This window comes from Streptomyces sp. TP-A0874 (assembly GCF_001748085.1).
Taxonomy (GTDB): Bacteria; Actinomycetota; Actinomycetes; order Streptomycetales; family Streptomycetaceae; genus Streptomyces.
On record NZ_BBZK01000006.1, the window covers coordinates 236,343 to 348,969 of the forward strand.

At 71.9% G+C, this 112,627-nt stretch carries 102 protein-coding genes and 1 tRNA gene (2 of these 103 only partly in view); 50 read left to right on the top strand and 53 right to left on the bottom strand.

From position 1 onward, the window contains the following. Together BGP73_RS11530 and BGP73_RS11535 are read right to left on the bottom strand one after the other, a co-directional pair. On the bottom strand, positions 1-733 hold the 5' portion of the coding sequence (locus BGP73_RS11530) for a tRNA (adenine-N1)-methyltransferase (RefSeq protein WP_069814199.1). Its footprint begins 194 nt before the window's first position; only the first 733 of its 927 coding nucleotides appear in the window; the start codon lies at positions 731-733; the stop codon falls past the left edge of the window. 119 nt (positions 734-852) lie between these two features. Further along, positions 853-2,091: a site-2 protease family protein gene (locus BGP73_RS11535; protein ID WP_069814200.1), complete on the bottom strand. Its 1,239-nt coding sequence runs from the start codon at positions 2,089-2,091 to the stop codon at positions 853-855. A gap of 122 nt (positions 2,092-2,213) precedes the next feature. On the opposite strand from BGP73_RS11535, the gene BGP73_RS11540 reads away from it, so the two are divergent. Then, positions 2,214-3,281: a RecB family exonuclease gene (locus BGP73_RS11540; RefSeq protein ID WP_079127441.1), complete on the top strand. Its 1,068-nt coding sequence runs from the start codon at positions 2,214-2,216 to the stop codon at positions 3,279-3,281. Between the two features lie 14 nt (positions 3,282-3,295). Then, on the top strand, positions 3,296-3,967 hold the full coding sequence (locus BGP73_RS11545; RefSeq protein ID WP_069814201.1) for a response regulator: 672 nt from the start codon (positions 3,296-3,298) through the stop codon (positions 3,965-3,967). A gap of 31 nt (positions 3,968-3,998) precedes the next feature. On the opposite strand, the gene BGP73_RS11550 is transcribed toward BGP73_RS11545, so the two are convergent. The 4 genes from BGP73_RS11550 to metH form a co-directional block, all read right to left on the bottom strand. After that, positions 3,999-5,597: an ABC transporter substrate-binding protein gene (locus BGP73_RS11550; RefSeq protein WP_069814332.1), complete on the bottom strand. Its 1,599-nt coding sequence runs from the start codon at positions 5,595-5,597 to the stop codon at positions 3,999-4,001. Between the two features lie 65 nt (positions 5,598-5,662). Continuing rightward, positions 5,663-7,255: an ABC transporter substrate-binding protein gene (locus BGP73_RS11555; protein ID WP_069814202.1), complete on the bottom strand. Its 1,593-nt coding sequence runs from the start codon at positions 7,253-7,255 to the stop codon at positions 5,663-5,665. A 340-nt stretch (positions 7,256-7,595) separates the two neighbouring features. Next, positions 7,596-8,297 (bottom strand): HAD family hydrolase, encoded by a 702-nt coding sequence (locus tag BGP73_RS11560; RefSeq protein WP_069814203.1) that lies wholly within the window; start codon positions 8,295-8,297, stop codon positions 7,596-7,598. 159 nt (positions 8,298-8,456) lie between these two features. After that, a complete protein-coding gene (gene metH / locus BGP73_RS11565; protein ID WP_069814204.1) occupies positions 8,457-11,963 on the bottom strand; it encodes a methionine synthase in 3,507 nt (1,168 codons plus the stop codon). Positions 11,964-12,189: 226 nt separating this feature from the next. Between metH and BGP73_RS11570 the strand changes: the two genes are divergently transcribed. From BGP73_RS11570 to BGP73_RS11595, 7 genes are all read left to right on the top strand, one after another. Next, positions 12,190-12,954, top strand: coding sequence for an IclR family transcriptional regulator (locus BGP73_RS11570; RefSeq protein ID WP_069814205.1), 765 nt, complete (start codon positions 12,190-12,192; stop codon positions 12,952-12,954). Between the two features lie 308 nt (positions 12,955-13,262). Continuing rightward, entirely contained in the window at positions 13,263-14,045 is a 783-nt protein-coding gene (locus BGP73_RS11575) for an MIP/aquaporin family protein (RefSeq protein ID WP_069814206.1), read from the top strand. Between the two features lie 51 nt (positions 14,046-14,096). Continuing rightward, positions 14,097-15,638 (top strand): glycerol kinase GlpK, encoded by a 1,542-nt coding sequence (gene glpK / locus BGP73_RS11580; RefSeq protein WP_069814207.1) that lies wholly within the window; start codon positions 14,097-14,099, stop codon positions 15,636-15,638. A 228-nt stretch (positions 15,639-15,866) separates the two neighbouring features. Then, the gene (locus BGP73_RS23085) at positions 15,867-16,007 is read left to right on the top strand and encodes a putative leader peptide (protein WP_170837814.1); all 141 of its coding nucleotides are present in this window, start codon (positions 15,867-15,869) and stop codon (positions 16,005-16,007) included. Between the two features lie 329 nt (positions 16,008-16,336). Next, entirely contained in the window at positions 16,337-17,692 is a 1,356-nt protein-coding gene (locus tag BGP73_RS11585) for a bifunctional o-acetylhomoserine/o-acetylserine sulfhydrylase (protein ID WP_069814208.1), read from the top strand. A 17-nt stretch (positions 17,693-17,709) separates the two neighbouring features. Next, positions 17,710-18,915, top strand: coding sequence for a homoserine O-acetyltransferase MetX (metX, locus tag BGP73_RS11590; RefSeq protein WP_212732807.1), 1,206 nt, complete (start codon positions 17,710-17,712; stop codon positions 18,913-18,915). A gap of 160 nt (positions 18,916-19,075) precedes the next feature. Further along, the gene (locus tag BGP73_RS11595) at positions 19,076-20,170 is read left to right on the top strand and encodes a PAC2 family protein (protein ID WP_069814209.1); all 1,095 of its coding nucleotides are present in this window, start codon (positions 19,076-19,078) and stop codon (positions 20,168-20,170) included. Between the two features lie 253 nt (positions 20,171-20,423). On the opposite strand, the gene mshC is transcribed toward BGP73_RS11595, so the two are convergent. From mshC to BGP73_RS11615, 4 genes are all read right to left on the bottom strand, one after another. Further along, positions 20,424-21,653 carry a cysteine--1-D-myo-inosityl 2-amino-2-deoxy-alpha-D-glucopyranoside ligase gene (mshC, locus tag BGP73_RS11600; RefSeq protein WP_069814210.1) on the bottom strand — a complete coding sequence of 410 codons (1,230 nt, stop codon included), beginning with the start codon at positions 21,651-21,653 and terminating at the stop codon, positions 20,424-20,426. A gap of 54 nt (positions 21,654-21,707) precedes the next feature. Next, positions 21,708-22,580, bottom strand: a complete 873-nt coding sequence (locus BGP73_RS11605; protein WP_079127443.1) for an SCO1664 family protein — start codon at positions 22,578-22,580, stop codon at positions 21,708-21,710. Then, positions 22,544-23,134, bottom strand: a complete 591-nt coding sequence (locus BGP73_RS11610) for a DUF3090 domain-containing protein (protein WP_069814212.1) — start codon at positions 23,132-23,134, stop codon at positions 22,544-22,546. Before BGP73_RS11610 ends, BGP73_RS11605 begins: the two co-directional genes overlap by 37 nt. A gap of 125 nt (positions 23,135-23,259) precedes the next feature. Next, the gene (locus BGP73_RS11615) at positions 23,260-23,961 is read right to left on the bottom strand and encodes a histidine phosphatase family protein (protein ID WP_069814213.1); all 702 of its coding nucleotides are present in this window, start codon (positions 23,959-23,961) and stop codon (positions 23,260-23,262) included. 190 nt (positions 23,962-24,151) lie between these two features. On the opposite strand from BGP73_RS11615, the gene corA reads away from it, so the two are divergent. Continuing rightward, positions 24,152-25,141: a magnesium/cobalt transporter CorA gene (gene corA, locus BGP73_RS11620; protein WP_170837824.1), complete on the top strand. Its 990-nt coding sequence runs from the start codon at positions 24,152-24,154 to the stop codon at positions 25,139-25,141. 170 nt (positions 25,142-25,311) lie between these two features. After that, positions 25,312-25,926, top strand: coding sequence for a hypothetical protein (locus BGP73_RS11625; RefSeq protein ID WP_069814334.1), 615 nt, complete (start codon positions 25,312-25,314; stop codon positions 25,924-25,926). A 118-nt stretch (positions 25,927-26,044) separates the two neighbouring features. On the opposite strand, the gene BGP73_RS11630 is transcribed toward BGP73_RS11625, so the two are convergent. Further along, on the bottom strand, positions 26,045-27,094 hold the full coding sequence (locus tag BGP73_RS11630) for an LLM class F420-dependent oxidoreductase (protein ID WP_069814215.1): 1,050 nt from the start codon (positions 27,092-27,094) through the stop codon (positions 26,045-26,047). A 153-nt stretch (positions 27,095-27,247) separates the two neighbouring features. Here BGP73_RS11630 and BGP73_RS11635 point away from each other — a divergent pair, with 153 nt between their 5' ends. Both BGP73_RS11635 and BGP73_RS11640 read left to right on the top strand, forming a co-directional pair. Continuing rightward, positions 27,248-28,231, top strand: coding sequence for an aldo/keto reductase (locus BGP73_RS11635; protein WP_069814216.1), 984 nt, complete (start codon positions 27,248-27,250; stop codon positions 28,229-28,231). A gap of 2 nt (positions 28,232-28,233) precedes the next feature. Continuing rightward, complete coding sequence (locus tag BGP73_RS11640) at positions 28,234-30,417, top strand: helix-hairpin-helix domain-containing protein (protein ID WP_069814217.1); 2,184 nt, start codon at positions 28,234-28,236, stop codon at positions 30,415-30,417. Between the two features lie 170 nt (positions 30,418-30,587). Here the strand turns inward: BGP73_RS11640 and BGP73_RS11645 are convergent, their stop codons facing one another. Further along, a complete protein-coding gene (locus BGP73_RS11645) occupies positions 30,588-31,271 on the bottom strand; it encodes a hypothetical protein (RefSeq protein ID WP_069814218.1) in 684 nt (227 codons plus the stop codon). Positions 31,272-31,318: 47 nt separating this feature from the next. Here BGP73_RS11645 and BGP73_RS11650 point away from each other — a divergent pair, with 47 nt between their 5' ends. After that, on the top strand, positions 31,319-31,507 hold the full coding sequence (locus BGP73_RS11650; protein WP_069814335.1) for a DUF5703 family protein: 189 nt from the start codon (positions 31,319-31,321) through the stop codon (positions 31,505-31,507). A gap of 132 nt (positions 31,508-31,639) precedes the next feature. Here BGP73_RS11650 and BGP73_RS11655 read toward each other — a convergent pair whose 3' ends face one another. From BGP73_RS11655 to BGP73_RS11665, 3 genes are all read right to left on the bottom strand, one after another. After that, complete coding sequence (locus tag BGP73_RS11655; protein ID WP_069814219.1) at positions 31,640-32,338, bottom strand: chaplin; 699 nt, start codon at positions 32,336-32,338, stop codon at positions 31,640-31,642. 139 nt (positions 32,339-32,477) lie between these two features. Continuing rightward, positions 32,478-32,711: a chaplin gene (locus tag BGP73_RS11660; protein ID WP_069814220.1), complete on the bottom strand. Its 234-nt coding sequence runs from the start codon at positions 32,709-32,711 to the stop codon at positions 32,478-32,480. A gap of 165 nt (positions 32,712-32,876) precedes the next feature. Continuing rightward, entirely contained in the window at positions 32,877-34,211 is a 1,335-nt protein-coding gene (locus BGP73_RS11665; protein ID WP_069814221.1) for a M20/M25/M40 family metallo-hydrolase, read from the bottom strand. Positions 34,212-34,460: 249 nt separating this feature from the next. Here BGP73_RS11665 and BGP73_RS11670 point away from each other — a divergent pair. Both BGP73_RS11670 and BGP73_RS11675 read left to right on the top strand, forming a co-directional pair. Next, positions 34,461-34,546 (top strand) — tRNA-Leu (locus BGP73_RS11670). A gap of 315 nt (positions 34,547-34,861) precedes the next feature. Next, positions 34,862-36,280, top strand: coding sequence for an MFS transporter (locus BGP73_RS11675; protein ID WP_069814222.1), 1,419 nt, complete (start codon positions 34,862-34,864; stop codon positions 36,278-36,280). A 95-nt stretch (positions 36,281-36,375) separates the two neighbouring features. On the opposite strand, the gene BGP73_RS11680 is transcribed toward BGP73_RS11675, so the two are convergent. The 3 genes from BGP73_RS11680 to BGP73_RS11690 all read right to left on the bottom strand — a co-directional run bounded on the left by BGP73_RS11680 (position 36,376) and on the right by BGP73_RS11690 (position 40,283). Beyond that, positions 36,376-37,287, bottom strand: a complete 912-nt coding sequence (locus BGP73_RS11680) for an NADP-dependent oxidoreductase (protein WP_069814223.1) — start codon at positions 37,285-37,287, stop codon at positions 36,376-36,378. Between the two features lie 263 nt (positions 37,288-37,550). After that, entirely contained in the window at positions 37,551-38,708 is a 1,158-nt protein-coding gene (locus tag BGP73_RS11685; protein WP_069814224.1) for a nucleotide disphospho-sugar-binding domain-containing protein, read from the bottom strand. Between the two features lie 93 nt (positions 38,709-38,801). Beyond that, positions 38,802-40,283 (bottom strand): MDR family MFS transporter, encoded by a 1,482-nt coding sequence (locus BGP73_RS11690; RefSeq protein ID WP_079127444.1) that lies wholly within the window; start codon positions 40,281-40,283, stop codon positions 38,802-38,804. A 155-nt stretch (positions 40,284-40,438) separates the two neighbouring features. Here BGP73_RS11690 and BGP73_RS11695 point away from each other — a divergent pair, with 155 nt between their 5' ends. Further along, the gene (locus BGP73_RS11695; protein ID WP_170837815.1) at positions 40,439-40,849 is read left to right on the top strand and encodes a MarR family winged helix-turn-helix transcriptional regulator; all 411 of its coding nucleotides are present in this window, start codon (positions 40,439-40,441) and stop codon (positions 40,847-40,849) included. Between the two features lie 134 nt (positions 40,850-40,983). On the opposite strand, the gene BGP73_RS11700 is transcribed toward BGP73_RS11695, so the two are convergent. Next, positions 40,984-42,045 (bottom strand): hypothetical protein, encoded by a 1,062-nt coding sequence (locus BGP73_RS11700; RefSeq protein WP_079127446.1) that lies wholly within the window; start codon positions 42,043-42,045, stop codon positions 40,984-40,986. A gap of 56 nt (positions 42,046-42,101) precedes the next feature. Further along, positions 42,102-42,827 carry a class I SAM-dependent DNA methyltransferase gene (locus tag BGP73_RS11705; RefSeq protein ID WP_069814228.1) on the bottom strand — a complete coding sequence of 242 codons (726 nt, stop codon included), beginning with the start codon at positions 42,825-42,827 and terminating at the stop codon, positions 42,102-42,104. Positions 42,828-43,296: 469 nt separating this feature from the next. Here BGP73_RS11705 and rfbA point away from each other — a divergent pair, with 469 nt between their 5' ends. After that, positions 43,297-44,250, top strand: a complete 954-nt coding sequence (gene rfbA, locus BGP73_RS11710; RefSeq protein ID WP_069814229.1) for a glucose-1-phosphate thymidylyltransferase RfbA — start codon at positions 43,297-43,299, stop codon at positions 44,248-44,250. 53 nt (positions 44,251-44,303) lie between these two features. On the opposite strand, the gene BGP73_RS11715 is transcribed toward rfbA, so the two are convergent. The 5 genes from BGP73_RS11715 to BGP73_RS11735 form a co-directional block, all read right to left on the bottom strand. Further along, entirely contained in the window at positions 44,304-45,251 is a 948-nt protein-coding gene (locus BGP73_RS11715; RefSeq protein ID WP_069814336.1) for an aromatase/cyclase, read from the bottom strand. 115 nt (positions 45,252-45,366) lie between these two features. Further along, a complete protein-coding gene (locus tag BGP73_RS11720) occupies positions 45,367-45,636 on the bottom strand; it encodes an acyl carrier protein (protein WP_069814230.1) in 270 nt (89 codons plus the stop codon). A gap of 60 nt (positions 45,637-45,696) precedes the next feature. Beyond that, on the bottom strand, positions 45,697-46,992 hold the full coding sequence (locus tag BGP73_RS11725) for a ketosynthase chain-length factor (protein ID WP_069814231.1): 1,296 nt from the start codon (positions 46,990-46,992) through the stop codon (positions 45,697-45,699). Further along, positions 46,989-48,257: a beta-ketoacyl-[acyl-carrier-protein] synthase family protein gene (locus BGP73_RS11730; protein WP_069814232.1), complete on the bottom strand. Its 1,269-nt coding sequence runs from the start codon at positions 48,255-48,257 to the stop codon at positions 46,989-46,991. Before BGP73_RS11730 ends, BGP73_RS11725 begins: the two co-directional genes overlap by 4 nt. Further along, a complete protein-coding gene (locus BGP73_RS11735; RefSeq protein ID WP_079127448.1) occupies positions 48,254-49,033 on the bottom strand; it encodes a thioesterase II family protein in 780 nt (259 codons plus the stop codon). The genes BGP73_RS11730 and BGP73_RS11735 overlap by 4 nt, the downstream gene beginning before the upstream one ends. A gap of 408 nt (positions 49,034-49,441) precedes the next feature. Between BGP73_RS11735 and BGP73_RS11740 the strand changes: the two genes are divergently transcribed. Then, entirely contained in the window at positions 49,442-50,032 is a 591-nt protein-coding gene (locus tag BGP73_RS11740; RefSeq protein ID WP_069814337.1) for an NADPH-dependent FMN reductase, read from the top strand. 29 nt (positions 50,033-50,061) lie between these two features. Then, positions 50,062-50,727 (top strand): 4'-phosphopantetheinyl transferase superfamily protein, encoded by a 666-nt coding sequence (locus BGP73_RS11745; RefSeq protein ID WP_069814234.1) that lies wholly within the window; start codon positions 50,062-50,064, stop codon positions 50,725-50,727. 36 nt (positions 50,728-50,763) lie between these two features. Here the strand turns inward: BGP73_RS11745 and rfbB are convergent, their stop codons facing one another. Genes rfbB through BGP73_RS11760 form a run of 3 tightly spaced genes read right to left on the bottom strand, consistent with a single transcriptional unit; the run spans position 50,764 to position 53,825 of the window. Beyond that, a complete protein-coding gene (rfbB, locus tag BGP73_RS11750; protein WP_079127449.1) occupies positions 50,764-51,801 on the bottom strand; it encodes a dTDP-glucose 4,6-dehydratase in 1,038 nt (345 codons plus the stop codon). Then, the gene (locus BGP73_RS11755; RefSeq protein WP_069814235.1) at positions 51,798-52,625 is read right to left on the bottom strand and encodes an AfsR/SARP family transcriptional regulator; all 828 of its coding nucleotides are present in this window, start codon (positions 52,623-52,625) and stop codon (positions 51,798-51,800) included. The genes rfbB and BGP73_RS11755 overlap by 4 nt, the downstream gene beginning before the upstream one ends. Before the next feature lie 45 nt (positions 52,626-52,670). Further along, positions 52,671-53,825 carry a DegT/DnrJ/EryC1/StrS family aminotransferase gene (locus tag BGP73_RS11760; RefSeq protein WP_079127450.1) on the bottom strand — a complete coding sequence of 385 codons (1,155 nt, stop codon included), beginning with the start codon at positions 53,823-53,825 and terminating at the stop codon, positions 52,671-52,673. Positions 53,826-54,057: 232 nt separating this feature from the next. On the opposite strand from BGP73_RS11760, the gene fabG reads away from it, so the two are divergent. The 3 genes from fabG to BGP73_RS11775 all read left to right on the top strand — a co-directional run bounded on the left by fabG (position 54,058) and on the right by BGP73_RS11775 (position 56,718). Next, entirely contained in the window at positions 54,058-54,843 is a 786-nt protein-coding gene (gene fabG, locus BGP73_RS11765) for a 3-oxoacyl-ACP reductase FabG (protein WP_069814236.1), read from the top strand. 85 nt (positions 54,844-54,928) lie between these two features. Further along, on the top strand, positions 54,929-55,876 hold the full coding sequence (locus tag BGP73_RS11770; RefSeq protein ID WP_069814237.1) for an aromatase/cyclase: 948 nt from the start codon (positions 54,929-54,931) through the stop codon (positions 55,874-55,876). After that, positions 55,873-56,718 carry an oxidoreductase gene (locus BGP73_RS11775; RefSeq protein ID WP_069814238.1) on the top strand — a complete coding sequence of 282 codons (846 nt, stop codon included), beginning with the start codon at positions 55,873-55,875 and terminating at the stop codon, positions 56,716-56,718. The genes BGP73_RS11770 and BGP73_RS11775 overlap by 4 nt, the downstream gene beginning before the upstream one ends. 225 nt (positions 56,719-56,943) lie before the next feature. Here the strand turns inward: BGP73_RS11775 and BGP73_RS11780 are convergent, their stop codons facing one another. The 10 genes from BGP73_RS11780 to BGP73_RS11825 form a co-directional block, all read right to left on the bottom strand. After that, complete coding sequence (locus tag BGP73_RS11780; protein WP_069814239.1) at positions 56,944-57,906, bottom strand: 3-hydroxyacyl-CoA dehydrogenase NAD-binding domain-containing protein; 963 nt, start codon at positions 57,904-57,906, stop codon at positions 56,944-56,946. Between the two features lie 17 nt (positions 57,907-57,923). Further along, entirely contained in the window at positions 57,924-58,991 is a 1,068-nt protein-coding gene (locus BGP73_RS11785; protein ID WP_069814240.1) for an LLM class flavin-dependent oxidoreductase, read from the bottom strand. A 2-nt stretch (positions 58,992-58,993) separates the two neighbouring features. Then, entirely contained in the window at positions 58,994-59,452 is a 459-nt protein-coding gene (locus BGP73_RS11790; RefSeq protein ID WP_069814241.1) for a nuclear transport factor 2 family protein, read from the bottom strand. A gap of 45 nt (positions 59,453-59,497) precedes the next feature. Further along, positions 59,498-60,631, bottom strand: coding sequence for an acyl-CoA dehydrogenase family protein (locus BGP73_RS11795; RefSeq protein WP_069814242.1), 1,134 nt, complete (start codon positions 60,629-60,631; stop codon positions 59,498-59,500). A 149-nt stretch (positions 60,632-60,780) separates the two neighbouring features. Beyond that, entirely contained in the window at positions 60,781-61,701 is a 921-nt protein-coding gene (locus BGP73_RS11800) for an MBL fold metallo-hydrolase (protein ID WP_212732803.1), read from the bottom strand. Continuing rightward, a complete protein-coding gene (locus BGP73_RS11805; RefSeq protein WP_069814243.1) occupies positions 61,698-62,156 on the bottom strand; it encodes a nuclear transport factor 2 family protein in 459 nt (152 codons plus the stop codon). Before BGP73_RS11805 ends, BGP73_RS11800 begins: the two co-directional genes overlap by 4 nt. Then, positions 62,153-63,466 carry a lipopolysaccharide biosynthesis protein RfbH gene (rfbH, locus tag BGP73_RS11810; RefSeq protein WP_069814244.1) on the bottom strand — a complete coding sequence of 438 codons (1,314 nt, stop codon included), beginning with the start codon at positions 63,464-63,466 and terminating at the stop codon, positions 62,153-62,155. Before rfbH ends, BGP73_RS11805 begins: the two co-directional genes overlap by 4 nt. Before the next feature lie 2 nt (positions 63,467-63,468). Continuing rightward, positions 63,469-64,431: a Gfo/Idh/MocA family protein gene (locus BGP73_RS11815; RefSeq protein WP_306303453.1), complete on the bottom strand. Its 963-nt coding sequence runs from the start codon at positions 64,429-64,431 to the stop codon at positions 63,469-63,471. Then, positions 64,428-65,777, bottom strand: coding sequence for an NDP-hexose 2,3-dehydratase family protein (locus tag BGP73_RS11820; RefSeq protein WP_069814245.1), 1,350 nt, complete (start codon positions 65,775-65,777; stop codon positions 64,428-64,430). Before BGP73_RS11820 ends, BGP73_RS11815 begins: the two co-directional genes overlap by 4 nt. A 272-nt stretch (positions 65,778-66,049) precedes the next feature. After that, positions 66,050-66,715 carry a GntR family transcriptional regulator gene (locus BGP73_RS11825; RefSeq protein WP_079127451.1) on the bottom strand — a complete coding sequence of 222 codons (666 nt, stop codon included), beginning with the start codon at positions 66,713-66,715 and terminating at the stop codon, positions 66,050-66,052. Positions 66,716-66,787: 72 nt separating this feature from the next. On the opposite strand from BGP73_RS11825, the gene BGP73_RS11830 reads away from it, so the two are divergent. From BGP73_RS11830 to BGP73_RS11860, 7 genes are all read left to right on the top strand, one after another. Continuing rightward, positions 66,788-68,164 (top strand): FAD-dependent oxidoreductase, encoded by a 1,377-nt coding sequence (locus BGP73_RS11830; protein WP_079127452.1) that lies wholly within the window; start codon positions 66,788-66,790, stop codon positions 68,162-68,164. Positions 68,165-68,225: 61 nt separating this feature from the next. After that, entirely contained in the window at positions 68,226-69,962 is a 1,737-nt protein-coding gene (locus BGP73_RS11835; RefSeq protein ID WP_069814246.1) for a dihydroxy-acid dehydratase, read from the top strand. Further along, positions 69,962-71,308, top strand: coding sequence for an MFS transporter (locus BGP73_RS11840; protein WP_069814247.1), 1,347 nt, complete (start codon positions 69,962-69,964; stop codon positions 71,306-71,308). Before BGP73_RS11835 ends, BGP73_RS11840 begins: the two co-directional genes overlap by 1 nt. Before the next feature lie 830 nt (positions 71,309-72,138). Then, on the top strand, positions 72,139-72,936 hold the full coding sequence (locus BGP73_RS11845) for an AfsR/SARP family transcriptional regulator (RefSeq protein ID WP_244501168.1): 798 nt from the start codon (positions 72,139-72,141) through the stop codon (positions 72,934-72,936). Positions 72,937-73,230: 294 nt separating this feature from the next. After that, a complete protein-coding gene (mgrA, locus tag BGP73_RS11850) occupies positions 73,231-74,226 on the top strand; it encodes an L-glyceraldehyde 3-phosphate reductase (RefSeq protein WP_079127469.1) in 996 nt (331 codons plus the stop codon). Positions 74,227-74,393: 167 nt separating this feature from the next. Next, positions 74,394-74,810 carry a CBS domain-containing protein gene (locus BGP73_RS11855; protein ID WP_069814248.1) on the top strand — a complete coding sequence of 139 codons (417 nt, stop codon included), beginning with the start codon at positions 74,394-74,396 and terminating at the stop codon, positions 74,808-74,810. Between the two features lie 189 nt (positions 74,811-74,999). Then, the gene (locus BGP73_RS11860; protein ID WP_069814249.1) at positions 75,000-75,332 is read left to right on the top strand and encodes a plasmid stabilization protein; all 333 of its coding nucleotides are present in this window, start codon (positions 75,000-75,002) and stop codon (positions 75,330-75,332) included. Between the two features lie 19 nt (positions 75,333-75,351). Here the strand turns inward: BGP73_RS11860 and BGP73_RS11865 are convergent, their stop codons facing one another. The 3 genes from BGP73_RS11865 to BGP73_RS11875 form a co-directional block, all read right to left on the bottom strand. Continuing rightward, the gene (locus tag BGP73_RS11865; protein ID WP_069814250.1) at positions 75,352-77,757 is read right to left on the bottom strand and encodes a glycoside hydrolase family 65 protein; all 2,406 of its coding nucleotides are present in this window, start codon (positions 77,755-77,757) and stop codon (positions 75,352-75,354) included. Next, the gene (locus BGP73_RS11870; RefSeq protein ID WP_069814251.1) at positions 77,757-78,566 is read right to left on the bottom strand and encodes an HAD family hydrolase; all 810 of its coding nucleotides are present in this window, start codon (positions 78,564-78,566) and stop codon (positions 77,757-77,759) included. The genes BGP73_RS11865 and BGP73_RS11870 overlap by 1 nt, the downstream gene beginning before the upstream one ends. A gap of 126 nt (positions 78,567-78,692) precedes the next feature. Beyond that, positions 78,693-79,487: an NAD(P)-dependent oxidoreductase gene (locus tag BGP73_RS11875; RefSeq protein WP_069814252.1), complete on the bottom strand. Its 795-nt coding sequence runs from the start codon at positions 79,485-79,487 to the stop codon at positions 78,693-78,695. A 111-nt stretch (positions 79,488-79,598) separates the two neighbouring features. On the opposite strand from BGP73_RS11875, the gene BGP73_RS11880 reads away from it, so the two are divergent. From BGP73_RS11880 to BGP73_RS11915, 8 genes are all read left to right on the top strand, one after another. Then, entirely contained in the window at positions 79,599-80,282 is a 684-nt protein-coding gene (locus BGP73_RS11880) for a GntR family transcriptional regulator (RefSeq protein ID WP_069814253.1), read from the top strand. Further along, positions 80,279-81,352 (top strand): 4-oxalomesaconate tautomerase, encoded by a 1,074-nt coding sequence (locus BGP73_RS11885; protein WP_069814254.1) that lies wholly within the window; start codon positions 80,279-80,281, stop codon positions 81,350-81,352. The genes BGP73_RS11880 and BGP73_RS11885 overlap by 4 nt, the downstream gene beginning before the upstream one ends. Before the next feature lie 103 nt (positions 81,353-81,455). Then, a complete protein-coding gene (locus BGP73_RS11890) occupies positions 81,456-82,421 on the top strand; it encodes a DUF6282 family protein (protein ID WP_069814255.1) in 966 nt (321 codons plus the stop codon). Further along, positions 82,418-83,134 carry a PIG-L deacetylase family protein gene (locus tag BGP73_RS11895; protein WP_069814256.1) on the top strand — a complete coding sequence of 239 codons (717 nt, stop codon included), beginning with the start codon at positions 82,418-82,420 and terminating at the stop codon, positions 83,132-83,134. Before BGP73_RS11890 ends, BGP73_RS11895 begins: the two co-directional genes overlap by 4 nt. Continuing rightward, positions 83,131-83,781 carry an RraA family protein gene (locus BGP73_RS11900; protein ID WP_212732804.1) on the top strand — a complete coding sequence of 217 codons (651 nt, stop codon included), beginning with the start codon at positions 83,131-83,133 and terminating at the stop codon, positions 83,779-83,781. Before BGP73_RS11895 ends, BGP73_RS11900 begins: the two co-directional genes overlap by 4 nt. After that, the gene (locus BGP73_RS11905) at positions 83,778-84,539 is read left to right on the top strand and encodes an ABC transporter ATP-binding protein (RefSeq protein WP_069814257.1); all 762 of its coding nucleotides are present in this window, start codon (positions 83,778-83,780) and stop codon (positions 84,537-84,539) included. Before BGP73_RS11900 ends, BGP73_RS11905 begins: the two co-directional genes overlap by 4 nt. Then, entirely contained in the window at positions 84,539-85,402 is an 864-nt protein-coding gene (locus BGP73_RS11910; RefSeq protein WP_079127453.1) for an ABC transporter permease, read from the top strand. Before BGP73_RS11905 ends, BGP73_RS11910 begins: the two co-directional genes overlap by 1 nt. Before the next feature lie 22 nt (positions 85,403-85,424). Then, positions 85,425-86,450 carry an ABC transporter substrate-binding protein gene (locus BGP73_RS11915; RefSeq protein ID WP_069814258.1) on the top strand — a complete coding sequence of 342 codons (1,026 nt, stop codon included), beginning with the start codon at positions 85,425-85,427 and terminating at the stop codon, positions 86,448-86,450. A 130-nt stretch (positions 86,451-86,580) separates the two neighbouring features. Here the strand turns inward: BGP73_RS11915 and BGP73_RS11920 are convergent, their stop codons facing one another. After that, positions 86,581-88,050, bottom strand: coding sequence for an aldehyde dehydrogenase family protein (locus tag BGP73_RS11920; protein ID WP_069814259.1), 1,470 nt, complete (start codon positions 88,048-88,050; stop codon positions 86,581-86,583). 556 nt (positions 88,051-88,606) lie between these two features. On the opposite strand from BGP73_RS11920, the gene BGP73_RS11925 reads away from it, so the two are divergent. The 6 genes from BGP73_RS11925 to BGP73_RS11950 all read left to right on the top strand — a co-directional run bounded on the left by BGP73_RS11925 (position 88,607) and on the right by BGP73_RS11950 (position 92,933). Further along, positions 88,607-88,873, top strand: coding sequence for a chaplin (locus BGP73_RS11925; RefSeq protein ID WP_069814260.1), 267 nt, complete (start codon positions 88,607-88,609; stop codon positions 88,871-88,873). 268 nt (positions 88,874-89,141) lie between these two features. Then, positions 89,142-89,570: a YidH family protein gene (locus BGP73_RS11930; protein ID WP_170837816.1), complete on the top strand. Its 429-nt coding sequence runs from the start codon at positions 89,142-89,144 to the stop codon at positions 89,568-89,570. Then, complete coding sequence (locus tag BGP73_RS11935; RefSeq protein WP_069814261.1) at positions 89,567-89,878, top strand: DUF202 domain-containing protein; 312 nt, start codon at positions 89,567-89,569, stop codon at positions 89,876-89,878. Before BGP73_RS11930 ends, BGP73_RS11935 begins: the two co-directional genes overlap by 4 nt. A gap of 176 nt (positions 89,879-90,054) precedes the next feature. Then, positions 90,055-90,597 (top strand): gluconokinase, encoded by a 543-nt coding sequence (locus BGP73_RS11940; protein ID WP_069814262.1) that lies wholly within the window; start codon positions 90,055-90,057, stop codon positions 90,595-90,597. A 297-nt stretch (positions 90,598-90,894) separates the two neighbouring features. Then, the gene (locus BGP73_RS11945; protein ID WP_069814263.1) at positions 90,895-92,187 is read left to right on the top strand and encodes an exo-beta-N-acetylmuramidase NamZ family protein; all 1,293 of its coding nucleotides are present in this window, start codon (positions 90,895-90,897) and stop codon (positions 92,185-92,187) included. 137 nt (positions 92,188-92,324) lie between these two features. Beyond that, positions 92,325-92,933, top strand: coding sequence for a hypothetical protein (locus BGP73_RS11950; protein ID WP_069814264.1), 609 nt, complete (start codon positions 92,325-92,327; stop codon positions 92,931-92,933). A gap of 587 nt (positions 92,934-93,520) precedes the next feature. Here BGP73_RS11950 and BGP73_RS11955 read toward each other — a convergent pair. Beyond that, positions 93,521-93,862 carry a PadR family transcriptional regulator gene (locus tag BGP73_RS11955; protein ID WP_069814349.1) on the bottom strand — a complete coding sequence of 114 codons (342 nt, stop codon included), beginning with the start codon at positions 93,860-93,862 and terminating at the stop codon, positions 93,521-93,523. Positions 93,863-94,189: 327 nt separating this feature from the next. On the opposite strand from BGP73_RS11955, the gene BGP73_RS11960 reads away from it, so the two are divergent. The 3 genes from BGP73_RS11960 (at position 94,190) to BGP73_RS11965 (ending at position 96,400) form a co-directional block, all read left to right on the top strand. After that, positions 94,190-95,575 carry an L-lactate MFS transporter gene (locus BGP73_RS11960; RefSeq protein WP_069814265.1) on the top strand — a complete coding sequence of 462 codons (1,386 nt, stop codon included), beginning with the start codon at positions 94,190-94,192 and terminating at the stop codon, positions 95,573-95,575. Beyond that, positions 95,572-95,718: an MFS transporter small subunit gene (locus BGP73_RS23090; protein WP_170837817.1), complete on the top strand. Its 147-nt coding sequence runs from the start codon at positions 95,572-95,574 to the stop codon at positions 95,716-95,718. Before BGP73_RS11960 ends, BGP73_RS23090 begins: the two co-directional genes overlap by 4 nt. Positions 95,719-95,938: 220 nt before the next feature. Then, a complete protein-coding gene (locus BGP73_RS11965; RefSeq protein ID WP_069814266.1) occupies positions 95,939-96,400 on the top strand; it encodes a MaoC family dehydratase in 462 nt (153 codons plus the stop codon). A gap of 63 nt (positions 96,401-96,463) precedes the next feature. On the opposite strand, the gene BGP73_RS11970 is transcribed toward BGP73_RS11965, so the two are convergent. Together BGP73_RS11970 and BGP73_RS11975 are read right to left on the bottom strand one after the other, a co-directional pair. Next, the gene (locus tag BGP73_RS11970; RefSeq protein WP_244501169.1) at positions 96,464-97,153 is read right to left on the bottom strand and encodes a TetR/AcrR family transcriptional regulator; all 690 of its coding nucleotides are present in this window, start codon (positions 97,151-97,153) and stop codon (positions 96,464-96,466) included. A gap of 180 nt (positions 97,154-97,333) precedes the next feature. Further along, entirely contained in the window at positions 97,334-98,626 is a 1,293-nt protein-coding gene (locus BGP73_RS11975; RefSeq protein WP_069814267.1) for an MFS transporter, read from the bottom strand. A 329-nt stretch (positions 98,627-98,955) separates the two neighbouring features. Here BGP73_RS11975 and hmgA point away from each other — a divergent pair, with 329 nt between their 5' ends. Continuing rightward, on the top strand, positions 98,956-100,311 hold the full coding sequence (gene hmgA / locus BGP73_RS11980; RefSeq protein ID WP_069814268.1) for a homogentisate 1,2-dioxygenase: 1,356 nt from the start codon (positions 98,956-98,958) through the stop codon (positions 100,309-100,311). An 83-nt stretch (positions 100,312-100,394) separates the two neighbouring features. After that, positions 100,395-101,141, top strand: coding sequence for a GntR family transcriptional regulator (locus tag BGP73_RS11985; protein ID WP_069814269.1), 747 nt, complete (start codon positions 100,395-100,397; stop codon positions 101,139-101,141). Between the two features lie 266 nt (positions 101,142-101,407). Here the strand turns inward: BGP73_RS11985 and BGP73_RS11990 are convergent, their stop codons facing one another. From BGP73_RS11990 to BGP73_RS12015, 6 genes are all read right to left on the bottom strand, one after another. Next, positions 101,408-101,665: a hypothetical protein gene (locus BGP73_RS11990; protein WP_069814270.1), complete on the bottom strand. Its 258-nt coding sequence runs from the start codon at positions 101,663-101,665 to the stop codon at positions 101,408-101,410. A gap of 618 nt (positions 101,666-102,283) precedes the next feature. Next, positions 102,284-103,090: an SGNH/GDSL hydrolase family protein gene (locus tag BGP73_RS11995; RefSeq protein ID WP_069814271.1), complete on the bottom strand. Its 807-nt coding sequence runs from the start codon at positions 103,088-103,090 to the stop codon at positions 102,284-102,286. Positions 103,091-103,428: 338 nt separating this feature from the next. Continuing rightward, complete coding sequence (locus BGP73_RS12000; protein WP_069814272.1) at positions 103,429-103,803, bottom strand: GntR family transcriptional regulator; 375 nt, start codon at positions 103,801-103,803, stop codon at positions 103,429-103,431. A gap of 195 nt (positions 103,804-103,998) precedes the next feature. Next, entirely contained in the window at positions 103,999-105,618 is a 1,620-nt protein-coding gene (locus tag BGP73_RS12005) for a tripartite tricarboxylate transporter permease (RefSeq protein WP_079127454.1), read from the bottom strand. A gap of 1 nt (position 105,619) precedes the next feature. Continuing rightward, positions 105,620-106,237, bottom strand: coding sequence for a tripartite tricarboxylate transporter TctB family protein (locus tag BGP73_RS12010; RefSeq protein ID WP_069814273.1), 618 nt, complete (start codon positions 106,235-106,237; stop codon positions 105,620-105,622). Then, entirely contained in the window at positions 106,234-107,217 is a 984-nt protein-coding gene (locus BGP73_RS12015; RefSeq protein WP_069814274.1) for a Bug family tripartite tricarboxylate transporter substrate binding protein, read from the bottom strand. The genes BGP73_RS12010 and BGP73_RS12015 overlap by 4 nt, the downstream gene beginning before the upstream one ends. 156 nt (positions 107,218-107,373) lie before the next feature. On the opposite strand from BGP73_RS12015, the gene BGP73_RS12020 reads away from it, so the two are divergent. Beyond that, positions 107,374-108,072, top strand: coding sequence for a response regulator (locus BGP73_RS12020; protein WP_069814275.1), 699 nt, complete (start codon positions 107,374-107,376; stop codon positions 108,070-108,072). Positions 108,073-108,581: 509 nt separating this feature from the next. Here BGP73_RS12020 and BGP73_RS12025 read toward each other — a convergent pair. After that, entirely contained in the window at positions 108,582-109,769 is a 1,188-nt protein-coding gene (locus BGP73_RS12025) for a DNA polymerase Y family protein (RefSeq protein ID WP_079127471.1), read from the bottom strand. Further along, positions 109,766-112,627 carry the 3' portion of a DNA polymerase III subunit alpha gene (locus BGP73_RS12030; protein ID WP_069814276.1) on the bottom strand. It continues 669 nt past the right edge of the window, so the window shows 2,862 of its 3,531 coding nt (coding positions 670-3,531); its start codon lies beyond the right edge, outside the window; the stop codon is at positions 109,766-109,768. The genes BGP73_RS12025 and BGP73_RS12030 overlap by 4 nt, the downstream gene beginning before the upstream one ends.

Sequence of the window (112,627 nt, forward strand, 5' to 3'; positions counted from 1 at the left end):
CCTCGACGTGCCAGGTGCGGAGCATCGTCTCCCAGGCGGTCGGCTCGTTGAAGGTGCCGTGCTCGCGGATCGCCTCGACGGTACGCGCCAGTTGGGTGGTCGTCGCGACGTAGGCGCAGAGGATGCCGCCGGGCACGAGGGCCTTCGAGACCGCCTCCAGGCACTCCCAGGGGGCGAGCATGTCGAGGATCACCCGGTCGACGTCGGTGTCGGAGAGGTTGTCCTGCAGATCCCCGACGGTGAGCTGCCAGGCGGGGTGCTCGGCCCCGAAGTACCTCTGGACGTTCTGGGCGGCGATCTCCGCGAAGTCCGCGCGCCGCTCGTAGGAGTGCAGCATGCCCTGGTCGCCGATGGCCCGCAGCAGGAAGGCGCTGAGCGAGCCGGAGCCGACCCCGGCCTCCACCACCCGGGCCCCGGGGAAGATATCGGCCATGGCCAGGATCTGCCCCGCGTCCTTGGGGTAGACCACGGCGGCCCCGCGGGGCATGGACAGTACGTAGTCGGGGAGCAGGGGGCGCAGCGCGAGGTACGCGACGTTTCCCGTGGTACGGACAACACTTCCCTCGGGAGCGCCGATCAGCTCGTCGTGCGGGAAGGCACCCTTGTGGGTGTGGAAGCTCTTCCCGGCTTCGAGCGTGAACGTGTAGTGGCGTCCCTTGGGGTCGGTGAGCTGGACCTGGTCCCCGACCTGGAAGGGCCCGCGACGGCGGGCGGCACCGGTCGGTTCGGACATGCGCCCCAGCCTACCCGCGCTCGGGGCCGCCGTTGGCCCGGGGAGCGGCCCCCGGGGAAACCGGCCGCTGGGGCCCGCGCCGCCCCTCCGACGGGCAGCCGTCTCCCGTCGGCCGGGCCTCAGGAGCGTGGTCGGGACATCGCGGCGACGAACGCGCGTTCGACATCCGCGGTGGAGAGCACTCCGTAGATCTCCCCGGTCTCCTCCACCACGAGGTACTCGGTCGCGGGGGTGGTTCGGAGCCTCTCCAGCAGTTCCTCACCGGCGAGCTCGGCGGAGACCCGCATCCCCGGCTTGAGCTCCTGGGCCAGGGTGCTCACCGCCACCCAGGGCCGGCGGTGCTGCGGGATGCCGACGATGGCGGCCTCCCGGACCAGGGCGGTGGGCACACCCTCGCCGTCGACGACGACCAGCGCCCGGGCGCCCACTTCGTTGGCCCTCCGCAGCGCTTCGGAGAGCGGGGTGTCGGGTGGCACGGGAACCGCGCGCCGGGTGAGGGCGCGGGCCCGCAGCTCGGGGAGGTGCTCGCGGAGCCGGGCCATCCGCAGGCTGTTGCCCGCGCCGGTCCAGATGATCGCGGCCAGGATGGCGGCGAGCAGCGCGTCGAAGACGGTGTCGAAGCCGGTCGCCCGGGTGCCGCTGCGGGTGAACAGCGGGATGCCGATGAGCACGGCGACGGCGAGCGCGCGGCCGGCCCAGGCCGCGGCCACGGTGCCGGCCATCGGCTTGCCGGTGAGCTTCCAGACCACGGCGCGGAGCATCCGGCCGCCGTCGAGCGGCAGTCCGGGCAGCAGGTTGAAGACGGCGACGATGAGGTTGGAGGCCATCAGGCCGGTGAGCAGCACCCCGGGTACCGTCCCCGGTTTGACCGCCTGCATACCGAGGTAGAACAGGCCGGCCAGCACCAGGGAGAGCAGCGGCCCGACGAAGGCCAGGAGGAACTCCCGGCCGGGGCGCTCGGTCTCCTTCTCGATCTCCGAGACCCCGCCGAAGAACTGGAGCTGGATGCGGCGCACCGGCAGCCGGTAGTGGAGCGCCACGACGGTGTGGGCCAGCTCGTGCACGAGCACCGAGGCGTAGAACGCCACCGCGAAGAAGAGGGAGACGAGGTAGCGGAGGTTGCCGAGTTGCGGAAGCACTCGCTCCAGCTGGGCGCCGAAGACCCAGGTGATGAGGGCGGCCACCAGGAACCAACTGGGGGCGACGTATACCGGCACGCCGAAGGGACGACCCATCAGGATGCCGCCGCCCCTCGGCCGCTGGTCCTCCGGCCGGCGCTCTCCGGGGGGCTCCTGCTGGGAACCGCCCTCTCCCCCGTCGCCGGAGTGCGGCTTTCCGCCGTCGCCGCTGTCGTCCACGGTTTCCTCTCGTCGCGATCGGTCCTCGCACCCGGTGACCACGGTCCTGGATCGGGCGGAGCGAGCGTTCGGTTCGATGGTATGCGGACGAATGTCATTCCAGGGCCGTAGGGTCGTGCGCCATGGGAACCAGCACCGGAAACCGCCCGTCCCGTGGCGCCGCCGAGAGCCGCGGCGGCCATGCCCCAGCGCCGCCGCGGTCGCTGTCGCCGTCTCGTGCGGCCGATTTCATGACCTGCCCGCTCCTCTACCGCTTCCGGGTGATCGACCGGCTGCCGGAGAAACCGAGTGAGGCGGCGATCCGGGGCACTCTGGTGCACGCCGTGCTGGAGCGGCTCTTCGACGCCCCGGCCGCTGAGCGGACCGCCCCCAGGGCCCGGTCGCTGGTCGGCTCCGAGTGGGAGCGGCTGCTGTCGGCCAAGCCCGAGCTCGCGGAGCTCTTCGCCGAGGAGACCGGCGACGGAACCACCGGAACGGCCGACGCCCAGCGGCTGGCGCGTTGGCTCGGCGAGGCGGAACGGCTGGTCGAGCGGTGGTTCTCGCTGGAGGATCCGGCCCGGCTCGAGCCGGCCGAGCGGGAGCTGTTCGTGGAGACCACACTCGAGTCGGGCCTGAAGCTGCGCGGGATCATCGACCGCGTGGACATCGCTCCCGGTGGTGAGGTGCGGATCGTCGACTACAAGACGGGGAAGGCTCCACGCCCGGAGTACGCCCAGCAGGCGCTCTTCCAGATGAAGTTCTACGCACTGGTGCTGTGGCGGTTGCGCGGCGCCGTCCCGCGGCGCCTGCAGCTGGTGTACCTGGGCAGTGGCGATGTCCTCACCTACGACCCGGAGGAGTCCGAGCTGCGCTCGGTGGAGCGGAAGCTGCTCGCCCTGTGGGAGGCGATCCGAAGGGCCACCGAGAGCGGGGACTGGCGGCCGCGGCCCGGGAAGCTGTGCCAGTGGTGCGATCACCAGGCGGTCTGCCCCGAGTTCGGCGGGACCCCTCCGCCCTACCCGCTGGCCACGCTCGCCGCCCCGCGGTCGGCCGGCGTCCCGGCCCCCGCCGACGGAGGCGGTCAGAGCGGTCCGGACGGCCGGGGCGAGCAGCCGGCGGACGCACCGCTCCCGGCTCCGGCGAAGCTCTCGCCAGCCGCGGTCCCCGGGGCCGAGGCCGTCGAAACTCCAGGCAGAATGGGGCCGGTCTAACAAAGGAGTGCCCCGTGGCCATCCGCGTTCTTCTGGTCGACGACCAGCCGCTGCTGCGCACTGGTTTCCGGATGATCCTGGAGGCCGAGGTGGATCTCGCCGTGGTGGGCGAGGCGGGCGACGGCCTGCAGGCGCTCGACCAGGTTCGCGCGCTGCAGCCCGACGTGGTGCTGATGGACATCCGCATGCCCCGGATGGACGGTGTCGAGGCGACCCGGCAGATCACCGGCCCGGGCCGGGACGGGCCAGCGAAGGTGCTGGTGCTGACCACCTTCGACCTGGACGAGTACGTGGTGGAGGCGCTGCGCGCCGGAGCCAGCGGCTTCCTGCTGAAGGACGCGCCCGCCACCGAGCTGGTGCAGGCGATCCGGGTCGTCGCCGCCGGCGAGGCGATGCTCGCGCCGAGCATCACCCGTCGGCTGCTGGACAAGTACGCCGGTCAGCTGCCGTCCGGCGCGGAACCGCTGCCGGACTCCCTCCACACCCTCACGGAACGTGAGGTGGAGGTGTTGAAGCTGGTGGCACGCGGTCTGTCCAACGCCGAGATCGCCGCGGATCTGTTCGTCAGCGAGACGACCGTCAAGACCCACGTCGGCCATGTGCTGACCAAGCTGGGGCTGCGCGACCGGGTGCAGGCCGCGGTCTACGCCTACGAGAGCGGACTGGTGCGGCCCGGGGCGCGGTGATCGCGCCCCGGGCCGCCCCGGGTTCGACGGGTCAGCCCGCCGATCCCCTGCTGAGCTCCCAGGCACGGAACACCGTCGAGGCGTCGAGGGTCCACTCCAGCCCCTTGACGTCGCTGCGGGCCACCGCGTACTGCTTGCCCTGCCAGAGCGGGAGGATCGGCAGGTCCTCGGCGACGACGTTCTGAAGCTTGGCGAAGGTCTGCGCGGTGGCCGACCGGTTGCTCTCCGCCGCGGTCTCGGGGATCAGCTTCCGGGTGATGTCCGCGGACTCGTAGTTGTTGGAGAGCACGTTCTCTTCGCCGAAGAACGGGGCGGTGAAGTTGTCCGGGTCCGGGTAGTCGGGGACCCAGCCCTTGACGTAGACGCCGTACTCTCCGGCGGCTATGCCCTTCTCGTACTCGTCCAGCGGCACGCTCTCCACCTTGGCGTCGAACAGGCCGCTGGCGTTGAGCTGCTGCGCCAGTTCCTCCAGTCCGGGGATGGTCCCCGAGCCGTAGCGGACCGGGGTCCCCCAGAGGGTGAGCTTGAGCTTGCCGTCGATACCGGCCTCACGGAGGGCCGCCTCGGCCTTGTCTCGCTGCGGCCGGTCGCCGTAGAGGTCGAAGAAGGCGGTGTTGTGCCCGACGATGCCGGCGGGGATGATCGAGTAGAGCGGCTCGGTGGTGCGCTTGTACACGTCCCGTACCAGGGCGCTGCGGTCCACCAGGTGGGCGATGGCCTTGCGCACGCCCTTCTTTCCGATGATCGGGTCCTTCATGTTGAAGACCAGGTGCTGGACCTCGGCGCTGCTGCCCACGTAGAGCTCCAGCCCGTTCTCCCCCGCGGCCCTTCCGCTGTCGAGCTCGGCGATGTCCTCCATCGCCAGGCCCCGGTAGGCGAAGTCGACGTCGCCCTCCTGCACGGCCTTCTTGAGGGCCTGCTGGTCCCCCTTGAAGAACCGCATCGTCAGCCCCGTGTTCTTGACCCGGGCCGGTCCCTTGTATCCGGAGTTGACGGAGAACCGGGCCTCTTTCCGGGGGTCGTAGTGGTCCAGTGTGTAGACCCCGGATCCCACGACCTTGCCGTCGTCGCGCAGCTTGTCCATCCGGTACTCCCGGTGGTCGACGATCGAGCCGGCACCGGAGGCTATCTTCTTCGGGAAGGTGGCGTCGGAGTGTTTGAGCTCGAAGATCACCGTCCGCGGGTCCGGGGTCTCGATCCTGTCGATCGAGGTCAGCATCACCGCCGGGCCGTTGTCGTCGTCGATCTTCGTAGTCCGGCGGAACGAGAAGGCGACGTCCTCGGAGGTCAGCTTGTTGCCGTTGCTGAACTTCAGCCCGCTCTTGAGCGTGCAGCGGTAGACCTTGCTGCTGCTGTCCTGGAAGCCGCAGCGCTCCGCCGCGTCGGGCTCGGGCGTCGTACCGCCGCGCGGGAAACTCAGCAGCGACTGGAAGACGTTGTCGAACACCAGCCACGAGCCCGGGTCGTAGCCGGCGGCCGGGTCCAGGGAGATGATCTCGTCGCTCACCCCCATGACCAACGACTCTCCGCTGCCCGCCTCGTCCGAGTCACCGTCGCCGCATCCGGCGAGCAGCCCAGCCGCGAGGCCGATCCCGAGCGGGACGGCCAGTAGCTGGTGACGTTTCCTCACGCGCACGTTCCCTCACACTTTTCTCGTAACGCGCCGGCCTCCTCCGGAGGCGGCGTCGGCCCGGCTTACCTGACGCGACCGAGTTCCCACAACTGGAGCACCGACGAGGAGTTGAGCGCCCATTCCACGCCCGTGACGTCGTCGCGCGCGGCGACGTACTGCTTGCCCTGCCACACCGGAAGCACCGGGACGTCGTCGGCGACGATGTTCTGGATCCGCTCGAAGTACTCGACCGCCGCGGTGCGCTGGGTGGCCTGACGGGTCTGCGGGATCAGAGTGTCGCTGATCAGCGTGTTGTGGTAAGGCGAGCCGAGGACGTTCTCCTTGACGAGGAACGGTGCGATGAAGTTGTCGGCGTCCGGGAAGTCGGGGAACCAGCCCATACCGTAGACCTCGTACTTGCCCTGGCTCTGGGCAGGGCGGAACTTCTCCCAGTCGGCCCCCTGCACGTCCACGTCGAAGAGGCCGGTGTCGTTCAACTGCTCCTTGATCCCCTCGAACTCCTCGGCGGTGGCCGGGCCGTAGTGGTCGAGGGTGTAGTTCAGCTTGATCTTCACCGGGGTGGTGACACCGGCGTCGCGCAGGGTCCGGCGGGCGCTCGCCGGGTCCGGCTCCCCGTACTTGTTGAAGAACGAGTTCAGATGGGCGCTGACGCTGGAGGGGACGAGCGAGTAGAGCGGTTCGACGGTGCGCTTGTACACGTCGCGGACGATGGCCTGCCGGTCGATGGTCTGGGCTATCGCCTGGCGGACGGCCTTGCTGCCCACCGAGGGGCCCTCCGTGTCGAAGACGAGGTAGCGGATCTCCTGGCTGGGCATCTCGGTCAGCTCGATGTTGTCGTCACCCTTCTCGAGCCTGGCTATCTGCTCGGGCGACAGTCGTGTCATCAGGTCGATGCCGCCTGTGCGCAGCGCCTTCTCCAGCGCGTTGCCGTCCGCCATGAACCGCATCTCGACCTGGTCGTTCTTAACTCTCAAGTGGCCCTTGTAATGCGGGTTCCTGGTGAAGACAGCGGACTGCACCCGCCCGTTCTGCTCCTTGATGTCCACCTGGTAGGGACCCGAGCCGTCGATCTCGAAGCCCTCGCGGAGCGACTTCCCGTCGTAGACCTCGCTGTCGACGATCGCGGCGGCGGGCGTCGCCAGCTTGTGCGGGAAGGTGGCGTCCGGCTTCTTGAGGTGGAAGACGACCACGGTGTCGCTCGGCGTCTCGACGGTGTCGATGCCGGACAGCAGCGAGGAGGGGCCGTTGGGGTTCTTGATCCGGAGGGTCCGGTCGATGGAGAACTTCACGTCCTCGGACGTGAGGCTGTGGCCGTTGGCGAACTTCATCCCCTTGCGCAGCGTGCAACGGAACTGCTCGCTCCGGCTGTCGGTGAAGCGGCACTGACTCGCCGCGTCCGGTACCGGCTCGCCGCCCGAACGCGGCAGCGCCATAAGGCTCTGGAAGGTGTTGCGGAGGATGTTCCAGGCACTGGTCTCGTAGGCAAGCGCCGGGTCGAAGGGCGCCGGGGTGTCATCGGTCATCACGAACTGGTCAGTGGCTCCGACGACGACGGGTGCACCGGAGTGGCCGGTTCCCCCCGTACCCCCACAGGCGGCCAGCAGCGGGGCGAGCAAGCCTGCCACAGCCGGCAACACCATGATCTTGCGATTCATCGTCAGGTCTCCTGGCAGTGCGATCTTTCCCGGGACCATACCGACGTCGGTGCGGTGGTCACAGGTTTGCGGCGAAGGTTGCGTGAAGAGATTAGTAGTCGCACTTCCGCCGCGCCGGGAGAGCGCGGAAGCCGATCCCGCGAGGGCCGGCGCCCCTGCGGGATCGGCGTTTCCGCAGCACCGGAAGCATTCGTACGCCGTCCGACACTTCAGGACAGAAGACTGCTCCCGGCGCCCTGCGGACCTGGTTTGAACAACCGGCCCCGGCTCTGTCGACCGGGCGGTGCGTGAGAAAGGTCACTCCCCGGGCAGTGCCCGGGGAGCCTCCGCCGGCGACCGTTCAGAGACCGGATCCGACGCGGGAGCGGAGGAACTCCAGATCGACCTCTTCGAGGGAGCGGACGACGGTCCGGCCCTCCGCCGACTCGATCGGGACGACGGAGGGCACGGCCACCACCGGGCACCCCGCCGCCTCGGCGGACGCCACCCCGGTGGCGGTGTCCTCCACCACCACACAGCGGGCGGGATCGGCGCCGAGCTTCGCGGCAGCGATGAGATAGGGGTCCGGGTGGGGCTTGGTCCGCTCGAGTTCGTCACCGGCGAGGGTGAGTGCGAAGTGGTCGGCCCCCAGCGAGCCGACCACCCGGTCGATGATGCGCCGGTGCGAGGCCGAGACCAGTGCGGTCGGCACCGAGTGTGCCGCCAGTTCCGCGAGGAGCCGGCCGGCCCCGGGCATCGGCGGCACGCCGTCCTCCAGCAGCTGTTCGAAGCGCTCGTTGAGGCGCCGGGTCAGCTCCTCGAGACCGATGTCCGCCCCGGTGGCCTGGATGAGGTAGGCGGCGCTGCGGGTCATCGGCCCGCCGACCACCACCTCCCGGTGCCGCACGTCGAGCACGTGCCCGAGTTCGGCGAAGACCTGCGTCTCGGCCTCCCACCAGAACCCCTCGGTGTCCACGAGAGTGCCGTCCATGTCGAGCAGCACCGCCTGGAGCGTCGCGCCATCAGCCGTCCGGGTGCCGGAGGCGGGGATGCCACTGGTCATGCTGACCCCTCTCGTCAGGGAGCGTCCCGGGGGACAAAGGGCCGGTCGCCCCTCCCCGACGGGAGGGGCGACCGGCCACTACCGGACCGTACAGTCTACTTCTCCGTGGCGGATGCGCGCGTCGAACCGCTTCGCCCACCTGGGGTGACGTGACGGTCGTCACCGAGCGTTGAAGTACTTCGCCTCCGGGTGATGGATGACGATCGCGTCGGTGGACTGCTCGGGATGCAGCTGGAACTCCTCGGAGAGCTCCACCCCGATGCGCTCCGGACGCAGCAGAGTGGCGATCTTCGCCCGGTCCTCCAGGTTCGGGCAGGCCCCGTAGCCGAGCGAGAACCGGGCCCCGCGGTACTTGAGCGCGAACATGTCCTCGACTTCTGCCGGGTCTTCGCCGGCGAAGCCCAGTTCGGAGCGGACCCGGGCGTGCCAGTACTCCGCGAGCGCCTCGGCCAGCTGCACCGAGAGGCCGTGCAGCTCGAGGTAGTCGCGGTAGGCGTTGGCCGCGAAGAGCTCGGCGGTCACCTCACCGATCTTCGAGCCCACCGTGACCACCTGGAGCGCCACCACGTCGGTCTCTCCGGACTCCTCGGGCCGGAAGAAGTCGGCGAGGCACAGCCGGCGGCCACGGCGCTGCCGGGGGAAGGTGAAGCGGGTGCGCTCCGATCCGTCATCGTCGAGCAGCACCAGGTCATCGCCCTTGGAGACGCACGGGAAGTAGCCGTAGGCGACGGCCGCCTCGAGCATGTTCTCGGTGTGCAGCCGGTCGAGCCAGCCGCGCAGCCGCGGTCGGCCGTCGGACTCGACGAGCTCCTCGTAGGAGGGCCCGCTGCCACCGCGCGACTGCTTGAGGCCCCACTGCCCCTTGAAGAGGGCGCCCTCGTCGAGCCAGGAGGCGTACTCCCTGAGCGGGATGCCCTTGACGATCCGGGTGCCCCAGAACGGCGGCTCGGGGAGCGGGTTGTCCACCGCCACGTCCGAGCGCACCGCGCCCTCGTCCGGCTCGGGCTCGGTCAGCCGTGCGGCACGGGCCGGCACCCGTCGCTGCTTCAGCTCGGGGAGTTCGGCGCCGGGCACCCCCCGTTTGACCGCGATGAGGGCGTCCATGAGCCGCAGGCCCTCGAAGGCGTCCCGGGCGTACCGGACCTCCCCTTCGTATAGTTCGTACAGGTCCTGCTCGACATAGGCCCGGGTGAGCGCGGCGCCGCCCAGGATCACCGGATAGTCGGCCGCCATCCGGCGCTGGTTGAGCTCTTCAAGGTTCTCCTTCATCACCACCGTCGACTTGACCAGCAGCCCGGACATGCCGATCACATCGGCCCGGTGCTCCTGGACGGCGTCCAGGATCGCCGAGACGGGCTGCTTGATGCCGAGGTTCACCACGTTGTAGCCGTTGTTGGACAGGATGATGTCGACGAGGTTCTTGCCGATGTCGTGTACGTCGCCGCGGACCGTCGCCAGCACGATGGTGCCCTTGCCCTCGTCCCCGCTCTTCTCCATGTGCGGCTCCAGGTGGGCCACGGCGGCCTTCATCACCTCGGCGGACTGGAGGACGAACGGCAGCTGCATCTGCCCCGATCCGAACAGTTCGCCGACGACCTTCATGCCCTCCAGGAGCGTGTCGTTGACGATGTCGAGTGCCGGCCGCTCGGTGAGCGCCTCGTCCAGGTCGGCCTCCAGGCCGTTGCGCTCACCGTCGATGATGCGCCGGCGGAGCCTCTCCTCCAGCGGCAGCCCGGCCAGTTCCTCGGCCTTGCCGGCCTTCATCGCAGCCGCCTCGACCCCCTCGAAGAGGTCGAGGAAGCGCTGCAGCGGGTCGTATCCCTCGCGCCGCCGGTCGTAGATCAGGTCGAAGGCGACCTGCCGCTGCTCCTCGTCGAGGCGGGCCATCGGGAGGATCTTCGAGGCGTGCACGATGGCCGAGTCCAGGCCGGCCGCGACGCATTCGTTGAGGAAGACGGAGTTGAGCACCATCCGGGCGGCCGGGCTGAGTCCGAAGGAGATGTTGGACAGGCCGAGGGTGGTCTGCACCTCGGGGTGGCGGCGCTTCAGTTCGCGGATCGCCTCGATCGTGGCCAGGCCGTCCTTGCGGGACTCCTCCTGCCCGGTGCAGATGGTGAAGGTCAGGCAGTCGATGAGGATGTCCGACTCCTGCAGTCCCCAGTTGCCCGTCAGGTCCTCGATCAGCCGCTCGGCCACCGCGACCTTTCGTTCCGGCGTCCGGGCCTGGCCCTCCTCGTCGATGGTCAGCGCGATCAGCGCCGCCCCGTGCTCGGCCGCCAGTCCGGCGATCCGCGCGAAGCGGGACTCCGGCCCGTCACCGTCCTCGTAGTTGACGGAGTTGAGGACGGCCCGGCCGCCGAGCTTCTCCAGGCCGGCGCGGAGCACATCCGGTTCGGTGGAGTCCAGGACCAGCGGCAGGGTCGATGCCGTGGCGAAGCGGCCGGCGATCTCCCGCATGTCGGCGACACCGTCCCGGCCGACGTAGTCGACGCAGACGTCCAGCAGGTGCGCACCCTCCCGGATCTGTTCCCGGGCCAGCTCCACGCAGTCGTCCCAGCGGCCCGCCAGCAGCGCCTCGCGGAACTTCTTCGAGCCGTTGGCGTTGGTCCGCTCGCCGATGGCGAGATAGGCGGTGTCCTGACGGAAGGGGACGGCCTGGTAGAGCGAGGAGGCACCGGCCTCGGGGCTCGGCTCGCGGACCGTCGGGCGGATGTCCCGGACCCGCTCGACCAGCTGGCGCAGGTGCTCCGGGGTCGTACCGCAGCAACCGCCTACCAGCGACAGCCCGTAGTCGCGGACGAAGGTCTCCTGGGCGTCGGCCAGCTCCTCCGGGGTCAGCGGGTAGTGGGCGCCGTCCTTGCCGAGGATCGGCAGTCCTGCGTTGGGCATGCAGGACAGCGGCACCCGGGAGTGGCGGGCCAGGTGGCGCAGGTGCTCGCTCATCTCCGCGGGACCGGTGGCGCAGTTCAGGCCGATCATGTCGATGCCCAGCGGCTCCAGCGCGGTGAGGGCCGCGCCGATCTCCGAGCCCAGCAGCATGGTTCCGGTGGTCTCGACCGTGACCGAGCAGATCAGCGGCAGACGGCGGCCGGTCGCCTCGAAGGCCCGGCGGACCCCGAGCACGGAGGCCTTGGTCTGCAGCAGGTCCTGACTGGTCTCCACGAGCACGGCGTCGGCGCCGCCGGCGATCAGGCCCTCGGCGTTCTGCTGGAAGGCGTCGCGGAGCTTGTCGTAGGGGGCGTGGCCGAGAGTCGGCAGCTTGGTGCCCGGGCCGATGGAGCCGAGTACCCAGCGGGTCCGTCCGTCGGCGGAGAACTCGTCGGCGACGTCCCGGGCGATCCGGGCGCCGGCCTCGGAGAGCTCGAAGATCCGGTCGGCGATGTCGTACTCGCCCAGCGCGGAGAGGTTGGCTCCGAAGGTGTTGGTCTCCACGCAGTCCACACCGGCGGCGAAGTACTCCCGGTGCACGGAGCGGACGATGTCCGGGCGGGTGACGTTGAGGATCTCGTTGCAGCCCTCGAGTTGCTGGAAGTCGTCGAGGTCGGGGGCTTGTGCCTGGAGCATCGTCCCCATCGCCCCGTCGGCCACCACCACCCGGGTGGCGAGTGCCTCACGGAGTTCCGCGGGGCGGTCGATGCTGACGGACGATGGCTCATGCGGGGCCATGAAAATACTCCCTGGGTGCGACGGCTGTCGGCTTTGCGCCCTTTCGTTGTGGACGCACCCGGCCAGCGTAGCCCTCCGGAGCGTTTCGGCTAGGAGGCCTCTCGCGTGGCGGACACCCGCAAGACGCGGAACCAGCCGATTCGGCCAACCCGCACCGTCGGTAAGGTCAAGTCGACATGGGCCGATAGTGTTCAGCATTGTCGAACCGCCTCGAGGAGGTTGACCGATGGCTCGGACGATTCAGTCGCTGGAGCGGGCGGCCGCGATACTCCGGCTGCTCGCCGGCGGTGAACGCCGCCTCGGGCTGTCCGACGTGGCGACCGCCCTGGGACTGGCCAAGGGAACCGCCCACGGGATCCTCCGCACCCTCCAGCAGGAGGGCTTCGTGGAACAGGACCCGGCCTCCGGGCGCTACCAGCTCGGTGCGGAGCTGCTCCGACTGGGCAACAGCTACCTGGACGTCAACGAGCTGCGGTCACGGGCCCTGGTCTGGACCGACGACCTGGCGCGCTCCAGCGGCGAGAGCGTCTATCTGGGCGTCCTCCACCAGCGGGGGGTGCTGGTGGTGCACCACGTCTTCCGGCCGGACGACAGCCGGCAGGTGCTCGAGGTCGGGGCGATGCAGCCGCTGCACAGCTCGGCGCTCGGAAAGGTGCTCTCGGCCTACGACCCGGTGGCCCGCAGCGAGGCGGTCGACAGCCGGCGGACGGCCTTCACCACCCGCACCGTGACCGATCTGCGGGGCTTCCAGGCGCTGCTGGCAGCGGTACGGGAACAGGGGTGGGCGGCGGACGTGGAGGAGACCTGGGAGGGCGTCGCCTCGGTCGCCGCGCCCATCCTCGACCGGCATCGGATGCCGGTGGGCGCGGTGGGCGTCACCGGCGCGGTGGAGCGGCTGTGCGAGGCGGGCGAGGTGCGCCCGAAGGTGGTCGCCGCGGTACGGGACTGCGCCCGGGCCGTCTCCCGGGACCTGGGCGTCCGCCGCGTCTGACCGCCGCGGGCCCGCCGGAGCCGGCACCCCGGCCGGAGCGCCGCCGACCGGCCGCCGACTTCCCATGTCGGGCTGCTCGCTTGGCAGTTGGCTTTCGTGTCGACCGGTTTTTCGACCCCGGAACCCTTGACGCCATGTACCCCGTGAAGAAAACTGCCGTGCACCGGTCGACATTATCGAACACCTAACGGTAAAGCCACTCGGTGGACGCTTGATGGGCCGGCGCCACCGCCCTCAACCAGAGGGCACGGGCCGACGGGGGGACCCGTGGCCTGCCTTCCCCTGGACGAAGGACAAAGGAGTCGCGGGTGTCCAGCTCCGACATATTCCTCGGCGAGACCATCGGTACCGCCGCGCTCATCCTGCTCGGTGGCGGCGTCTGCGCCGCCGTCACCTTCAAACGCTCCAAGGCGTTCAACGCCGGCTGGGTCGCCATCGCCCTGGGCTGGGGCTTCGCGGTGCTGACCGGCGCCTACATAGCCGCTGGCGTCTCCGGCGCGCACCTCAACCCGGCCGTCACCATCGGCCTGGCCATCGAGGGCACCACCGCCTGGAGCGACGTCCCGCTCTACTTCTTCTCGGAGATGCTCGGCGCCATGATCGGCGCGGCACTTGTCTGGATCTCGTACTACGGGCAGTTCCACGCGCACCTCACCGACCCGGAGCTCGCCGCGGCGGCCGAGCTGTCGGCGGACGGGGAGCGCGCCACCCCGCCCGCGGGTCCGGTGCTCGGCATCTTCTCCACCGGCCCGGAGATCCGGCACACGGCGCAGAACCTCGCCACCGAGACCATCGCCACCACGGTGCTCGTACTGGCGATCCTGACCCAGGGACTCACCAAGGGCCTGGGGGTCTCCGGCACCGGAGTGCTGATCACCGCCCTGGTCGTGGTCGGTATCGGCCTCTCGCTCGGCGGTCCCACCGGCTACGCGATCAACCCGGCCCGCGACCTGGGTCCCCGGATCGTCCACGCCCTGCTGCCGCTGCCCAACAAAGGCCGCTCCGACTGGGGCTACGCCTGGATACCGGTGGTGGGACCGCTGCTCGGCGGCGCCATCGCCGGCGGCATCTACCAGCTGGGCTTCGCCTGAGGCAGCACCGTACGCCCCTCTCCCCACCAGCCCAGACGACAGGAGCACTCCGTGACCGACGCGCACACCGCCTCCTCCCGGGAACACGGTCCGTTCATCGCTGCGATCGACCAGGGCACCACCTCCAGCCGGTGCATCGTCTTCGACACCGACGGCCGGATCGTCTCGGTCGACCAGAAGGAGCACGAGCAGATCCTCCCCAGGCCCGGCTGGGTCGAACACGACGCCGCCGAGATCTGGAGCAACGTACAGGAGGTGGTCGCCGGCGCTCTGGCGAAGGCGGGCATCGGCCGCGAGGACATCCAGGCGATCGGCATCACCAACCAGCGCGAGACGACTCTGCTGTGGGACAGGGCCACCGGGGAACCGGTGCACAACGCCATCGTCTGGCAGGACACCCGCACCGACGCGCTCTGCAAGGAGCTCGGGCGCAACGTCGGCCAGGACCGCTTCCGTCGCGAGACGGGACTGCCGCTCGCCTCCTACTTCGCCGGCCCCAAGATCCGCTGGCTGCTCGACAACGTCGAGGGGCTCCGGGAGCGCGCCGAACGCGGGGAGATCCTGTTCGGCACGATGGACTCCTGGGTGATCTGGAACCTCACGGGCGGCACCGAGGGTGGCGTCCACGTCACCGACGTCACCAACGCCTCCCGCACGATGCTGATGAACCTGCACGAGATGGAGTGGGACGACCGCATCCTCTCCTCGATGGGGATACCCGGCGCGGTGCTGCCGGAGATCCGCTCCTCCGCCGAGGTCTACGGCACCGCGAAGGGCGTCCTGGAGGGGGTTCCGGTCGCCTCCGCCCTGGGCGACCAGCAGGCCGCCCTCTTCGGCCAGACCTGCTTCGCCGAGGGCGAGGCCAAGTCGACCTACGGCACCGGCACCTTCATGCTGATGAACACCGGTGAGAAGGTGATCAACTCCTACAGCGGCCTGCTGACCACCGTGGGCTACCGCATCGGGGACGCCAAGCCGGTCTACGCCCTGGAGGGCTCCATCGCGGTCACCGGTTCGCTGGTGCAGTGGATGCGCGACCAGATGGGCCTGATCAACAGCGCCGCCGAGATCGAGACCCTCGCCAGCTCCGTCGAGGACAACGGCGGGGCCTACTTCGTACCGGCGTTCTCCGGTCTCTTCGCGCCGTACTGGCGCTCCGACGCCCGCGGGGTCATCGCCGGCCTCACCCGCTACGTCACCAAGGCCCATCTCGCCCGGGCGGTGCTGGAGGCCACCGCCTGGCAGACGCGGGAGATCACCGACGCGATGGTCAAGGACTCCGGGGTGGAGCTGAGCGCGCTCAAGGTCGACGGCGGCATGACCTCGAACAACCTGCTGATGCAGACGCTGGCGGACGTCCTCGACGCCCCGGTGGTGCGGCCGCTGGTCGCGGAGACGACCTGTCTGGGCGCCGCCTACGCCGCCGGCCTCGCCGTCGGCTTCTGGCCGGACACCGAGGCCCTGCGGGCCAACTGGCGGCGGGCCGCCGAATGGACGCCCCGGATGGACGCGGCGGTGCGCGACCGCGAGTACCGGAACTGGCTCAAGGCCGTCGAACGCACCATGGGGTGGCAGGAGGAGGAACAGAGCTGAGCCGGGTCTCCACCGAGCCCTCGCGGAGCATCGCCCGCGAGGGCTCTCCCCGTGCACCGACCGACCCGGCGAGTGGTCTCCCGGGGGCCGGCACCCGCTCCGGGGCACATCTGTTCGCCTTCTCAGCACCCCCGGTGAGCTGGTACGTTTCCACAACAGCTACCGTGCTGGGACGAGGCCGCCGCCACCACCGCGGGGCCCGTCTCGTAGGAAGGGACCGCCCCCTTGATGCCGTACCAGCCGATCGCCGCGCGGCCCAGGCCGATGCAGCGGGCCGGTGCTCGTTACGCGCTCTTCCTCGGCGTCCGCTTCGCGGAGCGCCGTCACATCGACCTCCAACGCGTCTCCAGCGCGATCTGTTTCGACTGACGGTTCGAACGGCCTGACGGCTGCCTCGACGACCATCCGTGAGCGCCGCTCACGGCAAGGCGCACAACGCCCCGGCCTCGAGAGCTCACACCCTGGAGCGCAGCAGCTCAGGTCCGGTGCTGCCGAGGGCCCGCCGTTCTCCGGCACCGTGTCCACCCTGCCCCCGTACTTCCCGCCCCGCCCGGGCCCCGGTCGCCACGCCGATGGGCCGGCCCGGAACCGGGTGCGGCACCCGACTTCCGACGTGCCCCCGCGTCCACCGGGACGCGTGGCACGTCCCTGACGTACGCGTCGCACGCGAGTGTTCCGCGTGCGCCTGAAGGAGAGCCATGAGCCAGTCCGCCAGCCCCGCAGCAGAGAGCCCCGAGGGCGCCTCGCCCGGACCCGGGACCCCGGCGTGGTCGTTCGAGACCAGGCAGGTCCACTCCGGTGCCGAGCCGGACCCCGCCACCGGCGCCCGCGCGGTGCCGATCTACCAGACGACGTCGTTCGTCTTCCGCGACACCCAGCACGCGGCCGACGTGTTCTCGCTCGCCGAGCCCGGGAACATCTACACCCGGATCCACAACCCCACCCAGGACGTCTTCGAGCAGCGCGTCGCCTCCCTGGAGGGCGGGGTGGCCGCGGTGGCGCTCTCCTCCGGACAGGCCGCGGAGACCCTCGCGCTGCTCACCCTCGCCAGCGCCGGCGACCACGTCGTCTCCAGCACCTCGCTGTACGGCGGCACCTACAACCTCTTCCGGCACACGCTGCCGAAGTTCGGCATCGAGGTCAGCTTCGTGTCGGACCCGGACGACGTGGAAGCCTGGCGGGCCGCGATCCGCCCGAACACCAAGGCGCTCTTCGCCGAGTCGCTCGGCAACCCGCGCGGCGACGTGCTCGACATCCGGGCGGTGGCCGACGTCGCCCACGCCGCCGGGGTTCCGCTGATCGTGGACAACACGGTCGCGACCCCGTACCTGCTCCGTCCGCTGGAGCACGGCGCCGACGTCGTCGTGCACTCGGCGACGAAGTTCCTCGGCGGCCACGGCAACACCATCGCGGGTGTCGTCGTGGACGGCGGCACCTTCGACTTCGGTGCCCACGCCGAGCGGTTCCCGGACTTCAACAACCCGGACGAGAGCTACCACGGTCTGCGCTACTGGCCGGATCTCGGCCCCAGCGCCTTCGCGATCAAGCTCCGCGTCCAACTGCTCCGCGACCTCGGCCCCGCGCTCTCCCCGCACTCCGCCTTCCTGCTGCTCCAGGGCGTGGAGACGCTCTCGCTGCGGATGGAGCGGCACTGCTCCAACGCCCAGGCCCTGGCCGAGTGGCTGGAGCGGCGTGACGAGGTGGAGGTCGTGCACTACGCCGGGCTGCCGTCCAGCCCCTGGCACGCGACGGCGCGGAAGTACCTGCCGCGCGGGGCCGGCGCGGTCTTCACCTTCGAGCTCCGGGGCGGGATGGAGGCGGGCAAGCGGTTCGTGGACGCCGTGGAGCTGTTCAGCCACCTCGCTAACATCGGTGATGTGCGCAGCCTGATCATCCACCCCGCCTCCACCACCCACAGTCAGCTCAGCGAGGAGCAGCTGACGGCCACCGGCGCCACGCCGGGGCTGGTCCGGCTGTCGGTGGGCATCGAGCACATCGACGACCTCAAGGCGGACCTGGAGGCCGGTTTCCGCGCGGCGAAGGGCGTGTCCTGAGCACTCAGCGTACGGAGCTGTCGGCCGAGCCGCGGCGGGGCGGTAACCCTGCCGCGGCTCGGCCGGCCACTCCCCCACCGGACGCCCTCCCGCCGGCCACCGGGGCCTGGCAGGAGGGGGATCCTCCCGGCCGTCGGCGCTGGGTGGAGCTGCCGGCGCCGCTGCCGCTGGAAGCGGGCGGCGTGCTCCCCGGCGTGAGCATCGCCTACGAGACCTGGGGGACGCTGGCACCGGACGGTTCCAACGCGGTGCTGGTGCTGCACGCCCTGACCGGTGACAGCCACGTCACCGGCCCGGCTGGGGCGGGCCATCCGACCGCCGGCTGGTGGGACGCCCTGGTCGGCCCCGGGCTGGCCATCGACACCGACCGCTGGTTCGTGGTGGCGCCCAACGTGCTGGGCGGCTGCCAGGGCAGCACCGGGCCCGCTTCCCGGCGGCCGGACGGCCGGCGCTGGGGGGCGGCCTTCCCGACGATCGGTCAGCGGGACCAGGTCGCGGCCGAGGTGCAGTTGGCGGACGCGCTGGGCATCGACCGCTGGGCGCTGGTGCTCGGCGGCTCGATGGGGGGCATGCGGGCGCTGGAGTGGGCGGTAGCCGAGCCGGAGCGGACCGGGGCGCTGCTCGTGCTCGCCTCCTGCGCCGCGGCGAGCGCGGAGCAGATCGCCTGGGCGCAGATCCAGGTGCGGGCCATCCGGGCGGACCCCGGCTGGCAGGGGGGCGACTACCACGACGCCGGTCCCGGCGGCGGACCGCACAACGGCCTGGGCATCGCCCGCCGGATCGCACACACGACCTACCGCAGCGAGCCGGAGCTGGAGAGCAGGTTCGGCCGTACGCCGCAGGGATCGGAGGACCCGGCCCGCGGCGGCCGGTACCAGGTGGAGTCGTACCTCGACCACCATGCGGACAAGCTGGTGCGGCGGTTCGACGCGGGGAGCTACGTGGTGCTCAGCCAGGCCATGAACGCGCACGACATCGGCCGCGGCCGGGGCGGTACGGCGGCCGCGCTCCGCAGGGTGACCGCACCCGCCCTGGTGGTCGGTGTCGACTCGGACCGGCTGTATCCCCTGGAGCAGCAGCAGCGACTGGCGGCCGGAATGCCGGCCGCTGACCGGGCCCGGGTCATCGAGTCACCCTGTGGCCACGACGGTTTCCTGGTGGAGACCGAGCAGGTCGGGGCAGTGATCACCGAACTGCTGAGGGGTGCGGGCCACTCACTGTGACCGGTGGTCCGGGGCACGGCGAGCACGCCCGGCCGATTCTCTTCCGGTTCTTCCATCGGGCTGCTGACGGCCGCCCCGGACGCCGTAGGCTGGGCACGGACGGGATGACGGAGCATCCGGGATCGCGGAAGGCGATCTTCCGGTCGGAAGGAGGCGCTGGGTGATCGAGCTCGAGGGAGTGCCCGAGCTGATCGACCCGGTCATGGTGGCCGCGTTCGAGGGCTGGAACGACGCCGGTGACGCCGCCTCCGCGGCGGTCGCGCACCTGAACGAGGAGTGGAAGGGCGAGGTCTTCGCGGCGCTGGACGCCGAGGACTACTACGACTTCCAGGTCAATCGGCCGACCATCTGGCTCGACGGCGGAGTGCGCAGGGTCAACTGGCCGACGACTCGGCTGTCCGTGGCGAGGACCGGGGGCGAGCGCCCCCGCGACGTGGTCCTCGTCCGCGGGATCGAACCGAGCATGCGCTGGCGCACCTTCTGCAACGAGCTGCTGAGCTTCGCCCACGAGCTGGGGGTGGAGATGGTCGTGGTGCTCGGCGCGCTGCTCGGCGACACGCCGCACAGCCGCCCGGTCCCCGTCAGCGGCGTCACCTCCGATCCGGGGCTGGCCCGGACCATGGACCTGGAGGAGACCCGCTACGAGGGCCCCACGGGCATCGTCGGCATCCTGCAGGAGGCCTGCACCCACGCGGGCGTCCCCGCGGTCAGCCTGTGGGCGGCCGTTCCGCACTACGTGTCGCAGCCACCGAACCCCAAGGCCACTCTGGCCCTCCTGAACCGCTTGGAGGACCTGCTCGGCCTACACGTCCCGCTCGGGGAACTGGCCGAGGACGCGCGCGCCTGGCAGCTGGGGGTGGACCAGTTGGCGGCCGAGGACAGCGAGGTCGCCGAGTACGTCCAGTCCCTGGAGGAGGCGCGGGACACGGCCGAGTTGCCGGAGGCCTCCGGCGAGGCGATCGCCCGGGAGTTCGAACGGTATCTGCGCCGCCGGGACGGGCAGGGCCCGGGACGCCGGGACGGATCGGGCCAGACCGGCGCGGGCGGTGTCGCGACGGAGGGCGGGGGCACCGGCCCCGAGGGTCAGACACGCGAGACGCCCTACCTGCGCGACCCGGCCACCGGGCGGTTCCGCTCGGCTCGGAGACCCACCGGTGAGGAGCGCGGCGAGCAGGACGCCTCCGCCGAGGACGCCGACCGGGAGGACGGGAGGCCGCACCACGACAAGGGCCCGGAGGGCGGCGAGGACACCTGAGGAGCGCCCTCTGGCACCCGCGGGCCGACGCACGGCGAGGGCTGCGGCTCCCCGCCGCCTGACCGGCACATCGGCAGCGCGCCGCGGCTTCGCGGGCCCAGCGCCTGCTGAGTACCACTTCCCATCAGCACCTGGGCAGTGTCACTACTCAGTCCCACCAGCCAGTGTCACCGCCGGTGTCGCCGGGGAGGTGCTGCCGCCGGCGGCCGTCAGCGCCCCGATGCCTCCGGCGGCCGCGTCGTGCGGTCTGCGGTCACAGGGCCACGCCGAGCAGGGCGTCCGCCGTCCGGGAGACCAGCCCGGGAGCGCCCTCGTCCGTTCCCCCCGTGGTCCGCTGGGTCTCCACCCAGCGGTCCACCGCCGCGAGGGCGGCCGGTGCGTCCAGGTCGTCGGCGAGCGCCCGGCGCACCTCCTCCAGGAGGCCGTCCGCAGGAGGTCCGTCAGGTCGTGAGACCGCGGAGCGCCACCGCTCCAGGCGGGCGACCGCGGCCTCCAGCACACCGTCGGTCCACTCCCAGTCGGCGCGGTAGTGATGGGCGAGGAGGGCCAGCCGGATGGCCGCGGGGTCGACCCCCGAACGGCGCAGCTGCGAGACGAAGACCAGGTTCCCCTTCGACTTGGACATCTTCTCGCCGTCCAGCCCCACCATGCCGGCGTGCACGTAGGCCCGGGCGAAGGGCCACTGCCCGGTGAGCGCCTGGGCGTGCGAGGCGCCCATCTCGTGGTGGGGGAAGGCCAGGTCCGAGCCACCGCCCTGGACGTCGAAGCCCATGCCCAGCCGACCCAGGGCGATCGCCACGCACTCGATGTGCCAGCCCGGTCGGCCCCGGCCGAGTGAGCCTCCGTCCCAGCTCGGCTCGCCTTCCCGGGCCGCCACCCACAGCATCGGGTCGAGCGGGTTCTTCTTACCGGGGCGTTCCGGGTCGCCGCCGCGCTCGGCGGAGAGCAGGCGCATCGTCTCGGCGTCCAGACCGGACACCCCACCGAAGGCGGGGTCGGCCGCCACGGAGAAGTAGATGTCACCTTCGAGCTCGTAGGCGGCGCCCGCCGCCCGTAGCCGTTCGACGAGCGGCACGATCTCGGGTATGGCCTCGACCGCCCCGATGTAGTGCCGGGGCGGCAGCATCCGTAGGGCCGTCATGTCCTCCCGGAAGAGGGCGGTCTCCCGTTCGGCCAGCACCGTCCAGTCCTCTTCGTTGGCCACGGCCCGTTCCAGCAGCGGGTCGTCGACGTCGGTGACGTTCTGGACGTAGTCCACCTGCCGCCCGGTGTCCAGCCACACCCGCTGGACGAGGTCGAAGGCGTTGTACGTCGCCGCGTGCCCCAGATGGGTGGCGTCGTACGGCGTGATGCCGCAGACGTACATACGGGCGACCGGCCCGGGCTGAAGGGTGATCGGCCCCCCGGTCGCGGTGTCGTGGATCCGGAGGTCCCGACCGCTGCCGGGCAGAGCGGGGACGTCTGAAGCGGGCCAGGCATACATGTCATGAGCGTAACCGGATGCCCGTTCCGGTTACGAACCGCCCCGGCGGGTTGTCTACACCGGGGGCCAGGGGATCGCCGGCCACTGCCCGCTCGGCACAGGGTGGCGTCCGCTGCTCACCAGCCGGTCCACCCGCTCCCGGAGCGCCGCCGTCTCCTCGGCGGTGATCAGTTCACGGAGCCGGTCGGCCAGCGCGCCGGTCCCGGAGAGCCCGAGTGAGAGCCGGCCCAGCACCTCGGTCACGCCCCGGGGAAGGGGCTCACCGGCCCAGCCCCAGAGCAGGGTGCGGAGCTTGTCCTCCGGGTGGAAGGCCACCCCGTGGTCGATGCCGTGGAGCCGGCCGTCGGCGGTCGGCAGCAGGTGACCGCCCTTGCGGTCACCGTTGTTGATCACCGCGTCCAGTACCGCCATCCGTCGTAGTCCGGGGGTGTCGGCGTGTACCAGCAGCGCGGTGCGGCCCTCGGCCACCTCGGCCCGGCCGACGGCCTTCCAGCCGGGCCCGGCCTGCTCGGCGTCGACCAGGGCCAGCAGCTCGGCCTCCGGGTCGGCGTCGATCCACAGCTGGCACATGCCCTCGCCGTAGGGACCGTCACGCAGCACCGTCGGCGGCACCAGTTCCCATCCCATGGCCCGGCAGACCTCGTAGGCGGCCACCTCGCGCTGGGCGAGCGTGCCGTGCGGGAAGTCCCAGAGGGGCCGCTCACCGGCGATCGGCTTGTAGACGCAGTCGATCCTCCGGCCGGCCCCCTCCACCTCACAGCGGAAGACCGCGTTCGAGGCCCCGTGCAGGCTGCCCAGTACCCTCAGCTCGCCCTCCGCGAGGAGCCGGGCGGTCCCGGGTTCCTCCAACGCCCTCGCCCCGGGGAGGCTGCGGGAAGGGCTCACGGTGCTCAGGTCTCGCGGCGGTATCCGTTCTGACGCGGGCATACGTGTCCCTCCGGGTCGAGCGGCAGGCTGCACAGCGGGCACGGCGGGCGTCCTGCGTTGACCACCTCGAGCGCCCGCTTGGCGAACGCCCGCGCCATCGACCCGCTGATCCGCACCCGCAGTATGGGCGGTCCGTTCTGGTCGTCCTGGATCAGTCGTTCCTCGGCCTCGGCGAGCTCCTCCTCCGACTCGGCGTCGAGCTCGACGAGAGCCTGGGCCTCCACGACCATGCACTGTTTCTCGCCGTCCCAGGCCAGCGCCATGGTGCCCACCCGGAACTCCTCCTCGACCGGGGTGTCGAGCGGAGCGGTGTCGGCCACCTCGGCGGGGGCGACGGCCGGTACCGGCGCACTGCCACCGGTCCGGCGCACGACTTCGTCCAGCAGTTCGTCGATCCGCTCGGCGAGGGCGGCCACCTGTGCCTTCTCGAGCGCGACGCTGGTGGAACGGCCCGCCGAACTCGCCTGGAGGAAGAAGGTACGCCGCCCAGGCAGCCCGACCGTGCCGGCGACGAAGCGGTCCGGTGGGTCGTAGAGGAACACCTGACGGGACACGCCTGCTCCCTTGGAATCGTGTTTTCGCGGTCGTGTACGACGTGGCTGTGCGACTCGGGCCGATCATGTGCCGGGGGGCGGGGCACTCGGCCCCCGCGCCCCGTCCAGCCTACTGCGCACGGAGATCACGGTGTGCCCGTGGCGCCCCCGACCGCGGCGTCGCCCTCGGCTGCCCGGGCGGGTTCCCCGGACGGTGCCAGCGAGTCGAGTCGCCCCGTCTCGCTCAGCCGCAGCAGGAAGGGGCGGAGCCTGGTGTAGCGGATCGCCGTGACCGAGCAGGGCTCGACACTGATCCGCTGGAAGAGGTCGAGGTGGAGGCCGAGCGCGTCGGCGACCAGGGCCTTGATGATGTCACCGTGTGAGCACATCAGGTAGACGGAGTGTTCACCGTGCTCCGCCTCGATCCGGCCGTTCCACTCCCGTACCGCGTCGACGGCGCGCGCCTGCATGGCACGGACGGACTCACCGTCCGCCCCGGGAAACGTCGCGGCCGAAGGATGCTGCTGGACGGTGGTCCACAGCGGCTCCTCGGCGAGTTCGGCGAGTTTGCGGCCGGACCAGTCGCCGTAGCGGCACTCGCCGATCCGCTCCTCGGTGTGAGCGGGCAGCTCCGGCCGAGCCGCGAGCAGCGGCTCCAGGGTCTCGCGGCAGCGTTGCAGCGGGCTGTGGACCGCAGCGGCGAGCGGAAGCCCGGCCAGCCGCGCCGGGAGCTCCGCCGCCTGTTCGGCCCCCCTCTCGTCCAGGGCGACGCCGGGGGTCCATCCGGCGAGCACCCCCTCGGTGTTTGCGGTGGACCGCCCGTGCCGTACGAGGATCAGCGTGGCCATGGTGGCCAGCTTACGACCCGGTGCGCGGTGGCGGCCGGTCGCTGCGGACCGGCCTCGGCGCCCCGACGGAGAGGGGCGTGGCGGAGCCCGGTCGGCCGGGTCACCGGCCCTCGGCGCCTGCGGCTCGTTTCCGTCCGGCGCCGCGCCGAAGGGCTTCCTGGCCATGCGCGCCCCCGCGGGGCGGGGCAGAATCCTGAGCGTGATCGTGGACAGCGCCATCTACCGGGACGGGCGCCGTACCCAGACCTCGCCGGACCTCTCGGAGGCCCTCGCCGAGGCCCGGGCGGGAAGCGGCTCGTTCCTCTGGGTGGGGGTCCGGGAGCCGACACCGCAGGAGTTCGACCGCATCAGCCGGGAGTTCGCCCTGCACCCGCTGGCGGTGGAGAACGCTCTGCAGGCACGTCAGCGCCCCAAGCTGGAGGTGTACCAGGACTCGCTCCTGCTGGTACTCAGGCCGATCGCCCACGAGTCCGGTGCGCGGGTGCGCAGCGGCGAGCTGATGCTCTTCGTGGGCGACTCCTTCGTGCTGACGATCCGACACGGCGGCGACGGGCTGCTGTCCCGGGTCCGCCGCGGGCTGGAGAGCGATCCGCTCCGGCTCCGGCACGGACCGACCGCGGTGCTGTACGCGGTGAGCGACGCCGTGGTGGACGAGTACGTCGAGGCGGTGGCGGACCTCCAGGTGGATCTGGAGGAGTTGGAGGAGGAGGTGTTCGCCCCGCCGGGGCGGGACGCCAAGAACGTGGCCTCCCGCATCTACGCCTTCAAGCGGCAGCTGGTGGAGTTCCGGCGGGCCACGGTGCCGCTCGGCGAACCCCTGAGCCGGCTGGCCGCGACAGGTATGCCCTTCGTCCACGACCACTCCCGGCCGTTCTTCCGGGACGTCGCCGACCACCTGAGCCGGGTCGACGAGTCCGTCGAGGGGCTGGACCGACTGCTGTCCGACATCCTCTCCGCCCACCTCGCGCAGATGGGCGTCCAGCAGAACGACGACATGCGGAAGATCTCGGCCTGGGCCGCGATGGCGGCGGTGCCGACCCTGCTGGCGGGGATCTACGGTATGAACTTCCGGAACATGCCCGAGCTGAGGTGGCCCTGGGGCTATCCCGGGGTGCTCGGCCTGATGCTGGTGGTGATCCTCGGCCTGTACCGGCTCTTCAAGCGGCGCAGCTGGCTCTGATCCGCCGGCCCTCTCCCGTCCGGAACGGCCGTGGCCCTCCCCGGGCTTGGGCGGAGCGCCTTCTCCGGTGGGAGCGAAGCGGGTGGGCGGCGCCCCGTGCTCCTCGACTCGTCTGGTTTCCGGTGCGGTGGGTAGGGTTGAGGGCGAGGCCGGAGGGGGTTGTGAAACGGGTGAGCAAGTTCAGCAGGGCAACGCGCAACCGCCCCGCACCGCGGCGACTCGGGCCGGCCGGCTCGGACTGGTCGCCCTACGACCGCCTCGAGGACGCCGCGCACGCGTACTTCCTCCACGCGGACGTGGCGCTGGAGGCGATCGGCGGTGTGCTGGGCCGGCATCGGGTCCGCGGCTTCACCCTGGAGCGGGTGGTGGACCTGACTGAGGCCGGGGCGTCGGTCTGGCAGGAGGCCGCCATCTGTGACGGGCGCCGGCTGCTGCTCTGGCACAGCGAGGAGTTGGCGGACGACGACGCACCGGGCGGAACCGTGCTCGACTCCTCGGTGCAGGTGCTTCCGCTGGACGCCATCCGCCACGTGGGGATGCGGACGGTCGTCGGCCGGGACGGCTCGGGCCGGCGGGTGGACCGGGGGGTCCATCTGGTGCTGGCCACCGCCACACCCCACGAGCTCAACCCGGTGTCCGGCGGTGACCCCGAGACTCCGATCGCCGCCGCCCGCTTCCGGCCTGAGGCCTTCCGCTTCAGCAAGTCGCTGGACGACGGCGGGCCCGGGCAGATAGCCAGGCTGATCTCCTTCGGCCAACTGATCGGGCGGCTCATCCCGCACTGAGGCCTCACCTCCGGCGGCGACCGCGCGGGTCAGCAGCGGAGGTCGGCACTCCGGAGATCCGCCCCGTCCGGCTCTCCGCTGCGTCGCGGGAGAGCGGACGGGATGTCTCCGAGGGCCGTCAGGCCAGGCCGGAGCGTTCCAGCGCCTCGACACCGGCGCGCAGCGAGCCGAACCGTTCTTCCAGGGTGAGGCCGGCCGGGGCGAGCGACAGGGTGGTGACCCCGGCTTCCGCGTACGCCCTCATCCGGTCGGCGATCCGGTCGACCGAGCCGAGCAGCGTGGTGGAGTCGATGAGCTCCCGGGGGACCGCGGCGGCTGCACCCTCCTTGTCACCCGAGAGGTACCTCCGCTGGATCTCCGCGGCCTCCTTCTCGTAGCCCATCCGCTGGGCCAGTTTGTTGTAGAAGTTCTGCTTCGCGCTGCCCATACCGCCGACGTACAGCGCGGTGTACGGCCGGAAGTGGTCGGCAAGGGCCGTCACGTCCTCACCGACCGCCATCGGCACGGTCGCCACCAGGTCGAAACCCTCGACCGTCCGGCCCGCCTTCGCACGGCCGGCGCGGACCGGCCCGAGCGTGGTCGCCTCAGCGTGCTCGGGGGCGAAGAAGAGCACCAGCGCCCCGTCGGCGATCTCGCCGGTCTGCTCCAGGTTCCGCGGGCCGATGGCGGCGATGTAGAGCGGGATCTCCTCCCGCACCGGGTGCACCGTCAGTTTGATGGGCTTCCCCGGCCCGTCGGGGAGCGGCAGGGTCCAGTGCTCGCCCTCGTAGCTGAGCCGCTCGCGGGACATGGCCCGGCGGACGATCTCGACGTACTCGCGGGTGCGCGCCAGCGGTTTGTCGAACTTGACGCCGTACCAGCCCTCGGAGACCTGCGGTCCGGATACCCCGAGGCCGAGGCGGAAGCGGCCCCCGGAGAGCGAGTCGAGGGTGGCGGCGGTCATCGCCGTCATCGCGGGCGCACGCGCGGGGATCTGGAAGATGGCCGATCCCACCTCGATCCGCTCGGTCTGCGCGGCGACCCAGGAGAGCACGGTCGGGGCGTCGGAGCCGTAGGCCTCCGCCACCCAGCAGATGTCGTAGCCGAGCTTGTCGGCCTCGCGGGCGACCGCGAGGTTGTCGGCGTCCATACCGGCGCCCCAGTAGCCGAGGTTGATCCCGAGCCGCATACCGCATCCTCCTACTGACCAGTAACCGTCGCTGCAGTCCGGACTCTAGACCAGTGGACGCGCGGTCGCGATGTCGCGGTGGGCCCCGCACCCGTCGGCGCGTCGTCCACAGCCCCGACACCGCCGGCCGGCCGCCCAGTAGTCTCGACGCCCATGGAGCAGAGGCACCTAGGCCTGACGGGCCTTCGGGTATCGCGGATCGGGCTCGGCACCCTCACCTGGGCGCGGGACATCGACGAACACGACGCCGCCGGCCTGCTGAAGGCGTTCTGGGAGGCCGGCGGGACCCTCGTCGACACCGCCGACGTCTACGCCGACGGCGGGGCCGAGTACCTTCTCGGGCGGCTGCTGGGAGACCTCGTCCCCCGCCGGGACCTGGTCGTGGCCACGAAGGCGGGCAGCGTCCCCGATCCCGACCGGCGCTTCGACGGTTCCCGTGGCCACCTGCTCTCCGCACTCGACGCCTCGCTGCGCAGGCTCGGCACCGACTACGTCGACCTCTGGCAGCTGCACGCCTTCGATCCGACGACTCCGCTGGAGGAGACACTGCAGGCCCTGGACGCGGCCGTGAGCAGCGGACGCGCCCGCTATGCGGGTGTCTCCAACTTCTGCGGGTGGCAACTGGCCAAGGCCGCCACCTGGCAGTTGGCCGGGCCCGGACCGCGTATCCGGCTGGCCAGCACCCAGCTGGAGTACTCCCTGCTCCAGCGCGGTGTGGAGCGGGAGGTACTGCCGGCCGCCCAGGACCTGGGCGTGGGCCTGCTCCCCTCCTCCCCCCTCGGCAGGGGCGTGCTCACCGGCAAGTACCGGAACGCCACACCGCCCGACTCCCGTGGCGCCTCGCCCCACATGTCCCCCTTCGTGGCTCCCTATCTCAACGACCGGGCGAACCGGGTGGTGGACGCGGTCGCCACAGCGGCGGACGGCCTGGCCACCACACCGCTGTCGGTCGCCCTGGCCTGGGTCCGTGACCGTCCCGGGGTGGTGGCCCCGATCGTGGGCGCCCGGAACGAGCAGCAGCTCAGCGCGGTGCTGTCAGCGGAGACCCTTAGGCTCCCGGAGGAGATCGACCGGGCGCTGGACGATGTCTCGGCGCCGGTGCACCACTACCCCGATCACGACTGGAGCACCCTGTGAGCATGGACTGCCCCGCCGGCCCGGCCACCACCGGGCCGGCCCAGCCGGGGAAGGCGCCGTCCGGTCCTCCGGTGGACGGCGCCGAGGCGGCTCCCGCGACCCCGGCCGAGCAGGCCGCGCCGAGCGCCCCTCGGGGGGACGGCGGTGGCGGGACCGCCCGCCCCGGGAGCCGCCCCTCCTCCGTCGAGGAGCTGGCGGCGGCCGTACGGGCGGTGGAGAGCGGAGAGCGGTCTGCGGCGTCCTTCTACCCGGAGCCCGCCCAGCCCGTCCGGCCGCGGCCGGCGCCGTCCCGGACGGGTGCCGCGAGCCCCGGGGACACCACCGCGCCGAGGAACGCCGTGCGGGCGGAAGCCGGTGGCGCGCCCGTCCCCGGGGAAGCGGCCTCCGGACGGCGGCCGTCGGCGGCGGAGCGGAGCGGTGCCGTGGCGGCGGTGCGCGAGGTGCTCGACCTCGGCGGCGCTCCGGAGGGGCTGGCGGAGTCGGCCGCCGAGGCGCTGGGCGAAGCGGCCGCCGAGGAGCTGCGTGCCGACCCCTGGCGGCTGCTCGAGGTGTCCGGGGTGCGTCCGGAGCAGGCGGACGGTTTCGCCCGGGCCCTGCTGGGCGCCGAGTGCGGCCCCGGCGACGAGCGGCGGACCGGGGCGCTGGTGGGTTGGGTACTGGAGCGTGCGGCGCTCGCCGGACACACCGCCGTGGAGCCCTCCGTGCTCAGCGAGGCGCTCGCCCGGCAGTCGGTTCCGGCCCCTGAGGAGGCCGTCAGGACGGCCATCGCCGACGGAGCGGTGCTGGTTTTCCAGGACACGCCGGTCCTGGCCCAGGCCCCGAACACCGCGGCGGCTCCTCCCGTCGGGGAGCAGGCCGGTGCGGCGGAGGAGCAGCCGGTCCGGGTACTGCTCGGGCTCGACCGCTACGCGCTCGCCGAGGAGAGCCTCGCCGACGGTCTGGCCCGGCTGGTCAGCACCTTCGGCGCCGCCACCGGCGGGCCCGGCCCTGAGGCGGGTGCCACGGCGGGCTGGCAGGAGGCCGCCGGGCGCGCGCCGTCGCCGTCCGCGGCGGAGTTGCTCCGTGCCGTCGCCGACAACGGCCTGGTGGTCCACACCGGCGGGGAGGCCGCGCGCGCCGAACCGGCGGCCGTGGTGGCCGCGGCCCGGGCGCAGGGCCTGCGGGCGTACGGCGCGGTGCACAGCGAGGACGGGCGGCGTCGTCTGGCCGCGCTCCTGGGCGACGCGGCCGACGCCGCCGTCACCGTCACCGGGCTGCTCTCCGCGGGTGAGGGGCCCGGGCGCGGCGCCGACGGCGAACTGGCCCTCGACGTACTCGCGGTCCTGGACGCGCCCCAGCTCGACGTGGAGACCGCCGCGGCGCTCGTCGAGTCCCTGCCCGACGGCGTCCGCCTGGTGCTCAGCGGCGACCCCGGGGTGCTCTGGTCGGCCGGTGCCGGCCGGGTGTTCGCCGACGTCCTCGCCGCACGGGTCTGTCCTCAGATCGCCTCGCGCACCCCGGACGCCGGCCCGATCGGTGAGCTGGTCTCGGGAGTCGGCGTGGGCGAACTGAGCCAGGTGGCGGCGCCGGACCGGGAGGTGGTGATCGTGCCGGTGCGGGATCCGGGCGAGGCGGTCCACCGCACGGTGCAACTGGTCACCGACTCCGTCCCGCGTGCCATCGGGGTCCCCGCGGAGCAGCTCCAGGTCATCACACCCGGCCACGGCGGTCCGGTGGGCACCCGGGCGCTGAACGCCGCGCTCAAGGAGCGGTTGAACCCGGGGCCCGGACGCTTCGGTGGCTTCGACCCCGGCGACCGGGTGGTCTTCGTACCTTTCCCCGGCCGGGCCGTCCCCGGCAGGGTGGTCGCCGCGGACGCCGACGGTCTACGGCTGGCGGCTGCGGGCTCGGAGGTGTCCGTCGCCCGCGACCGGGTCGGCGAGACCGTCCGCCACGGTTGGGCCGTCACCGCACACCAGGCCGTCGGCACCCGGTGGCCGGCGGTCGTCGCCGTGCTGCCGGGTGACGCGGCCGACACCCTCAGCCGTGCCTGGGTCTACACCGCCTTCAGCCGCGCGGAGCGGCACCTCTCCGTGGTCCAGGGGGCCGGCGCGGCCCTGGCCCGCGCGGTCGCCGAGGTCCCGGTGAAGGAACGGACCACCCGGCTGCGGACCCTGCTGCGGACGCTGGTGCGCCCCCCGGAGTGAGCTGGTGCGGCCGGGGAGCCCGGACCCGCCGCCGCAGCCCACCGGGACGCTCCGGGAAGGCGGGCGACGGGTGGCCCCTGTTTCTTCCCTGTGGGCGACGCAGTGGTCCTGTCCCACAGGGGCCTCGGGGCCTCGGCCGCCGGCCGAGGCCCCGGAGAGCGCTGCCGCCGTCAGAGTCGTCCGAACGGCCCGGGCACGACGTCCTCCGGCCCCTCCTCGTAGTCGTCGGACTCCTCGTCGAAGACGGTGCTGACGTCGAACCGGCAGATGATCAACTCCGGGTCCGCCTGTTCGAACGGCGCGTCCAGCCACTCACCCGGCTCGCCTGGTTCCTCGGCGGCCGTCACCCAGAGGGTGGAGTCCCCCTCCTCCAGTCCGAACTCCTCGTGTCGAGAGGCGATCTCGTCCGGCTCGTACTCGCCGAACAGCACCCCGAGCGCCGTGTGGATGTCGTCGCCCACCTCGCCCGTCCCCTCTCGCGGGTCACGGTCGTCGACGGCGTCGGGGTCGAGGTCCACCACCCGCTGTGCCTGGGAGAAGAGCCGTTCGGGTTCGGTGACGGTGTAGTCCCGCCGGATGAGCACGCTCAGCACGCTCGGTTCCTCCGGACCGATGTACGGCGGTAGGGAGTCGTCGCCGGGGATCTCGAAGGGCGTTACCTCGTCGTGGGTGTCGTACAGCAGCTCGTCGTACTGCTCGGCTGCGATGGCCAACTCGTTGAAGGCCGCGTAGACGGCGGGGTCGTCCTCTCCGGACCGGCGCTCGACCGCGTCGAGATGCCGGTCCAGCGCGGCTTTGAGCGCCTGGACGGCGGCACGTACCTCAACAGCCGAAGGCTGTGCAGCATCAGACATAGTGCAGACGCTATCCGCAGAAGGGCATTGCCCGCACAATGGTTGTGATGCCGGAATACGAGTTTCGTGACGTGTATGTGCCCCGTGGCGTCTCCCGTAAGGCCGCCACCCGCCTTCTGACCGACCACGCCGAGTACGGACACTGGGAGCTGGATCGACTGCTACTGCGCCCGGATGGCAGCCGCAGAGTGCGGTTGCGCCGCCGGATCATCCGCCAGGTGCGCGCGACCTGGTGACCGACGGAAGAAGCGGGCCCCTCTCCAGGGGCCCGCTTCGCGCCGTATCCTCCGGCTCAGGGTTCCGCGCGGAGTTGCTCGGCGAGTCGTCCGCCGACCACAGCGCCCGGAGCTCTCGGGGTCACCCGTCCGCTACGCGGCGGCCCGGGCGCGGCGGTAGAGCACGGTGCCCGCCAGGACCATCCCCGCGCCGATCGGGAGGGCGATGCCCAGCCCGTCGGCGGCCCCCGTCTGGGCGAGCTCCTGGGTGGCCCGGGGCTCGGTGACGACCTGGGTCTTCGGACCGGCGGGCGTCTCGTCGGAGGGCTCGGGCGCCTCCGGCTTCCCCGGCTGCTCCGGCTTCTCCGGGTTGCCGGGGTGGTGCGGCTTCGCGGGCGCCTCGTTGACGCAGTCGGTGCCCGCGGCGGGGTTGGCGATCCCGATGACGTCGATGCTGTTCCCGCAGACGTTCATCGGGAGGTCGACGGGCACCTGCACCTCGTTGCCGGAGGCGACACCGGGCGAGTGACTGCTGTGGCCCCGGGCCGAGGCGCCGGCGTCGCTCGACCGGGCGTCCTGCTCGTGGGCCTTCCCCGGCTCTCCGCTCTCCGACACGTTGGCGCACTTGCTGCCAGCCGCCGGGTTGAGCACACCGATGACGTCCACGGTGTTGCCGCAGACGTTCAGCGGCACATGCACCGGGATCTGGACCGTGTTGCCCGAGAGCACCCCCGGGGAGCGCTCGGCGGCCCCCTCCGCACTCGAGTCCGCGTGGGCGTATCCACTCACGGCGGCGAGTACGCCCCCGGCGGCCACCACGGTGATCAGGCTTTTCCTCGCGACGTATCGCATAGGTTTCGTTCCCCTGCCTTTTGCCATTAGAAAGCGCACGGGCTCCCTGCCCGTCCGCCAGGATCCCGGTGACCCGGAGTGCATGGCGCGCACTCTCCGGTCCGCCCGGATCACACCTCACTGCCTGACGAACGCGGCGTCAGAGATTGCCGCAGGCGTTGCCCAAGGTGGGGTTCATCAGCCCGATCAGAGAGACCGTGTTGCCGCAGGCGTTCACCGGCACATGCGCGGGCAGCTGGGCGGTGTTGCCCGCCACGGCACCGGGGGAGCCGACCGCGGCCCCCTGAGCACCGGAGTCGGCAACGGCGACACCCGCACCCGCGCACATCAGCCCAGTGGTGACAGCCGCAGCAGCGACGACCTTCTTGAGCATTCTTCCTCCTTGCAGGCAATGCGAACCAAACCTCGGTTCGCATTGCCTGTAACGAGGAGGGAGGAATCAGGGGTACGAATTCAAACGCCTTCTCACCCGTTCCAGCTAACACACCGCACCTCTGATCTGATTTTCAGATCAGAGGTGCGGTGCTCGGTGGTGAGCTCAGCAGCGGTCCAGGAACCGGTCCAGCACCCGCACGCCGAACTTCAGTCCGTCCACCGGCACCCGCTCGTCCACACCGTGGAACATCCCGGCGAAGTCGAGGTCGGCGGGGAGCTTCAGCGGGGTGAAGCCGAAACAACGGATACCGAGATCGTCGAAGGACTTCGCGTCGGTGCCTCCGGAGAGGCAGTAGGGCACCGCGCGGGCGATCGGGTCCTCCGCCCGCAGCGCGTGCTGCATGGCGTCGACCAGCGCGCCGTCGAAACTGGTCTCCAGAGCCTTGTCGGTGTGCACGTCCTCCCGCCTGACCCGCGGGCCGAGGACGCGGTCGAGGTCGGCGAGGAACTCCTCCTCGTATCCGGGGAGGAAACGCCCGTCGACATGGGCGGTCGCCTGACCGGGGATCACGTTGACCTTGTAACCCGAGCCGAGCATGGTCGGCGCCGCGGTGTTCCGCAGGGTAGCCCCGATGATCTTGGCGATGCCGCCCAGCTTGGCGAGGGTCTCGTCCATGTTCTCCGGGTCCAGCGGGGTCCCGAGCGCGTCGGAGAGTTCGTCGAGGAAGGACCGCACGGTCTTGGTGACACGGACCGGGAACTGGTGGCGGCCGAGTCGGCCGACCGCCTCGCACAGCTCGGTGATGGCGTTGTCGTCGTTGGTCATCGAGCCGTGGCCGGCGGTGCCCTCCACGGTGAGCCGCATCCAGTGCATGCCCTTCTGCGCCGTCTCGATCAGGTACAGCCGCAGGTTCTCGTTGACCGAGAAGGAGAAACCGCCCACCTCGCCGATCGCCTCGGTGACCCCCTCGAAGAGCCCCGGGTGTCGGTCGACCAGGTGCCGGGCGCCGTACACCCCGCCCGCCTCCTCGTCGGCGAGGAAGGCGAGGACGATGTCCCGGGGCGGCTTGCGGCCGCTGCGCAGCCGCTCGCGCACCACCGCGAGGGTCATCGCGTCCATGTCCTTCATGTCGACCGCGCCGCGCCCCCAGACGCAGCCGTCCGCGATCTCCCCGGAGAAGGGGTGGTGGGTCCAGTCCTCGGCGTTGGCCGGCACGACGTCGGTGTGGCCGTGGATGAGCAGCGCGGGCCGGGAGGGGTCCTCCCCCTCGATCCTGGCCACCGTCGAGGCCCGCCCCGGGTGCGACTCGAAGATCTCGGGTTCGAGCCCCACCTCGGCGAGCTTCTCGGCGACGTACTCGGCTGCGGCGCGCTCTCCCGGACCGGAGTGGTCGCCGTAGTTGCTCGTGTCGATCCGGATCAGATCCCGGCAGAGGTCGACGACCTCGTCCTCACCCGCGCTGCCGGAAGTCGTCGCGGCCTGGTGCGACTCGCTCACGCTGCCTCCTGAAGTGTTGCCGCCCCCGATGCCGTGCGCGGAGGGTGCGGCACGGCGGTGCACGGGGGTCGGGACCCAATCCTCCCCCGCTCCGCTCCGCGCCCCAAGACCCCCACGGTGCTCGGCGGCGATCCCGACGGCGGAAGCCGGAACGCGGCTCCGGAGGCGCTCGGCCGAGTGATCGAGGACCCTCGGATGTTTGCTATGGTTTTCCACGTCGCTGAGGCCCGGAGGCCGGCGGCACACCTCGTCCGGGTGGCGGAAATGGCAGACGCGCTAGCTTGAGGTGCTAGTGCCCTTTATCGGGCGTGGGGGTTCAAGTCCCCCCTCGGACACAGGCAGAGACCCCAGGTGATCCTGGGGTCTCTCTGCTTGTCGGGCGCGCAGCTCGTTTCTCCGGCGCGGCGAGGCCGGACGGGACCGACGCGTCCCGGCGGACCAGGGTGGCGGTCGACACCCCGGCCGTGGCCCTCGGCCCGCGGCGGCGGTGTCGCTCCGGCAAAGCCCTGAAGCGCCGGCCGGATAAAATAGCGTGCTCCCATGGACCAGATCACCGAGGGCGGCACGGCGTCGGCGGGTCCCGCACCGAACGGTCTGCCGGCACTCAGGACTCCCGGTCCGCCCCGACGGCCGGGACGACCGATGCGCCCGTGACCGGGCGGCCGGCCCGACGGTGGCCGCCGCGCCGCTCCCCCTTCGGCACCGGCCAGGGGTTCGATCGCGGACTGATCGCACCGCTGGTGCTCGGCTCGCTGCTCAACCCGGTCAACTCGTCGATGATCGCGGTCTCCTTGGTGCCGATCGGGGTGGCCTTCGGCGCCCCGCCCTCGATGACCGTGTGGTTGGTCTCGGCGCTGTACCTGGCCACTGCCGTCGGCCAGCCCGTCGTAGGCCGGCTCGTCGACCGGTTCGGGCCGCGTCCGCTGTACCTGGCCGGAGCGGCTCTCGTGGGGGTCGCCGGGGCCATCGGCACCGCCGCCCCCGACCTGGCCTACCTGATCTTCGCGAGGGTGCTGATCGGGCTGGGCACCTCGGCCGCTTATCCGGCCGCCATGTACCTGATTCGCAGCGAGTCCGCACGCACCGGCTGGGACACACCGGCCGGCGTCCTCACCGCGCTGGTGGTCGCCGCGCAGACCACCGTGGTCATCGGCCCCGCCCTCGGCGGGGTGCTGGTCTGGCTCGGCGGTTGGCGCACCATCTTCGCCGTCAACGTCCCGCTCGCCGTGGTCTGTCTCCTCCTCGGTAGACGGCGGCTGCCGCGCAATCCGACGCAGGCACCGGAGGTGCGGGACGAGCGTTCCACCGAACTGGACGGGGTCGGCATGCTGCTGTTCGCCGCCATGCTCACCTCGTTGCTGCTGTTCCTGATGGCCCCGCGGGCGGCGAACTGGTACCTCCTGCCGGTGGGCGCACTGCTCGGGGCAGGACTGGCGGTTCGGGAGCTCCGCTCCGCCTCCCCGTTCCTCGATCTGCGGCTGGTCCGCGGCAACCGCCCGCTGCTCGCCACCTACCTGCGGCAGACCCTGAGCTACACGGTGGCCTATTCGGTGATCTACGGCTACACGCAGTGGTTGGAGGCGACCCGCCACCTCAGCGAGATCGCCACCGGTCTGGTACTGCTGCCCCTGGCGCTGGTCGGGGTGGTCGTCGCCACCACGACCGGACGGCGGCGGGAGCTGCGCGGCAAACTCGTCGTCGGAAGCCTCTGCATGGCCCTGGCGTCGGTGGTGATCCTGTCCCTCCATCCACGAAGCCCGCTCTGGCTGCTCATCGCCGTCGTGGTGATCAGCGGTGTTCCGCAGGGGCTCAACGGGCTGGCGAACCAGAACGCCCTGTACTGGCAGGCGCCCGACGGGAGGGTCGGCACCTCGGCCGGACTACTGCGCACCGCCCAGTACCTGGGAGCGCTGGTCTCCTCGGCCCTCATCGCCGGTTCCTTCTCCGGTGGCGCGCACACCGGCGGGCTGCACAGTCTGGGGCTGGTCATGCTCGGCTGCGCGCTGCTGCTCCTCGCCGTGACGCTCCTCGACCCCTCGCTGCGCCGGTTGAGCCGGCCGGCCGAGTGACGGCGCGGCGGGCCCCCGCGAGGGCGCCCGGCCGTCCGGCGTGCCGGGGGTGTCCGGCGAGCTTCGCCGGACACCCCCGGCACCGGCCCGGACCGTCAGGAGACGCTGATCACGACCTTGCCCCGGCCGTGCCCGCTGCCGACGTCGCGGTGGGCGTCGGCGGCCCGCTCCAGGGGGTAGCTCTGCCGGATGTGGATCCGGAGCCTGCCCTCGTTGTAGAGCCCGAGGAGTTCGGTGAGCCGCTCGGTGGAGCGGGCACCGCCCCAGTCCCGCAGGCCGAGTTCCTTGGCGGTGTCGAAGGAGATCATGGTGATGACCCGGTCGCGGTCCTTGGCCACCTCCACCGAGGCGCGGAGCGCCTCGGGGCCCGCGGCGTCCAGCGCGGCGTCCACACCGTCCGGCGCCACCGCGCGGATCCGCTCGACCAGTCCTTCCCCGTAGGTGATCGGCACCGCGCCGAGTGACCGCAGGTGCTCGTGGTTGGCCTCGCGGGCGGTGCCGATCACGGTGGTCGCGCCCCAGGCTCTGGCCAGCTGCACGGATAAGGTTCCGAGTCCACCCGCGGCTCCGTTGATCAGGACCGTGTCACCGGGTCCGACGGACAGCTCCCGGAGCGCCATGTGGGCGCCCTGGGCGTTGCCGGAGAAGCCCGCCGCGATCTCCCAGGGCATCTTCTCCGGCTTGGCCACGATCTGGTCGGCGGGGACCACGAGGTACTCGGCGTAGCTGTTCAGCACGGTGAAGCCGAGGACTTCGTCACCCACGGCGAAGTCGGTGACGCCCTCCCCGCACTGGTCGACGACGCCGGCGAACTCGTTCCCCGGGACCAGCGGGAACTCCGGTGTCCCGAACGGGTGCCAGCCGCCGCGCACCCGGCAGTCGAACGGCTGCACACCTGCGGCCTTGACCCGTACCCGGACCTGCCCGGAGCCCGCCTCCGGGGTTTCCACCTCGGTCAACCGCAGGACCTCCGGGGGCCCGAAGGAGGAGAGTGCTGCTGCGCGCATGAGGGGTCCTACCTTTCAGGAACGGGCCGGGCGGCGGGTGGAGGCGACGGGGTCAGTGGCCGTCAGCCGGAGTGGGCGCCGCTCGGGCCCGGCGACGGAACAGATCCGTCCGGCCGCACCGCACGGCTCCTCGGGGGCGGTGGGCACCGCCCTGGTATCGCTGCGGATCAAGTCGTACTCCTGGTGGGTCTCGTCGGGTGCTTTCCGGCAGCAGTCTCCGGCCTCAACCGCCCTTCACGTCAAGACGGCCCCGACCTGGGCTTTCACCCACTCTGACGGGTGAGGTCCAACAGCCGCGGCACCATCTGGTCGGGGCCGGGCTGGGCCGCCAGCTCGTCGGCCACGGAGGCGGCGGACTTGCGGAGGGCCTCGTCCGCCAGGAGGCCCTCGAGGAACCGGGTGCTGACGTCGGCCGGTTCGCGGCTCAGCCCCATGCCGCAGCGTTCGACCATCGCGGCGTTGATCCAGTTGTCGGCTCCGTGTGCCAGGGCGAGCTGCACCACCCCGGCGTGCGCGGAGGCGAGCGTGGTCCCGGCGCCACCGTGGTGGATGATCGCGTCGCAGCCGCTGAGCAGGGCCCCCAACGGGGTCCAGCCCACGACGCGTACGTTCTCCGGCAGCGTGCCCAGCGGGGCGAGCTCGGGATCGTCGCCGAGCGCGAGCACGAACTCGGCGTCCACTCCGCCGGCGGCCGCGAGCACACTCTCCAGACTGCCGACGCCGGCGACGTGCGGCACGGTGGTGCCGAGTGTGACGCAGATCCGCGGCCGGCGCTTGGGCTCCGCCAGCCAGTCCGGCAGGACGCCGCCGCCGTGGAAGGGGACGAACCTCATGGTCCAGCCCTCGCCCTCACCGTGCATCATGTGCTCCGGAGCGAAGTGGATCCGGGTGAGCGGGGGCAGCTCCACGGGTACCCCCAGCCGTTCGTACACGGGGGCGAGGTACGGCAGGAAGCGGCTGGGCATCGCACCCTCGCGCAGGAAGCTGAAGCCGTGCTCGACGGCGGGCACCCCGAGCGCGCGGGCGGTCAGCAGGGCCGCTCCCTGGAGCCGGGAGTAGACGATCAGATCGGGCCGCCAGGCCTCGGCGAACCGGAGCGTCCCGTCGGCCATCAGATCGCTGACGCGGGAGAACTTCTCCAGGATGACGTCCGGTGTCTCCAGGGTCCGGGCGATGGCCAGGCCACGCTCGCGCATGGCGCGGGCCCGCTCCTCGCGGCTTCCCACCCGGGGGAAGATCGCCCCGAAGTCGGCCTCCGGTGAGACGTCCCGGACGGCGAACCCCGCCTGTGCGGCGGCCTGCGTCGAGGCCCCGGAGGTGGCGACGACCACCTCGTGGCCCGCGGTCCGCAGCGCCCACGCGAGGCCCACTGCCGGGTAGAGGTGGTCGAGCCCGGGAGAGACGGCGAACATCACACGCATCGCGGAACCTCAATCCAGTGGGTGACGGTGACGGTTGTTCACTCGAAGGTGCTGGTCACCGCTCAACGCGGACTCGAGCGCCGCATGACCTGGTCAGCCGGTCCGGCTGTCGGAGTGGTCGCTCTCCCCGCTGCCGTCGGTGTCCGTGTCCGGCGTGGGGACTGCTTCGTCCCGGCCGCGCATCCGCGGCAGCATCGCCGCCGGGACGAAGCCGACGAGTGTCAGCCCCACCGCCCACCAGAAGGTGTTGCCGTAGGCGCCTGCCGTGGCGGCGGGTCCGGAGCCGTCCGGGAGATCGGCGAGTTGCACCGCGAGGATCAACGCGATCACGGCGGTGCCGCAGGAGGCGCCCAGGCGCTGGACCAGACTGATGGCGCTGGTCGCCCCCGGGATCCGCTCCGGCGGGATGTCGCGGTAGGCGGCGGTGGCGATGGCGACGCCCAGCAGTCCGACGCCGAAGCCCCGGACCAGCAGCGACACGCTGAGCACCAGATCGCTCGGCTCGGCGGCGAGCTGGGTGAAGGCGAGGGTGCCGGCGAGCGTCAGCAGGGTGCTGCCGAGGACCAGGGGGCGGGCGCCGTAGCGGTCGGCCAGCCATCCCGCCACGGTGATCCCGAGCAGGGTGCCGAGCCCCTGGGGCACCAGCAGCAGCCCGATGGCGTCGGCCCCGTGGCCGCGGACCCGCGCGTAGAACAGCGGTAGGAGCAGCAGCGGGCCGTAGACCGCGACGCCCTGGAGGAAGGTCATCACCGTGGAGGCGGTGAAGACCCTGTAGGAGAAGAGCCGCAGGTCGATGAGGGGGTCGCTGGCGCGCAGCGCGTGGAAGACGAAAGCGACGAGCAGGGTCCCCCCTGCCGCCAGGCAGAGCACGGTGAACGAGTCGCCGAAGCCTCCCGCCTCGGCGGTGCGGGAGAAGCCGTAGACCAGGGCGACCAGGCCGGGGGGCAACAGCAGCATGCCGAGCTTGTCCAACGGCGCCTCCCGGAGTTCTCCGCCCGCGGGCAGCACCCGGCCGGAGAGGACCAGCGCGGCGAGGCAGATCGGTATGTTGATGAAGAAGATCCACCGCCATCCCCAGGCGTCGATGACCGCTCCGCCGAGCACCGGGCCGAGGATGGGTGCGAGTTGGCCGGGGATTCCGACCAGGCTCATAATGCGGCCGAAGCGTTCGGGTCCGGCGGCGCGCGCGAGGATCGCCATGTTGAGCGGGAGGATGAGTCCGCCGCCGACGCCCTGGAGGACCCGGGAGGCGACCAGGCTCTCGATGGACCAGGCGAGTCCGCAGAACACCGATCCGGCCAGGAAGGTGGTGAGCGCGAACATCCACATCGGTTTGGCGCCGAACCGTTCGATGCCCCAGCCCACCAGTGGCGTCACCAGGGCCATGGTGAGCAGGTAGGCGGTGCTCACCCAGGCGATCGTTCCCTCGGGGACGTCGAACTCCAGGGACATGGAGTCCAGGGCGACGCTGACGATGGTCGCGTCCAGGAGGGCGGTGAAGGCCCCGACCATCTGGACGGCGGCGAGGACGAGTAACCCGCGGTCCAAAGGGGGCGCCGAGCTTTTGATTGGCATGCCAACAGCATAGTTGGCATGCCATCGAACCTTGGTAGCGTCTTGCTATGCCTGCTTCTGCTTCTCGGCCGCCGGCTGACCGGTCCGAGCCGCCCGCCGCCCGCCGCGTCGGGGTCCAGGTGGCTACGGCTCCGGTCAGCTCGGCTCTGCTCCGGATGTTGCGCACTCATGTCGTCTCGGGCGACAGGCTGTTCTCCGAGATCGACCTGGCACCACCCCAGGACCTGATCCTTCTTCACCTTCAGGAGTACGGGCCGCTCCGCCAGAGCGACATCGTCGGTTTCCTCCAGCGCGACCGCTCGACCGTGAGTTCGACGCTCAAGGCCATGGAGCGCGCGGGGCTGGTGCGCCGCACTCCGGTGCCCGCGGACCGGCGGGTGCGGGAGGTGAGCCTCACCGAAGCCGGACGGTCGTTGTGCCCGGCGATCCGGCGGTTGTGGGCGGAGCTTGAGGAGATGGCCTTCTCCCACCTGACGCCCGACGGGAGGGCCTTGCTGGTCGACACCCTGGACGCCTCTCGGGAGGCGCTGGTCACGGCCATGGGGAAGCGCGCCCAGGCAGACTGACAGCGGACCGGGGGAGGGGCTCGCTCCCCCGGCAGCCGGTGGGGCGGTGCGGCGATCGCCGCACCGCCCCACCGGCTGTCCGTCGTCCCACGGGGGCCGCGTCCCCGCCGGAACTCCGACCCCGCCGGCGGTTCTCAGTCCCGCCAGAGGGCGGCGTGCGACTGACCGCCGTCCGTGGCGAAGCCCGCGACCGCGCCCAGGTCGTTGACCCCGAAGGCCTCGGCGGCGGAGGCGGTGGCGGTCTTCAACTCGGTGATCCGCCCGTCCGGGCTCCACCGCACGGCCCGGTGGAGCCCGCCGGCGGTGGAGGAGAAGCCGATGACCGTTCCATCGGCGTTCACCCCGTAGGCCGCGGCACCGGTGTCTCCGGGGAGCGCCGGCAACTCCTCGATGTCGCCCTCCGGGTCCCACCGGACGGCGTGGGAGTCGTCGCCGGTGTAGGAGTTGCCGACGATGATGCCGGTGTCGCTGATGGAGCTGGCCTGGCTGCCGTCGTGGCCCGGCAGCGAACTGAGTTCGGTGACGGCGCCGTCCGGCTTCCACACCACGGCGTGCGAGGTCCCGTCCGGTGCCTGGGAGTAACCGACGGTCCGGCCTTCGGCGTTGATCCAGCCGGCCGAGCTCGCGTTGTCCCCGGGCAGTTCCTCCAGCTCGCGCAGCTCGCCCGCCGGGCTCCAGCGCACCGCGTGGTAGAGCCCGTCGGTCCCGCTCCGGAATCCGATCACCACGCCGCTGTCGTTGACCGAATAGGCCCGGCTGACCCTGGTGCCGACCGGGGTGGGGAGTTCGCTGATCGCGCCGTCGGCGTCCCATCGCACCGGCCGCGCCGTTCCGTCGGCGTCGAGTGACCGGCCGACGGTGGTCGCGCCGTTGTCGCTGATGGTGTAGGCGTAGCTCTGGGTGTCGCCGGGGAGCGTGCCGAGATCGGTCGCGATGCCGTCCTGGTCCCACCGGGTGGCGCGGGTCAGTCCCTGGGACTGGTCCGAATAGCCGACGACGGTGCCGCCGTTGTTCACGTCGAACGCCCCGCTGAGGCTGCCCCCGGCCAGTGTCCCGAGGTCCGCGTAGCCGGTGGCGCAGGCGCCCCACGCCGGGCCGGCGAGGGCGAGCGCCGCCGTCAGCGCCACCGCTCCGGCCAGGGTCGAGGGGCCGCGGCGTATTCGCCCGGGCGGGACCGTGCGCTGCTGGGTTGTCATCTCTTTTCTTCCTCTCCCCACGGACACCGGGGACCGGCGTCGTTTCGTTCGGTGGTTCAGGCGCCGGTGCCGACGAAGAATCCGGGGCCGGCGCCGCTCGTCTCGAGGTACTCCGGCTTCAGCTCCGCCCGGCGGTAGGCTGCCTCGTACTGCTCACGCGTGAAGAGCGTGAGCCTGTCGATCTCGCTGCGGTGGAGGACACCCCCCGCGTCGGCGAGCACGTAGTGCAGTTCCATCCGGGTGGCGTCGCCCTCGCGGGTGGAGTGGGAGACCCGGGTGATGGTGCGGCCGTCCCGGGTGAGGGCGTGGCCGGAGACGTGGCCTTCCAGGAAGGTCTCCGGGAAGTACCAGGGCTCGATCACCAGCACTCCACCGGGTTCCAGCCGGCGGCTCATAGCGCCGACCGCCCGGTCCAGGTCGTCCGTGGAGCGCAGGTACCCGATGGAGCTGAACATGCAGACGACGGCGTCGAACCGGCCCTCGATACGCAGCTCCCGCATGTCGCCGAGGTGCAGCGGCACCCCTTTCGGCCCGGCCGTGCGCAGCCGCCCGGCGGCCACGTCGAGCATCGGTCGGGAGAGGTCGACCCCCTCGACCCGCTCGAAGAGCTCGGCGAAGGCCCGCAGGTGGATCCCGGTGCCGCAGGCGACGTCGAGCAGGCTCCGGGCGCCGGGGTTCCGCTCGCGCACCAGCCGTGCCACCCGCTCCGCCTCGGCCGGGTAGTCCTTCCGGTCCTGGTACAGGAGGTCGTACATCTCGGCGGCGCTGTCGTTCTCGTACATGAGATCCCCACATCCTGGCGACTGGCGCCGGGGCACGGCCGGCGCCCCCGCGATGCCAACTTCGTGGGCGCATCCTGCGGACCGCGGCTAGAGGCCCGCTCGACGGCGGATCGACGGGGGGGCGACGGAGGGGCGGGCCGTTGGGCGGCTTTCGCCGAGCAGCGGCGTACTACCGGGGCTTGAGGGGGGCTCGACCGCGCTGCCGCACTCTCGGGCCGTCAACTATTCGCCCCTCGGCCGGACGACCGAGCGCGGAACCCGCCGCACGCTCCTCACGACTTGGTGCGCGACGAACGAGCGGATCAGCGAGCGGCGTCATACGGCTTCGCATCCAAGGCGGAGGAGGGAGGCGACGCGGAGCGTCGTCGACCGATGACGACCACCGGAGGCGGAGTCGCATGACGCCGGGAGCCCGCTCGTGCCGCGCGCCGAGTCGTCGGGTGCCGGGGGCCGGGGAGGAGGTGCCAGCTTGAAGGGGATCATCCTGGCCGGCGGCCACGGGACACGGCTTCACCCGATCACTCTGGGGGGCTCCAAGCAGCTGCTGCCGATCTACGACAAGCCGATGGTCTACTACCCGCTCTCGGTGCTGATGCTGGCCGGGGTACGCGAGGTGCTGATCATCTCCGCCCCCGCGGACCTGCCGCAGTTCCGCAGGCTGCTCGGCGACGGACGCCGGCTCGGGATGCGCTTCAGCTACGCGGAGCAGCCGGAGCCCCGCGGTCTCGCCGAGGCCTTCCTCATCGGGGCGGAGCACATCGGGAGCGATCCGGTGGCTCTGGCCCTCGGGGACAACGTCTTCCACGGCCCGGGCTTCTCCGAACTTCTCCGCAGCCGTCTGCCGCACACCGAGGGCTGCCTACTCTTCGGTTACCCCGTACCGGACCCGCAACGCTACGGCATCGGCGAGGTGGACGACGCCGGGCGACTGCTCTCGATCGAGGAGAAGCCCGACCGGCCGAAGTCCAACCGGGCCATCACCGGGCTGTACTTCTACGACAACGAGGTGGTCGAGATCGCCCGGGGCCTGCGCCCTTCGGAGCGGGGGGAGTTGGAGATCACCGATGTGAACCGGGAGTACCTGGCGCGCGGCCGGGCCTCGCTGGTGGACCTCGGTCGCGGCTTCGCCTGGCTGGACACCGGGACCCATGACTCGCTGCTGGAGGCCGCGCAGTACATCCGCACCATCGAGCACCGGCAGGGCGTACGGATCGCCTGTGTCGAGGAGGTCGCCCTGCGGATGGGCTACATCGACGCCGAGCAGTGCCGGCGGCTGGGGGCCGCCCTCGGGGCCTCCGGCTACGGCCGCTACGTCATGGAGGTCGCCGAGGCGGTGCGGGCGGCGGGACCGGCCGCACCGCCCGGTCTGACGGGCGCGGGCACCGGCACGGGACGGCGCGGCATCGTGCCGGCCCCGGGCTGAGCGGGCGCAGCCGGGCCGGCCCGGGGCGACCCCGGGCGGCCGCCCGCCGGCGGTCAGGCAGCGTTGGCCTCGACGTACCGCCGGGCCCCGTCCAGGATCAACCGCATCTTCGTGCCGAGCTCCCGGCGGATGAACCCCTCGGCCTCGGCCGTCGAGGTGCCGGCTCCCAGCATCCGCTCGACGCCCGCGCCGTCGACGACCACGATCTGCTGGACGGCGAGCGAGGTCCCGCCCGCGGTCTCCCCGATCCGCCAGCGGACGCAGTGGCTCTTGCCGATCGGCGGTAGCAGCAGCTGCTTGTAGACGATCTCCCGGTGCGGGCGGCCGACCCGGGCCGCCTTCGTGGTGAGCAGCCCGCCCCCGCTCTCCCGGGTGGCCATCTCCACCAGTTGCCCATCACCGTCGTCCTGGTGGAGCGTCACCTCCGTCACGTGGGGCAGCCGCTGGTCCCAGTGCCGGGCGGCATGGAGGAAGTCGTAGACGTCCCTGGCCCGTCCGGCGATGTCGAGGTGGTCGTTGAGGACCAGAAGTTCTCCGGGGGAGGCGGCCTGCTGTTCCGCCGCCTCCCGCACCGCCGACAGTTCGGCCGACCCCACGCTCTCCGTCAACCGGCCGGTGTCCGCCCGCGCGGCCGGGTCGTCCTCCGCCATCCGGTAGCGGTGCTCCAGCCGCAGCAGGCAGTCCTCGGCCGACAGCGGTTCCACGACCCACGACCGCTCCATCGAGGCCAGGGACGCGGGCGGCTCCTCCGGGCGGAAGTCGATCCGCAGCGCCCGTTCGTCCAACCGCCGCAGCGCCACCCAGTGTTCGACCTGCTCGCCGTCCGTGGTCCACATGCCGATCCGTTCGAACGCCCCGTCGGTCCCGAGCCGTTCGAGGTGGACGAACGGCCGGAACACCCGCGGCCAGTTGTCCAGGTCGGCGAGGAGCCGGTAGACGGCTGCCGCCGGGGCCCGCACCTTGGTCTCCTGCCGGGCCCGGGTCACCGGTTCCTGTGCCATGTACGCCATCCCTTCTGTCGTGGTCCGCGCCGCGCCGGCCGCGGGTGCCCCTGCCGGGGCGTCCGGGGCCGTGCCGCCGACGTGGCCGGCGGCACGGCCCGGGGGCAAACGAACGTCAGCCGGCGTCCTGGGCGGTGGCGCTGAGCGCCGTGTTGACCAGGTCGAGGTACTTGCGCGGGGTGTCGGCCTCGACGACCGCGTCCTCGTCCAGGGTGAGGTCGTGGTCGCGTTCGATCCGACCGGTGGTCTGCAGTACGGCGAGGGAGTCGTAGCCGAGGTCGGTGAACGACGTGTCCAACACGTCGCCGTCCAGGTCCACCGTCTCGTCGACTCCGGCACACTCCCGCAGCAGCGCGGTCAGTTCACTCAGGTCCATCCGGGGCATGCTCTCCCTCTTTCTCGGGCTCGGTTCGGTCGGCTCGGGTTCGGTCGGCTTCGGTTCCGGTCAGGAGCGGGCGGGTTCGGGTCCGGCCGGGGCGGCTTCAACGCCGCGGAGGACCGCCGCGGCGTTGAAGCCGCCCCGGCCGCGGGCCAGCACCAGCGCCGTGTTCATCCGCATCGGGCGCGGAGCGCCGGTCACCAGATCCAGGCGGTAGTCGGGATCCGGTCGGTCGACGCCCGCGGTCGCCGGGGCGACGCCTTCGCCCATCGCGAGCAGGGCGGCGGCCACATCGAGCGAGGCGCCGCCCGAAGAGAGCCGTCCGGTCATGGTCTTGGGCGCGGTGACCGGTACTCCGTACGGGCCGAAGAGTCCGGCCAGGGCTTCGGCCTCGGCGCGGTCCGCCGCCCGCCGGCCCGCGGCGTCGGCGAAGACGACGTCCACCTCTCCCGGTCGGAGGCCGGCGTCGGCCAGTGCGAGTTCGGCCGCTGCCCGCAGCCGGGGACCGCCCCGCCCGGCGGGCGGGTCGAAGGTCGCCGCGTACCCGGCGACGGACCCGTGGATCCTGGCGCCCCGTGCCCGCGCGGCGCCCTCCTCTTCGAGGATCAGCAGGGCCCCGCCCTCGCCGGCAACGTGGCCGCGGGCGCCCGCGGTGAACGGCAGGTAGGCGCGGGCCGGGTCGTCGCTGGTGCTGAGGGAGCCGCCGGCGATCTGGGCGGCCCACCCCCAGGGGCAGAGCGAGGAGTCGATCCCGCCGCAGACCATCAGCCGCATCCCCCGTCGGAGTTGCCGGCGGGCCTGGGCGATGGCGTCCAGTCCCCCGGCCTGTTCCGCGACCAGGACGCCGCTCGGCCCGCGCAGCCCGTGGCGGATGGAGATCTGTCCGGTGTTGACCGCGTAGAACCAGGCGAACGACTGGTACGCGCTGACGTACTGCCCGCCCCTGCTCCAGAGGGCCTCCAGCTCCCGCTGGCCGAACTCGAAACCGCCGGCGGAGCTGGCGGTGACCACGCCCGCCGCGTACTCGGGGAGGTCTGCCGGGTCGACTCCGGCGTCCTCGAACGCCTCGGCGGCGGCCACCAGCGTCAGTCGGGTCATGTGGTCGGTCTGCGGGATCAGCCGGCTGGGGATGTGCTCCTCGGCGACGAACCCGGGCACCTCCCCGGCCAGCCGCGCCGGGTACCGCTCGCCGTCGAACCGGCTGATGGGGCGGATGCCGCTCTCGCCCCGCAGCAGGGCGTTCCACCAGGCGTGCCGGCCCAGGCCGTTGGGCGCGGCCACGCCGATCCCGGTGACCACCGCCCGGGACGTCGCCACCCGGTCGTCTGCCGGGGCTCGGTCGGTGCTGGGCGTGCCGGTCATGCCCGGGCCTCCAGTCGCGGACGGGTGAGGATCATGGCGCTCTGGAAGCCGCCGAAGCCGCTGCCGACGCTCAGGACGGTGTCCGTCCGCTGCTCGCGGGCGGTCAGCGGCGTGTAGTCGAGGTCGCACTCGGGGTCCGCTTCGTGCAGGTTGGCCGTGGGTGGAACGGTGTCGTGTTCGATGGCCAGGGCGCTGGCGGCGACCTCCAGCGAGCCGATCGCCCCGAGCGAGTGCCCGATCATGGACTTGATCGAGCTGACCGGCACCTCGTAGGCGTGGCTGCCGAGGCTGCGTTTGAAGGCGGCGGTCTCGTGCCGGTCGTTCTGCTTGGTGCCCGAGCCGTGGGCGTTGATGTAGTCGACGGCGGTCGGGTCGAGCCGGGCCTCGTCCAGCGCGACCCGGATGGCCTCGGCCATCTCCTTGCCGTCGGGGCGCAGCCCGGTCATGTGGTAGGCGTTGCAGCGGTTGGCGAAGCCGGAGATCTCGGCGTAGACGTGGGCGCCCCGCCGGCGGGCCCGCTCCAGTTCCTCCAGCACCAGGACGGCCGAGCCCTCACCGAGCACGAAGCCGTTCCGGGTGCGGTCGAAGGGCCGGGAGGCGGTCTCCGGCTCGTCGTTCCGCGGCGAGGTGGCCTTGATGGCGTCGAAGCAGGCGACCGTGATCGGGGAGATCGGGGCCTCCGTCGCGCCGGCCACCATGAGGTCGGCGCTGCCTTCGCGGATCAGCTCGACGCCGTGGCCGACGGCGTCCAGACCCGAGGTGCAGCCGGTGGAGATCACGGTCACCGGTCCCTGCGCGCCGGTACTCCAGGCGACCTCCGCCGCCATGGAGCTCGGTACGAAGTAGTCGAAGAGGTGCGGCACGGCCAGCCGGTGGTCGACGTTCCAGCGGCTGCCGCCCTCGCTGACGACCGAGTACTCCGAGTCCAGGCCCATGGTGCAGCCGACGGCACTGCCCAGGGCCACACCGGTGCGCAGCGGCTCCACCGAACCGGTCAGCCCGCTGTCCTGGAGCGCCTCCCGGGCGCTGACGACGGCGAACTGGGCGGCGCGGTCCAGGCGTTCCGCCTCGGCGGGGTCGAAGCCGTGGTCGGCCGGGTCGAAGTCGGCCTCCGCGGCGATGCGGGAGCGGAAGCCGGACGGGTCGAAGAGCGTGATGCCCCGGGTCGCGGTCCGGCCCGCCGTGAGCAGGTTCCAGAACTCCTTGGTGCCGGTGGCCCCGGGGGCCACCACGCCGATACCGGTGATGACGACGCGTCGGTTCATCGGCTGTCCTTCTCCATGGTGGTCCTCCTGCTGGTGGCGGACGGGGCGTCCGGGGAGTGGGCCGCGGTGCGCAGCGCGACGCGGCAGGCGCCGCGGAGCAGCCGGGGCAGTGCCCGGCCGCGGAGGAAGTAGTGGTCTCCGGGGAGGGTGCGTTCGAAGAAGGGCCCGGTGGTCCAGTGCCGCCAGTCGGCCATCGTCCGGGGGGTCGCCAGCGGATCGCCGCGGCCGGAGACGGCGAGCAGCGGCGCGGCGACCGGCTTGTCGGCCCCGTCGCGCAGTGACCGGGCCAGCCGCAGGTCGTCCCGGAGCACCGGGAGGACGGCCCGCCGCCACACCCCCTCGGGCCGGGCGTCGGCGGGCACCGCGTCCAGTCTCCGCAGGTGGCGCAGGAGTTCCTCGTCGGACAGCTCGGCGTCCCGGACCAGCTCCGCCGCCGCGTCCGGCGGGGGGCTGGCTCCGACGACGACCAGAACGGGCGGGTTCATCCCGGCCTCCTCGAGCGCCCTGGTGGCGGTGTGGGCGACGAGGCCGCCGAGGCTGTGGCCGTAGAGGACGTAGGGGCCGCTCGGCGGTGGGCCCAGGGTGCGGAGCAGGTCGGCGAGGAGCATCCGCCGGTCGGTGATCCGCCGCTCGCGGCGGCGGTGGTCGCGGCCGGGCAGCGGGACCGGCCGGATGTCGACGTCCGGGCCCACTCGCGTCCTCCAGCGGCCGAAGCCCGACACCCCGGCTCCCGCGTGGGAAAAGCAGTACAGCTTGAGGCGCTGCCCTGGGCTCATGGACCCCTCCTGGGATATCCGGTCCGGTGGGCCGCAGTGCCGCACCGGGCGGGGCGGCCCTTCGCGGCACCCGGCACGCCCCCCCGACTACCGCCGAGGGGGTGGCCCGCGCGCCGCTTCGGCCGACAGGCCGGGCGGACCGCCGCGGGACTCCCGGCCGCCCTGCGACCGCACGCACCGGACGCCGCTCCTCGGCGGACGGACCCCGCCCGGCGCGGCACTGGACACCGGTGATGTTCGTCGACGGGGCTATAGGGCGGCTCGAGCTGTGGCAGGCGCGTGCTCGCGGACGCTCCTTCCGAGCGGAGTTCGAGCGCAGTTCAACCCCGCTTCCGGAGGATGGATCAGCCACCACCTATTGTTGAAATATCAACCGCATCGGTCGTTCGGAAGGAACCCTGGATGGACATGCCGAAGAAGCCGATCCGCCTCGCAGTCATCGTCGGCAGTACCCGCCAGGGCCGGCTCGGTCCGACGGTGGCGAAGTGGTTCATCGAGCGGGCGAGGGTGCACGGCGGCCTGGACACCGACGTGATCGACCTGGCCGAGGCCGGTCTGCCCAGCGAACTCGGCGGCCCGCCCAAGGAGGGGAAGTACGCCTCGGCGGAGGTGAACGCCTACGCCCGCCGGATCGCCGAGGCGGAGGCGTTCGTGGTGGTCACACCGGAGTACAACCGCGGCTACCCGGCGGCGCTGAAGCTGGCGATCGACTCGGTGTACGCCGAGTGGCACGCCAAGCCGGTCGGCTTCGTCAGCCACGGCGGCCAGTCGGGCGGGCTGCGCGCCGTGGAGCAGCTGCGACAGGTCTTCGCCGAACTGCACACCGTGACCGTCCGGGACAGCGTCAGCTTTCCGATGGCCTGGGAGCAGTTCGACGAGGACGGCAACCCACACGACGCGGAGGGCGCCGGGGTCGCGGCGAAGCAGTTGCTGGACGAGCTGGTGTGGTGGGCGGAGGCCTTGCGACAGGCCCGGGCGGACCGCCCGTACGCGTTCTGACCGCCCTCCGGGCCCCGGACCCCGAGGCCGTGGCGGAGCTGTTCCACCCGCTGCCGGTGCGAGCGGCGCTGGAGCCGGTCACCGGCGCGGGCTGGGCGAGGCTGCCGCCACGGGTGGCGGATCTGCTGCCGCCGCAGGCCGCGCCGCAGCGCCGGCGGACCTACGCGGCGGGGCGGCTGGCTGCCGCCCGGGCCGGCCGGCAGCTCACCGGCCGGAGCCTGTGGCCGCTGCGCGCCCCCGGCGGCGCGCCGAGCTGGCCGGCCGGGGTTTGCGGGTCGATCAGCCACACCGACGGTCTGGCGGTGGGGGTGGTGACCGGTGCGGAGCACACCGCGATCGGTGTCGACCTGGAGGAGCTCGGCCGCGCCGACCGGCTGGGCCCGCTCTCCTCGTGGGTCCTCGGACCGGCCGAGCGTGCCCGCTTGGCGGCCCTGCCCGCCGAGGCGCGCCCGCTGGCCGGACTGCGGCTGCTCTGCGCCAAGGAAGCTCTGTACAAGGCCGGTTCCGCGGCGGGCGACGAGCGGTTGCGGCTGCGATGGCTCTCGGTGCACTGGACGGAGCCGGAGGACCCCTCGGCCGCCGTGCCGATGACCGTGGCGCCTGCCGGCGGCGCGGGCGGGTACACACCGTTCACGGTCCGCAGCCGGGTGCTGGGCGGCTTCATGGTGGCAGCCGCGGTGCTCACCAGGCGCTGAGGGTGCGGTCCGCTCCGTCCGCGGGCGCCGCTTCCGTCAGGGGTTCCGGGTCCCGCCGTCGACCAGGGGCTTCCACCACTCGGGATGGTTCTCGTACCAGGCGACGACCTCCGGAAGCCCTTCTTCCAGCGTTCTGACCGGTGCGTACCCCAGCTCGCTGCGGATCTTGCCGTCGTCGACGGCGTACCGCAGGTCGTGGCCCTTGCGGTCGGCGACGCGGCGCACCAGGCCGGGGTCCGCACGGCACAGCTCCACCAGCCGGGCCGTCATCTCCCGGTTGGTCACGTGGGTGCCGCCACCGATGTTGTAGATCTCCCCCGCACGGCCCCGGGTGAGGACGAGCTGGACGGCGCGGCAGTGGTCCTCGACGTGCAGCCACTCGCGGACGTTGCCACCGTCGCCGTAGAGCGGCACCGGCAGGCCGCGCAGCAGGTTGGTGACGAAGAGCGGTACCAGCTTCTCGACGTGTTGGTGCGTGCCGTAGTTGTTGGCGCAGCGGGTGATCCGGACGTCCAGGCCGTGGGTCCGGTGGTAGGCGCGGGCCAGCAGGTCGCTGCCGGCCTTGGACGCCGAGTACGGGGAGTTGGGCAGCAGGGGTTCCTCCTCGGTCCACTTCCCGCTGTCGATGGAGCCGTACACCTCGTCGGTGGAGACGTGGACCACGGTCGACACCCCGGCGTGCAGGGAGGCGTCGAGGACGCTCTGGGTGCCCAGGACGTTGCTGCGGACGAAGGAGCGGCCCCCGTCGACGGAGCGGTCCACGTGTGACTCGGCGGCGAAGTGCACCACCGCCTGGTGGCCGGGGAGTACCCGGCGGAGCAGCCGCTGGTCGCAGACGTCGCCGCGGACGAACGTGAGCCGGGGGTCGCCCAGCGGCAGGTTGCCGGTGTTGCCGGCGTAGGTGAGCCGGTCGACCACGGTGACCCGGGCGTCCTCGTAGCCGGGGTAGCCGCCGGCCAGCAGGGTGCGTACGTAGTGGGAGCCGATGAACCCGGCGCCGCCGGTGACCAGGATCCTCCGGTCGGTGCCGGGGGCCGTGCTCGGGTGCGTGCCGGTGCCGGTGCGGGCGGTCAACTGAGGTCTCCTCGGTGCTGCGGGGACCGGCCCGTCCTGCCGGCCGGCCCCCTGGGTGAGATGCGGGCGCTGCGGCCGCCCAGCAGTTCCTGTTCGAGCCGCCGCAGTTCGGCTCCGGGCTCCGAGCCCAGCTCCCGGTCGAGCGTGGAGCAAAGCTCCCGGTAGGCGTGGAGCGCCTCGGCGCGCCGTCCGGAGCGGCTGAGGGCTCTGATCAGGCGCGCGTGGAACCACTCGTGGAGCGGGTAGGCGGTGACCAGCGCCCGCAGCTCGGGAATCATCTCCCGGTGGTGCCCCAGCCGCTCACCGGACTCGACGCGCAGTTGGATGGCGCGTATCCGCAGCTCCTCGAGGTGGGTGATGTACCGGGTCAGCACACTGCCGGGGGCCACATTGGCCAGCACCGGGCCGCGCCACAGGTCGAGCGCCCGCTGGAGCCGGGCGGAGGCGGCGTCCGGGCGGTCCTGCCCGATCAGCGTCCGCCCCTCCCCCACCAGCCGCTCGAACACCTTGGCATCGATGTCCTCGGCGTCGGCCTGGATGCGGTATCCCGGGGGCCTGGTCTCGATCAGGGTGCGGCCCGCGGGCGCGGGCACCGCCCGCTCGAAGGTCCTGCGCAGCTGGTAGACGTAGGTCTGCAGGACGCTCTGCGCGCTCCGTGGCGCCTCCTCCCCCCACACCTCCTCGACCAGTGCGTTCACGCTCACCACCTGCCCGGGCCGCATCAGCAGCAGCGCGAGCACCCGGCAGACCTTGGGCGCTCCCAGACTGTGGATCCGGCCGTCGTCGGTGACGATCTCGAAGGCGCCGAGAAGGTGGAACCGCACGGATGCTCACTCCCCTCCCGTTGAGCGGCGGCGTGGCGGCCGGCGTCAGCGCCTCGACTCGACGGCCTTGCGCACCGCGTCGGCCACCGCGCTCACCTCCGTGTCGGCCAGACCCGGGTGGAGCGGCAGGCACAGGGTCCGCTCGGCGGCCTCCTCCGAACGCGGCAGCACCGGCGGCTGGGCCCCGAAGGCCGGCACCTTGTGGAGAGGGGCGTACCGGAAGGTGGTGTAGATGCCCCGCGCGTACAGCTCCCCCGCCACCTCGTCCCGGATCGCCGGATCCATCTGCACCCAGTAGAAGTAGTGGGTCGAGCGGTGCCCGGCGGGCAGGGCCGGCGGCAGCCTCAGGCCGGCCACGTCGGCGAGTTCCCGGTCGTAGCGGCGGACGATCTCCCGGCGGCGGCCGACGAGTTCCGGCAGCCGGCGGAGCTGCACCAGCCCGATCGCGGCGGTCAGGTCGTTGCCGATCAGACGGCGGCCGCCCGGTTCCGGCACCTCCAGCTCCCACCACCGGGAGGAGACCCGGGCGTAGCCGAATCCGCTGGGCTGGACCAGGCCGTGGTAGGCCAGCCGCCGGGCCCGCTCGGCCCGGCGGGCGTCCCGGGCGTAGAACATCCCGCCGTCCCCGGTGACCAGGACCTTCATCGCGTCGAAGCTCCACATGGCGAGGTCGCCGAAGGAACCGACCGGCCTCCCGTCGACCGCCGAGTCGACCGAACAGGCCGCGTCCTCGACGAGGGCGGTCCCCCGCCGCTCGCAGAGCTCCGCGATCTCCCGGATGTGACCGGGGTGTCCGCCGTAGTGCAGTACCACCACCGCCCGGGTGCGGGGGGTGAGGGCCCGCTCGACGTCCTCCACGGTCGGGTTGAGGGTGCGCGGGTCGACGTCGCAGAAGACGGGCCGCGCCCCGCAGGCGACGACGGCGTTGGCCGCCGCCACGAAGCTCAGGGACGGCAGGACCACCTCGTCGCCCTCGGCCAGCTCCAGCGCCTCTAGGGCGAGGAAGAGGCCCGCGGTGCCGGAGTTGAGGAAGATGACATGCTCCGGCTCGACCCCCAGGTGGTCGGCGAACGCCGCTTCGAAGGCCTTGGTGCGTGGACCGTGTCCGAGCCAGTTGCTCTCGAACACCTCGGCCACCGCGCCGAGTTCCTCCGCGCCGACCTGCGGCTGGAAAAGATTGATCACCTTGGCCCCCAACATCCGCACCTTCGCTGAGCCGATCCTGGACGGCGGTGCTCGACCCCGGTTCGAGCACCGCTGGGGACCGGCTCGTGGCCCCCTGCCAGCGCTCGAAGACCGTCCGAGGAAGACCCCAGCGCCCCTCGACCCGACCGTTCGGTCCCCCTCCAGAGGTGTCTGAGACGTTCCGGGCGTCACCGCCGGCGCAGTGCGCGCCCGGCGAGCGGTCGCTCCACGGAACCTTGGAGGAAGCATGTCGGACCAGAGCCAGCGGGTCGCCCTCGTCACCGGCGCCACCAGCGGAATCGGGCTCGCGATCACCCGGCTCCTGGCGGAGCGCGGATACCGGGTCTTCTGCTGCGCCCGCAGCGCCGAGAACGTCTCGGAGACGGTGAAGCGGCTTCGGGGCGAGGACCTGGAGGTGGAGGGGGCGGCCTGCGACGTCCGCTCCCCCGAGCAGATCAGGGCCTTCGTCAGGGCAGCGGTCGACCACTACGGCGCCGTCGACGTCCTGGTGAACAACGCCGGCCGCAGCGGCGGCGGGGTGACCGCGGACATCCCCGACGAACTGTGGTCCGACGTCATCGACACCAACCTCAACAGCGTCTTCCTGATGACCCGCGAGGTCCTCACCACCGGCGGCATGCGGGAGAAGGACAGCGGGCGAGTGATCAACATCGCTTCGACCGCGGGGAAGCAGGGCGTGGTGCTCGGCGCCCCGTACTCGGCCTCCAAACACGGGGTCGTCGGTTTCACCAAGGCGCTCGGCAACGAGTTGGCGCCCACCGGCATCACGGTCAACGCGGTCTGCCCCGGCTACGTCGAGACGCCGATGGCCGAGCGGGTGCGTCAGGGGTACGCGGCCGCCTACGGCACCGAAGAGGCCGAGATCCTCAGGAAGTTCCAGGCCAAGATCCCACTCGGCCGGTACTCCACCCCCGAGGAGGTCGCGGGGTTGGTCGGCTACCTGGTCACCGACACCGCCGCCTCCATCACCGCTCAGGCGCTCAACGTCTGCGGCGGCCTCGGCAATTTCTGAGCGGCCACCGCCCGACCGGCGGATCCGCTCCTGGCGCGGCGCTGCCGCGACCACCCACCCAGAACGAGGAGAGTGAGGAGAGCACATGACCGAGCAGGGTCTGAGGGAAGTGGAGCACGAGATCACCGTGCGGGCACCGGCCGACGCGGTGTACCGGCTGATCGCCGAGGTGGAGAACTGGCCTCGCGTCTTCCCGCCCACCATCCACGTGGACCAGGTGGAACAGCACGGCTCCGAGGAACGGATCCGCATCTGGGCGACCGCCAACGGAGAGGCGAAGAACTGGACTTCGCGGCGCACCCTGGATCCCGCCGCCCGGCGCATCGGCTTCCGTCAGGAGGTGTCCGCCGCTCCGGTGGCCGCGATGGGCGGCGCCTGGATCATCGAGACGCTCTCCGCCGAGGAGTCCCGGATCCGGCTGCTCCACGACTACCGGGCCGTGGACGACGACCCCGAGGCCCTCGCCTGGATCGACCGGGCGGTCGACCGCAACAGCCGCTCCGAACTCGCCGCGCTGAAGACCAACGTGGAGCTGGCCACCGCCGCCGAGGAACTGCTGCTCTCCTTCGAGGACACGGTGCGGGTGAGCGGCTCGGCCAAGGACATCTACGACTTCCTCAACGAGGCCCGGCTGTGGTCCGAACGGCTGCCGCACGTGGCGCGGGTCCAGCTGCGGGAGGACACCCCAGGGCTCCAGGTGCTGCGGATGGACACCCGGGCGAAGGACGGCTCCACCCACACCACCGAGTCGGTGCGGGTCTGCTTCCCCCACCACCGGATCGTCTACAAGCAGACCACGCTGCCCGCCCTGATGACCCTGCACACCGGAATCTGGCGGCTCTCCGAGGACCCCGAGGGGGTCACGGTCACCTCCCAGCACACCGTGGTAATCAACACCGAGAACATCCCCAAGGTGCTCGGGGCCCGGGCCGGGGTGGCGGAGGCGCGGGCCTTTCTCCGCGACGCGCTGGGCACCAACAGCCTCGCCACCCTCGGCCACGCCAGGGAGTACGCCGAGCGGGCCGCGTCATGACCGGCCGCGAAGGGCGCGTCTGGCTGGTCACCGGGGCCTCCCGGGGGCTGGGGCGGGCCATCTCCGAGGTCGCGTTGGAGGCCGGTGAGACGGTGGTGGCCACCGCCCGCCGACCGGAGGCGCTCAGCGAGCTGTCCGCCCGGCACGGCGACCGGGTGGTTCCGCTGGCCCTGGACGTCACCGACCGGGCCGCGGTGTTCGAGGCGGTGGACCGGGCCGTTGAGGCAGTCGGCCGCATCGACGTGCTGCTCAACAACGCCGGGTACGGGCTCTCCGGCGGTGTGGAGGAGGTCGGCGAGCAGCAGGTGCGCGACCAGATGGAAGTCAACTTCTTCGGCGCGCTCTGGTGCACCCAGGCGGTACTCCCGGTGATGCGCCGTCAGGGCTCCGGCCACATCCTCCAGATGTCCAGCATCGCCGGCATCGCCACCTACCCCAACATCGGCATGTACCACGCCAGCAAATGGGCGCTGGAAGGCATGGGAGAGACCCTGGCGAAGGAGGTCGCCGGATTCGGCATCCGGGTCACCCTGGTCGAACCGGGTGAGTTCCGCACCGACTGGAGTGCGCAGAGCATGGTCCGGGCCATCCCCATGCCGGAGTACGACGAGGTGCTCGCCAAACGGCGCCACGGCATGTCCGGGGCGTTCGCGCACCTTCAACCGGGAGATCCGCGCAAGGCCGGCGAGGCGCTGCTGAAGCTGCTGGACGCCGAGCGGCCCCCACTCCGCATCCTGCTGGGCAACAGCGCGGCCGATCTGGCGCCCCGGGTCTACCGGGAGCGGCTGGCGGAGTGGGAGCGCTGGGAGTCGCTGGCCCGGACGACCGACTACCCGAGCTGACCGCGACGACCGGTGGCCTCCGCCCGTGTGTGCGGGCGGAGGCCACCGGTGCGTGGTGCCCAGACCTTCCCGGCGCGCCCGCGGTTCGGCCGGGAGAGCGCCGAAACCGTTCACGGGCTCCGGACGGAACGACGGGTGGGCCGCTCCCGCCGGCGGGAGCGGCCCACCCGTGCGTGGCCGGTGTCGTCCGCGGAGGTGTGATTGCCGCGGCCGGGGGCAGCGCGCTCAGCCGGCCCCGTCGTCCGCCCGGCGGGACTCGGCCTCGGCCAGCGCCCTCAGGACGGCGGTCTGCTTGCGGTCCCGGGCACGGACGAGCTCCTCGTAGGAGCTGTCGCCGAAGGCGTCGTCGGCCTGGGCGATCAGCCCGGCCACGGTCTCATCGTCCATGGTCGGTTGCCCCAGCAGCCGCCAGCCCTGTTCGAGGTTGGCGCCGAGCGTCGACAGCCACTTCTGCAGGCCGCCCGGACCACCACCGAGGTGGAAGGCCTGGAACGGGCCGACGGTGGCCCAGCGGAGTCCGATCGAGTTGGTGACCACGCTGTCCAGCTCGGCCAGCGTCACCACCCCTTCCTTCACCAGGTGGATGCTCTCCTGGAGGAGGGCGGACTGCAGCCGGTTGGCGGCGAAGGCGAGGATCGGCTTGCGCAGTACCACCGGCACCTTGCCGACGGCCCGGTAGAAGTCCACCGCCTCGCGCAGCGCGTCCGGTGTGGTCCGCTCCCCGCCGACCACCTCGACCAGCGGCACCACATGCGGCGGGTTGAAGGGGTGCCCGACGACCAGCCGGCTGGAGTCCGCCATCCGCGCCCCCATGTCGTCCGGGGAGAGCGTGGAGGTGGAGGAGAGCAGCAGCGCGTGCGGTGCCGCGGCCTTGCCGATGGTGGCGAAGAGCTCCTGTTTGAGCTCCAGGTTCTCCGGTGCGTTCTCCTGGACCACGTCCGCGCCGTCCACGGCGCGTGCGACTTCGGGGACGAACTCCAGCCGCTCCGCGAACCCCGCCGGGTCGGCCGATCCCTCCGGGAGGAACGGAGCATGGAGTTCGATGGCCTCCCGGACGACGGCCTCGGCCTCCGCACGGCGGCTGTTGACCCGTACCCTCAGGCCCTGGGCGAGGAAGAGGCTGATCCAGCCCAGTCCGATGGTCCCCGCGCCGATGACCGCGACGGTGCGTCCGCTGGTCTCCTTCATCGCTCCTCGTCTCCTGTTCAGCCGGCGGCGGTCGAGAGTTTGGGGAAGACTTCCTCGGCGAGCAGCCGCATGGTGGTCGCGGCGTCCTCCACCGACAGGTGTCCGGAGTGGACTCCGAGGCTGATGGTGATGTCCTCGCCGAACCAGTCGGCGATCTGCTCGAGTTGCTCGCGTACCTGGTCGGGCGAGCCGATCAGCAGCTTCTTGGCGTCCAGCTTCTCGTCGAAGCGCGACCGGCCGATGTCGGCGAGCTTCTCGTAGCCGGGGTAGGCCGAGCTGGTGGTGGTGGCCCAGGCAGCCACCGCGGCGCTGATGGCCGCGGTGTTGCGATCGTCGTCGAACCGGCCCTTGCGGCGGGCCTCGGCGCCGTCGGGGGCGACCACGCAGGGATAGCTGAAGTGGATCTGCTCGCTGCCCGCCGACCGGCCGGAGGCGGCCCACTCCGCGCGGTAGACCCGCAGCCGCTCCTGGAGTTCCTCGGTGGACATCACGTTGGGCACCGTCTGCAAGTGGTGTCCGGCCCGCCCGGCCTCCGCACAGGAGTCGGCGCTGCGCGCGGTGGTCACGAACACCGGCGGGTGCGGGCTCTGGAACGGCCGGGGCAGCAGGGTGACCGGGCCGAAGCGGTGGTACGTCCCCTCCCACTCGGCGTTCTCCTCGGTCCACAGCCGCTTGACCGCCTCCACCCCTTCCACGAAGCGGCTCTTGCTCTCGTCCATCGGGATCCCGAAGGCCTTGAACTCGTCCGGGAGGAAGGCCCGTCCGAAGGCGGCGTCCAGCCGGCCGTGGGAGATGTTGTCGAGCATGGCCAGCTTGCCGGCGAGTTTGACCGGGTGGACGAAGGCCGGGATGGTCGCGCTGGTGCCCAGCCTGACCCGTGAGGTGCGGCCGGCCGCGGCGGCGAGGAACGTCACCGGGTCGGGGCTGTAGCCGCCGTAGGGGAAGAAGTAGTGCTCCACCATCTTGACGTGTGCGTAACCGAGTTCCTCGGCGAGGTCCACCAGTTGGAGGCACTCGTCGAAGTACTGCGGCGCCGGCTTGTCGGCCGGCCCCACGGTGGGGAAGAAGACGATTCCGAACCTCATGCTCACTCCGCTCCGTCGTGCTGGAGGTGGCGGTGCCGGACCGCCCAGCCGCCGTCGCTCGGCACCAGGTGGTCCTCGCAGACCACGCTGGCGAAGATGTCCAGGGCACCGCCGCGGGGGATGCGCATCGCCAGCGCGTAGGCCCGGGTGCGGAGGCTTCCGTCGTCCTGCGGCCGCACGTCGAGCATCCCCAGCCAGTGGCGGAAGTCGGTGTTCTCCGCCTCCAGCCGGTCGGCGCGGGCGCGGCAGGAGACCCGGATGGCGTCCCGGCCGCGCAGCGGGTCGAGTCGGCTCGGCTCCTCGAAGACGGCGTCCTCGGTGAAGGTCGCCGCCCACTCCTCGGCCCGGCCGTCGTCGATCAGACCCATCTGGCGTGCGTAGAACTGCTGGACCTGGCTGTACAGCTCCGCGGGGACGTACGTTCCGGGAAGCGCGGCGCGGCCGGTCGTCTCGGTGCTCATCCGGACTGCCTTCCTGTGGAGGGGCCGATGTCACGGCCGTTGTCACTACGGGTGCGGGGATTGGGCGGACTCCAGCAGGTGTCCTCCGTAGGGGCTGGCGGCGGTGTCGTGGCGGAGCGCCACATGGCTCGCCAGGCAGTGCACGTCCCGCCAGATGCGCTGCAGGCGGTGGGTCTCCAACTGGCCCCTGCTGCCGACCGACCGGAAGAGTTCCTCGACCACCTCGACCAGCTGTTCCACGGCGAGGGCGCAGTCCGCCGGGTTGCGGAGCGCCTCCGGTGGGGTCTGCCGCTCCGCGTCGGCCACGCGCGCGGCACGTTCCAGCAGCAGCCCGGCGGCGTCTATCCGGCTGGCCGCCCGGGCGGCGGTCGGCTGGACGCGCGAGCCGCCCTCGGCCGGGTCGCGGCCGGCCGGTCGCGCCGCCCAGGCGTTCAGCGCCGCCCGGGCGGCACCCAGCGCCGGGGCCGCGAAGAGCAAGCCGCTCAGCAGTCGCAGCGGCGCCCTGTGGCAGCGTGCCCGGGAACCGACACTGCGCCCGGCGAGCATCTCGCGGCGCGCGAAGCCGCGGTGCTCGGGGATCCGGGCGGCGTCGATGAGGAGGGTGTTGCTGCCGGTGCCGCGCATGCCGACGTTGAACCAGGTGTCCGCCACCCGGTACTCCTGGCGGGGCACCGCGAAGAACCACGGCTCCCGGTGCCCGCCCGCTGGTACCAGTGCGCAGACCAGCGCCCAGTCGGAGAAGTCGACGGCGCTGGTGAAGTCCCACTCACCGGAGAGCCGCCAGCCGCCGCCCGGTTCGGGGGTCGCCCTGCCCCCGGGCATCAGGGCCCCGACGACCTTGGTGTCCTGGCCCTTGGACCACAGCTCCCGCTGGCCGGCTTCGGGCAGGTAGGCGCCCATCCGGGACGCCCCGGCGAGCACCGAGGCACACCAGGCCGCGGAGGTGCAGCCCTCGCCGACCAGGGCGACGGCCTGGAGCAGCTCCGCACAGCCGCCCGCGTGCCCCCCGTGGTCCACCGGTACGAAGTGGCGCGCGAAGCCGGCGTCCAGCAGGGCGTCGACCACCTCTCGGTGCAGGATCCGGTCGGTGTCCGCCGCGGCCGCGCGGCGCGCGGCGACCGCGGCGACCGAGCGGGCTGCCGACCGCAGACCGGGGGAATCGGAGCCGGGGCCCGACATGTGGTCCACCTCCTGGACTGGTTGGGCGGGCGCCGCGGGGGGCGGCGTTCCCAGCTTGTGAGCGGTCTCTCGGAACCTGCTGGAGCGGTACTCGAACCCTTCCGCCGGTCGGTCGGCCGCCCCGGGCCCGCCGGGTGCGGGGACCCGGGTCAGGCCCGGCACAGGGGCAGCGCCCCGTGGTGCTCGACCATCTCGGCGAAGATTCCGGCGACGTCCAGTTCCGCCCCGGGCGGCGCACCCCGCTCCTCGGCGTACGCCCGGTGGAGGTTGGCTACCAGTCGCTCGGAGTCGAGGAGTCCGGCGAACTCCCCGAGGTCGGCCTCCCGGGCCAGCTCCAGCGGGCTCAGCCCGGCGCGCACTCCGTCGGCCGCCAGTCGGCGCAGCCACCGCAGGTACGCCTCGGTGGTGTCGAAAACCTCCGGTCCGGCGACCGGGCCGTGGCCGGTCACCACGGTGCGGGCACCGTAGGAGCGCAGTCGTTCGATGGTACGGAGGGAGCCGCTGACGGAACCCATCAGGCAGAAGGGCGTCGTCCCGTTCATCACGATGTCGCCGGTGAAGAGCACGGACCGCTCCGGTATCCAGACCACGGTGTCGGTCACGGTGTGTGCCGGCCCCGGGTGGCTGAGCCGGGCGGTCAACTCCCCGACGTGCAGGGTCAGCTCGGTACGGTAGGTCAGGGAGGGCAGGGCGATCGTGACCTCGCCCCACTCGACCTCGGGCCACAGCCCCTGGAGTCCCAGCCCGGCCACGGCCATCTCGTTTCGGCAGGCCTCGTGGGCGACGATGACCGCGTCCTCGGCGAAGACGAAGTTGCCGAAGCTGTGGTCACCGTGGAAGTGGGTGTTGACCACGGTGCGCGGCACGGTCTCGGTGACCGATCGGACGGCGGCGCCCAGCAGCCGGGCGCGGTTTTCGGTCGCCGCGGTGTCGATGAGCGCGGCCTGGCCGTCCGAGACCAGGAGCCCGGCGTTGTTCAGGCACCACCCGCCGTCCGGCTGGACGAAGGCGAAGACGCCGTCCGCGACCTCCTGGAACTCGGGGTCCGGCAGGCCGGCGGCACCGCTCACCGGGGCGCGCCGTCGGCCGTGAGCTCCCGGCGCCGCACCAGCCAGCCGCCGTCCTGCCGGACGAGTCGGTCGCGGCAGAGCACGCTGCCGCGGATGTTCAGTGAGCCGCCCTTGGGAGTGGCCATCGCCAGCGCGTAGTACCGGGTGCGCAGGCTCCCGTCGGACTGCGGCCGGACGTCGATCATGCCGAACCAGTGCCGGAAGTCGAGGGGGCCGCCACCGTAGATGTGTCCGATCCCCTCGCGTACGGACCGCAGGATCGCCGCGCGCCCGGTGTCGGGCTCCTCCTGGAGGTTGGAGTCGAAGACGGCGTCCTCGGTGAAGGTGGCCGCCCACCCCTCGGGATCGGGGGCGTCGCCGTCCAGCAGGTTCATCTGCCGGGCGTAGAACTGCTGGACCTCGGTGTAGAGCCGTGCGGAGGCGAAGCCCTGCGCGGTGGTGGTCGGTGGGGTCATCGGTTCCGCCTTCCAGCGCTGTCGAGCGCGAACTCGCGTATGGATCCGGCCAGGTAGTCGGTCATGTCCTCGGTGAGCCCCGGGTAGACGCCCACCCAGAAGGTGTGCTCGGCGATCAGGTCGCTGTTGCTGAGCGTGCCGCTGATCCGGTGCGGCCGGCCGAGGTAGGCCGGGTGCCGGGTGAGGTTGCCGGCGAAGAAGCGCCGGGTGCCGATCTTCCGCCCCTCCAGGAAGGCCACGAGCTCCTGACGGGTGAAGGGCGCGTCGGGGCGGACGGTGAGGCAGAACCCGAACCAGCTCGGGTCGCTGTCCGGGGTGGCCTCCGGGAGGATCAGGCCCGGGACGCCGTCCAGCGCCTCCCGGATGCGGCGCCAGTTCCGGCGGCGGGCCGCCCCGAACTCCTTGAGGCGGCGGAGTTGGCTGAGCCCCAGCGCGGCCTGCAGATCGGTGCTCTTCAGGTTGTAGCCGACGTGCGAGAAGATGTACTTGTGGTCGTAGCCGTGCGGCAGGTCGCCCAGTTGGTAGTCGAACCGCTTGAAGCAGCGGTTGTCCTCACCGGGCTCGCACCAGCAGTCCCGCCCCCAGTCCCGCAGTGACTCCACGATCCGGGCGAGGACCAGGTTGTCGGTGAGGACACAGCCGCCCTCGCCCATCGCGATGTGGTGCGCCGGGTAGAAGCTGACGGTCGCCAGGTCTCCGAAGGACCCGGTCGGCCGCCCCCGGTAGAGCGAGCCGACGGCGTCGCAGTTGTCCTCGATGAGGAAGAGTCCGTGCTCCTCGGCGAGCCGGGCCATCTCCTCGGCCTGGAAGGGGTTGCCCAGCGAGTGGGCGATCACGATCGCCCTGGTCCGCGGCCCGATGGCCTCGGCCACCCGCTCGGGCGTGGTGTTGTAGGTGCCCAGTTCGACATCGACGAAGACCGGTACGAGCCCGTTCTGGAGGATGGGGTTGACGGTGGTCGGGAAACCGGCCGCGACGGTGATCACCTCGTCGCCGGGCACCAGCCGGTGGTCCTCCAGCAGGTGGGAGGTGAGGGAGCTGACGGCCAGCAGGTTCGCCGACGAGCCCGAGTTGGTCAGGTGCGCCTTGCGCAGCCGCAGCGTCCGGGCGAACTCGCGCTCGAACCTCCGGGTACTGACCCCGGCCGCGACGCGCATCTCCAGCGCCGCTTCGACCAGGGCGGCCCGGTCGTGCTCGTCGAAGACCGCCCCGGAGGGCCAGACACCGGTCTGGCCCGGCACGAACTCCTTCGTCCCGGAGCCGTGGTACTCCCGTACCTGCTCCAGGATGCGGGCTTTCGCCTCGTGCATCTCTACCTCCTCTGCGGACCGGCGGACCGGCGGATCTCGTCGATGAGTGCGGCCTGCCGGACGATCGCCTCGTCGGGCCGGGCCCGTTCCCGGACGGCTGCCGCGAACGCCGCGACGGCGCCCGCGCACTGGTCCTCCGGCTCCAGGGCGAGCTCCTCGGCGCCGTCCGCTCGCGTCAGCCGCACGGTTGGGGCGTGGTCGGCCGGGGGCGTGAAGGCGTGGTCCAGCCGGAGCCGCCCGGAACTCCCCAGCACCTCGTAGCGGGAGGTGTAGAAGTGGTCCATCCCGAAGACCAGTTGGGCGGTGACTCCACCGGGCCCGGACAGCAGCACGCTGCCGCCGATGTCCACGCCGAGCGCCCGGTCGTGGCGCAGGGCGGCGCCGACGACTTCGAGCGGCGCTCCCAGCAGGAGCTGGGCGGCCCGCACCGGATACCCGCCCACGTCGAACAGCGCGCCGCCGCCCAGGTCGGCTCGGTACCGGATGTCCCCGGGCGGCCGGGGCGGGATGGTGAAGGCGGCCGACAGTGAGCGCGGCTGGCCGACGGCACCGTCGGCCAGCAGCCGGCGCACCGCGCGGTGTTGGCCGTGCTGGAGGAACATGTAGTTCTCCTGGAGGACCAGCCCCGAGGAGCGGGCCAGGGAGACCAGTTCCTCGGTCTCCTCCAAGCTGGTGGTCAGCGGCTTCTCGGCGAGCACGTGCTTGCCGGCGAGGAGGGCCGCGCGGATCCAGCGGCCGTGGAGCGCGGCCGGCAGCGGCAGGTAGACGGCGTCTATGTCGGGGCGGGCCAGCAACGCCCGGTAGTCCTCGACCGCTTGCGCCCCCCAGGCGGCGGCCACCGATCGCGCGATCGCCGGGTCCCTGGCCGCAACGGCGCGGATGGTGATGCCGGCGGTGCGGGAGACCGCGGGGAGCACACGGCGCCGTGCGATCTCGGCGCAGCCGAGCAGGCCCAGGCGGATCACGAGGCCAGCCTCAGTCCGGCGAGGAGGTTCCTGGCCTCCACGTTGACGTGGTTGCCGAGCTCCACCAGGTCCAGGAACTGGTCGACGGTGGCCCAGAGGAAGTCGCCGGGCACCTCCGCCGGGAAGTCGGCCGCGGCCTCGACCACCAGATAGCGGTTCTCCGCGTGGTAGAACCGGCCGCCCTCCTCCGAGTGGACGACGTCCAACCGGATCCGCGAAGGAGGAGCGGACAGCACCTCCTTGAGGAGCGCCGGCGCGCCCTCGCCCTCCGGCCCGGTGTGGTTGGCGGGCGCACACTGGACGGTGGGGCCGATCTCCACGACGTCCCGGGTGCCGGCCTGGGTGCGGGCTCTGAGCAGCAGGTGGAGGGTGCCCCTGATCTTCTTGGTCAGGAAGGCGATCAGCCCTCGGCTGCTGGGGGCGAGCATCGGTTGCGACCAGCTGGTGACCTCCCGGTTGCCGGCCCGCACGTCCACGCCGATCACCGAGAAGTACCTGCCGCTCCGGTGGCTGATCCGCTCGTGGTCCACGATCCAGTCGTCCAGCTGGGACAGCGGGATCCTGGACCGCTCCAGCCGTCGTTCCGCCCGGGCCTCGGTCAGCCAGCTCAGCAGGGCGGGCCGGTCGTGGAGCGCCCGTGCCCCGCGGCGGGCGGAGGCGGTGACCGACTCCCGGAAGGAGCCGCCTTCGGAGGGGGCGGCCTGCTCCGCGAGCGCTCTGGGAAGGCCGGAGAGAACCGTCCTGGTGTCCATGTTGACCAGGTTCTCGGCCCTCAGCAGCTCGCCGATCCGGGCCAGGTCCAACCAGCAGAAACCATCGCGGAGCGGAACCTCCCCGTCGACCTCCACGATCAGGTTCCGGTTGCGCTTGTGCAGGAACCACGAGCCCTGCTCGGACTGGAGCGCGTCGAAGAGGACCCTGCCCCGGCGAGGTGCCAGGAAGTACTCCAGGTAGGGCACCGCCCGGCCCCGGTGGACGCCGGTGTAGTTGCTCCGGGTGGCCTGCACCGTGGGTGAGAGCTGGAGGGTGTTGATGTTGCCGGGTTCCATCTTGGCCTGCAGCAGCAGGTGCGGGACGCCGCCGAACCTGCGGAGCAGGAGACCGAGGATCCCGGACTCGGGCTGGTCGATGATCGGCTGGCTCCAGGCGGCCGGCTCCGGGTGGTCCACGGCCACCCGCAGGCCGCCGACGGAGAAGAACCGTCCGCTGCGGTGCCGCAGAGCGCCGTCCGCCCGGTCCAGATCCCAGCCCTCCAGCCGGTCCAGCGGCGTGGGTGTCACCTCGAAGGAGTGGCTGTCTCCCTGTTCGGAGAACCAGCTGTGGAAGTCCGATGTCCGGCGGAACATGACAGGCTCCGATGGTTCGGCCCGGCCCGCCGGGTCGGCGGGCACGGTGGCGACGGTGCGGTCGGAGCCAGCGTCGCCCAGCTGCTCTGAGCCCCGCTCAAGTGCTGCTCGAGCCCGGGCCGGGCGCATACCAGGGGCCGGCGGGGCCGGTCGCAGGACCGGCTCGCTCACGCTGGCCCACGCGGCGAACGGCTGGCCGGGTCCGGAGCGAGCCGACGGAGACGGCCGCCCGGCCGCCGCTCCCCAGTCGCCGGCGACGGAGCGCGCCGGCGCTACTCCCCGTCTGCCGGGGCGGGCGCGCCCAGGGCCTGGTAGGTGACGTCGATCAGGTAGTCGTTGAGCTGCCGGGAGGCCGCCTGGGCCTGGTCGCCGTCTCCGTGTGCTATGCCCCGGAGGATCGCCGCGTGCGTCCTGGCCGCCCGTGGGAGGTGTTCGGCGGGGTCGGGCAGGTGCGCGAACCAGAAGCGCCGGGACAGCACCTGGAGCGGGGTCATGGCCAACTGCAGGTAGTCGTTGTGTGCCGCGCTGGTGACGAGGTCGTGGGCCTGCTTCAGCAGCGTGCCGAAGGCGCGGACGTCGTCCCCCCGGAAGGCGTCCAGCCTTCCGCTCAGTTCGACCATGGCCTCCTTCTGCCGGGTCTCGGCCCGGAAGGTCGCCAGGCGCACCGCGAGGTCTTCCAGGGTCCGCCGCAGCTCCAGCAGGCGGAAGTGCTCCTCGATGCTCGTGGTGGCCACGAAGACGCCGCGGTGCGGCAGGATCTCGACCATTCGCTCCCGTGACAGGCGCTGTAGCGCCTCCCGGACCGGGGTGCGCCCCAGTCCGGTCAGCTCCATGAGCATCGCCTCCGACAGGAGCTGCCCGGGGGCCAGGTCCTGGAACGTGATCATGTCTTCCAGCAGGCGGTATGCCTGATCTGCCTTGTTCGGCCGGGACTGCACGCAGCTCTCTCCTAGCGGGTGTGCGGGGCTCGGGCATGGACAACCGACATCCTAGCCATGTACAACCGATATATGACTCACACATCGGGCGAGGAGTTTCCTCGCTGGCGCCTGGACACGAGCGACCTCGACGTCGACGCGCTCCCGGTCCTCTGCGAAGCCGACGTCGTGGTGGTGGGATCCGGAGCCGCGGGCGTCGCGGCCGCCACGGTCGCCGCCGAAGGCGGCCTCAGCGTCGTCATCATCGAGAAGTACGGGTTCTCCGGCGGTGCGGCCGTCGCGGGACTCTCTGGCACCATCTGCGGCCTCTACCTGTCCGCCGAGGACCAGCGCCGCGCGCCGGAACAACTGGTGTACGGATTCACCGAACGGTTCCGCGGCGAACTGAGCGCGCACGGCGGGCTCACCGCGCCGCAGCTCTACGGCAGCACCTGGACGGTGGCGCACGACCCCCTGGTGTGGCGGGAGACGGCCGACCGGCTGCTGGAGCGGTCGGGCGTGCGTGTCCTGTACCACACCAACGTCATCGCTCCCGTGACCGATGCCGACGAGCTGTGCGGCGTCGTGGTCGCTTCGAACGCCGGACGGTCGGTGGTCCGGGCCCGCCGTGTGATCGACGCCTCCGGAGACGCCGCGGTCGTCGCGCGTCTCGGTGGCGGAACCGTTTTCGGAGAGAACGGCGAGATCCAGAACCCCACCATGTTCTTCCGCATGGCGAACGTCGACACCGACGCCTACCAGCAGTTCTACGGGCAGGACACGATCTGTCCCCCCGAGGTGTCGGCGGCCATCGAACGAGCGCGGAGTGAGGGTGCCGAGCTGCCGCGGTCCAAGATCTGGATCTTCCGCACCCCCCGGCACGGCGAGCTCCTCGTGAACGCCACCCGCCTCACCGGCCGGGACGGGCGGATGCTGAACGTCATCGACCCCGAGGACTTCACCGAGGCCGAGATATACGGGCGGCAGCAGGTGCGCGCCTACGCACGCTTCCTGCAGGAGCACGTGCCCGGCTGTGCTGACGCCCACGTCGCGGACACGGGCGTCGAAGCCGGCATCCGGCAGACAAGGAGCATCCTGGGGGTGGAGACACTCCGCAACACCGATGTCGTCGCCTGCCGGAAGCGGCCCGACGGGGTGGTGCGCTCCGCATGGCCGATCGAACTGCACAGCGGCGACCGCCCCAAGCTCCACTGGCTCTACGACGACTACTACGAGGTCCCCTACCACACCCTCGTGCCGCGGATCGGCGAGAACCTCATCGTCGCGGGCCGCTGCCTGAGCGCCGAGCACGAGGCCCTGGCATCCGCCCGGGTCACCGCGCAGTGCTTCGAGTACGGCCACGCGGCGGCGACGGCCACCCTGATGTCCCTGGAGACCGGGGACCGCTACCGGGACATCGAGGGAGCAGCGGTCCGCGAACGGATGCGTGCCGCCGGGAGTGCGCTGTGAGCGCGCACCGGGCGCCGGCCCGCCCGGCAGTGTCATCGCAAGGCAAGGAGAAATGCATCCCATGACCGGCAAGAAGAAGCCTCCCCGGCCACCGCTGCCCGATGAGGACCGGGGCACCCCGGGTCGGCTGCGCAGCGAGTTCACCCCCGGAAGCACCCGCTGGGCGGTGCGTCGGGCGCAGTGGACCGCCCTGGGCCACTCGGTGGAGGATCAGGGCCGTCCGAAGATCGCGGTGGTCAACACCTCCTCCAAGCTCTCCGTGTGCTTCGCCCACCTCGACAGCATCGTCGACGTCGTCTCGGAGGCGATCTGGGAGGCCGGCGGGCTTCCGCTGGAGATCCGGACGGTGGCGCCGAGTGACTTCGTCACCAGCGCCGGCCGCAAAGCCCGCTACCTGATGCCGACCCGCGACCTGATCGTCAACGACATCGAGGCGGCGGTCGAGGGAGCCGTGCTGGACGGCATGGTCTGCCTCTCCTCCTGCGACAAGACGACCCCGGCCCACCTCATGGCCTCCGCCCGCCTCGACATCCCCTCCGTCCTGGTGATCGGCGGCTACCAGCAGGGCGGCCGCTACGCGGGCTGCTCCGTGGACATCGACACCGTCTACGAGTCGGTCGGGGCCGTGAAGTCCGGCCAGATGAGCACCGGGGAACTCGGCGACCTCGCCGACTCGGCGATCAAGGGGCCGGGGGTCTGCGCCGGTCTGGCCACGGCCAACACCATGCACGTCCTCGCCGAAAGTCTCGGTATGACGGTGCCCGGCTCGGCACCCACCCGGGCTGACTCGGAGCCCATGCGGGCCCGTGCGGCCGAGGCGGGGTCCCGGATCGTCGAGATGGTGGCGGAAGGCCTGACGGCTCGCCGCGTCCTCACCCAGGAGGCGATCGAGAACGCCATCGAGGTCGCCCTCGCGTTGGGCGGATCAGTCAACTGCGTCCGCCACCTCGCGGCGGTGGCCAACGAGGCGGACCTCGACCTGGATGTCGTGGCGGCCTTCGAGGAGAAGGGCCGCAGCGCCGTGCAGCTCGCAGCCATCCGCCCCAACGGTCCGCACCAGGTCTGGGACCTGGACCGGATCGGCGGCGTCCAGACGGTACTGCGCACCCTGCTGCCCCGGCTCCACCAGGACGCGCTCACGGTGTCGGGCCACACCCTCGGGCACCTCGCCCAGCGGGCCGCCGAAGCCGACGGCGACATCCTCCGCCGGCTCGACGACCCGGTCCGCGACGAGCCCGGACTCCTCATCCTGCGCGGCAGCCTCGCTCCCGACGGCGCGATCGTCAAAGTCGCCGGTGCCGGCGAAGCAGCCCGGCAGTTCACCGGCGCCGCCAAGGTCTACGCCTCGGAGGACGACGCGATCGCCGCACTCGGTGAGAACTCCATCGAGCCCGGAGACGTGATCGTCCTGCGTGGCATGGGGCCCCGCGGCGGCCCGGGCACGGTCTTCGCCGCCAGCTTCGTCGCGGCCCTCAACGGCGCGCGACTCGGTGGCCGAGTGGCCGTCGTCACCGACGGCGAGCTCTCCGGCCTCAACCACGGCCTGGTGGTCGGCCAGGTCATGCCGGAGGCGGCGGACGGCGGTCCGCTCGCCGGAGTACGCCCCGGCGACACCGTCCGGATCGATCTGGACGCACGGCTCATCGACGTCGAGCCGCTCCGCAGCGGGACTCCGGTGACGGCAGGCCGACCGGAGGAGGAACGCGGCTGGCTCGGCCAGTACGCGGCCCTCGTCGGACCGGTGCAGGAAGGCGCCGTGCTGCGCCGCCCCGCACCACACGGAAAGGAGGGCCAGTGATGCCCGAAGTCGGCAGGACCCCGCAGGCAAGACGCGCCGCCGTAGCCGCCTTTGCCGGCACCGTACTGGAGTGGTACGACTTCATCATCTACGGCACGGCTGCGGCCATCGTCCTCAACACTCTCTTCTTCCCCTCGGGCGACCCGCTCATGGGCACCCTGGCGGCCTTCGCCACCTACGCCGTGGGATTCGCGGCCCGCCCCATCGGCGGCCTCGTACTCGGCCGGCTCGGTGACCGGTTGGGGCGCAAGAAGGTGCTGGTCCTGACCCTGGTCCTGATGGGCGGAGCCACCACTCTGATCGGCCTCCTGCCCACCTACGAGACGATCGGCCCGCTCGCCCCGGTGCTGCTCGTGGTGCTGAGGCTGGTCCAGGGCTTCGGGGCCGGTGGCGAGTACGCCGGCGCGGTCGTCCTCTCCGTGGAGCACTCCGACCCGAAGCGCCGCGGCCTCGCGGGATCCGCCGCACCCCTGGGGTTCGCCGTGGGGACACTGCTGGCCAACGGCGTCTTCGCCCTCTTCATGCTGATGCCCGACGCCGCCTTCGAGTCCTGGGGCTGGCGCATCCCGTTCCTCCTGGGTGCCGTCTGCGTGGCCTTCGGATACCTGGTCCGGCGGCGCGTCGAGGAGCCCGAGGCCTTCCAGGAGATCAAGAAGCAGCAGGCGGAGAATCCGGTGCCGCTGTTCGCAGCCCTGCGCAGGCACCCCCGCAGCTTCTTCATCGTGATCGCCACGCGCATGGGCGAGAACGGCTTCGCCTACCTGCTCCCCGTCTTCGGTGTCGCCTATGTCTCCACCACCCTTGACCTGGGCAAATCGCTCGGACTCACAGCGGTGATGGTTGCGTCGGCCGTGCAGTTGGGGACCGTGCCGCTGTACGGCTGGCTCTCGGACCGCTGGGGGCGGCGTCCGGTCTACGCCGCGGGCGCGGCGGTCTCGCTGTTGTGGCTGGTGCCCTTCTTCCTCCTGGTCGGCACCGGCAGTACAGCGGCGGTCATCGGAGCCTTCATCGTGGGACTCGGCCTGGCCTATCCGGCGATGCTCGCCCCTCAGGCCGCCTGGTACGCGGAACTCTTCGACACCGAGTTCCGACTGACCGGGTTCGCCTTCTCCCGGGAGATCGGATCGGTGATCGCCGGAGGACTGTCCCCGTTCATCGCCACCGCGCTCTACGCATGGGTCGACCACTGGTGGCCGATCGTGGCCTACATGGGGCTCCTCTCCGTGATCACCCTGGTCGCGCTCGCCATGGGGCCCGAAACCGTGAACCGCAGCCTCGACGAAGCCGAGGAAACCGATTCGGCGGCGGCGCCCGACGCCAGCCTCACCGGTCGCCCGAGCCGCTGAGGCCTCCTGGTCCCCGGCGCATACGACACGGCCGTTCCTTCACGTCTCGAGAAGTCGCACGACGGCGTGAAGGGACGGCCGTCGGCCGGAATCCCGTTGCCCGGGCGCTCAGCGGAACGCGGTGCTCGACCAGCCGCGTCGCGACCCCCGCCCGAGCCGTCCTCCGTCTGCCTCCCAGCAGCACCCAGTTGCGGAGGGAGAGCTCAGCGACTGTCCGCTGGTCCGCACCCCGCCACCAGCGATCGACAAACACCACGAGTCGCCGTAAGAGCGATTCGAGAGACGGGAACGGACCTGCGCGGTTTCAGTCGGCGTCTGCAGGAAGCTGCCGCGCTCATCGCGCCGAACGAGTTCCCTCGGCCATTCGCACACCGCCGAAATCCTGCCGGACCGTCGAGGCCCCCAGGCCAGAGCGGACCAGGCGCCTTCTCAAGCGGCGCTCGAGACCGACTCGACCTGGTCGCGCAGGGTCCACGAAACGGAAACCGGCCCTTCCATTCCTTATTGACAGGCGGTGGGATCTGTTTCGTATCGTCTCCCCCCAGAGTGGACAGCGACGGTACCGACGGGGGTGGCTGGGTGGACACCGCGAGCGCGGGACTGCCCCCTTGACGAGGACTCGTCCAGCCCGCCGTCTCCTCCGCGGTTGATCAGAACCACTGATCCCTCTTGGGTTTCCACCATCATGCCAACCTCAGGACCCTCCGGTCCCGGGGCGGCGGCACCGAGAGACGGACCCGCCCATCCCGATTCCGGTGGGTCCGCGCAGGGTGCCCCGGAAGTGCAGCGCGACGTGAATACCGGATGCGTTTCTCGGCGGAACAGGGGTGTTGACCTTGCGGTTCAATTTGCTGGGCCCGTTCGAAATCGTCAACGACGAAGGGAAATGCTGCACACCGCACACGCCCAAGGTGTGCCAGGTCCTGGCTCTCGTGCTCACCCGGCCCAACGAAATGGTGTCGGTGGAGTCCTTCATCCAGGAGCTGTGGGGTGAGGAGCCGCCGCGGAGCGCGCTCACCACGCTCCAGACCTACGTCTACCACGCCAGGAAACTCTTCGCCGAGAGCGGTATGGAAGCCCCCGGTGAGCCTCGGCTGGTGACCCGGGCCCCCGGTTACATGATCCGGGTGGAGGACCACGAACTGGATGTGCTCGTCTTCGAGCAGATGGTCCGGCAGGGAAGACGCAGTCTCCAGGAGGAGGAGGAAGCGGAGGTCGCGGCGAAGCTCTTACGCGAGGCCCTCGGCATGTGGCGCGGACCGACCCTCGCCAACATCGCCGTCGGGCCCGTACTCTCGGCACAGATCACCTATCTCAGCGAAATCCGCATCCGCGCCGCGGAGCTCAGCATCGAAGCGGAGAAGCGACTGGGGCGGCACCGCGAACTCGTCCCCGAACTCCGCTCCCTGGTACGGGAGTACCCGTACAACGAATGGTTCCACGGCCAGCTGATGGACGTGCTCAGCCTCTCCGGCCGCCGTGCCGAAGCCCTCCAGGCGTACCAGGATCTCAGGGGGATCCTCGCCGACGAACTGGGCATGGAGCCCTCGCCCGAGATCCAGCAGCTCCAACGCCGGGTGCTCGGTTCGCCGCTCTCCTCCCGGAGCAGCCACCGCGCCTACGTCTGACCCACCGCCCGGGCCCCGGGCGTTCCGTCCACCTCCCGGCCGACGGGGATCAGCCGCGCCCGGGGAGCCTCGTGGGTGCCGGGTCGGGGGACCGCGGTGTTCCCACCCCGTCCGGCACCCGCCATCGCCTTGCGGCTCCCCGGCCGAGCGTGGAGGATACCCGCGCACCGAGAACGGCGGCCCGTGGGCGCCGAACCGCACGGGGCCGGAAGGAACTCGGACGGCGGCGCCCGGGACAGCACCGAGTGCGCGGGCCCGCGCCCCGGCCCCGCAGAACCGATCCCGAGGAGCAACGTGACCCATCTCGCCGCCGAGAACCGCTATGCCGCCATGCCCTACCGCCGGGTGGGCCGCAGTGGCCTCCGCCTCCCCGCCGTGTCACTCGGGCTGTGGCACAACTTCGGGGACGAGAAACCGCTGGCGGACCAGCGGGCGATCCTGCGGCGCGCCTTCGACCTGGGGGTGACGCACTTCGACCTCGCCAACAACTACGGCCCGCCGCCCGGCGCCGCGGAGGAGAACTTCGGCCGCCTCTTCGCAGCGGACTTCCGCCCCTACCGGGACGAGATCGTGGTCTCCTCCAAAGCCGGGCACCGTATGTGGCCCGGCCCGTACGGTGAGTGGGGTTCCCGTAAGAACCTGCTGGCCAGCCTGGACCAGAGCCTGCGCCGCCTGCGGCTGGAGTACGTCGACGTCTTCTACTCGCACCGCCCCGACCCCGAGACCCCGCTGGAGGAGACGATGGGCGCGCTGCACTCCGCGGTGCGCCAGGGCAAGGCGCTCTACGTGGGGGTCTCCAACTACTCCCCGGAGCAGACCCGGCAGGCGGCCCGGATCCTCTCCGAGCTGGGCACCCCGCTGCTGATCCACCAACCCTCGTACTCGATGTTCAACCGCTGGGTCGAGGAAGGTCTGCTGGAGACCCTGGAGGAGGTCGGGGCAGGCTCCATAGCCTTCTCCCCACTGGCCCAGGGACTGCTCACCGACCGGTACCTCTCCGGTGTCCCGGCGGGCTCCCGGGCAGCGGGCAGCAGCCCGTTCCTCACCCCGGAGGGCATCACCGCGGAGACACTGGCGAAGGTCCGGGCGCTCGACGGCATCGCTCGGCGGCGCGGCCAGACGCTGGCCCAGATGGCGATCGCCTGGATCCTCCGCGGCGACCGGGTCACTTCGGCGCTCGTCGGGGCCAGCAGCGTCCGGCAGCTGGAGGACAACGTGGCCGCGGTGGAGAACCTCGACTTCTCCGCCGCGGAGCTGGCGGAGATCGAGCGGTACGCCACCGGTTCCTGAGGCGCTTGCCGGCGGTCTCGGGCCACCGCCTCCCCCGGTGGCGGAGCCAGGCAGTCCCGGAGTTCGACGGGAGACTGCATCAAGGACGGGTGGGCGGGTACCCCGGAGGCACCACCGGCCGGAGGCGACCGAACCGGTCGGGTCACGGCGGATCCAGGGAGGAACGGATGACTTCCGCTCGAGACATCATGAGCCCCGGGGCCGAGTGCATCGGTGCCGAGGAGACCGTACTGAAGGCGGCGGAGAGCATGACCCGGCTGGGCGTGGGCGCGATGCCGATCTGCGGCACGGACAACAAGCTCAAGGGCATGCTCACCGACCGCGACATCGTGGTGAAGGTGCTCGGCAGAGCACAGGATCCCTCCCAGGTGAAGGCCGGCGACCTGCGTCAGTCGGAAGCGGTCACCATCGGCGCCGACGACGGCGTCGAGGAGATCATGGCCACCATGGCCGAGCACAAGGTGCGCCGGCTGCCGGTGATCGACGGCCACGAACTGGTCGGCATGGTCGCCCAGGCGGATGTGGCCAGGGCGCTTCCGAACCCCGACGTCGGGGAGCTGCTCGAGGTCATCTCCGAGGAGTGACCCGCTGTCCGCGGCCGGAACACACACCGGCCGGTCAGCCACTCGTCCGCCCGGCCGCGGGCCCCACCGGTCGGTGCGGCCCGCGGCCGGCGGTTCGGGACCGGCGGTCGCCGGAACGGCCAGGGGGACGGGCCGGGGACCCGGACCGAGCGCAGCACACCACCGCAGCGAGCCGGAAGGAGAACGGTCATGCCCGCAGGATCGAACCGCAAGCGTGAGCGGCAGTACGAACACATCAAGGAGGGAGCGGAGGAACGCGGCGCCTCCTCCGGCCGGGCGAAGGAGCTCGCCTCCCGCACGGTCAACAAGCAGCGGGCTCGCGCCGGCGAGTCGGAGCAGGCGAGCCGGACCTCCGTCAAGACCGAGTCGGCTCCGCATCGGGGCGGGCGCCGGTCCGGGAAGCGTCTCGGCCCCAGCGGCGGGCCGACCCGGGAGCAGTTGTACAACGAGGCGAAGCAGCGCGGTGTGAAGGGGCGTTCGTCGATGAACAAGCGGGATCTGGAGAAGGCGCTGGGTCGCTGACCGAACCGCCCGCCGAAGATCAGCGGTCGGGCAGTCGGAGCTGGCGGGACTCGCCGGGGGCGATGGTCACCGTGCGTCCGCCGATCACCACCGGGATGGCGCGCTCCGCCGATGCCGGGACCCGGATCCGCAGCCGGTCGGGGCCGACCCGGACCCGCACGCCCCAGTGTCCGCGGAAGCGCAACGACAGGCTGTACCCGGACAGTTGCGGAAGCGGGGCGGGGTCGAAGCAGAGCGCCCCGTCCCGGATCTCCAGACCCGTCAGGCCCCGCTGCACCAGGTCGAGGGTGCCGCCCATCGCCCCCAGGTGGATGCCCTCCTGCGTGGTGCCGCCCTGGAGGTCGGCGACATCGCCCTCCAGGGCCTCCCGGCAGAACTCCCAGGCGTCGGCGCGACGGACCCGGGCCAGCACCCAGCCGTGTACCAGCCCGCTGAGGGTGGAGCCGTGCGAGGTGCGGCGCAGGTAGTAGTCGACGGTGCGCCGCCACGTCTCGTCGTCCAGCCGATGCCCCAACTGTCGGAAGAGGGCGGCGAGTTCGGCTGGGGAGAAGAGGTAGCCGAGCATCAGCGCGTCGGCCTGCTTGGAGGCCCGGTAGCGGTTGACCGTGTCGCCCTCGGCCTCCAGGATCCGGTCCAGCCGCCGTACGTCGCCGTAGCGTCGCCGGTAGTGCTCCCAGTCGAGTTCGTCCAGCCGCTCGTAGCCGTCGAACTGGCTGATCACCCCGGAGTGGAAGGGCACCGAGAGCCGCCGGGAGACCTCCTCCCAGCGCTCGACCGCCTCCTCCGGTGTGTCGGTGCGTTCGAACAGCTCTCGCCGCTGCGGCTCGGACAGTTCCCGCACCACGTCCAGGGTCCGGGCGAGGACCCAGGCGGCGGTGACGTTGGTGTAGGCGTTGTCGTCCAGACCGGGCGCGGGGGCGTCCGGATAGCCGTCGTGGAACTCGTCCGGCCCCATCACGCCTCGGATCCGGTACCGCTCCAGCGCCGGGTCGTAGACGGCGCTCGACTCCCAGAACCGGGCGATCCGCACGAGCATCTCCACGCCCCTGCTGTGCAGGTAGTCCGTGTCGCCGGTCGCCTCGCAGTACCGCCAGATGTTGTAGGCCACCGCGGAGCCGACGTGCTGCTGGAGGCGGGAGTGGTCCGGCAGCCAGCGTCCGGAGCGCGGGTTGAGGTGGAGCCGCGGGGATTCCTCCCGCCCGTCGCTCCCACTCTGCCAGGGGTACCCGGCCCCCGCCCGGCCCTCCTCGCGGGCGGCCCGGACGGCCTCCGGCAGCCGCCGGTACCGGTAGTCGAGGAGGGCCCTGGAGACCTCCGGGAAGTGCAGGTTCAGATAGGGCAGCACGAACAGCTCGTCCCAGAAGACGTGGCCCCGGTAGGCCTCCCCGTGCAGTCCGCGCGCGGGGACGCCGACGTCGAGCGCCGCGACGTGCGGCGAGAGGGTCTGCAGGACGTGGAACAGGTGGAGGCGGAGGATCCGGCCGGGCTCGCCCGGTACGTCGACCCCGGCGCGCCGCCACAGCCGCTCCCAGGCAGCGTGGTGCGACTCCAGCAGCTGGGGGCAGCCGGGGGCGGTGGCCACCCGGCCGGACGCCGCTCCCAGGGGATCGCTGATGGCTGGGTCGTGCGAGGTGTGCAGGGCCACCGTCTTGTCCACGGTGACCGGTCGGCCGGACCGCACCGGGAGCCGCAGCACTCTGCCGGCCCTCGGGCCGGACGCGGTGAGCGATGCGGCGGTGGGCCGCGCGCCGGTGACCGTGGTGCGGGCCGCCATGCCGACGCGGATGTCGGAGTTCACGGTGCGGCAGCGGAGCCAGACCGTGTCGGGCTCCTCGACCCCGGTGCACACATGGGTCAGGTGCTCACCGGCCAGTTCCCGGTAGCGGGCCACCCCCGCGTTGCGCACCTCACCGTCCAGGGCCGACTCCACCTCGATCTCCCCGGTCCACCCCTCGGCGCTGAACTCGGTCCGCAGCACGGCCAGGTGCGGGTCGCCCATGTGCGCCAGCCGGCACTGGTCGATCCGCAACTGGCGGCCCCGATCGTCCGCGTAGCGCATCCGGCGGGTGAAGGTGCCCCGGCGCAGGTCGAGGCACTGCCGGTACTCCAGCAGGCCGTCGGTGTCCGGGGAGAACCAGGGCGGGGTGGGCCCCTCCCCCTCCGGGGGCAGGGTGCGGAACCGCAATGGCAGCCAGTTGGGGAGGTTGACCATGTCCTCGCTCTCGACCGCCCGCCCGTCGACGGTGGACAGCAGTCGGTTGTAGCAGCCCGCGGCGTAGGTGCCGGGGTAGTGCACCCCGTCCGCGGTGGCCTCCGGCGCCGCGCCTCGGGTGGCGAAGTAGCCGTTGCCCACGGTGCACAGCGCCTCGCGCAGCCGTTCCTCGGCCGGGTCGTAGCCGTCGTACTCCCAGCTCCACTCCGGCATCACGGGCCTCCCGGGGCGGCCGGCCGGGTCAGCAGTTCGGAGAGGTCCCGGACCACCAGGTCCGCGCCGCGGCGGCGCAGTTCACCGGCCGATTCCGCGCTGCCGGTCCGGTCCACCGCGATGACCGTCCCGAAGCCGCCCCGCCGGCCGGCTTCGACCCCCGCCAGTGCGTCCTCGACGACCGCGGTGTCGGCCGGATCGGCCCGCAGCCGGCGGGCCGCCTCCTGGAAGAGCGCCGGATGGGGCTTTCCCGGCAGCCGCAGCCGGGCCGACTCGTTGCCGTCCACGACGACGGTGAACAGTTGCAGCGCCCCGGCCCGCTCCAGCAGTTCGCGCGCGTGGCGGGAGGCGGAGACGGCGGCCCTCGGGACACCCCGCTCCACCAGCTGCCGGAGCAGGGCGACGGTCCCCGGATAGGGGGCGACGCCGACCGTCCGGAGCCGCCGGGTGAAGGCCTCCTCCTTGAGGGCGGCGACGGCCCGGACGGTGTCCGTCCCCGGCGGGTCACCCGGCTGCCCGGCGGGGAGTCCCAGCCCTCGGCTGGCGAGGAACGCCTCGGCTCCGTCGGCCCTGGGCCGGCCGTCCACATGGCGCCGGTAGTCCCGCTCGGTGTCGAACGGGCGGCGCTGCGCCGGGTCCTCGGGCGGGTGGTCCCGCAGGGCCGCGTCGAAGGCCTGCTTCCAGGCGGCGGCGTGCAGCCCGGCCGACTCGGTGACCACCCCGTCGGTGTCGAAGACGAACGCCCGCGCCGCGAGCGGTTCCGGGGCGGGGCGGCGGGCGGTTCCTTGCCGAGGCGGGGTGGGCGCCATCACCGCTCCTCCTTCAGCCGCTGCTGCCGGGGCCGCCGTCCCACTCCAGCACAGCGACCCGGTCCGGGCCAGTCAACCGAGCCGCTCCGGTGTACAACGGCCCCGCGCCGGCTCCGGGGCGGCGGCTCAGCTCCCCGCGGAGACCCGGGAGAGCAGATCGCGGCTGGCCGCTGCGATGGCCGGCTCGACGCCGAGTTCCTCGAGCATCTGGGTGGCGGCGGCCATCTCCGCGGTCCGGCGCACCGCGTGCAGGTGGGTTCCGTGCACCAGCCGGTCCACGGTGGACTCGTCGGCGCCGGCCAGTTCGGTCACGATGTTGGCGCGCAGCCACTCCTCGCAGCCCGCGGCCCGGCCCGCCTCCAGGGCCTCGACGACGGCGGCCGCCAGCCCCTTGAAGAAGACGCTGCGCAGCAGCTTCCGCTCGGCGGCCGCGCCGGCCGCGCCGTCGAGCACCTCGGCCGACGCCCCGAGCTCGCCGAGGGTGGTGACCGCCCGGTGCGCGGCCGCGCCGCTGGCGAGCATCGGCACCCCCAGGCCGCGGCCGGGCACCGGAGCCATGATGGCGATGTCGGTGAACGGCACGCCCCGCTCCCCCGCGAGCCGGTCAAGCTCCCGCTTGGTGCCGGGGGAGGCGGTGTTGAGGTCGGCCCACACCGTCTCGGCGGTGGCCCCCGGAAGGCCGGCGCGCAGCGCGTCGACGGCGGCCGAGGCGCTGTTGACGCTGAGCACCAGGTCGGCGCCGGCCACCGCGTCCGCCTCGTCCCGGGCCGCCTGGACGCCCGCCGGGGCGGGGACGGCCGGGTCGTATCCGCGTACCGCCGCTCCGGCCGCCAGCAGGTCCCGGGCGAAGGCCCCACCGGCCTCGCCGAGTCCCAGTACGGCGACGGTCACGGGGGTTGTCTGCGTGTTCTGGCCGGACATCTTCGGACTCCATCCACCGGGGGGAAAGTCGGGCGTGACGCTACACTAAGGCAGAACCAAAATTGGCGACAATATCGGTGTGGATTCGGGCTGGACGACGAGGGAGCGACTGTGGCGAAGAGCGGAGTGCGGTCCGAAGGCAACCGACCAGTGGTCACGGCCATCCGCGAGGCGATCATCCGCGGCGAGTTCGTGCCCAACCAGCGGTTGATCGAGGCGGATCTGTCCGCACAGTTCCAGGCGAGCCGGGCGAGCGTCCGGGCGGCACTGCTGGAGTTGACGAACGAGGGGCTGGTGGAGCGGATACAGAACCGCGGCGCCCGGGTGCGGGCCGTCTCGCTGGACGAGGCCGTCGAGATCTCCGAGGTGCGGATGGTCCTGGAGGGCCTCTGCGCGGCCAAGGCGGCGGCGGTGGTCACCGACGCCGAGGTCGAGGAGTTGCAGACCATCGGCGCGAACATGCGGGCCGCGGTGGCAGCCGGCGACCTCCTCGGCTACTCCGGACTCAACCAGCGGCTGCACCTGAGGGTGCGTGAGATCAGCGGCCAGCACACCGCCTCGCGCGTCCTGGAGCGGCTCCGGGCGCAGAGCGTGCGCCACCAGTTCCGACTCGCGATGCACCCCGGGCGCCCCACCGTCTCGCTGCCCGAGCACCTGGCGATCATCGACGGGGTGTGCGCGCACGATCCGGACCAGGCCGAGCAGGCCGCCCGCGCTCATCTGCGGAGCGTGATCCTGGCCCTCCAGGAGGTCGACGCCACCGGCGCCACGATGACTCCGGGAGGTCCGCGATGACCGTGCGCCCGGGTTCGGCGGGGGTGCCCTGCATGCTGGTCCGCGGCGGCACGTCGAAGGGGGCCTTCTTCCTCGCCGAAGACCTGCCGAGCGCTCCGGCCGAACGCGACGCGCTGCTGCTGAGGGTCATGGGCTCGCCGGACGAGCGCCAGATCGACGGCATCGGCGGCGGTCACCCGCTCACCAGCAAGGTGGCGGTCGTCTCGGCCTCGCAGCAGCCCGAGACCGACGTGGACTACCTCTTCCTCCAGGTCGGGGTGGAGCGGGCGACCGTCTCCGACCGGCAGAACTGCGGCAACATCCTCGCCGGGGTGGGCGCCTTCGCCATCGAGCGCGGCCTGGTGCCGGCCGCCGACGGCACCACCCGGGTCCGCATCAACCTGGTGAACTCCGGCGGGCAGGCCGTCGCCAGCGTTGCGACCCCCGGGGGCACCGTCCGCTACGACGGGGACGTCCGCATCTCGGGGGTACCCGAGCCCGCCGCCCCGGTGCTCCTCGACTTCGCGGACACCGCCGGCTCCGCCTGCGGCCGACTGCTGCCGACCGGAGCGGCGCGGGACGTGATCGACGGAGCCGAGGCCACCTGCGTCGACAACGGCATGCCGGTGGTCGTCCTGCCGGCCGCCCAGTTCGGGCTCCTCGGTTACGAGTCGCCCACCGAACTGGAGGGGGACACCGGACTGCGGCAGCGGCTGGAGCGGATCCGGCTCCGGGCCGGGGAGCTGATGGGGCTCGGTGACGTCACCGAGGCGACGGTGCCCAAACTGACGCTGGTCGCGCCCGCCCGCGAGGGCGGCACGATCGCCACCAGGACCTTCATCCCGCACCGGTGCCATGCCTCGATCGGGGTGCTAGGCGCCGTCACCGTCGCGACGGCCTGCGCGCTCCCCGGCTCCCCGGCCGGGGGACTCGCCTCCGCCCCGGAGAACGGCTCGCGGTACCGTCTCGAACACCCGTCGGGCCACCTCGACGTCGAGGTGGAACTCGGCCCGAACTCGCAGGTGGTTCGGAGCGGCGTCGTCCGCACCGCCCGGAAACTCTTCGACGGCCTGGTCTTCCCACGCCCCTGAAAGTTGTTCTTTGAATATTTACCCTGCTCACCCTTGACCCTGTCGCCAAGATTGTTAACAATCTCTTCAGGGATCGTGGCCCGCAGAGGAACGAGCGAAAAACATGACCGAGCACCCACAGCCGTCCGTTCGAGCCCGTGAGTTGGTCCGGGGCGCCTATGACGTACACATCCACGTGGCACCGGACGTGATGCGCCGCCGGATCGACGATGTGACGCTCGCGGAGCGGTTCGCCGAGGTCGGTATGGCCGGCTTCGTACTGAAATCACATTACGGGTCGACCGCGGAGCGCGCCGAAGTGGTCCGACGGGCCCAGCCCGCGTCCACCGCGCTCGGCGCGATCACCCTCAACGCCTCCGTCGGAGGGCTCAACCCGATCGCGGTGGAGATCGCCGGCCGGGGAGGCGCCAAGTTCGTCTGGCTGCCCACGGTGGACAGCGCGAACCAGCGCCAGTGCCAGGCCACAGAGCCCGAGGGGGCCACCCCTCCGATGTGGGCGCAGCTCCAGGCCGACCTGCGGGCCGACGGCATGGCCGCGGACCCGGTCGACGTACTGGCGCCCGACGGCACGGTGCTGGAGAGGACCCGGCAGGTGCTGCGGCTGATCGCCCGGCACGACATGGTGCTGGCCACCGGCCACCTCCACACCGACGAGATCGCCACCGTGGTGGACGCCGCCGCCGAGGAGGGGGTGGAGCGGATCGTCGTCACCCACCCGGAGTTCACCTCCCAGCGGGTCGCCATCGACCGCCAGCGGGAGCTCGCCGCGAAGGGGGCGCTGCTGGAGCGCTGCTTCACCACGCCCTACACCGGCAAGGTCGAGTGGGACCTGTGGTTCCGGAGCATCCGCGAGGTCGGCCCGGAGCACTCCGTGGTCTCCAGCGACCTCGGCCAGCCCTTCAACCCGCCAGTCGAAGACGGACTGGCCCTGTGTGCGGACCGACTGCTGGAGAACGGCTTCAGCGAGACGGAGGTCCGTACGATGACCGTGCACAACAGCAGGTGGCTGGTCGGCGCCGAGCCGCTGGCCGACGCACCTGCCTCGTACTCGAAAGCGAGGCTCGCATGAGCGGGCGACGTATGTTGGTGGTCGGTGCGCACAGCGCTGACTTCGTGTGGCGTTCGGCCGGCGCGGTCGCCGCGCACACCGAGACGGGGGGCGAGGCCCTCGTCGTCGCGCTGTCCTACGGGGAGCGCGGGGAGTCCGGTGTCCTGTGGCAGCAGGAGGGCCAGACCGAGGAGAACGTCAAGCGCATCCGGCACGAGGAGGCCGCCAAGGCCGCCGCCGCCGTGGGCGCCGAGTTCCGCGCCTTCGACCTGGGCGACTACCCGCTGCACGTCGGGCCCGAGGCGATCGACCGCCTCGCGGAGCTGATGCGCGACTTCGCGCCGCACGTGGTGCTCACCCACCCGGACAAGGACCCGTTCAACCCGGACCACCCGGTCGCGCACGCCGCCGTGGCCCGCGCCCGGCTGCTGACCGCCGGCGCCGGAGTCGCCAGCAGCTTCCGCACCGCTCCCCCGCCGGAGCTGCTGGCCTTCGAGCCGCACCAGCCGGAGCTGTGCGGGTTCACCCCCACCGTCTTCGTCGACATCACCTCGGTGTTCGAGAAGAAGGTCGAGGCGATGAGCTGCATGGCCGCCCAGAAGTACCTCCAAGAGTACTACGCCCAGCGCGCCGAGCACCGCGGCAACCACGCCCGCAAGGTGACCGGGAACCAGGCGATACGGCAGGCGGAGGCCTTCCAGCGGCTGCTGCCCAACGTGGTCGGTGCTCTGTGAGCGGCGTGACGGACGCCCGCTCCGAGCTGGCCGCAGCCGGTGTGGCGACGGTCTACGAAGCCTACGGACGACGCGGCCTGCTCGATCACGAGTGGATCCCGATCACCCCCGGCCGCCGGATCGCCGGCCCCGCCCGGATCGCCTACTGCGGACAGGGCGACAACCGCGCCGTCCACGAGGTCATGCCGCACCTGCGACCCGGTGAGGTCCTCGTGCTGACCATGCCCGATCCCGAGCCGGTCGCGGTCCTCGGCGATCTCCTCGCCACCCAGGCCCTCACCGCCGGCGCGGCCGGGATCCTGGTGAACGCCTCCGTGCGGGACAGCGCCGAGCTGGCCGAGATGGATCTCGGGGTGTGGACCCGCTGGCGCCGCGCCCGCGGCGCCGGCAAGGACGTCCGCGGCCAGGTGAACGTACCGGTGGAGATCGGCGGGACCACGGTCTCCCCCGGCGACATGCTGGTGCTCGACGACGACGGGGTCACCGCGGTGGCCGCCGCCGACGTGGAGTCCACGGTCGAGGCGGTCCGCAAGCGACTGGCCAAGGAGGAGGGTCTGCGGGCACGCTGGGCCGCCGGGGAGTTCAGCTACGACGCCTACGGCCTGCGCGCCGAGGACGAGAGCCGGGGAACGGAGGCGCTGTCATGACGACGCTGCTCCACACCGAAGGGCTGACCAAGCAGTTCGCCAAGGACGACACGGCGATCGTGGCGCTCCGCGACTTCTCGCTCACGGTCGAGGAGGGCAGCTTCGTCACCGTCCTCGGCCGGAGCGGCTGCGGCAAATCCACGATGCTCAACCTGCTGGCCGGGCTGACCACACCGAGCAAAGGAGTGGTCTCCTACCGGGGCAAGCCGCTGACCGGCCCGGACCAGGACATCGGCTACCTCACCCAGTCCGACACCCTGATGCCCTGGCGGAGCATCCAGCACAACGTCGAGATGCCGCTGGAGATCCGGGGCACCAAGAAACAGGAGCGCCGGCGCACCTCGGCAGAACTGATCCGGCGGGTCGGCCTCCAGGGCTTCGAGAAGCACTACCCCCGGGAGCTGTCCGGCGGTATGCGCCGGCGGGCGAGCCTGGCCAGGATGCTCGCCGGGGCTCCCCGGACGCTCCTCATGGACGAGCCGTTCGGCGCGCTCGACGCCCAGCTCCGCACGGAACTGCAGGAGGACCTCCTCCGGCTCTGGCAGGGCAGCGGGCAGACCGTGGTGTTCGTCACCCACGACATCGAGGAAGCACTGCTGCTCGGTGACCGGATCGTGGTCCTCGGCCGGCTCGGCCGGATCGTCGCGGACCAGAAGATCGACATTCCGCGGCCGAGGTCGGTGGACGAGCTCCGGGTCGACCCCACTTTCGTCTCCCTGCACACCGCGATGGCCGCCGCTCTCAAGGAGGGCTCGTGATGGCACAACAACTCGTCGCCGCCGAGCAGGGGTCCGCTGTCGACACCGGCAAGGGGCCCGTCCGGGTCCCGCTGAAGCGCACCTGGTGGGAGAAGCACGGCTCCAGCACCACGGTGTGGGCGCTGCGGCTGGCGCTGGTGGTGGTCCTGCTGGTGATCTGGGAGATGGCCGCCGGCAACCTCTTCGACATCACCTTCACCAGCAAGCCCTCCGACATCGCCTCCCGCCTCAGCGACTGGGGGGCCGACGGCACGCTCTGGACCCACAGCTGGGTGACCATCCAGGAGATCGTCTACGGCTTTCTGCTGGGTGCCGCCGCCGGCGCGGTTGCGGGGTTCGTCCTGGCCTCGCTGAAGATGGCCTACCGGGTGCTGGACCCCTTCTTCATGGCGCTCTACTCGATCCCCAAGGTGGCGCTGGCCCCGCTGTTCATCGTCTGGTTCGGCATCGGCATGGACATGAAGGTGCTGCTGGCGGCAGCGACCGTCTTCTTCCTGGTCTTCCTGAACACCGCCGCCGGTGTCCGCGAGGTGGACCACGGGCTGATCGACGCGGTGCGGCTGATGGGCGGCTCGCGTCGGCACATCGCCTTCAAGGTCGTGCTGCCCTCCTCGATGACCGGAGTGCTGACCGGTCTGAAGGTCGCCATCCCCTACGCCCTGATCGGGGCGGTCATCGGTGAACTGGTCGCGTCCAACCAGGGTCTCGGCTATCTCATCAACGACGCCGCCGCTCAGTTTGACACCGCCGGGGTCTTCGCCACCCTGGTCGTGCTCAGCATCATCGCGGCGGTGCTGAACGTCGTCGTCGGCCTCATCGGAAAGCGCGTCAACCGGTGGAAGCCGGTCGAGGCGCATAGCTGATCCTCTGGACTGGAGCGGTAACATGACAAGGTACATCCAGCGCAGGACGCTGCTGAAGTCCTTCGCAGCTGCGTCCGTGCTGGCGTCACCGGTGATAGCCGGTTGCGCCAAGGGCGAGTCGACCACCAAGGCCGGCACCCTGAACATCGGGCAGATCAGCAACTCCGTGGCCTTCTTCCCGCTCTTCATCGCCGAGGAACAGGGCTACTTCACCGACGAGGGCATCAAGCTGGGTGAGCGGCCGCGGCTGGGCACCGGGGCCAAGGTGGCGGCCGCGCTGAAGTCCGGCAGCATCGACCTCGGGGCCGGCGTCATCACCGACGCCTTCAACCTGGCCGAGACCGACAAGTCGATGCGGATCGTCTCCAGCCTCGCCACCGAGTACTACGTCGACATCGTCGTGGGCAACGACTTCGACGGTGCGGCAGTGGACGACGGCCTCAACGACCGGGTGCGCTCCCTGGTCGGCAAGAAGATCGGCATCACCGGCCCGGGCAGCGGGACGGAGGCCCTGGTCAACTACCTGTTCGAGGGCATCGGGCGGCACGCGAAGACCGAGGCCACCCTGGTCAACCTGGGTAGCGCGGCGACCTCGGCGATCGGCGCGCTCAAGGCCGGCCGGGTGGACGCCCTGGCGTTCTTCCAGCCGATCGGCCAGCAGGTCGAGACCATCGGGGCCGGCAAGATCTACATCTCGCCGCCCGCCGGAGACGTGCCCGAGATGGAGGGCGCGCTGCACGGCGTGGTGTTCAGCACGGAGAAGCTGATCGACAAGAAGTCCGAGGAGCTCTCGGGCTACCAGAGCGCGATAGCCCGGGCACAGAAGGACGTCCACGGCGACCCGGGCAAGGTCACCGAGTTGCTCGCCAAGTACCTCAAGGACACCGACGAGAAGGCCATCGAGGCCCTGGTGCCCATCCTCCGCAAGGAGATCCCCAAGACTCCCACCGTGGAGCGGACCCCGTACGAGACGGCGCGCCGCTTCCACGTCAAGAGCGGCCTGGTCGACCGCGCCCCGGTTTACGGAGCGGTGCAGACGCCTTACTAGGAGGCGCTGTGACGGGAAGGGTTCACTGGCCGACCTTCCCGCTCACGCACCGGCCGCTTCCGGCCGGAGAGGTACCGGAGCCCGTCGTACGCGAGCCGTACGGCGGGCTCCGGTTCGTCCTCCCGTCCAGCTACTCGAACCACCGCCGGGGGCGGGTGCCGTAGCGCCGCCACACGTGCTTGGTCTCCTGGTACTCGGCCAGCCCGCGGAGGCCGAACTCCCGGCCCAGCCCGGACTGCTTCCAGCCGCCCCACTCGGCCGCGGGGTGGCGGGCCAGGAGGTCGTTGATCCACACCGTGCCGACCCGGAGCCGGGCGGCCACCCGGGTGGCCCGGGCCGCGTCCTCGGTCCAGACCGCGGCGTTCAGCCCGTAGAGGGTGTCGTTGGCCAGCGCCACCGCTTCCGGTTCGTCCCGGAACCGCTCGACGGTGACCACCGGCCCGAAGCACTCGTCCCGCACCACGGACATCCCGGGGGTGCACTCGTCGAGCACCGTCGGCAGGTAGAAGAAGCCCTCCGCGAGCACGGCGTCGCCCGGACGGCTGCCACCGCAGCGGAGTACCGCCCCTTCGGCCAGCCCGCCGGCCACGTACGCCTCGACCCGTTCGCGGTGGGCCGCGGAGATCAGCGGGCCGCTGCGGGCGTCCTGGTCGAAGGGCCCGCCCAGGCGGATGGCGCGGGCACGGGCCACCAGTTCCTCGACGAACCGGTCGTGGATCTCGTCCTGGAGCAGCAGCCGCGACCCGGCCGAGCAGAGCTGCCCGGCGTTCTGGAAGGCGGCGGTGAGGGCGTGGTCCACCGCGGTGTCCAGGTCGGAGTCGGCGAAGACGATGTTCGGGTTCTTGCCGCCGAGTTCCAGGACGACCCGCTTCACCGCGGTCGCGGCGGCGGCCATCACCCGACGACCGGTCACCAGACCGCCGGTGAGGGAGACCAGGTCGACGCGTTCGTCCAGGCTCAGCGGCGCACCTGCCTCCGTGCCCGTCCCGAGCACCAGGTTGCCGGCGCCCGCCGGCAACCCCGCCTCGGCGAGCAGCCGCATGAGCAGCACGGCGGTGTGCGGCGTGAGTTCGCTGGGTTTGAGGACGAAGGTGTTGCCTGCCGCGAGCGCCGGGGCGACCTTCGCCGCGCTCCGCAGCAGCGGGCGGCTCCAGGGGGTGATCAGCGCGCAGACGCCGACCGGCTCGTGGACGACCCGGCTGTCCACCTCCGGGTCACCGGTGTCGGGGATCCGGTCGGAGTTCCCCGCCGCGACCAGTCCGCCGTAGTAGCGGAAGCAGTCGGCGGCGGCCAGGGTTCCGTACTCGCTCTCGGCCAGTCGCTGGCCGGTGTCCAGTGACTCCGCGTGGGCCAGGGCGCTCCGCTCGCGCTCCAGCAGGTCCGCCACCCGGAGCAGCAGTCGGCCGCGTTCGGCGGCCGGGGTGTGCGGCCAGGATCCAGTGTCGAAGGCCTCCCGTGCGGCGGTGGCCGCCGCGGCGACGTCCTCGGGGCCGCCCTCGTCCACGGTGGCGACCAGGCTGCCGTCGGCCGGGCAGCGGATGTCGCGCACCCGGGCCGCCGCTGCAGCGGTCCACCGGCCTCCGATGAACAGCTCCGGCATGGAATTGCCTCCGGGCTTCTCGGGGCCCTCCCTTTCCGGTGAGCCGCATCGGCCGGAGACGCTGCCACAGCCCCACGGGAAAAGCACGTGAGCCGCGCCGGGCTGGGCAGGACGGGCGACCGGTCCCGCAACACCGACGACACGACCCGCCGAATATCGGATTTCCAGGGCGCTCGCCCATGTGATTGCTATCTTCCTCTCTCAGTGAGTGACAGTCGGATACGGCCGTTCAGTCATCACCCGTGGATTCCATGGCCCCCAACTGAGAGGCTCCGCTCGGGAAGGCCCCTACGGCTGTACCGGGTGGAATTCGACAGAGACCCCGCGCCCCTCCTCCCCCGGCTTCCCGCCCCGGTCTTCGACCGCGATCGGTACAGCCTGCCGGACGGCCTGACGGCTCGTTTCGGTGTCACCGGTGTTCCGGGCGCCGCCGCGCCTCGGCCGGACCTAGCCCGAACAGCTTCAGGGACTGATGCCAATGGGTGGTAATTCGTTTCTCTTCCCATTGGGTTCGTTGAAAGGAATGTCCAACCGGACGACAGAAAGGAATCGCAGAATGAAGCGCATCACCCGCATCACCGCGCTCACCGCCGCCAGCTTCGCCCTCACATTGGGTGGCGCCGGCGTCGCCGCCGCCCTGGACGGGCACGGCCACCACAGGCAGGGCGCCACGGCCGAGGGCATCGCCGCCCACTCGCCCGGCTTCCTGAGCGGCAACCTCATCCAGGTGCCGGTGAACGTGCCGATCAACGTCTGCGGCAACACCGTTACGGTGCTCGGTCTGCTGAACGGCTCCGCCGGGACCCACTGCTCCAACTGGTGACCGCCGAGCGGTGAGGCCGGGGCCGGCGGGGACTCTCCGCCGGCCCCGGTCGGTTTCCTCCCCGTGGACCAGAGCGCGCGGCGTCGGATACCCCGCCTCGTCAGGCGGAGGGCGCCCACCCCGGCCACAGCGGGCCGTCAGCGTGCGCCCCTGGAGTCACCAACGGACGCTCCGGTGGCCCGCCGGCGGGAGGCCGATGGTCGGCGAGGTCTGGACCCCGCGCCACCGCCACCGTCTCGGCGAAGCCGGCAACCGATAAAGTGCGCCCATGACCGTGTCCCTGAGGGCCGTGGCCGGGTGGCTGCGGTCGGCCGTAGGCCCGATGCGCCTGTGGCTCGCCCCGCAGCGGATCCGGGACCAGGGCGAGACACCGGACTACCGTTTCTCGTTGGCGAACGAGCGCACCTTCCTGGCCTGGCTGCGCACTTCGCTGGCGCTCATCGGCGGCGGTTTCGCGGTCGCCCAGTTCCTGTCCGGTCTTCATGAGATCGTGCGGGTGGCGTTGGCGGCGCTGCTGGTGGGCGGTGGTGCGACCTGCGCGGTGCGGGCGGTCAACCACTGGGTCCGGTGCGAACTGGCCATCCGCCGGGGCGAGGACCTGCCACCCAGCCGTTTTCCCGCCGTCCTGGCGATCGGTGTGGGTCTGTTGGCGGTGGCGATGATGCTCGTCACGATCGCGGGGCCGACCGGCGGATGAGCGCCCCGACCCGGGACCCCGGGCTCCAGCCCGAGCGCACCCGGCTGGCCTGGCGCCGCACCACCCTGTCGGCGGCGGTCGTCGGTGCCCTGGCCGTGCGGCTGGTGACGGAACACGGGAACGGGGCGCGGGGTCTGGCCGCGGTCTCCCTGGTGGGGCTCGCCTGGCTCGCCCTACTGCTCCTCGCGCACTTCCGGATAAGGGCGCTGACCTCGGTCCGGCCACCCCTGCTGTCGCCGCGGACCGCCTTCGCGGCAGCGGGCTGTGTGTTCGCCCTGGCCGCCTTCGGCGTGATCGCCCTGGTCTGAGCCGCCCTGCCGGACGCGGCACGTCAGCGCCGTGCGCTGATCCACCGGTAATCGCAAGACACCCCTTAGCCTGACAGGGTCGGCCCAGGACGGACGGAGCCAAACACCGGCAGGCTCCTCCGGGGCGGGAGAACGGCCGCTGCTGACAGCCGGCCGGCGAGGACAGCGAGGTTCGCATGACTTCGGACGACCGGCGACCACCACCCCGCGGCGAGGCGGCCGACGCGCCACTGGTCGTCGTCCTCGGGGTCTCCGGATCGGGGAAGACCACGATCGGGGTGGCGCTGGCCAACCGGCTCGGCCTGCCGTACGCGGACGGCGACAACTTCCACTCTCCGGCGAACATCGCCAAGATGCGGGCGGGCACCCCGCTGGACGACGAGGACCGCTGGCCCTGGCTAGACGCCGTCGGCACATGGCTCGCCCGGCACCGCGCGACCGGCGGGGTGGTCTCCTGCTCCGCCCTCAAGCGCCACTACCGCGACCGCCTCGCCACCGCCGCTCCCGGTGTCTTCTTCATCCACCTGGACGGCTCCCAGCAGTTGATCTCGGACCGGCTCGGGCAACGCAGGGGCCACTTCATGCCGCCGGGCCTGCTGCAGTCCCAGTTCGCCGACCTCGAACGGCTGGCGTCCGACGAGCCGGGGGCCACCGTCTCCATCGAGGCGACCCCGCACGAGACGGTGGACCGGGCGCTTCTCGCGCTGCACCAGCGCTGAGCCCCGCGGGCGCCGGCGACCGGGCATACCGCGCACGGCGCGGCCCTCCCCCCGTGGCCCGGAGGTGCCGGCTCGGCCGGGGCGGTGTCAGCGTCCCCTGCACAGGTACCGAGCCCGGCTCGGGGCAGATCGGGCCGGAGAGCGCGGGGCCGGCGGTGGTCGTACCCGGGAAGCGGTCCGGAAGGTGCCATCGCACGGCCATTCCCCGGGAACCGGCGGCGGGTTAGCTTGCGGGGGTACACCGCCATCCCCGGGTGCGCTCGGGCCCGGGGCGACCAGTGAATCCGGAGATCCCGTATGAGGCTGTCCCGAAGGAACCTGCTCGCTGTGACTGGGGCGATCGGCGCGTCCACCGCGGCTTCCGCCGCCACGGCGTTCGCCGCGGCCGGCGGGCCCGGGCACGGCGCCCCGCCCGCCCGGTCCCGCCGGCGGGTGAGCACGGGGTTCGAGAGGTTGGCCGCGCAGGGCTACCGACCGCTCGCCGGCGAGCGGGTGGGCATGGTGACCAACCCCACCGGCGTCACCGCGGACGTGCGCCACATCGTGGACGTGATGCACGCCGACGACCGGGTGAACCTGACGGCGGTCTTCGGACCGGAGCACGGCTTCCGCGGCACCGCCCAGGCGGGCGGCTCCGAAGGCCGCTACGACGATCCGGCGACCGGCCTGCCGGTCTTCGACACCTACCTCAAGAGCGGTCAGGAACTCGCGGACGTCTTCACCGAATCCGCTGTGGACACCGTCGTCTTCGACATCCAGGACGCGGGGGCCCGCTTCTACACCTATATCTGGACCCTCTACGACTGCATGGTGGCCGCCGTGCTGGCGGGCAAGCGCTTCGTGGTGCTGGACCGCCCGAACCCGGTGACCGGCAGGGACGCCTACGGGCCCGTCCTCGACCGGGAGTTCGCGACCTTCGTCGGCCGGGAGCCGATCTCCCAGGCGCACGGTATGACGGTCGCCGAGCTGGCGCTGCTGTTCAACGCGGAGTTCGTGCCGGAGGCGGCCGGCGGCCGGGCGGTGGAGCTGGACGTGGTGCGGATGTCCGGCTGGCGCAGGAACGACTTCTTCGACACGACCGGGCTGCCGTGGGTGCCGCCGAGCCCCAACATGCCGACCCCGGACACCGCCCTCGTCTACCCCGGCACCTGCCTCTTCGAAGGGACCAACCTCTCCGAGGGACGCGGCACCACCCGCCCGTTCGAGCTGCTGGGCGCGGCGGGGATCGACCGCCGCTGGGCGGAGGCGGCGAACGGACTCGGCCTGGCCGGGGTGGTGTTCCGGGAGGCCTACTTCGAGCCCACCTTCTCCAAGTTCGAGGGCGAGACGGTGGGCGGTGTGCAGCTCCACGTCCACGACCGGGAGGCGTTCGACCCGGTGCGCACGGGGATCGGACTGCTCGTCACCGCCAAGCAGGTCTGGGACGGTTTCGCGTGGCGGGAGGACAACTGGATCGACAAGCTGACCGGCTCCTCCCGGGTCCGGACGATGATCGACGCCGGTGCGGACACGGACGAGGTGGTCGGCGGCTGGCGGCAGGAGCTGTCGGCCTTCCGCAAGTTGCGGCGCAAGCACCTCCTGTACCCCTGAGGTACCGCGGTCCGGCCCCCGCGGAGGGGCCGGACCGCACACCCCACCGGTTCGCACTCCAATTCGAGGGAGCCGATCCGCCACCGGATACGTCCATTCCACATCGCCGGGAATGCGAGCCGACGGAGGTGGAGGCGATGGCCGGTTTCAGAAGTCTCGCGGAACAGGTACGCGACCCAGAGGTCATCATCGAGCAGCGGCGGACCGCGCTGCGCAAGTGCCTGGAGAAGTTCGCGCCCTACGGACACCGCGCGACCTGGCATCATCTGTGCGGGCGGGCCGGGATCGCGACAGCGGACCGGCGGCCCGACCCGGCGCGTCTGGTGGCGGCGCTTGAGGAGTTGGAGGCGGCCCGGGAGATCTGGCTCGCCTACGACGAGGAGTTCGCGGTACGGCGCAAGCGCGAGAAGTTCTACGGCATCCGGCAGCCCAGCGCCATCGACGACTGGCACCGCCGCACCTGGGGCGGGTACGGGGTGGCCTGGTGCGACGACCCCACGGTCCACCCCACGGCGCCGCTGGCCGAGGTGCTGCGGCGGATGATCTCCGCTTTGGAGTCGCAGCCGGGGGCGGTCTGCCCGGTCTGCCGGGAGCACGACATCGAGTGGCGCGGCGGACTGTGCCACTACCCCAGCGCGGGGCCGGTCTGCCGGAACTGCGGCATCGTCGTGCCGGCGCCGGTGCTCACCCCCAGGGCACTGGCGGCGACGAAGCGGCCGAGTCGGCCGCTCCTGGCCGCGGCGTGATCTGAACGAGGCCGGCCGGGCAGCGCGATGCCTCCGGCTGGGCGTGGAAGGCGGTGTTCCGGGGTTTCGGCCCACGGCACACCGCCTTCGGCGCTCCTCTGGCGCAGTTCTCCGGCGAGTGGCGTTGAGGAGCAACTGCCAGGTCAGGTGCTGAGAACGGATCGGTAGCGGTGGCCGGCTCTCCCGAGCGGTGTGCGGACGGCTGTCAGGTAGACCGCCAGGAACCCCAGAAGGCAGCACAACGGAGCCCAGCCCCGTAGCCGTGTCGTCCGCGTCGGGCCGCGGGCGGCCGCCGTTCCCGGGACTCGGCCGGGATCCGGGGGCGCGGAGCAGGTCGAGGGGTCTCCCGGGGTCATGGTTCTCTCTGTCCTCGTGGGGGCGGTGGGTGTTTCTTGAGGGGGTTCGCTCACGCGCCGCTCCGGGCGCGGGGAGGTGGGGCGGAGCGGCCCGGCCGGTCCGGGGGCCTCCGCTCCTACTCGAGGAGCGCGGCCAGGAGCGGCCGGGATACGCCTCGGCCAGGCAGGCCAGCAGTTCCTCCCCCTGCCGGGAGCGGTAGGACTCGGGATAGGCCGCAAGCAGCAGACGGTTCATGCCGGGGCCGCTCCGAGACCCCGCGAGCGTCCGATGACGACGGCTGCTGCCTGCTGCATCCGCAGCGCCTCCCGGTCGAGCACCGCGGCGCCGTCCTCGGTGAGTCGGTAGTAGCGCCGAGCCCGCCCGTCCACGGTCTCCTCACGGTCGGTGGCCACCAAGCCGGCCCGCTCCAGCCGCTCCAACGCGCCGTAGAGGGTGCCCACGGCGATCCGGAGCCGCCCGTCGGTGGCCTGCTCGGCGGCCTTGATGATGCCGTAACCGTGCAACGGTCCGTCCATCAGCGCGGCGAGGATGAAGTACTGGGGTTCGGTCAGGGACGGGTTACGTCGTCTCATGCACTCGAGCATATATCGACGCACGATATATCTGCCCTGCGAAGGAGTATCCACGCCCGAGGGCCGTCATCGGTACGGCCCCGACCTCGACGCGTCCCGGCGATCGAGCGCCGGCGCGGGAGGCGTTGCCGGGCGCCGGTAACCGTCTGACATCGGACGATGCCTCTCCGGGCCGCTCGAATGCCAAGCTGATAACGGCTGGCGAAGTGGTCTCCCCAAGGCTTCCCCGAGATCGATGAACGTTGTACCGTCCCCGCGACGCGGCAGTTCATCCACCCTCGACACCCCCACCGTCCGACGCTCGTAAACGCCGCGCGGAGGTACCGCATGGCCCCGCCCCTCGTCCCCGCCGTACTCGAACGCTCACGCAGCGTCGCACCGGCAGGTTGGAGTCGCTGGCTCGTGCCGCCGGCCGCTCTCGCCATTCACCTGGCGATCGGCCAGGCCTACGCCTGGAGCGTTTTCAAACCCCCGCTCGAGGGATCGCTCCAGCTCTCCGGCACCGCCTCGGCACTCCCCTTCCAGCTGGCGATCGTGATGCTCGGGCTCTCCGCCGCCTTCGGCGGGACCCTCGTCGAGCGCAATGGCCCCCGCTGGGCGATGTTCGTCAGCACCGTCTGCTTCTCCACCGGCTTCCTCATCTCCGCGCTGGGCGCGGCCACCGGGCAGTACTGGCTGATCGTGCTGGGGTACGGCTTCGTCGGGGGCATCGGCCTGGGCATCGGCTACATCTCACCGGTCTCCACGCTCATCAAGTGGTTCCCCGACCGGCCGGGCATGGCCACCGGAATCGCGATCATGGGCTTCGGCGGTGGCGCGCTGGTCGCCTCGCCCTGGTCCAGCCAACTGCTGAAGTCCTTCGGCAGCGACGCCTCCGGTATCGCGGAGACCTTCCTCGTCATGGGCGTCGTCTACGCCGCCTTCATGACGCTCGGTGTGCTCCTGGTGCGGGTGCCGCCGGAAGGCTGGCAACCGCCCGGGCAGCAGAAGGCGGCGAAGCCGAACGCGATGGTGACCACCGCCCAGGTGTCGGCCCGCAACGCGCTGCGCACCCCGCAGTTCTGGTGCCTGTGGATCGCCCTGTGCATGAACGTGACCGCCGGCATCGGCATCCTCGAGAAGGCCGCCCCGATGATCACGGACTTCTTCTCCGGCACCTCCGTACCGGTCAGTGCCACCGCGGCCGCCGGATTCGTCGGGCTGCTCTCACTCGCCAACATGCTCGGCCGCTTCGTCTGGTCCTCCGCCTCCGACCTGCTCGGCCGGAAGAACATCTACCGGATCTACCTGGGCGTCGGCGCCCTGCTCTACCTGGCCATCGCGTCGATGGGCGACTCGGCCAAGCCGCTGTTCATCCTCTGCGCCGCGATCATCCTCTCCTTCTACGGGGGCGGCTTCTCCACCGCGCCGGCCTATCTGAAGGACCTCTTCGGCACCTACCAGGTCGGCGCCATCCACGGTCGGCTGCTCACCGCGTGGTCGACCGCGGGTGTCCTCGGCCCGCTGATCGTCAACGCGGTCGCCGACTCCCAGAAGGAGGCCGGGCGGACCGGTGTCGACCTCTACACCACGTCCTTCTACATCATGATCAGTCTGCTGGTCATCGGCTTCATCGCCAACGAGTTCATCCGCCCGGTGCACTCCCGCTACCACGAACCGTCGGTGGCGACCGAGCCCGCATCGGAGCCCGCGGCCAAGGGAGCGACCAAGTGACCGAACCGAACACCTCGGCGCCGCCCGCCGCCGCCCCGGACCGCCGTCTGCTGATGACCGTCACCTGGCTCTGGGTCGGCCTCCCGTTCTGCTACGGCGTCTACGAGCTCATCCTCAAACTGAAGTTGATGTTCACCGGCTGACCGCCGCGGTACCGCGCCGGGGTCCGACGGACCGGAGGCGGGGCCACGCCCGACCGGTGTGGCGCCCCGCCTCCGGTCCATGGGGCGTGTTGACAGGGCCCCGCACCGGCAGCATGCTGAGCAACCGCTTAGAGTTCCCTCGTGGCACGGGCGCTCGCCCGGCCCATGGGTGATCGGGGCGGGACCGGCTGGGCCCGCCGGACGGGCAGGAGGCGGAGAGATGGCGGAACCACGGGTCTTCGGATCGCCGGACGAACTGCGGTCGGCTGTCGGGGAACAACTGGGCACCACCGACTGGCTGGAGATCGACCAGCAGCGCATCGACCGGTTCGCCGAGGCGACCGGCGACCACCAGTGGATCCATGTCGACCCGAAACTGGCCGCCGACGGCCCCTTCGGCACCACGATCGCCCACGGCTACCTGACACTCTCCCTGCTGCCCGCCTTCGTCCCCCAGCTGCTGCACGTGGAGGGCGTGCGCATGGGCGTGAACTACGGCGTCAACAAGGTCCGTTTTCCCGCCCCCGTGCCGGTGGGTTCGCGACTGCGCGCGTCGGCTGTGGTCACCGAGGTCGCCGAGGTCACCGGCGGGGTCCAGCTGACCACCAAGGTCACCGTGGAGCGCGAGGGCGGCGAGAAACCGGTCTGTGTCGCGGAGAGCGTCAGCCGCTTCTACCTCTGACCTGCCGGGCGGCCGGGGTTCCGGCGCTGGGAACCTCCCGCCCCCGCCCGGTCAGGTGGGGCCTCAGCGCTGCGCGCCGACCATCCGCAGCACCAGATCGGCGTAGAGATCGCCGACCTCCTCCGGTGTCCGGTGCCCGCCCGCCTTGAACCAGCGGGCGACGTCGATGCAGAGGGAGAGCACGGCGAGCGTGGTGCCGCCGATGTCCGGCACATCGAAGTCACCGGCGGCCACACCGTCCTGGATGATGGAGCGAACCGCTCCGTCCGTGCCTCGGCGCAGCGCGACGATCTCGGCGTAGTGCTCCTTCCCCAGGGCGCCCAACTCGTACTGGACCACCCGTGCGGTGGTGTGGTGCTCCGCGTGCCACCGGACGAACTCGCGCACCGCCCGCACCAGCCGTTCGGCCGCGGTCCCGCCGTCGTTCGCCGCGCGCTCCACGATGTCGAGCGCGAGCCGGTGGCCGACGCCGCTGATCTGGTAGAGCAGCGCTTCCTTCGTCCTGTAGTGGATGTAGAGGGCGGCGGGGCTCATACCGGCCCGAGCCGCGATGTCCCGGGTGGTCGTGGCGTGGTAGCCGCGTTCGGCAAAGGCTTCTACCGCCGCGGTCACCAACCGCCGCGCCGCGTCGGGTGTGACATCGGCCCAGGCCTCGGCCCGCTCGCCCCGGCCTGCCCGTTCCCCCTGATCGGACTGTCCCCGCTGGTCGGCCCGCTGCCGCTGCTCGGCGCGGCTCGCCTCGCTCTCCATCATGCGCCCCGTTCCTCTGGCCTCGGCACTCTCCCCGCTGGCAGGGGAACACCCTACCGCGCGGGTGAGCAAGCGCTTAGGGTGCGGACGGCCCACCCGGGCAGCGTTGGGCCGCCGCGGCCGGGGCGTTCGGCAACCTGCGCCCACCGGAGCGACGCCCCGGCCAAGCGCGGGGACGGAGCCTCAGACCCTCTCCCTCTGGCTGTGCTCGGAGGACGGCGAACGGCCGACCACCGGACTCCGCCGCCCGGGGCCCCCAGCGGTACGGCGCCGTGGACCGGCCGCCGCGGCGGCGGAGAAGAGCAGCAGCAGGCCGAGCATCAGGAACGGGGCCGCCGTGCCGCCGATGCCGGCCAGCACACCCGCCGAGGCGGGGGCACCCACCTGTCCGAGGCGGTTGCCGGTGAGCCGCAGCGCCAGCGCGGTGCTGCGCGCGCTGTCCGGCGCCGCCTGGACGACCGTGGTCATGGAGAGCGGTGTCCCGACCCCGAGGCAGAAACCGAAGCCGGCCAGCACCACGCAGAGCACCCACAGCGGCAGTGGCGCGGCCAGGGCGGCGCAGAGCAGCGCGCCGGCGAGACAACTCGCGGAGAGCAGGACGGTCCGACCGAGCAGCCGGATGAGCGGTGACACGGCGAGCCGGCAGGCGATGGTGGCGGCCGCGCGCAGGCTCAGCAGGAGGCCGACGGTCGTCGGCGGGATGCCTCGCTGTTCGCCGACCACCGGCAGGTAAGCGGTGAGGATGTCGGTGGCCGAGAGCACCGAGAGGCTGACGAAGATGCCGGAGGGCACCCCCGGGGTGCGCAGGATCCGATGGACCGGCACCCGGGCGGTCGCCGCCGCCTCCCCGTCGTCCGGACCGTTCCCGCGGCCCCCGGTTCCGCCGGGGGTGTCCCGGGACCGCCGGTGTTCGATACGCCAGAGGGCGGTGAGGGCGAAGGCCGCGACGAACGCCGAGACGATCAGCGCCAGCGCGCTGGAGCCGCCCATGGACGCCTCGTCCTCGGAGATCAGCAGGCCGCCCGCGATCGGGCCGACGAGCTGGCCGAGGGAGGCGCCGACGGTGAAGTAGCTGAAGTTCCGGTCCTGCTCGGCAGGGGCACTCTGCCGGGCCACGATGCTCTGCCCACCGACGACGAAGGCGAGGTGGCCCAACCCCATCACCCCGCTCCAGGCAGCCATACCCACCAGGGAGTCCGCGCTCCCGCTGGCGGCGCAGCCGAGGACGAGGAGCAGGACGCCCGCGGGGAGCAGGGGCGCGCAGCGGCCGCGGTCGGTGTGGCGCCCCAGGGGGACGGCGGCGAACAGCGGCAGCAGTGCGTAGACGGCGGTGATGATGCCGATGGCCCGCGCGTCGGCGCCCAGCGCCAGGGCGCGGTAGGAGACGGCGGGGCGGGCCATGCTCACCGCGCCCTGGGCGAAGGCGAAGGCGATGACCAGACGCAGCAGCCAGCCCCTGCCCGGTTCCCGGGACATCAGGCGCTACCGGACGGCAGGGGCGGGGCGGCGTCGAAGAACAGGCTGTGGTTGCACATGGGATGGCTGGTGGTCTCGGATCTGTGTCGGCTGGTCCGCTGGTCCGCGGACGGGTCCGGGACCTGCTACGACGGATGACTCCGCCGCTCTCCCCCGACCCTACCCCCCGCCTCCGAAGCGGCCGGTGTCGCGTTTGCGGTGGTCGGGTGGGGGGAAGTCCCGGTCCACTCCTCCGAGGGGACGCGTGCCCGGCGGCGGCCTCGTTGACGTCCCTTCACCTCCATTCCTATGCTTATGCAGAGGAATCGGCGGACGGTGGGAGTGGGAGCATGAGCGACGCGGGTACCGGGCAGGCGCGGAAGACCGCGGAGGGGTTGGAGTACCTCTCCGGCTTCGACAACGAGCACTCCTCCGAGGCGGTCCCGGGCGCGCTGCCCATCGGCCGCAACTCGCCGCAGCGCGCCCCGCTCGGCCTGTACGCCGAGCAGTTGAGCGGGACCGCCTTCACCGAACCGCGCCATCTGAACCGGCGTTCCTGGCTGTACCGGATCCGCCCCTCGGCGGCGCACCCGCCCTTCGTCCGCGCCGACAACGGCGCCCTGCGCTCGGCGCCGTTCACGGAGACCGACCCGGACCCCAATCGGCTGCGCTGGGATCCCCTGCCGGAACCGGCCGCCGGCACCGACTTCCTCACCGGTCTGTGGACCCTGGGGGGCAACGGCGACGCCCGGCAGCGCTCCGGCATGGCCATCCACCTCTACGCCGCCAACGCCTCGATGACCGACCGGGTGTTCTCCGACTCCGACGGCGAGCTGCTGATCGTGCCGGAGCGGGGCGGGCTGCTGCTGCACACCGAGTTCGGCCTGCTCCGGGTGGAGCCGGGCCATGTGGCGCTGATCCCGCGCGGGGTCCGTTTCCGGGCCGTCCTCCTGGACGGCACCGCCCGCGGCTACGTGTGCGAGAACTACGGCCGGCCGTTCGTCCTGCCGGAGCTCGGGCCGATCGGCGCCAACGGCCTGGCCGCCGCCCGGGACTTCCTCGCGCCCACCGCCGCCTACGAGGACCGCGACGGGCCGATCGAGGTGGTCAACAAGTTCTGCGGCAACCTCTGGACCGCGGTCTACGACCACTCGCCGCTCGACGTCGTCGCCTGGCACGGAAGCCATCTGCCCTACGTCTACGACCTGCGCCGGTTCAACGTGCTGGGCAGCATCAGCTACGACCACCCGGACCCGTCGATCTTCACCGTGCTGACCTCCCCGTCGGACACCCCGGGGCTGGCCGGCGTGGACTTCGTCGTCTTCGCCCCGCGCTGGCTGGTGGGCGAGGACACCTTCCGCCCGCCCTACTTCCACCGCAACGTGATGAGCGAGTACATGGGCCTGATCGAAGGGGCGTACGACGCCAAGTCCGCCGGTCCCGGCGGCTTCGCACCGGGCTGCGGTTCGCTGCACAACATGATGTCGGCGCACGGTCCGGACCGGGAGACGTTCGACCGGGCGAGCGCAGCGGAGCTGAGGCCGCAGAAGATCGACGACGGCCTGGCCTTCATGTTCGAGACCCGCTGGCCGGTGACGGCGACCTCGCAGGCCCGCTCGGCCGACCACCTGCAACCGGAGTACGACCGGGTGTGGCAGGGTCTGGAGCGGAACTGGCAGCCTCCGGGCGACGGCATCGGCGGCTGACGCACGAGAAGCCCGGCGGAGACCGGCCCCCGGCCGTTCTCCGCCGGCCCTGGCAGATTTCCCCTCGAGCCGGAGTCCTCGCCGTGACCGCCTTCGCCCCAGACTCGCTGGTCCTCAACCGGAAGCTGCCGCTGTGGTACCAGGTGTCCCAGTCGCTACGCGCCTCGATACTCGGTCGGCACCCCGAGGAGCCGCTGCGGCTGCCGACCGAGGACCGGCTGGCCGAGCACTACGGCGTCAGCGTCCTCACCATGCGCCAGGCGCTCAAGGAGTTGGAGAACGAGGGCCTGATCAGCCGGCACCGGCGACGCGGCACGTTCATCGAGCCCGCCGCGCAGCGCGGGGCCCCGGTACGGCTGCTGGGCTCCGTGGACGCCATCGTGGCCCAGCAGTCCGGCGGGAGCAGCACGCTGCTGGGCCACGGTCCGGCCCCGGTGTCAGCGGAGTTGGCGGAGCACTTCCCGGATCTCGCGGAGGTGGTGGAGTACCGGCGGCTGCGCAGGGAGGAACCGGACGGCGAGCCGACCAACTGGGCGGAGAACGCGGTCCGACCGGAACTGGCCGAGCGGGTGGACCTCGGCGCGCTGGCCCGCTGGCCGATGACGAAGGTGCTGCGGGATGTGGTCGGGGTGCGGATCAGCCGGATCACCGACACCGTGGAGGCCCGGCTGGCCGACCCGGAGACGGCGAGGCTGCTGGAGGTACCGCTGCTCAGCCCCATCCTGCACTACACCGGCGTGAGCTACGACGAGACCGGGCGGGTGGTGGACGTGGCCCGGATTCGCTACCGCGGCGACCGCTTCTCCTTCACGGTGACCCTGGAGGCCTGAGCCTCCTCGCAGCCGGGTCCTGCCGTCAGGCTCTGACGAGCGAAGCGCCTCGGTGGCGTCCTGGGTCTCCCGGAGCCTGGCGCTCTGCGACTCGGCCGGTCCGCTGCCCCGGTCCGCAGAGGTGGCGGGCTCGCCCCGGCATCGAGGGAGCGGGTCTTCTCGTTCACTGGCGGAATCCCGGAGGAGGGCGCCTTCCCGGAGGAGACGGCCACTCCCTGGGGGGCCAGCCCCTCGCGGAGGGGGCGGGGTTCCCTCCGCGAGGCGGGTCAGCTCGCGAAGAGCGAGCGGCGCAGCCTGCGCAGCGGCGCGAGGAGCGAGACGCGCGGGCGGCGGACCGTCCGGGTGCGCGACACCTCGCGCGAGGCGATCTCCCGCATCAGCAGGGTCGCCTCCTCCGTCTCCCGCTGCGGTACGGCGGGGCCGGACAGCACGGCGAGGTGACGGTCGATACGCGTGCTGGAAGCGCTGCTCCGGCAGTTGATGGCAGGGACTCGGGCCCTGCTCGGCATTGTTATCTGTTCCATGACACTCCCCACCCTGACGAGGGCACCCCGGCCCGGGCAGGGCCAACCCTACCCCGCTGTCTCCTCACCCGCGCATCCGCAGCCACCGGTTCACCTTCGGTACACGGGCGTTGACCGTACGAGCCGAACTCCGTTGCACAGACGGCGACTTACCTCTCCATACCCGGTTTCGCCGGAGGCCACGCGGCTCAACCGGAGAGCAGCTTTCCGGGCGGAGTTGTCCTGAACCGTTCGTTCCGCACCGGTTCCCTCCCCCTCGCCCCCTCTGCCCCGAACAGCGCCCGCAGGAGCGAGCCCCTGGAAGGCGCCCTCCACCCCACCGCGTCGGCGAGGCCCCGACGGACCGGGCTGACGACCGGAGTACCGGATAGCCGGTGGTCACCGCTCGCGCCCAGGCAGCAGGGGCGGTCGAGCGGGGACGCCGACACGGGTGCGGACGGCCCCCCGAGCGGCGACCGCCCCCTCGAAGCCCCGTGCAGGCCGCCGGGCGGTAGGGGCGGGAACGCGCCACCTCCGCAGGCCGGCCGCTCCGAAGCCCTTCGGATCCCGGCCCCTGATACGGAAGGAGGCCCCGCGGACGGGGCCTCCTCTACCGGATCTCCGGGTACCGCAGCGGCCTCAGGCGGCCGAGTTGAGGGCCGGGAGGTAGCCACCGGACTGCCCGGCGGCCGTCGGGTGGTAGGAGTCGCCCAGCGGGAAGGTGACGCTGTGCAGCCAGGAGTCGCCGGAGCAGATCTCGTGGCCGGTGAAGTTCCCCGCGACGTCACCGAAGCCGAAGCCGTGGTCGGCGGCGCGCTTTGCGATGACGGAGTTCAGGTCCTCCGAGGCCTGGTTCAGAGCCGCCCGCTCGGTCTCGCTCAGCCCGACGATGCAGGTGCCGCCCATCTTGTAGAGACGGGGGTAACCGAGGACGACGACCCGGGCGGAGGGCGCCTTGCTGCTGATGGCCGAGTAGACCTGGTCGAGCTTCCCGGGGAGGGAGCTGTTCAGCTCGGCGCGGGCCCGGTCGATTCGGGCCAGGCAGTTGCTCTCGCTCTGCAGCACGCAGGTGGTCATGACGTCGGCGAAGCCGATGTCGTTGCCGCCGATGCTGATGCTGACGAGTCCGGTGTTGGCGTTGAGCGGGCCGAGCTGGTTGGACAGCACGTCCCCGGTCACGGCGCCGGAGCAGGCGGTGAAGTCGAAGGAGGAGGGCGAGTTGGCGGCGGCCCACAGCTTGGGGTAGGCGTTCGCGCTGCGCTTGCAGTCACCGCTGCCGCTGTCGTAGTTGCCCGCGCCGACACCGGAGGAGTAGGAGTCGCCGAGCGCCACGTACCCGGTGGCGGCGGCCTGATCCGCGGCCTGGGCGGTACCGGCGCCAACCAAGCCGATCGTGGCGGACATGACAACTGCGGCCACAGTGGCCGCAATGCGCGTAAATCTCATGCGGGGGGCTCCTTGGGGGGTCTCTGCGGCATTCGGACACACAAAATGTTGAAGCCGTGTCCATGCCAACAGTCGGCCCCCTGGCGGGTCGAGCGCCACCAGGGGGAACAACATCTCCACAATCTCTACGCAACCGGGTGCCTTCTCAGCCACCATCACGCTGATTCTGGCAGGAAGTTGACACCCCGTCTCAGCCGTCGACCAGCTTGTACGGTCGCTTTCCACGGGCTGCGGACGACCCGCGAGCAGCCCCACCGCCGTGGGTGGCCGGGTGGGTCGCCGCGAAGGGTACGGAGATCATCCCGACCGCCGCGGGGCCGGCACCCCGGCCCGCTCCGTCAACTCCCGGCGTAGGCCACGCGCAGCGCGTCCTCCACCAACGCCCGGGCCGCCGCCTGGTCGAGCCCGAGCCGCCGCGCCCGCTGAGCGTAGAGCTCGGCCGCCGCGGCGGCCTCGCGCTGCGGTCCCTCGGCCGCCGCGATCAGGGTGCCGTTCCGCCCGCGGGTCTCGATCACCCCGTCGGACTCCAACGCCCGGTACGCCTTGGCCACCGTGTTCGCCGCGAGCCCGAGTCGTTCGGCGAGCGCGCGGATGGTCGGCAGGCGGTAGCCCACCGGAAGCGCACCCGACCGGGCCTGCTCCGCGATGCTGGCGCGTACCTGCTCGTACGGCGCCGCGGAGGATTCGGGGTCGACGGTGACCTTCAGGCTCACGGATGGTTCTCCTCGTACCTCAGGGAAGTTCGGGCCACCATGTTCTCCCATCCTGGGAGGGCCACCGTTCCACCGCCCGCCGTCGACAACGGCGTCCGCCCGCTTCCACCGGCCGGGCCGGACGGCCTCGACCCGCCGGCCGCGCTCCGTCGGGGGATTCCGGTGCGGCCGGCGGGTCGAGGGGTATCGCGCCGCTCAGCGGCGGGGCTCGGCACCGCTCCCGTCGGGCTCCTGCTCGGTGCCGGCTCGCACAGCGGCTTCCGCGGGGGGCTCCGAGGCGGCGGACTCGGCCGCGCCCACCGGGCCGTCCGGGCTCGCGGAGGAACTCCGCCCTCGGACCGCCGCGGCCAACCGCCGCAGCCACGGCCAGGCGAGGATCACCGCGATGACCGTGTAGACGGTCACCGAGAAGGGCGTGTTGAGGAGACCGGAGACGCTGCCGTCGCTGAGTTGCAGCGCCCGGCGCAGTTGCTGTTCCGCGGCCGGCCCGAGGATCACCCCGATGATGGCCGGCAGCACCGGCAGCCCGAAGCGCCGCATACCCAGCCCCACCAGGCCGATGGCCAGCAGCAGGATCAGGTCCAGTGCCTCCCCGCCGACCGCGTAGGCGCCCACCGCGGCGAAGAAGAGGATTCCGGCGTAGAGGTAGGGCCGCGGGATACGGAGCAACTTCGCCCAGACGGGTGCCAGGGGCAGGTTGAGGACGAGCAGCAGCACCATGCCGACGAAGAGTGAGGCGATGAGCCCCCACACCAACTCGGGCTCCCGCTCGAAGAGCAGCGGGCCGGGCTGGATGCCGTACTGCTGGAAGGCGGCGAGCATGACGGCGGCGACCGCCGTGGTCGGCAACCCGAGGGTCAGCATCGACACCAGGGTGCCGGCGGCGGAGGCGGAGGCCGCCGACTCCGGCCCGGCGACGCCCTCGATGGCGCCCTTGCCGAACTCCTCCGGGTGCTTGGAGAGCCGCTTCTCGGTGACGTAGGAGAGGAACGTGGGTATCTCCGCGCCGCCGGCGGGGATCGCCCCGAAGGGGAAGCCGATCGCCGGCCCGCGCAGCCACGACTTCCAGGTGCGGCGGAGTTCCGCCCGGCCCAGCCAGGGGCGGCCCACGGGGATCGGCCGTCCGGAGGTGCGGCGCAGATGGGCCGCGACCCAGAGCGCCTCGCCGATGGCGAAGAGCCCGACCGCCACGATCACCACGTCGATGCCGTCGGCCAGGTGCAGCGAACCGAAGGTGAGCCGCTGCTGACCGGTCATCTGGTCCAGGCCGATGAGCCCGATGGTGAGTCCCACCAGCAGGGCGGCGAAACCGCGCACTCGCGACCTGCCGAGCACCGAGGTCACCGCGATGAACGCCAGCACCATGATGGCGAAGTAGTCGGGAGCGCCGATGTCGACCGCCAGCGAGGCCACCGTCGGCGCGAGGACGACCAGCAGGATGGTGCCGATCATGCCGCCGGCGAAGTGGCCGATCGCGGCGGCGGCGAGCGCCTGCGCCCCGCGCCCGGAGCGGGCCATCGGATGGCCTTCGATGGCGGCCACCACGGCCGCCGTCTCCCCCGGTGTGTTGAGCAGGATGGAGGTGGTGGAGCCGCCGAACATCCCGCCGTAGTAGATGCCGGCGAACATGATGAACGCACCGGTGGGGTCGAGACCGTAGGTGACCGGCAGCAGCAGGGCGACCGCCATCGCCGGCCCGATGCCGGGCAGGACGCCGATGGCGGTGCCGAGCAGCACCCCGACGGCGGCCCAGAGCAGGTTCAGCGGGGTGAGCGCCGTACCGAATCCGTCGAGGAGGGAGTTCAGGGAATCCATCTCAGAGCACCTCCATCAGCGGGCCGCCGGGCAGCGGAACGCCCAGCAGGTTGTTGAAGACCAGAAAGGTGAGCACCGAGAGGCCGGCGGCGATGAGCGGGTCCCGAGTGGCGTTCCGGCTGCCCAGCGCGAACGCGGAGCCCCAGAAGAGCAGCGCGCCGGAGGCGGGGAAACCGAGCGGTTCGATGAGGACGGCGTTGCCGAGGAAGATGCCGGCCAGGAGCAGCACCGTGCGCCAGTCGCCCGGCGCGGCCAGGTCGACGTCCTCGCCCCCCTCGGCCTCTCCCCTGCCGCCGCGCAGGACGTCGGCCGCGAGCAGCACGGCGACCAGCAGGAGCAGCCCACCGATGAGGAACGGGACGGTCTTCGGACCGACCGGGCCGCGCTGGGTGAAGTCGGTCTCCATGGTGATGGCGTCGGTGAGGACGAGCGCCCCCAGGGCCAGCAGCATCACGCAGACACCGAGTTCGGCGCGGCCGCGCAGCCACCGGCGGAGACCGGTCGGCGGGGCGGGAGCGGGGGCTCCGTGCGGTGCGGACTCGGGCGCGGTCCCGGTGGTTGCCGGCTCCGCTTCGCCCCGTGACGCCCGGTTCTCCTCCTGCGGCCTCGCCCCGCTCACAGCCCCAGCTCCTTCAGCACCATGTCAACTCGCTTGTCCTCGTTGTCGAGGAAGCGCCCGAACCGCTCACCGGTCATGAAGGCGTCGGCCCAGCCGTTGCGCTTCAGCGCCTCCTTCCACTGCTCGGAGTCGTGGAGCCGGGTGAACAGGCCGATCAGCTTCTCCCGTTCGGTGTCGGAGAGGCCGGGTGGAGCGACGATGCCTCGCCAGTTGGTGAACTCCACGTCCACGCCCAGTTCCTTCAGGGTCGGCGCGTCCAGCCCCTTGATCCGCTCCGGGCTGGTGACCGCGAGCACCCGCAGCTCCCCCGCCTCGATCTGGTCGAGGTACTCGCCGACGCCCGAGACACCGAAGGCCACCTTCCCGCCCAGCACCGAGGCGAGCAGCTCGCCTCCGCCGTCGAACGGCACGTAGTTGACGGTCTTCGGTGCTATCCCGGCGGCCTTGGCCATGAGCATCGGCGCGAGGTGGTCGGGGCCGCCGGGCGATGAGCCGCCGCCCACCGGCACCGAGCCGGGCTTCTTCTTCCAGTCGCGCAGCAACTGGTCGAAGCTGCGGTACTCGGAGTCCTTGGCGACCACCACGATGTCCGGCTCCTCGGTGAGCCGGGCGATGGGCGTGGTGTCGGCGAGCGTGGACGGCGAGTGGTTGGTGTGCACGGCGCCGACCACCCCCAGGCCCATCGACATGGCGAGCCTGCCGTTGCCGTGCTCGCCGACGAGCCGGCTCAGTCCCACGGTGCCGCCGGCGCCCGGCAGGTTGAACACCTCGACCCCGTGGTTGAGGCCGGCGTCTTCGATACTCTTGGCCGCCGTACGGGCGGTGATGTCGTAACCGCCACCGGGGGTGTTGGGCACCATGAAGCGCAGCCCGGGGATTTGGGTACCGCCTTCGGCACCACTGCCGGAGGTGAGCAGCGGTGGACCGAGGAGCACGAGCAGCACCGCCCCGAGAAGGGCCAGGGGTGTGCGCAGACGCACAGGAGACACCGCCTTGTCCAGATGAGCTGTGGAAGAGAGGGTCGGAAACGGGCCACATGCTGCCGGTGGCCTTGACCCGCTGTCTTCCTTCCGGTCGTAAGGGATGTTGTGGTCGTTGAGTTCAGCTCCGGAGGCGGAGCGCGCCAGAAGCGGCGGATGACCGAAGTGCTGGTTGTCGACGACGACTTCATGGTCGCGAAGCTGCACAGCCGCTTCGTGGCCGCTCTGGAGGGGTTCGCGGTGGCCGGGGTCGCGCACAGCGGAGCGGAGGCGCTCCGAGCTGCCGAGCGGCTCCGGCCCGATCTCGTCCTCCTGGACGTCTACCTGCCGGACATGGACGGCATCAGCGTGCTGCGGGAGTTGCGCGCGGCCGAGGAGCGGCGCGCCGGAGCGGACGGTTCCGTGCACCACGCCGACGCGCTGTTCATCACGGCTGCCCGGGACGCACACGTCGTCCGGGCCGCGCTGCGGGCCGGAGCGGTGCACTACCTCATCAAGCCGTTCAACCGGACGGCGCTCCAGGAGCAGCTGCGGCATGTGGCCACTTTGCGTTCCCGGTTGGACCGGTTGGGCGAGGCGAGTCAGGAGGACATCGACCAGATCTTCGGCCCCCGGCCCCCCGGCTCCCGGGGGCTGCCCAAGGGGCTGGCGGCGCCGACGGCCGAGTTGGTGGCCCGGACCCTCCGGCACCATGCGGCGGGTCTGTCCGCCTCGGAGTGCGCGGAGGCCGGGGCACTGTCCCGGGTGAGCGCCCGCCGCTATCTCGAGTACTTCGCGGCGACCGGCCGGGCGGAGGTCACGCTCCGCTACGGCGGGACGGGACGGCCGGAGCGGCGCTACCGCTGGATCGGCTGACCTGCCCCACCGACCGCCTGCCCCACCGACCGGGCGATCGCCGGCAGCCACGACGCCCCGCCCCGGGATCCGGCGGCGGCTCCGGGAACCTGCACCAGCGCCGGACCCCCGTTCCGGACCTGAGCCCGGGGTTGACACTGGTGGGCTAGCGTATTCAACCGTCGCCGGTTCTCGGGGAAACGAAGGCAACGCTGACGCTGTGCAGTGAGAGCAGCTCGGTGGCCCGTCACCTTGCCCAGGCCGGTCGCTTTCACCCCCTCGTACCTGTTGGAGGCCCTCAACTCCTTTGGGGCACCGCAGGTGCGTTTCGAGCTGCTGGGCCCCGGTCAGCGAACACTGCTGAGCGGTGTGCCGGATGCGGGCGGCGTACCGCGCGAGGACCATGGCCATCTGCTGACGTCCGTGCGGCAACCGGGCTGACCCGGCGGGTTCCCGGCAGCCGAGCCGTCTGCCCGTCCCACCGTCCGCCACGGCACTGCCGGCTTCGGGTCTTTCGGCACCGGAGAGGATCAGGCCGCGTCCGCGCCGGGATCGGGGGGCGAGTCCGCGGTCGGGGTCCGGTTCCGGTCCGGGTCGAGGGCCGCGGCCGGGCGGACGGCGGAGAAGCCGAAACGGGCCCGGGCCCGGTCGGCGGCGGCCTCGATCCGGCGGGACTTGTCATCGGCCGGATCGAAGCTCAGCTGGTGGACGGCGCGTTCGGCGTCGGTCAACTCCTCGGCACGCAGGGAGAGCGCCCGCACCCGGGCCCGCTGGAGCCCCAGCGCCGCGTGGAGTGTGTAGGCGGCGACGGTCAGCACCGGGGTGTGCGCGGTCGGTTCGGCGAGGACCCGGCTGCGAGTGGTGGTGGAGCGGTCGGCATAGCGGACGGTGAGCGTCAGCGCCCGGGTGACCTGGCCCTCCGCACGCAGCCGGGCGCCGATCCGGTGGGCGAGGGTGAGCAGTGCTCGTCGGCGGTGGTCCGGATCCAGTTCATCGTGGTCGAAGCGGTGTTCGGCGGCGGTGGAGCGGGCCGGGGCGTTGGGGGTGACGGGGGTGGGGTCGATGCCGCGGGCCCGCTCGTGGACGCGGCGGCCCGCGGCCGGGCCGAGGATGCGCTGGAGGGTCGCGGGCGGTGCGGCGGCGATGCGGTCGGCGCTGTCGAGCCCGTAGGCGCTCAGGGCGCGAGCGGTCGCCGGCCCCACGCCGTACAGGGCCTCGGCGGGTTGGCCGGCCAGGAAGGCCGCGACGGCCTCCGGATCGTCGGGGACGGTGCGGATCGCGCCGGCCGGCTGGTTCGGCCTGTGCGGCGCGGCCCCCGCCATCCGGGCGAGCAGGGGGTTGGGGCCGACCCCGATGCTGCAGTCGACGCCGTAGTGGGCGAGGGCGCGCACTCTGAGCAGCGCCCCGATGCCGGTGGCGTCCCGGCCGAAGTAGCGCACCGCACCGCGGACGTCCGCGAGCGCGGCGTCCGGGGGCAGCGCTTCGACGACGGGGGTGAGTTCGGCGAGCAGCGCGAGGAGTCCGCTGTAGGTCTCCGCTCCGAGCCCGCCGGCCTCGCCCCGGCCCTCCTCCGGGTGCCGGGCCCCGCCGTGGTGGAAGCGCACGTACAGCACCCGCGGGGCGCCTGGCGGGGTTCTTCCGCTCCGGTCCGGCTCCGGCTCCCGCTGGGCGGGGGCGGCCGGCGGGGCGGTCCCGCGCTCCGGGACTTCTCCGTTCATCCCGCGCTCCCCGGGCTGGAGTGCCACAGTTTCCGGCCGGTGGGCGTGCCGTTCCCGGCGGGCCGGAGGTCCGCCCAGGGGTGCATCGCGTAGCCGGTGGGCAGTTGGATCCGGCGCTCGTCGGGGGCGTCGGCCGAATCTGCCCCGCCGTGGTGCGGGCCGGGTCCGTCGGTTCCGAACGGGTCGCAGTCCCGCTCCGCCAGCCGGGCGGCGACGGCCTCCAGGCCGCCTTCGCGCCGCAGCTCCGCCAGTTCGGCGAGGTCCCAGACGCGGGCTCCGACAACGCTGAAGCTGCGCGGTCCGCGCCGTTGGAGGGTGCCGCGGACGAGCAGCAGCCAGGAGTGGAAGACGGTGTGGGCGCAGGCCTCGTGGCTGTCGTCGAAGAAGGCGCAGTCGACCAGGCCCGTTCCGTCGTCGAGGGTGGTGAAGATGACCCTCCGGCCGGAACGGATCGGCGGTGTCTGGGTGGCCGCCTTGGCCCCGGCGACCAGGACGGTCTCCCCGTGCCGGGTGACCGGCAGCCGCTTGGCGGGGAGCGTGCCGAGTTCGGCCAGCAGGTCGGCGTGGTCGTTCAGCAGATGTCTGGAGGCGTCCATCCCGAGCACGTTCAGCTCCGCCCCCAGGCGCTCGGCGGCGTCGAGGTCGGGGAGCCCGGCAGGCTCCGTGGGCGGGGCCCCGGCGGCGCCGTCGTCCAGTGGGAGCTGGTCCGCGTGGGCGGCCGGGGACCGCTGCTGGCGGTGGAGTTCGGCGATGTGCAGCAGCAGGTCGCGGCGGTTGGTGCCGAACGCGTCCAACGCGCCGACCTGGGCGAGTCGTTCGGCGACGGTCCGGCTGGGCCGGGAGCGCTGCCACAGGTCCGGCAGCGAGGAGTACGGCTGTCCGGCGATGATCCGCTCGGTCTCGGCCTCGCTGATGCCGTGGACCTCGGAGAGTGCGAGCCGAACCCCGAACTCCCCGCCATCGGACACCAGTTCGATTTTATAGGCGGCCGCCGACCGGTTCACGTCCAGCGGGAGGATCGGCACCCCGTGTCGCCGCGCGTCCGCCAGCAGCAGCCGCTTCGGGTACATCCCCGGGTCATGGGTGAGCACTCCGGCGTAGAAGGCGGCCGGATGGTGCGCTTTGAGCCAGGCCGACTGGTAGGTGGGCACCGCGAAGGCGACCGCGTGCGCCTTGCAGAAGCCATAGCTGCCGAACGCCTCGACGATCTCCCAGGTCTGCGCGACCGTTTCGGTGGAGTAACCGCGCACCGCCGCCTCGCGCGCGAACCAGGCGCGCACCCGGCTCTGCCGCTCGGCGTCGGACAGCGCCCGGCGGGCTTCGTCCGCGAGCCCCGGGTCGCAGCCCGTCATGATCTCCAGGATCCGGATGATCTGCTCGTGGAAGACGACGACACCGTAGGTCTCCCGCAGCGCCGGCTCCAGGTCCCGGTGGGGGTAGCGCGGCGCTCGGCGACCGTGCCGCGCCTCGATGAACGGCCGGACCATGTCGGCCGCGACCGGGCCGGGCCGGAACAACGAGATGTCGACCACCAGGTCGTGGAAGTCGGCCGGACGCAGCCGGCCGATCAGATCGCGCTGACCGGGCGACTCGATCTGGAAGCAGCCGAGCGTCTCGGTGGACCTGATCAGCTCGTAGGTCGCCCGGTCACCGGTGGGCACCTGCTCCGGGTCATCCAGGTCCAACTCCTCCCCGGTGGCCCGCCGGACCTCCGTGACCGCGTGCGCCATCGCCGACTGCATCCGCACCCCGAGGACGTCGAGTTTGAGCAGCCCCAGCTCCTCCACGTCGTCCTTGTCGAACTGCGACATCGGAAAGCCCCCGGCCCCCGGCCCCGTGGTCGACCCCGCGCTGGTGACCACCGGTGTGCGGTCGTGCAGCGAGGTGTCGGAGAGCAGCACTCCGCAGGGGTGCATCGCGATCCCGCGCGGCAGCCCGTCGAGGGCTTCCACCAGCTCCCACAACCTGCCGTACCGCTCCCGCTCCGCGGCGACCGAGCGGAGTTCGGGCAGCTCGTCGAGGGCGGCGCGGGCGTCCCGGGCACGGATGTGCGGGAAGGACTTCGCGAGCCGGTCGATCTCCGCCGGGTCCATCCCGAGGGCCGCCCCCACATCCCGGATCGCATGCCGGACCCGGTAGGTCTCGGGCATGGCGACGGTGGCCACCCGCTCCGCTCCGAAGCGGTCGAAGATCGCCCGGTAGACCTCGAGGCGGCGGGCGGACTCGACGTCGATGTCGATGTCGGGGAGCACGGCCCGGCGCTCCGACAGGAAGCGTTCCATCAGCAGGCCGTGTTCCACCGGGTCGGCGTGGGCGATGCCGAGCAGGTGGTTGACCAGGGAACCCGCCCCCGAGCCACGGGCGGTGACCCGGATGCCCAACCCCCTGGTGTCGTCGACGACCCGGGCGACGGTCAGGAAGTAGGAGGCGAAACCGAGCCGTCCGATGGTCCGCAGCTCACTCTCCAGCCGCTCCCACCGGGTCCGGTCGCGGTCGTGGCCGCGCAGCACCATGGCGGCGGCGCAGCGGGACCGCAGGGTCCGGTCGGCGGTGCGCCGCCCGGCGCCGACCAGATGTGGTTCGGGGAAGTGCACGCCGCCCAGCCCGATGTCCTCCTCGGGGTCGACGGCGCAGCGGGCCGCGGTCCGTTCGGTCTCCGCCAGCAGCCGGTGCGCGCTCTCCCGCCGGCCGCCCGCCGCCTCCGCGACCGCTCGGGCGACCCGCGCCATCTCCGCCTCGGGCTTGAGCCAGCGCTCCCCGCTGTCGAGCGAGTCGGTCCGGCGCAGGTCTACGGGGACGAGCCGGCGGGCGGCGTCCAGCACGTCGGCGACCGGGCCCTGGCCGGGGTCCGCGTACCG

Excerpts from the sequence above, each read along its gene's own strand:
- BGP73_RS11830 (WP_079127452.1), top strand. The coding sequence starts at position 66,788 with ATGACTCACACATCGGGCGAGGAGTTTCCTCGCTGGCGCCTGGACACG.
- BGP73_RS11960 (WP_069814265.1), top strand. The coding sequence starts at position 94,190 with ATGGCCCCGCCCCTCGTCCCCGCCGTACTCGAACGCTCACGCAGCGTC.
- BGP73_RS11655 (WP_069814219.1), bottom strand. The coding sequence starts at position 32,338 with ATGCGATACGTCGCGAGGAAAAGCCTGATCACCGTGGTGGCCGCCGGG.
- BGP73_RS11840 (WP_069814247.1), top strand. The coding sequence starts at position 69,962 with ATGCCCGAAGTCGGCAGGACCCCGCAGGCAAGACGCGCCGCCGTAGCC.
- BGP73_RS11715 (WP_069814336.1), bottom strand. The coding sequence starts at position 45,251 with ATGGCACAGGAACCGGTGACCCGGGCCCGGCAGGAGACCAAGGTGCGG.
- BGP73_RS11650 (WP_069814335.1), top strand. The coding sequence starts at position 31,319 with ATGCCGGAATACGAGTTTCGTGACGTGTATGTGCCCCGTGGCGTCTCC.
- BGP73_RS11835 (WP_069814246.1), top strand. The coding sequence starts at position 68,226 with ATGACCGGCAAGAAGAAGCCTCCCCGGCCACCGCTGCCCGATGAGGAC.
- BGP73_RS12025 (WP_079127471.1), bottom strand. The coding sequence starts at position 109,769 with ATGAACGGAGAAGTCCCGGAGCGCGGGACCGCCCCGCCGGCCGCCCCC.
- BGP73_RS11720 (WP_069814230.1), bottom strand. The coding sequence starts at position 45,636 with ATGCCCCGGATGGACCTGAGTGAACTGACCGCGCTGCTGCGGGAGTGT.
- BGP73_RS11630 (WP_069814215.1), bottom strand. The coding sequence starts at position 27,094 with ATGCGGCTCGGGATCAACCTCGGCTACTGGGGCGCCGGTATGGACGCC.
- BGP73_RS11680 (WP_069814223.1), bottom strand. The coding sequence starts at position 37,287 with ATGCGCGCAGCAGCACTCTCCTCCTTCGGGCCCCCGGAGGTCCTGCGG.
- BGP73_RS11685 (WP_069814224.1), bottom strand. The coding sequence starts at position 38,708 with ATGCGTGTGATGTTCGCCGTCTCTCCCGGGCTCGACCACCTCTACCCG.
- BGP73_RS11930 (WP_170837816.1), top strand. The coding sequence starts at position 89,142 with ATGACCGTGTCCCTGAGGGCCGTGGCCGGGTGGCTGCGGTCGGCCGTA.
- BGP73_RS11740 (WP_069814337.1), top strand. The coding sequence starts at position 49,442 with ATGCCGAAGAAGCCGATCCGCCTCGCAGTCATCGTCGGCAGTACCCGC.
- BGP73_RS11690 (WP_079127444.1), bottom strand. The coding sequence starts at position 40,283 with ATGCCAATCAAAAGCTCGGCGCCCCCTTTGGACCGCGGGTTACTCGTC.
- BGP73_RS11555 (WP_069814202.1), bottom strand. The coding sequence starts at position 7,255 with ATGAATCGCAAGATCATGGTGTTGCCGGCTGTGGCAGGCTTGCTCGCC.
- BGP73_RS11820 (WP_069814245.1), bottom strand. The coding sequence starts at position 65,777 with ATGTTCCGCCGGACATCGGACTTCCACAGCTGGTTCTCCGAACAGGGA.
- BGP73_RS11865 (WP_069814250.1), bottom strand. The coding sequence starts at position 77,757 with ATGCCGGAGTGGAGCTGGGAGTACGACGGCTACGACCCGGCCGAGGAA.
- BGP73_RS11990 (WP_069814270.1), bottom strand. The coding sequence starts at position 101,665 with ATGGAACAGATAACAATGCCGAGCAGGGCCCGAGTCCCTGCCATCAAC.
- BGP73_RS11640 (WP_069814217.1), top strand. The coding sequence starts at position 28,234 with ATGGACTGCCCCGCCGGCCCGGCCACCACCGGGCCGGCCCAGCCGGGG.
- BGP73_RS11955 (WP_069814349.1), bottom strand. The coding sequence starts at position 93,862 with ATGAGACGACGTAACCCGTCCCTGACCGAACCCCAGTACTTCATCCTC.
- BGP73_RS11775 (WP_069814238.1), top strand. The coding sequence starts at position 55,873 with ATGACCGGCCGCGAAGGGCGCGTCTGGCTGGTCACCGGGGCCTCCCGG.
- BGP73_RS11940 (WP_069814262.1), top strand. The coding sequence starts at position 90,055 with ATGACTTCGGACGACCGGCGACCACCACCCCGCGGCGAGGCGGCCGAC.
- BGP73_RS11585 (WP_069814208.1), top strand. The coding sequence starts at position 16,337 with ATGAGCCAGTCCGCCAGCCCCGCAGCAGAGAGCCCCGAGGGCGCCTCG.
- BGP73_RS11725 (WP_069814231.1), bottom strand. The coding sequence starts at position 46,992 with ATGACCGGCACGCCCAGCACCGACCGAGCCCCGGCAGACGACCGGGTG.
- BGP73_RS11935 (WP_069814261.1), top strand. The coding sequence starts at position 89,567 with ATGAGCGCCCCGACCCGGGACCCCGGGCTCCAGCCCGAGCGCACCCGG.
- BGP73_RS11735 (WP_079127448.1), bottom strand. The coding sequence starts at position 49,033 with ATGAGCCCAGGGCAGCGCCTCAAGCTGTACTGCTTTTCCCACGCGGGA.
- BGP73_RS11790 (WP_069814241.1), bottom strand. The coding sequence starts at position 59,452 with ATGAGCACCGAGACGACCGGCCGCGCCGCGCTTCCCGGAACGTACGTC.
- BGP73_RS11660 (WP_069814220.1), bottom strand. The coding sequence starts at position 32,711 with ATGCTCAAGAAGGTCGTCGCTGCTGCGGCTGTCACCACTGGGCTGATG.
- BGP73_RS11995 (WP_069814271.1), bottom strand. The coding sequence starts at position 103,090 with ATGAGATTTACGCGCATTGCGGCCACTGTGGCCGCAGTTGTCATGTCC.
- BGP73_RS11705 (WP_069814228.1), bottom strand. The coding sequence starts at position 42,827 with ATGTACGAGAACGACAGCGCCGCCGAGATGTACGACCTCCTGTACCAG.
- BGP73_RS11605 (WP_079127443.1), bottom strand. The coding sequence starts at position 22,580 with ATGCCCGCGTCAGAACGGATACCGCCGCGAGACCTGAGCACCGTGAGC.
- BGP73_RS11560 (WP_069814203.1), bottom strand. The coding sequence starts at position 8,297 with ATGACCAGTGGCATCCCCGCCTCCGGCACCCGGACGGCTGATGGCGCG.
- BGP73_RS11570 (WP_069814205.1), top strand. The coding sequence starts at position 12,190 with ATGGCTCGGACGATTCAGTCGCTGGAGCGGGCGGCCGCGATACTCCGG.
- BGP73_RS11730 (WP_069814232.1), bottom strand. The coding sequence starts at position 48,257 with ATGAACCGACGCGTCGTCATCACCGGTATCGGCGTGGTGGCCCCCGGG.
- BGP73_RS11760 (WP_079127450.1), bottom strand. The coding sequence starts at position 53,825 with ATGTTGGGGGCCAAGGTGATCAATCTTTTCCAGCCGCAGGTCGGCGCG.
- BGP73_RS11635 (WP_069814216.1), top strand. The coding sequence starts at position 27,248 with ATGGAGCAGAGGCACCTAGGCCTGACGGGCCTTCGGGTATCGCGGATC.
- BGP73_RS12020 (WP_069814275.1), top strand. The coding sequence starts at position 107,374 with ATGACCGAAGTGCTGGTTGTCGACGACGACTTCATGGTCGCGAAGCTG.
- BGP73_RS11615 (WP_069814213.1), bottom strand. The coding sequence starts at position 23,961 with ATGGCCACGCTGATCCTCGTACGGCACGGGCGGTCCACCGCAAACACC.
- hmgA (WP_069814268.1), top strand. The coding sequence starts at position 98,956 with ATGAGCGACGCGGGTACCGGGCAGGCGCGGAAGACCGCGGAGGGGTTG.
- BGP73_RS11915 (WP_069814258.1), top strand. The coding sequence starts at position 85,425 with ATGACAAGGTACATCCAGCGCAGGACGCTGCTGAAGTCCTTCGCAGCT.
- BGP73_RS11645 (WP_069814218.1), bottom strand. The coding sequence starts at position 31,271 with ATGTCTGATGCTGCACAGCCTTCGGCTGTTGAGGTACGTGCCGCCGTC.
- fabG (WP_069814236.1), top strand. The coding sequence starts at position 54,058 with ATGTCGGACCAGAGCCAGCGGGTCGCCCTCGTCACCGGCGCCACCAGC.
- BGP73_RS11695 (WP_170837815.1), top strand. The coding sequence starts at position 40,439 with ATGTTGCGCACTCATGTCGTCTCGGGCGACAGGCTGTTCTCCGAGATC.
- BGP73_RS11885 (WP_069814254.1), top strand. The coding sequence starts at position 80,279 with ATGACCGTGCGCCCGGGTTCGGCGGGGGTGCCCTGCATGCTGGTCCGC.
- BGP73_RS11975 (WP_069814267.1), bottom strand. The coding sequence starts at position 98,626 with ATGTCCCGGGAACCGGGCAGGGGCTGGCTGCTGCGTCTGGTCATCGCC.
- BGP73_RS11920 (WP_069814259.1), bottom strand. The coding sequence starts at position 88,050 with ATGCCGGAGCTGTTCATCGGAGGCCGGTGGACCGCTGCAGCGGCGGCC.
- BGP73_RS11540 (WP_079127441.1), top strand. The coding sequence starts at position 2,214 with ATGGGAACCAGCACCGGAAACCGCCCGTCCCGTGGCGCCGCCGAGAGC.
- BGP73_RS11895 (WP_069814256.1), top strand. The coding sequence starts at position 82,418 with ATGAGCGGGCGACGTATGTTGGTGGTCGGTGCGCACAGCGCTGACTTC.
- BGP73_RS23085 (WP_170837814.1), top strand. The coding sequence starts at position 15,867 with ATGCCGTACCAGCCGATCGCCGCGCGGCCCAGGCCGATGCAGCGGGCC.
- BGP73_RS11870 (WP_069814251.1), bottom strand. The coding sequence starts at position 78,566 with ATGGCGCCCACCCCGCCTCGGCAAGGAACCGCCCGCCGCCCCGCCCCG.
- BGP73_RS11910 (WP_079127453.1), top strand. The coding sequence starts at position 84,539 with ATGGCACAACAACTCGTCGCCGCCGAGCAGGGGTCCGCTGTCGACACC.
- BGP73_RS11965 (WP_069814266.1), top strand. The coding sequence starts at position 95,939 with ATGGCGGAACCACGGGTCTTCGGATCGCCGGACGAACTGCGGTCGGCT.
- BGP73_RS11860 (WP_069814249.1), top strand. The coding sequence starts at position 75,000 with ATGCCCGCAGGATCGAACCGCAAGCGTGAGCGGCAGTACGAACACATC.
- BGP73_RS11700 (WP_079127446.1), bottom strand. The coding sequence starts at position 42,045 with ATGACAACCCAGCAGCGCACGGTCCCGCCCGGGCGAATACGCCGCGGC.
- BGP73_RS11855 (WP_069814248.1), top strand. The coding sequence starts at position 74,394 with ATGACTTCCGCTCGAGACATCATGAGCCCCGGGGCCGAGTGCATCGGT.
- BGP73_RS11770 (WP_069814237.1), top strand. The coding sequence starts at position 54,929 with ATGACCGAGCAGGGTCTGAGGGAAGTGGAGCACGAGATCACCGTGCGG.
- BGP73_RS11925 (WP_069814260.1), top strand. The coding sequence starts at position 88,607 with ATGAAGCGCATCACCCGCATCACCGCGCTCACCGCCGCCAGCTTCGCC.
- BGP73_RS11890 (WP_069814255.1), top strand. The coding sequence starts at position 81,456 with ATGACCGAGCACCCACAGCCGTCCGTTCGAGCCCGTGAGTTGGTCCGG.
- BGP73_RS11970 (WP_244501169.1), bottom strand. The coding sequence starts at position 97,153 with ATGATGGAGAGCGAGGCGAGCCGCGCCGAGCAGCGGCAGCGGGCCGAC.
- metH (WP_069814204.1), bottom strand. The coding sequence starts at position 11,963 with ATGGCCCCGCATGAGCCATCGTCCGTCAGCATCGACCGCCCCGCGGAA.
- BGP73_RS11785 (WP_069814240.1), bottom strand. The coding sequence starts at position 58,991 with ATGAGGTTCGGAATCGTCTTCTTCCCCACCGTGGGGCCGGCCGACAAG.
- BGP73_RS11905 (WP_069814257.1), top strand. The coding sequence starts at position 83,778 with ATGACGACGCTGCTCCACACCGAAGGGCTGACCAAGCAGTTCGCCAAG.
- rfbH (WP_069814244.1), bottom strand. The coding sequence starts at position 63,466 with ATGCACGAGGCGAAAGCCCGCATCCTGGAGCAGGTACGGGAGTACCAC.
- BGP73_RS11795 (WP_069814242.1), bottom strand. The coding sequence starts at position 60,631 with ATGTCGGGCCCCGGCTCCGATTCCCCCGGTCTGCGGTCGGCAGCCCGC.
- BGP73_RS12005 (WP_079127454.1), bottom strand. The coding sequence starts at position 105,618 with ATGGATTCCCTGAACTCCCTCCTCGACGGATTCGGTACGGCGCTCACC.
- mshC (WP_069814210.1), bottom strand. The coding sequence starts at position 21,653 with ATGTATGCCTGGCCCGCTTCAGACGTCCCCGCTCTGCCCGGCAGCGGT.
- BGP73_RS11950 (WP_069814264.1), top strand. The coding sequence starts at position 92,325 with ATGGCCGGTTTCAGAAGTCTCGCGGAACAGGTACGCGACCCAGAGGTC.
- BGP73_RS11780 (WP_069814239.1), bottom strand. The coding sequence starts at position 57,906 with ATGAAGGAGACCAGCGGACGCACCGTCGCGGTCATCGGCGCGGGGACC.
- BGP73_RS11875 (WP_069814252.1), bottom strand. The coding sequence starts at position 79,487 with ATGTCCGGCCAGAACACGCAGACAACCCCCGTGACCGTCGCCGTACTG.
- BGP73_RS11805 (WP_069814243.1), bottom strand. The coding sequence starts at position 62,156 with ATGACCCCACCGACCACCACCGCGCAGGGCTTCGCCTCCGCACGGCTC.
- BGP73_RS11945 (WP_069814263.1), top strand. The coding sequence starts at position 90,895 with ATGAGGCTGTCCCGAAGGAACCTGCTCGCTGTGACTGGGGCGATCGGC.